Here is a 114,699-nt window from a genome sequence, read left to right as displayed (position 1 = left end):
CGGCCTCCGCACATTCGTGGATTCGACCAGTGCATCGGATTGGGGCGGTTTGTTCGCCATGTCGACCCTGACGCTCGTGCCGGTGTTCTTCTTCTTCCTATTCTTCCAGCGCCTGCTGATCGAGGGCATCGCCACGACGGGCATGAAGCGTTGATGGCGATAACGGGAAAGAGCGACATGAGCATCAGGACGGTTGCGATCGTCGGCTGCGGTATCGGCCGCTCCCACATCGTCGAAGGCTACCTGCCGCATTCCGACAAGTTCAAGGTCGTGGCGATCTGCGACCTGAACGAGCAGCGTCTGGCCGCGGTTGGTGACGAGTTCGGCATCGAACGGCGCACCACTTCCTTTGCGGAACTGCTGGCCGACGACGCGATCGACATCATCGATATCTGCACCCCTCCTGGCATCCATCTGGAACAGGTGGTCGCAGCCCTTGCCGCCGGCAAGCATGTCGTCTGCGAAAAGCCGCTGACGGGCTCGCTTGCCGCTGTCGATACCATCATGGAAGCGGAAAAGACCGCCAAAGGCGTGCTGATGCCGATCTTCCAGTACCGTTACGGCGACGGCATCCAGAAGGCCAAGCGGATCATCGACGCCGGTATTGCCGGCAAGCCCTATACCGCTTCGGTCGAAACCTTCTGGCTGCGCAAGCCGGAATATTACGCCGTGCCTTGGCGCGGCAAATGGGCGACGGAGCTCGGCGGCGTTCTCGTCACCCATGCCCTGCATCTGCACGACATGCTGATGCATCTGATGGGTCCGGCGGCAAGGGTCTTCGGCCGCGTCGCCACCCGCGTCAACGATATCGAGGTCGAGGATTGTGCCTCCGCCAGCCTGCTGATGGAAAACGGCGCCTTTGTCTCGCTGTCCTGCACGCTTGGTTCGCAGGAACAGATTAGCCGGCTGAGGCTGCACTTCGAGAATGTCACTTTCGAAAGCAGCCACGAGCCCTATACACCCGGCAAGGACCCCTGGAAGATCATCGCTGCGAATGACGACGTGCAGGAGCAGATCGAACAGGTGGTTGGCGACTGGCGGCCGGTCGCGCCGCGTTTCACCACCCAGATGGGCCAGTTCCACGCTTTCCTCAGCGGCCATGCGCCACTGCCGGTGACGACAAAGGACGCCCGCCGCGCGTTGGAACTCGTCACCGCCATCTACCAGTCTTCCGATAGCGGCGCCGACGTGCCGCTGCCGATCGGCCCCGATAGTCCAAAATACGCCGATTGGCGCGCAAGAACGAAATAATCGAGAAAATAAAAGAGAGGGTTTGAGAAGATGGCAACCAGTGTCGTTCTTCAGAAGGTCGAGAAGCGCTACGGCTCGCTGGATGTGATCCATGGCATCGATCTGACCATCGATCCCGGCGAATTCGTCGTTTTTGTCGGCCCCTCGGGCTGCGGAAAATCGACCCTTCTGCGCATGATCGCCGGTCTCGAGGAGATCACCGGCGGCGGGCTGCTGCTCGACAACGAACGCATGAACGAGGTGGCGCCCGCCAAGCGTGGCATCGCGATGGTTTTCCAGTCCTACGCGCTCTATCCCCATATGTCGGTCTATAAAAACCTCGCCTTCGGCCTGGAGACGGCGGGTTACAAGAAGGCCGATATTCAGCCGAAGGTGAAGCGCGCCGCCGAGATATTGCAGATCGAGAAGCTCTTGGAGCGTAAGCCGAAGGCGCTCTCCGGCGGGCAGCGCCAGCGTGTCGCGATCGGCCGCGCCATCGTGCGCGAGCCGCGGATCTTCCTGTTCGACGAGCCGTTGTCGAACCTCGATGCCGAACTGCGCGTGCAGATGCGCGTCGAGATCTCCCGCCTGCACCGCAGCCTCGGCAATACGATGATCTATGTCACCCATGACCAGGTCGAAGCCATGACGATGGCGGACAAGATCGTGGTGTTGAATTCTGGGCGCATCGAGCAGATCGGCGCGCCGCTCGATCTCTACAACAACCCGGCCAACCGCTTTGTCGCCGGCTTCATCGGCAGCCCGAAGATGAATTTTTTGAAGGCCCGCATCGAGCAGGTCGGCGAGGCCGAAACCAGCATCCATGTCTGCGGCAATTCTGTCCACCTGCCACGCCGGCTGAAAGGCGGGGCGGGAGAGGAGGTCACCTTCGGCATCCGTCCCGAGCATCTTTCGCTGGCCGATGGCGCCATCACGCTCTCGACCGTCAACGTCGATCTCGTCGAAAATCTCGGCGGCGCCACCATGCTCTACACCACCACGCCGGATAACCAGCTCCTGACCGTCGCGCTTGACGGGCAGCAGAAGGTGGAGCGCGGCGCCAATGTGAAGGCCTCCTTCGATCCCGCCCGCTGCCACGTCTTCGATGCCGCGGGCAAGACGATCTAAGCGCGCCGCTGCTTGACATCAGATCCTCCTCTGGCCCATCATTTCGGCAGGGGCCGCTAGAACAGGATGATTTTAGGCCGGGTCGGCCTAAAATCTGAATCCTGTTCTACATTATATAGTTAGAGCATGATGTCGTCCGAAAACCGCTCACACTTTTCGGCATCATGCTCTGGGGGATCAAGCATGACGCCTGAAGATAGGATTCATGCGCTTGGTATCTGGCAGGGCCCGATCGAAATCTCGCCGATAGCAGGCGGCATCACCAACAGGAATTATCTGGTCAGCGATGCCGTCGCGCGCTGCGTGGTCAGGCTCGGCACCGATATCCCGATCCATCACATCAGCCGGCAGAACGAGCTTGCCGCAAGCCGTGCCGCCCATGCGGCCGGCATATCGCCTGCCGTCATCCACCATTCGCCGGGCGTCCTGGTGCTCGACTATATCGAGGCGAGAGCGCTTTCGCCGGAAGATATCAGGACGCCGCAAATGCTGGCCCAGGTCGTGCCGCTGGTCCGCGCCTGCCATCGCGACATCGCCCGGCATTTCCGCGGCCAGGCTATGATCTTCTGGGTCTTCCACGTCATCCGCGACTACGCCGCCAATCTGAAGGCGTCGGAAAGCGCTTATCTTCCGCTTTTGCCGGGCCTCCTCGGCCGGGCTGACATACTGGAGGAAGCGGCAGGGCCTTTCGAGATCGCCTTCGGCCATAACGACCTGCTGGCCGCCAACTTTCTCGATGACGGCAAACGGCTCTGGCTGATCGACTGGGACTATGCCGGCTTCAACACGCCGCTTTTCGATCTCGGCGGATTGGCCTCCAACAACGAGTTCCCGCAAGCGGCCGAGCGTACGATGCTGGAGACCTATTTCGACCGGCCGCTGACCGATGACCTCAGCAGGCGCTATGCCGCAATGAAATGCGCCTCGCTGCTGCGCGAGACGCTCTGGAGCATGATTTCGGAAATTCATTCCAGCATCGATTTCGATTACGCCGGCTACACGGCCGAAAATCTCGCGCGCTTCGAGCGCGCCTATCAAGCCTTTGAACAGGATCATAAATGACGAAGGAATTACCGAAGACGGCGAAAGCCGTGGTTATCGGCGGCGGCATTATCGGCTGCTCGACGGCCTATCATCTCGGCAAACTTGGCTGGATCGATACCGTCTTGCTGGAGCGCAAGAAGCTTACCTCGGGCACCACCTTCCACGCCGCCGGCCTCGTCGGCCAGCTGCGCACCAGCGCCAACATCACCCAGCTCCTCGGCTATTCCGTCGATCTCTACAAGCGGCTGGAGGCAGAAACGGGTCTCGGCACCGGCTGGAAAATGAATGGCGGCCTGCGCCTTGCCTGCAATGAGGAACGCTGGACCGAAGTCAGGCGCCAGGCGACCACCGCCCAGTCCTTCGGCCTCGAAATGCAGCTACTGACCCCGCAGGAAGCCTTCGATCTCTGGCCGCTGATGACAACAGACGATCTCGTCGGCGCCGCTTTCCTCCCGACCGACGGCCAGGCCAATCCCTCCGACATCACCCAGGCGCTGGCAAAGGGCGCCCGCATGTCGGGCGTTTCCATCTTCGAGGATACCGAAGTCCTCGACCTCGAAATCGACAAGGGGAGGATTCGTGCCGTCGTCACGGCGCAAGGGCGTATCGAATGCGAGCGCGTCGTCATCTGTGCCGGCCAATGGACGCGCGCCTTCGCCGCCCGTTTCGGCGTCAACGTGCCGCTGGTCTCCGTCGAGCATCAATACATCATCACCGAATCCTTCGGCGTGCCCTCCAACCTGCCGACCCTGCGCGATCCCGATCGCCTGACCTACTACAAGGAGGAGGTCGGCGGCATCGTCATGGGCGGCTACGAGCCGAACCCCATTCCCTGGGCGGCAAACGGCATCCCCGACGGTTTCCACTACACACTGCTGGACAGCAATTTCGACCATTTCGAGCAGATCATGGAACAAGCGCTCGGCCGCGTTCCGGCGCTAGAGAATGTCGGCGTCAAGCAGCTGCTGAACGGCCCGGAAAGCTTCACACCGGATGGCAACTTCATTCTCGGCGAGGCGCCGGAGCTGAAGAATTTCTTCGTCGGCGCCGGTTTCAACGCCTTCGGCATCGCCTCGGCCGGTGGCGCCGGCATGGCGCTTGCCGAATGGGTGACGAAGGGCGAACCGCCCTATGATCTCTGGCCGGTCGATATCCGTCGTTTCGGACGTCCGCATTTCGATACCGACTGGGTGCGGACACGCACGCTCGAAGCCTACGGCAAACATTACACCATGGCCTGGCCGTTCGAGGAACATTCGAGCGGCCGCCCTTGCCGCAAATCGCCGCTCTATGACCGGCTGAAGGCGCAGGGCGCCTGTTTCGGCGAAAAGCTCGGCTGGGAACGGCCGAACTGGTTTGCCGATCTCTTCGCCAACGAGGAGCCGAAGGATATCTACAGCTACACCAGGCAGAACTGGTTCGATGCCGTCGGCCGCGAGCACCAGGCGGTGCGCGAAGCGGCCGTCATCTTCGACCAGACGTCCTTTGCCAAATTCGTGCTGAAGGGCAGGGATGCCGAGGCAGCGCTCTCCTGGATCGCTTCCAACGATGTCGCAAGGCCTGTGGGATCGCTTGTCTACACGCAGATGCTGAACGATAAGGGCGGCATCGAATGCGACGTGACGGTCGCCCGCGTCGCCGAGAACGAATATTACGTCATCACTGGTACTGGTTTCGCCACCCATGACTTCAATTGGATCGCACGCAATATCCCGGCGGAGATGCATGCCGAGCTGGTCGATGTCACATCCGCCTATTCCGTGCTGTCGCTGATGGGACCGAATTCCCGCGCCGTGCTGGAAAAGGTGACGGGGAGCGACGTCTCGAATGCGGCCTTCCCCTTCGGCAAGGTCAAGACCATCGGCATTGCAGGCTGCCCGGTGCGGGCGTTGCGCATCACCTATGTCGGCGAGCTCGGCTACGAGCTGCATGTTCCCATTGAATATGCGACCACGGTCTATGACGTGCTGATGGCATCAGGCGGCGAGCTCGGCCTCGTCAATGCCGGCTACCGCGCCATTGAGAGCTGCCGCCTGGAAAAGGGATATCGCGCCTGGGGGTCGGATATCGGTCCCGACCATACGCCTATTGAAGCCGGTCTTGGCTGGGCGGTGAAGATGCGGAAGAATATTTCGTTCCGCGGCCGTGAGGCGATCGAACGGCAGCTTTCGGGCGGCGTCAAGAAACGCCTCGCCTGCTTCATTCCGGAGAATGCGGATGCTGTGCTGCTCGGCCGCGAAACGATCTATCGCGACGGCAAACGCGTCGGCTGGCTGTCGAGCGGCGGCTTCGGCTACACGCTGGGCAAACCGATCGGCTACGGCTACGTCCGCAGCCCCGACGGCGTGACCGAGGATTTCGTCCTCTCCGGCGCCTATGAGCTTGACGTCGCGCGGGAACGCATCCCCTGCAAGGTATCGCTGTCGCCACTCTACGATCCGGATATGGCGCGGGTGAAAGCGTGACGACCGGAACTCCTTCATTCCTCCACCCTCGGGTCAAGCCCTGAGGGCAAAGGTGACGAGGAGATGTTGTGCCGTGCGGAACCCCCCTCTGCCCTGCCGGGCATCTCCCCCACAAGGAGGGAGATTGGCAAGGAGCTTGCTCCCCGGAAAGCATCAACCAGTCCGGTTGCCGTGCCAATTCGCCTTCAGTTTGGATTCCATGTGACGGCTATAGTTGTTGGTGAAGCGGTCGCGCCCAGCCAATCTCCCCACCTGTGGGGGAGATGCGCGGCAGGGCAGAGGGGGGCGACCACGGCACGCCCTCGCCTCATCATTCCCAGCCGAAGCGAGTCTATCTCGGAACGGCTCCAAGTCTCAGAACAGCGGCAGCCGGTCGTCCTGGATCAGGATCTCCAGCTTGTCGGAGACATCCTGCGTCCATGCCCGATTTCCTGTCAAAGCCGCTGGGAAAAGTCCTGGAAGGGTGAAAAGAGCGGCCGAGATCGCCAGGCCGGTGCGCGGGACATCGGCGATGAGAGCGGCGATTTCGCCAGCACGGGGATCGCGCAGTTCATAGCGCTCGCCGTTGCCGTGCTCGCCGATCGCATAGCGCATCCATGCCGCAACGGCGATCGCATAGGTCTCTGCCTTGTCGCCACGCGCCAGTGCCTCGGTTGCCGGTTCCAGCAGCCGCTGCGGCAGTTTCTGCGTGCCGTCCATGGCGATCTGATAGGTGCGATGTGCGATTGCCTTGTTTGCAAAGCGCGCGATCAATTCGCTGGCATAGTCATCGAGATCGATGCCGGGAACCGCATCGAGCGTTCTCGCCGCTGCATGCATGTGGCGGTAGGCAAGGGCTGCCAGGCCGGCATCATCCATCACGTCGCGAATAAATTCATAGCCGCCGATATAACCGAGATAGGCGAGCAGCGAATGGGCGCCGTTCAGCATCCGCAGCTTCATTTTTTCGTAGGCCGAGACTTCCTCGACCATTAGCGCGCCGCGGACCTTTTCCCAGGCCGGCCGGCCATTCGCGAAATGATCTTCGATGACCCACTGCGTAAAAGGCTCTGTCTCGACCGCCGCCATGTCGGTGCGACCCGTCAGCCGCTCGGCATCGGCATAGGTGGCTTCGGTGCTTGCCGGCGTGATGCGGTCGACCATCGTCGAAGGGAAGGGCACATTCGCTTCGATCCAGCGATGCAGGTCGGGGTCGATGCGGGAGGTGAATTCGAGCACGAGGCGTTTTAGAACCGCGCCGTTGCTCGGCAGGTTGTCGCAGCTGAGCGGCGTAAAGGGCGCGATCCCCTTCTGCCGGCGGCGCGCAAGGCCTTCGACGAGGTAGCCGATGACGCCGCGCGGCGCATGCCGGCTGGCGAGATCGGCGACGATATCGGGGTGCTTCAGGTCGAGGCCGCCGGTTGCCGGATCGAAACCATAGGCCTTTTCCGTCACCGTCATGCTGACGATGCGGATAGCGGGATCTTCGAGCCGCGCCAGCAGGCCAGCCGGATCGCGCGGCGCCACATGCGCCTTCAGGATCGAACCGATCACCTCGGCCGTCGTGCCCGAGCTGTCGCGGATCAACGTCGTATAAAGCCCGTTCTGAGCGCTCAGATTGTCAGCGACATCGGCGGTGCGCAGGCTCGCCACCTCGATGCCCCAGTCTCCGCCGCTTGTCGCCAGGGCTGCATCGGTAAACGGCGCGAAATGCGCGCGGAAGAAGGCGCCTGGCCCGAGATGTAGGATGCCGCTTTTCAGCTGGTCGCGGTCATAGGCGGGAAGCTTCGCCGTCGGGGCGAGGCCGGAAAGGGTTTGCAGTCGTTCGGTCACAGCTTATAGGCCTTCTTTGCATTGCCATAGGAGAGCTCGCCCGCGACGATCTCGGCTTCCCGCTTGGAAATCCGGTGCTCGGCGGCAAGCTGGGCGAGGAAGCGGCAGACTTCGCGGCGCCAGACGTCATGCCGGGCCGGGATCGAAAGCAGCGCGCGCGTATCGTCGTTGAAACCCGCCATATTGGCAAAACCTGCCGTTTCCGCAACCTGGTCGAGATAGCGCCGGATGCCGTTCGGGCTGTCGTAGAACCACCAGGGCGGGCCGATCATCAGGCAGGGCCAGTGGCCAGCCATCGGCGCCAGCTCGCGTGCATAGGTTGTCTCGTCGAGCGTGAACAGCAGCACGCGCAAACCCGGTGCGTGGCCGTATCTGGAAAGCAGCGCCTTCAGGCCGCCGACCCAGTCCGTGCGTGTCGGGATATCGGCGCCCATATTGGGGCCTCGGGTCGCAAAAAGCCCGCGGTCGGTATTGCGTCTTGAGCCGGCATGGATCTGCATCACCATGCCGTCCTCGGCCGAAAGCCCGGCCATCTCGGTCATCATCTGGCCACGGAAGAGCTCGGCCTCCTCGGCCGAAAGCGGCCCCTTCAACGCCTTGTCGAGCAGCGCTTGTTTTACGGCAAGCGGCAGATCTGATGTAAAGGCTGTCGGCACGCCGTGATCGGTGGCGGTGGCGCCGAACTGGCGGAAATAGGCGCGCCGGCGCCGATGTGCCTCGATCAGACCGTCCCAGCGCGTCACCTCAGTGCCGGTGATCTCTCCGAACTTGATGAGATTGTCGCGGAAGCCGACGGCATCGGGATCGGTGACGCTGTCCGGCCTGTAGGTGCTTCGCACCTTGCCGATCCAGCCGTCGGCCGCCAACTTCTGGTGATGCGCCAGCGGGTCGAGCGCGCCATCCGTCGTCGCGATCGTTTCGATGCCGAATCGCTGATGCAGCGCCCGCGGGCGGAATTCGGGAAGCGCAAGCTGGGCATTGATATGGTCGTAGAGCGCATCGGCATTATCAGCCGTCAGCGGCTCGGGGCAGCCGAGCACGGCCGACATGGCGTGGTCGACCCAAAGGCTCGAAGGCGTTCCGCGGAAAAGATGATAATGTGCGGCAAAGGTCCGCCAGATCGCCCGTCCCTCAGCCACCGGTTTGCCGTCGAGCCGCGGCACGCCGAGCTCGTCCAAGGTGACGCCGACGCTGTGCAGCATCCGGAAGAGATAGTGATCGGGAATGACCAGCAGCGAGGCCGCGTCTTCGAAGGGCTTGTCGTCGGCAAACCAGGAGGGTTCGGTATGCCCGTGCGGGCTGACGATCGGAAGATTGCGCACCGTCTCGTAGAGCTCTCGCGCGATGGTCCGTGTTGCCGGATCAGCCGGAAAAAGCCGGTCCGGATGAAGAAAGCCGTTTCCTGCATCCATCAGTATTCCTCCCAGATGCATAACGGCCTACCCCACAACATCAGGCGCGGCAAGGTCTTTTAGTAACCAAACGGTACAGTTTTGCGTCTGGCGGCGCCGGGCATGGAAAGCATTGACGCGGCGGCCTATTTCCGCTTTGGGAGAACCATCTGTGCCGGTTCGGCAAAGGAGCATCGATGTCCGACGAGACGAACCACATCACCCGGCTGGAAGAAATGCTGGCCCACCAGGCAAAGACGATCGAAGAGCTTTCCGATCAGCTCGCCGAGCAATGGAAGACGGTCGAGCAGATGCGCACCAAGCTCGACCGGCTGACCGAACGCTTCCTGTCGCTGGAGGAGCAGTCGCTGGAGGCACCTGGCATCACCCGCCCGCCGCATTATTGACGACACGCGGCGCAATGCCGCGCGTCGTTGGGGTGCCTTGCGCCTTGAGACGGCGGATCAGACGCCGCCGATGCAGAGATATTTCATTTCCAGATAGTCGTCGGCGCCGTGGCGCGAGCCTTCGCGGCCGAGCCCGGATTGCTTGATGCCGCCGAAGGGTGCTGTCTCGGACGACATGATGCCGGTATTGATACCGATCATCCCGTATTCCAGCGCTTCAGCCACCCGCCAGACCTTCTTCAGATCGCCCGCATAAAAATAGGCGGCGAGGCCGAACTCCGTGTCGTTGGCTTGGCTGATGACATCCTCGACCGTGTCGAAGCGAAAGAGCGGCGCCACCGGCCCGAAGGTCTCCTCGCGCGCCACCTTCATGCCGCGCGCAACGCCTGTCAGCACCGTCGGCGTGAAGAAGGTGCCGGCGCCGTCGATGCGCTTGCCGCCGGTCAGCACCTTGGCGCCCTTGGCAAGCGCGTCGCTGACATGGTCCTCCACCTTGCAAGGCCTTGCTCGTCGATCAGCGGCCCGATCACGACACCCGGCTTGAAGCCGTCGCCGACCGACATCTCGGCGACCTTGGCGGCAAGTTTGGCGGCGAAGGCGTCGTAGACGTTCGACTGGACGTAGAGGCGGTTGGCGCAGACGCAGGTCTGGCCGGCATTGCGGTATTTGGAGGCGATCGCGCCTTCGACGGCAGCGTCGAGATCGGCATCGTCGAAGACGATGAAGGGCGCGTTGCCGCCGAGCTCCAGGCTCACCTTCTTGATCTGGTCGGCGCACTGCCGCATCAGGATGCGGCCGACCTCGGTCGAGCCGGTGAAGCTGATCTTGCGCACCTTTTCGTTGCCGCAGAGCTCGCGGCCGATCGCCGGACCATCGACGCCGACGATGACGTTGAAGACGCCGGCCGGAATGCCGGCCTGCTCGGCGAGCACCGCAAGCGCGATCGCCGTCAGCGGCGTCTGTTCGGCCGGTTTCGACACCACGGTGCAGCCGACGGCAAGCGCCGGGGCGATCTTGCGGGTGATCATCGCCGCCGGGAAATTCCACGGCGTGATCGTGCCGACGACGCCGACCGGCTGCCGGATGACGATCATCCGTTTATCGTCGGAAGGCGCGGGGATCGTCTCGCCATAGATGCGTTTGGCCTCCTCCGCATACCATTCGATATAGGCTGCGGCATAAAGGATCTCGCCGCGCGCTTCCGGGAACGGCTTGCCCATTTCGGCTGTCAGGATCGCCGCGAGTTCGTCGGCATTGGCGACCATCAGGTCGAACCATTTGCGCAGGATCGCGCTTCGCTCCTTGGCCGGACGAGCCGCCCAGACCGGCTGGGCGGCATGCGCCGCATCGATCGCCGCCCGCGTCTCGGCCGCACCCATATCGGGCAGCGAGGCGAGCAGTTCGCCGGTTGCCGGGTTCAGCACGTCGAACGTTTTCGTGGCATCGCCTGATGTCCAGACGCCGTCGATATAGCCGGCATCGCGCAGCAAGGGCGAAGAGAAGGGAACGTGCCTGGTCAGTGCGGTGGTGAAAGCCATGTCATATCTTCCTTGGGAGTGCGGCTGCCGGTTGCCGGCAGCCATTGAAATCCGGCTAGAGCAATTCCAGGAAAAGTGCGCAGCGGTTTTCCGTCCGGAATTGCGTAAAACAAAAAGTTAGAGCGGTTCTGCGCTTCCTTGAAAAGCTGAACCGCTCTAGGGTGCGCTTAACTGCCCGCGCTCGCTTCCAGCATCGAGGCCTCGAGAATATCGAGCGCTTCGCCGAAGATATCGTCCTGGATGGTGATCGGCGCGAGGAAGCGGATGACGTTTCCGTGGACACCGCAGGTGAGCAGAATCAGGCCCTTGTCGAGCGCGGTGAGCCGCACCCGGTTGGCGAATTCCGCGCTCGGCAGTCCCGTCGTCCGGTCGTTGAATTCGACGGCGTTCATGAAGCCCGGCCCGCGAATATCGACGATTTCCGGCACCGTCTCGCGGATTGATTCCAGCCGCTGCTTCAGCCGTCCGCCAAGCTGGTTGGCGCGGTTGCAGAGATCCTCGTCGACAATGACGTCGAGCACGGCATGGGCGGCCGCGATCCCGAGCGGATTGCCGCCATAGGTGCCGCCGAGCCCGCCCGGTCCCGGCGCATCCATGATTTCGGCGCGGCCGGTGACGGCGGCGAGCGGAAAGCCGCCGGCCAGGCTCTTTGCCATTGTTGTCAGGTCGGGCGCTACTTCGTGATGGTCCATTGCGAACATCCTGCCGGTGCGGGCAAAACCGGTTTGCACCTCGTCGGCGATCAGCAGGATGCCGTGCTGATCGCAGAGTTCGCGCAGCGCCTTCATGAAGGCGGCAGGTGCGGAGTAGAACCCGCCTTCGCCCTGCACCGGCTCGATGATGATGGCTGCGACGCGCTGCGGATCGACATCGGCGGCGAAGAGCTTCTTCAGTGCCGCCAGCGACTGATCGGCGGTGACGCCGTGCAGTTCGACCGGGAAAGGAATATGGAACACGTCACCGGGCATAGCGCCGAAGCCGACCTTGTAGGGCACGACCTTGCCGGTCAGCGCCATGCCCATGAAGGTACGGCCATGGAAGCCGCCGCCAAAGGCGATGACGGCCGAGCGGCCGGTTGCTGCACGCGCGATCTTGACGGCGTTTTCGACCGCTTCGGCACCAGTCGTGACGAAGATCGTCTTCTTCTCGAAATCACCAGGCAGCAGCGCGTTCAGCCGCTCGGCAAGATGCACGTAGCTTTCGTAGGGCACCACCTGATGGCAGGTATGGGTGAAGCGGTCGAGCTGATCCTTGACCGCCGCGATGACCCGGGGATGACGGTGGCCGGTATTGAGAACGGCGATGCCGGCGGCGAAATCGATGTAACGGCGGCCCTCCTTGTCCCAGATCTCGGCATTCTCTGCACGATCCGCATAGATCTGGGTCGTCATGCCGACGCCACGTGAAATAGCGGCGTTCTTCCGGTCCGTCAGGCTTGGCGTGTTCATCGATGGCTCCTCCGCTGAAAAGTTTGAAAACTATCTTGCATATCTTCTGCAAGATGCATACAAAACACCTACATTTTTCCTGCAAGAAAACAAGCGGCATTTTTTGCTTCAAACATCACGTTTTTTGATGAAAGCTTTGGGGCGATTGGAATCAGGGATATTGGCGGATGAACGATAACGGGCCTGTGCGCTACAAGGTGGCGGAAGCCGCGCGGCTGGCGGGCGTTTCGGCCTCGACGCTGCGCCTCTGGGAAAGCCAGGGTCTCGTGGTTCCCGGCCGCTCGCAAACCGGGCATCGGCAATACAGCGCCGACGACGTGGCGCGGTTGAAGCGCATCTCCTGGTATCGTGTCGAGCGGGGCCTTAATCCCGCGGCAATCCGCGAGGCGCTGGAGAGCGAGGAGCCTTCCGCCGATGGTGCCGAGGCAAGCCAGGATGGCGGCCTCGGCCGCAAACTGCGCAGCCTGCGCCATGCGAGCAGCAAGACGCTCGATCAGGTGGCCGGCGACATCGGCGTCAGCTCTTCGACGCTCTCGACGCTGGAACGCACCTCGCAGGGCGTCAGTTTCAAGACGCTGCACGATCTCGCCGAATATTACGGCACCACCGTCTCCCGCCTCTCCGGTGAGGAAAGCGGGGACGTGCCGGCGCTGGTGCGGGCCGGCGAATGGCGCAGGTGGCCGGAAACAACGCCGGGTGTCGCGGTGCAGCTCCTTGCCGAAGGCCGCAGGATGATGGATTGCCACCGTTTCGTGCTGGCGCCGGGGGCTGCCAGCGAAGGCGCCTATCGCCACGAGGGCGAGGAATTCATGCATGTTCTGTCAGGCCGGCTCGAACTTGTGCTCGACAGCGATCAGTTCTTCGACCTCGGTCCCGGCGATTCACTTTATTTCGAAAGCCGCCGCGACCATTCCTGGCGCAACCGCCACGATGGCGAAACCGTGCTTCTCTGGATCAATACCCCGCCGACATTCTGAACGGCTAACACGATGCGGAGACTATATGAGGTAGAGCGTCCTTTGTGCGTCCAGGAGGACGCACAGCGCTCCAGCGGCTGGAAAGCGGTTTCGCACTCTGCGCCTTTGCGCTATAGCGCTGATGCATAAATTCTTAAATCGGAATCGATTTCAGGATAAAATTAAGCAGCCATTCAAAGTGCTACAGCGTCCTTTGCGCGTCATAAAAGACGCGCGGCGCTGTGGGGGATGCATTCGAACGAAAGACAATCTCATGGCAGCGACCATACGTTATCACGAAGGCGATATTTCCGCGGCCGATGCCGTCCGCTACACCGGCGCGATTGCAATCGATACCGAAACGCTCGGCCTTGTGCCGCGCCGCGACCGGCTCTGTGTCGTCCAGCTTTCGCCGGGTGACGGCACCGCCGATATCATCCGCATCGCCGCCGGCCAGAAAGAGGCGCCCAATCTCGTCGCCCTGCTCGAAGACCCCACTCATCAGAAGATCTTTCATTACGGCCGCTTCGATATTGCCGTGCTCTTCCATACCTTCGGTGTCACGACGACCCGGGTTTTCTGCACCAAGATCGCCTCGCGTCTGATCCGGACCTATACGGATCGCCACGGCCTCAAGGATAATCTCAAGGAGATGCTCGACGTCGATGTCTCCAAGGCGCAGCAATCTTCCGATTGGGCGGCCGAGACGCTGTCTCCGGCCCAGCTCGAATATGCCGCCTCCGACGTGCTTTATCTGCATGCATTGCGCGATAAGCTGACGGAACGCCTGATCCGCGATGGCCGCTACGATCATGCGACGGCCTGCTTCGAATTCCTGCCGACCCGCGCCAAGCTCGACCTGCTCGGCTGGGAAGATGCCGATATTTTTGCCCATAGCTGAGCGAATTGCCTTCATTCTGCGTTTGCGCATGGCCGTACGGCAGGCTTGCCGGCGGCCGTTAGCGATTCATTAACGCCTGTTCATTAATATTCCTGTTAATTTTTATGCATTTCGATGACGCCGGAACTGCGTCATGCGGACAGGAGGATCTGCTGGGATGCAAGGGGACCGGATGAGCGCGGTCCTTTTCTAGAGCCTGCTTTCATCGTCACTTTACGAAAGGAGCATGCCATGTTGACTCCCGTTCGTGCAGCGTCCAATGCAAGCTTTTCGTCCCAGGGTCAAACAGCGGCGATCGTCGCCGGTGGTCTCGGCCAATCGGTGATTGCCCCCGCGCCTGTCAACGCCGTCGAAGCCGCAGACCTCAATTCCGCCATTGCCGGCAAGCTCAATATTCTGCTCCTTGCGGCGCGCGAGCGCATGGTCGAAGCCCTTTTCGACGTCATCGACGCGGCAGGCCGCTCGATCTCGCTGGATCGTGGCGAGGACGAGAGCAATCTTGCCTTCGCCTCTCGGCTCGCCGATGCCATCCGGCGACTGCCAACCGCCAGGATCGACGAGGTCGAGCGCCAGCTCACCGAGAATGGGCATAGCGTGCCGCTCCGGACGATCGCCGAGGCCCTGAAGAACCCGACAGGCCCTGAAGCCGCCCGCGTCGTCGCCTATCTGGAGATTGTTCGCTATAAGGATCGCGATCTCGCCGCCCGCGCCGTCGTCCGCTCCTATGGCCAGAACGATGCATCGCCGATGCGCGCCGAAGCTCACCCCGAGATCCGGCTGCCCGAGATAAGGCTGCATGAGGACAGCCTGCCTGCCGCCATGCGCCAGCCGGCAGACACGGCGCCCGCGTCAGCCGATTCGCTGATCGAGGCCGCAGCTTTGGCGACCGTCGAAGAAGCGGTCGTCGCCGAAGCCGTGGAAGCTGCCGATCCGGAAACTGAGAGCCTGGCTCAATCCGCCCCGGCGACAGCAAGGGAGATCGCCCCGGAAAAATCTGCGCCGCAGGAGATCGAAACCGGGCAACCGTTGCCGACGGAAGCCGCAGCGGCCGACGATACGCAGGCAACGCCGGAGCCGGCTGCCGTCCAACCCCGCGCGATGCCGGAAAAAGTCGATCCTGTCATTCCCAGGAACTGGGTAGGAATTGTCGCCTCGATGACCGAAGAAGTCTCCGAGATGATTGCCACCATCATCCGCGAGCAGGACATCGAAACCGTGCTGGAGGATGTTCCCGTCGAGGCGGCAGTGGAAATCGATACGATCCTCGACGACGCCGTCATCAGCGATGCCACCGAAACCCTGACCAGGCAGCCGGCCGAATTCACCGCACCCGATCCTCGCCAGTCCGCCGCACTCCGCCCATCGCAGATGGATATCGAGACCGAGGCTGTCCGTCAGCCGAACGAAATCTCCGCGCAACCGCAGATGAGGCCGGTTCTCGAGACGGCCCAAGCTTCCTATGTGCCGCTGGTGGCAAGGATGCCGGAAGGATTTGCCTATACCCAGCTGCCCTACCAGTTCGCCAAGGATACGCCGTCGAACGAGAAGGCAGGCGAAACGCACCACCAGCATCAGCACCACCGTGACGACGCGTCCGAGGATCAGCAGCAGGCGCAGTCCGGCGGCGGCGATGCCGAACCCGACGCTGAAGAAACCGCCGCCGCACCCGACCGGAGGACGCCAAGGATGATCGATGCCGAACCGTCGGCCTATCAGCCAGGCGTGGCCGCCGATCCGGTCTATGCGCTCTATCAGCGCATGGTCGGCTGGGAATAACGTTTTCATCGCCTGAAAATGAAGAACCCGCCGGATCGCTCCGGCGGGTTCTTCAATTCAAAGGCGGATGCCGAGGCTTATTCGCCGCCGCGGTTCTTCAGGGCTGCGCCCAGAATGTCGCCGAGCGAAGCGCCGCTGTCGGACGAACCGAACTGGGCAACGGCTTCCTTCTCTTCCGCAATCTCCAGAGCCTTGATGGACAGCATGATCTTGCGGTCCTTCTTGGAGAAGTTGGTGACGCGGGCGTCGAACACCTGGCCGACCGAGAAACGCTCGGGGCGCTGCTCGTCGCGGTCGCGGGCGAGGTCGGCGCGACGGATGAAGGAAGTGATGTCCTCGTGATTGACGAGCTTCACTTCGACGCCACCGTCGTTGACCGCGATCACTTCGCAGGAAACGACTGCATTCTTGCGCAGGTCGCCAGAAGCAGCGGCGTCGCCGACTGCATCCTTGCCGAGCTGCTTGATGCCGAGCGAGATGCGTTCCTTCTCGACATCGACGTCGAGAACGACGGCCTTGACGACGTCACCCTTGTTGAACTCCTCGATGACCTGTTCGCCCGGACGGTTCCAGTCGAGGTCGGAGAGGTGCACCATGCCGTCGACATCGCCGTCGAGGCCGATGAACAGGCCGAATTCGGTCTTGTTCTTGACTTCGCCTTCGACTTCAGTGCCGGCCGGATGGCTGCGGGCAAATGCTGCCCACGGATTTTCCAGCGTCTGCTTGAGGCCGAGCGAAATACGGCGCTTGGACGGGTCGACTTCGAGAACGACGACTTCGACTTCCTGGCTCGTGGACAGGATCTTGCCGGGGTGAACGTTCTTCTTGGTCCACGACATTTCCGAGATGTGGATCAGGCCTTCGATGCCCGGCTCCAGCTCGACGAATGCGCCGTAGTCGGTGATATTCGTGACGGTACCGGAAATCTTCTTGCCTTCCGGATACTTGGCCTGGATGCCATCCCACGGATCGCTCTCGAGCTGCTTCATGCCGAGCGAGATACGGTGGGTTTCCTGGTTGATGCGGATGATCTGAACCTTGACCTGCTGGCCGATGTTCAGGATTTCCGACGGATGGTTCACACGGCGCCATGCCATGTCGGTGACGTGCAGCAGGCCGTCGATGCCGCCGAGGTCAACGAACGCACCGTAATCGGTGATGTTCTTGACGACGCCGTCGACAACCTGGCCTTCTTCGAGGTTCTGAACGATTTCAGAACGCTGCTCGGCACGGGATTCTTCCAGAACCGTACGGCGCGAAACCACGATGTTGCCGCGGCGCTTGTCCATCTTGAGGATTTCGAAGGGCTGCGGATTGTGCATCAGCGGGGTCACGTCGCGGATCGGACGAATATCGACCTGAGAACGCGGCAGGAAGGCGATCGCACCGTCGAGGTCGACCGTGAAGCCGCCCTTGACCTGGTTGAAGATAACGCCTTCGACGCGCTCGCCAGCTTCGAACTTGGCTTCGAGCTTGACCCAGCTTTCTTCGCGGCGAGCCTTTTCGCGCGACAGAACGGCTTCGCCAAGCGCGTTTTCGATGCGCTCGACATAGACTTCGACTTCGTCGCCGACCTTCAACAGGCCGTCCTTGGCGCGCGCGCCGAATTCCTTGAGCGCGATGCGGCCTTCAACCTTCAGGCCGACGTCGACAACGGCGACGTCCTTCTCGATGCCCGTGACGATGCCCTTGGTGACATAGCCTTCGGCCAGGTCGTTCTTGGCAAAGGACTCTTCGAGAAGAGCCGCGAAATCCTCGCGGGAGGGGGTAGCTACTGACATAAAATCTCCTGCGTGTCCTAAAACGGAAGCGGACACGTATGCGCCGGTTGGTTTGCGTTGAACGGGCCTGAACCCAGTCCGCCCTCTCTTACGAAGGCAATCCGGCGCTTGGACGGAATTTCAGGCTTGCTGTATGAGAAGCGATCCATGCTCAGAGCACGCAAAATCGCTTGAATTTAGGCATTTCGGCTCAAGACCGCATCGATGATCGATTGAGCAGCTTGAAACGCGGCTTCTATACTCATTTCCGACGTATCAAGCAAGTGCGCATCATCAGCTGGTTTCAAAGGGCTGTCGGCCCGTCCCATGTCGCGTTCGTCGCGCCGCTTGACGTCCTCGAAGATCGCATCGAAATCCGCCGTCAGGCCTTTGCCGAGGATCTCGTCATAACGGCGTCTTGCGCGGACTTCCGGCGACGCCGTTACATAGAATTTCACCGCCGCATTCGGGCAGACGACCGTGCCGATATCGCGCCCATCGAGCACCGTTCCCGGCGCCTTCGTCGAAAACCGTCGCTGCGCCTCGACCAGCGCCCGGCGCACCGCCGGCATCACGGCAATCTTCGATGCGGCTTCGCCGATCTCATGTCTGGAAAGCATATCGCGATCCAATCCAGCGAGTTCAACCTCTCTTGCGATCTTTTCCGCCACCGCCTCGTCGTCGAGCGGCAGGCCGGCATCGAGCAGCGCCTTGGCCGTGGCGCGATAGGTCAGGCCGGTATCGAGATGGTGATATCCGTAGCGCTCTGCGATGAGGCGCGAAAGCGTGCCCTTGCCGGCCGCCGCCGGGCCATCGATGGCAATGGTGAAAGTCTCATTCGTCATGTCATCAATCCTGCGACAGCGCGCCGAAACGGCAAATGAGTTTGGCTTCGCGGAATGGTGGCTGGCACATCATTCCGGCACCAGCTCGATCTTCGCTCCAAGGCCGGTCATCAGCTGCATGAATTCCGGAAAGCTAGTCGCGATCATCGCCGCGTCGTCGATCGTCACAGCATGCTCCGAGGCAAGCCCCAGGACAAGGAAACTCATGGCGATGCGATGGTCGAGATGCGTCCGGACTTGGCCGCCAGCGGCGTTGCCGATGCCCCTGCCGTCTGGCCGGCCGCGCACGATGAGAAAATCCTTGCCCTCGTCGCAGTCGACGCCATTCAGCTTCAGCCCGTCGGCGACGGCGGAAAGACGGTCGGACTCCTTGACGCGCAGTTCCTCCAGCCCCTTCATGACCGTCGCGCCCTCGGCGAAACAGGCAGCGACGGCGAGGATAGGATATTCGTCGATCATCGACGGCGCCCGATCTTCGGGAACGGTGACGGCCTTGAGCTCGGAATGGCGCACGCGCAGATCCGCCACGTCCTCGCCGCCGGCAAGACGTGCATTCAGCACCTCGATATCAGCGCCCATTTCCTGGAGCGTCAGGATCAGCCCGGTGCGGGTCGGGTTCATCAGCACGTTGACGATGGTGATATCTGAGCCGGGGACAAGCAGCGCCGCAACCAGCGGGAAGGCGGTGGAGGAAGGATCGCCGGGAATGTCGATCACCTGGCCCTTAAGATTGCCGCGGCCTTCGAGCCGGATCGTACGGATGCCATCCCCGTCCGTCTCGACGGAAAGGGCGGCGCCAAAACCCTGCAGCATCTTTTCGGTATGGTCGCGCGTCATCACCGGCTCGATGACCGTGGTGACACCCGGCGTATTGAGACCGGCGAGCAGCACGGCCGATTTCACCTGGGCGGATGCCATCGGCACCCGATAGCGGATCGGGCTCGGCGTTCCCGGGCCTCTGAGCGTCACCGGCAGCCTGTCGCCTTCGGATGCGCTGACCTGCACGCCCATTTCGCGCAGCGGAGCGAGCACACGGCCCATCGGCCGTTTCGAAAGCGAGGCGTCGCCTGTGAAGGTGGAGCGAAAGTCGTAGGTGCCGACGAGGCCCATGGTCAGCCGCACGCCGGTGCCGGCATTGCCAAAGTCGAGCGGCGCGTCAGGCGCAAGCAGCGCACCGTTGCCGGTGCCCTCGATCACCCACTGCGCGCCCTCTTTGCGAATCCTGGCGCCCATCGCCTGCATCGCCCGGCCGGTATTGATCACGTCCTCGCCTTCGAGCAGGCCGGTGATCCGCGTTTCGCCGGAGGCGAGCCCGCCGAACATGAAGGAACGATGCGAGATCGACTTGTCGCCCGGAATACGGACGCTGCCCGTAAGACCGGCGGATTTGCGGGCTTTGGCGGGCTTTGGCGCGGAGCCGTTCAGCATGGCGCAATCCTTTGCAAACACAGTCTATTTTCGCCGCAAGACAGGCTTGGCCGGTCGCAATTCCCGTCCGCTTCTGCAGCTGTTGCGGCTCGTTAACATAAACGCGCCGGGCGGTCATCCGTCGGCTTGCCAAAATCCCGGCGCTCCGATCGCAAAGTTTGGCTTTGACATGGGAAGCCACAGCGATTAAGGGGACCGGCTTATAAATTCCGATGGAACGCCGGCTTGAACGGCATCTGCCGAATCTCATATTCGGCTATTCACACGAGGCTTATAGTGGCGAAAGCGGAACTTGGAACCAAGCGTACCGATCCGGAAACCGGCAAGAAGTTTTATGATCTGAACCGGGATCCGATCGTTTCTCCTTATACCGGCAAGTCCTACCCTCTGTCCTTCTTCGAAGAAACCTCGGCGATCGCCGAAGTTGCCGAGGAAGACGAGGTCGCGGAAGTCGATACTGAAAACACCGAAGTCGAACTGGTTTCGTTGGAAGATGCCGATGACGCCGCCGGCGGCGACGACATTCCGGATATCGGCGACGACGATGTCGAAATCGAAGGCGATGACGACGACGATACCTTCCTCACACCCGACGAAGATGACGATGATGACGACATGAGCGATATCATCGGCGTGACCGGCGACGAAGACGAAGTCTGAGACCGCATTTCGGCCCGGCGAGGAAAAAATTCTCCGGGCCGCATTTTTTTAGGCTTGCTATCTCCGGAAACCGGAAGTAATAAGCCGCCACTCCGCAGGGCACGTGCCTTAGGAGTATCCCAGGACCGGCCTCGAGCCGGACCACCTTGATGGGGCTATAGCTCAGCTGGGAGAGCGCTTGCATGGCATGCAAGAGGTCAGCGGTTCGATCCCGCTTAGCTCCACCAAATTTCCTTTTATCCGTTGTTTTTATTTAAAATCAATGCCTTGTCGCGGCTAGATGGTTCGGCAGGTACCCAGAAAAGTACCCACCGCGAGAACCCGCCCATTCAATGTCTGCCCGCTTTGCGCTACTTCGACTTCATTGAGCGCAATCCAGACGCCCTGTTGTCAGCCGTGCGGGGACATTATTAACAAGATCGAAGGCCCATGCATCGCCGCCAACTTAAGGAGGTTCGGTCTGTACGGAAAGCGCAATCGTCTCAACGCCCGCCGAGCACCGAATAAAAGGTTTCCAACTGTTCCTTTCCACCGTCTGTATTCATAGGCGATATTCCGAGGAAGACTGGCGCCTCTCCGGACGCCCTCACTCGAACGCCAAAACTGCTGGAGGACGCAATCATGCGAGCCTCAGTGTCATCTAGCTTTACAATGATGTTGACGTCGTCCCCATTGACCACCCGGAGTGCTCTTTGTGAAATGTCCCATACGGTTGCTTCGTGATCCAGGACGAGTTCTACCAGAGGAAACTCTGTCAGTTCGGTTTGCCGCCCTTGGGCTTCGATCACAGCATGAAATAGGAAGCCGCTTCCTTTAGCGTAAACCAGCATAACCTTGTGATGCCCAAACATTGAATCCCGCTCGCCTCGAACGTACAGAACCTCACTGTGAGCTTGTACTGTCCAGCGAACATCCGTAATTCCGCCGGTTGTGACGCCCAGGGGGCTGAGCGCATCTTTGTCAATCAGTTTGAGGTCATTACTGGGGGTTGACGACGATATTTCCAGGAAGTCGGGTGATACTCCCATATCCGCGACATAACCCGCGATCTTGGCGGATAAAATCTGGGATTGCCCAACATGTTCCGGTGAAGGGTTTTTATAAGAGAACTGGTGGACGCCAAACTGTGCGCCGTCGTGGAAATGCCGCAGTCGTCCTCCGAGATACAATAGAGTTGCCGCACTCATACAGTTACCGGGCAGCAGATTGCGCCGGATGATTGGGGCTGAAACGTCTTCGGGGTGAAGCACGTATGTTCCGATTTCGGTTGATAGCCTCCAAGCCCGTATTGCTCGGCCGATATTGATCGCGGACTCTACATCTCCACCAATCGAATTTATGTAAACACACGTAACGGACGGCGGAGAAGCGCCGGTCAGCAGTTTTTGGAATTTCACGTCGTCGCCCGGTTCTATGCGTCCGAAGGCGTTGATGTAGTAGAATCCGCCCACCAACCTCTCTAATTCCGTTTGTGGATCAGTATATTCAAATTCCAAGACCGCTTCTCCCGCCACGTTTCATCATGTGTTCCGTTCAAAGCTCCCTAGCCAAGGGGCCGCCGGATAGGCACCGCGTTATGGGAAGCATATGCAAATGATTGCGATAGAGCCAAGGCTGCGATGCCTGCTGTGTGGCAACCGTTGGATTAAAGGTTGGCGATCGGAATGCTGCCAAGGGCTGGGGGTTGCCGCCTTGCCCGTCGTGAAAACGGAACGCTGTTCGATCCGCAATCGTCCGGCGACGAAAGCAGAGTGCTGGCTTCAGCTTGACTATGCCAGCCATTTCGCCTGACGGCATCATGCGGTCGCGCTAGCGGACGGCTGATGCGGCTCAGGACGAACAGTCTGCCGGCTGACGGGCTCGAGGACTTTTGCCTTAATGCGCGGCATGATCTCCTCGGCGAGCCCTTCGGCGGGCTGCGAGGCGTCGAGGCGCGGCCATGCGACGTCGCCCGTCTCATGCGCGAACTGGTGCGCCAGGATATCGACCGTCGCGTCGGAGGGGCTGCCAACCCGTGCCGCAACGCGCTGCCACAGCAGCGCCGGATCGGCTTCGAGCCAGAAGGCCGAAAAGGGATGGTGGCCTTCTTCCGCCGCTTCCTCGATCATCCGCCGGTGGACCGGCTTGTCGAAGACCGCATCGGCCACCGCCGAACTGCCTTCCGCAAGGATGAGACGGGCGCGCCAGGCCATCTGCTGATAGACCTTTGCCGAGATCTCTGGCCGGTACGCGGCCTTCGGCAGCCTGGTCTCCGCCGGAACGCCGTGCATTGCCTTGCGGATGCGGTCGCTTTCGATGATGCGTGCTCCCGGCGCGAGGCCGATCCTCGATGCAATCGAACAGACATGGTTTGCCATCAAGCAAGAATATATTGCGGAGATGCAAGTCGCCATGGCAACGCCGGACCTTGCCGGCCAGCCCCCGTCGGTCCAGGAGCTGGGTGTGCCGCGCAAGATGCCTCTCGAAGGCCCCGGTCAGTTCCTCGATCTCCTTGGCGGAAAAGACATGGCTGGTAGCAAAGCCGGCCTTATTGACCTTCAGCACCGCAGCCATGCTGGCCGCCCCGCCGTTGGCACTGATGACCGGCGCGAGACGATGAAAACCGACAATCGCCCTTGCAAGGGGTGTCATCATCGACGACGTCAATCCGCCGGAGGTGGCGATATGATCGAGTAGCAACGACTGATCGAAACGCCGCATTTCCACCAGAGCATCATGCAGGGTCCCTTGACCATCAAGCGCAAGGCCACCGTCCTTTTCCAGCGTGATCGTCCTGACACCGAGATAGATGCCGGGCGCTGTGGGCGTGTTCAATTCCACTTCTTTCCGGCATGTCGCCAGCCTTTTCTCCGCCGAGGAGAAATCGGCATAGGGGAGCTTCACGGCGCGCTTCATCTTGTAGGCGCGGTCCCCGGCAAGAAAAATGCGCGAGATATGCGTCTCGATCACTTCGACCGGCTGCCCATCCTGGGGCAATGCGTCGTTGAGAAAGGAAATGGTTGCCGACTGGTCTTCCGTGATCATCTGCAAACTTTCAGCTGAGATGCCGCACTATCGAAAGCTTCGCCCTGCCTCCGCGACAATACATTGACCCACCGATCGCGCTTGTCAGCCGCTCTCATCTCGATCCCCGGACCGAAGCGCTCTTGGCCGCGCTGCAAAGCCCCAGCAATAGGCCCGTGGCTCAAGGCTTCAAGACGGCCGCTCCGCTCAATCGGCCGGCACGCAAGTCGCCAAGCGCCGTATTGGCTTCGGTAAGCGGATAGACAATCGTATGGGTTCTGATGCCTGCCTGGCGGGCGATGGGGAAGAATTCCTCCGCATCCTTGCGCGTGAGATTTGCGACCGAAACAACGCTTCTCTCCCCCCAAATCAGCGCATAAGGCATAGCCGGAAGATCACTCATGTGGATACCTCCGCAGACGACCCTGCCGCCCTTGCGTACCGTCTGCGCTGCCGGCACGAGTTCGCCGACCGGAGCGAAGATGATTGCCGCGTCGAGCATGACGGGCGGAGCTTCATCCGAGCTTCCCGCCCACGACGCGCCAAGGCTGAGCGCGAAACGTTGCGCCGCCTCATCGCCGGTGCGTGAGAAAGCATAGACCTGACGGCCCTGCCAGCGGCATATTTGCGCGATGATATGGGCGGCTGCACCGAATCCGTAAAGTCCGATCCGGGCACCGTCACCAGCCTTCTTCAGCGAACGCCAGCCTATGAGACCCGCGCATAGCAGCGGCGCAAGAGCGACCGGATCGGTCTCGCCGTCAAGTGCAAAGGCATAATCTGCGTCGGCAACGACATGGGTGGCAAAACCCCCGTCGCGCGTATAGCCGGTAAATTGCGGCTCGTCGCAGAGATTTTCATCTCCGGTGCGGCAGAACGAGCAGCAGCCGCATGTGTGGCCGAGCCAGGGGACACCAACCCTTTGCCCTATGCGCGATGACGCGACACCTTCCCCAACAGCCTCGACGATGCCGACGATCTCATGGCCGGGAACGAGTGGAAGCTTCGGGTTCGGAAGATCGCCGTCACAGACGTGAAGATCCGTCCTGCAGACGGCGCAAGCTTCGATCCTCAACATCAACTGGCCCGTTCCAGGCACGGGATTAGCGCGCTCTACCAGACGCAAGGGGGTCCCGATCCTTTCCAAAATCATCGCGTGCATCAGCTTCTCCTCATCTCGCAAACCGGCACCCTTTCGAAAACGCGTCAATCGGCACGGACGCGCGTCAAGGATACGTCCTGCCCATTCTCGTTTGCCGTTTTCGTTACGTGACGACGGCCCAGATTGATCCTTCTCAATGCATCGGCATTCCATGTCACATCGTGGTATAGTTGAAATGGAATAGCGCGCGCGGAGGCCACTTCATGAATGACGCTGTGAACGAGGCATGGAGGCCGAGCATTTCGCCGGAGACGGTCCGCTTTCTCATCCTCAAGGGCAAGCAGTTCGACGTCAAGGATGTTGTCACTGAACTCGATCCGGGCTCGAATCCGAGTGACGATGGGATGATCGAAGTGCTGGAGGACCATGACGACGATCCCGTCGAGAAGGAGCTCAGGAGTGCAATCTGGGCTCTTAACGAAGACGAACAGATCGACCTGGTCGCGTTGGCATGGCTCGGCCGAGGCGATGGGGATGTCGATGATTGGGATGAACTGCGCAGCTTGGCTGCCGATGCGCACAATACGCGCACGGCGGCTTATCTTCTCGGCCTGCCCCTCCTGCCGGATTATCTCGAAGAGGCGCTCGACCAGTTCGGGGAGACGTCCACGGACGACGCGCTGGGCCGGCTCTGATATCGCCGGTACCCAAAGCGGCAGCCAGGGGATTTCCTCAGCTGCAAGGAATGTCGATCCAACGCCACGACCTGAGCTGCATGACTGTGTGAATGGCTCTTGGAGAGCAAGGAGATCAGCAATGAACCGTCGCCGTTGGCAAGACCACATCGCTTTTATCGTGGGAATATGGCTCATCAGTTCCCCTTGGGCATTCGGAAGATTTAGTCCGGACTCCATGCCTGCGGGGTCGGCCGCCTGGAATTTCCTTGTCTGCGGAACCGCTATCGCCATCCTAGGCTTGGCCGCTCTGGCATCGTACCGTTTTTGGGAAGAATGGGTTAATCTTCTGATCGGTGCCTGGCTTGTCGCCTCGCCATGGATTCTCCAGTACGTTCAAGAGCCGCTCCTCGTTTGGAATGCTTTCATCTGCGGCATTCTCCTCGTTGTTCTCGGCGTATGGGCACTTCGCGGAGCAAACCTATCTGAACGCCATTGAACGACGGCTTGCGGATGACGAAATGACATATACGGCGCAGGTGCCTTCACGATCGGATGGGCCGGCACCATCTGGACCCATCGGATGATGACGTCATTGGTAACGACCGAAGAAGCCTTCCAGCGCCTCAGTCTCGCGCTTGCGATTGGTATTTTGGTCGGCATCGAGCGCGGCTGGCAGGATCGTGAGGCCGCGCCGGGCAAAAGGGTAGCGGGGATCCGCACCTATGGCCTGTGCAGTTTCCTGGGCGGCTTCTGCGGTTTCCTGCAGCCCGTAACGGGGCCAATTCTGCCGACGGCCATCTTTGCTTCTTTTTGCGTCACAATTCTCGTTTTCAGCCGCATGCAGGCAACACATGACAAAGACTACAGCGCCACCGGTACCATTGCGGCAATAACGGTCTTCGCGCTGGGCTTCGGCGCAGTCGTTGCGGATATGACGGCAACGGCGGCAAGCGCTGTTGCAATAACAGCCCTCCTCGCCGCGCGCGAACCTTTGCATGGATTCCTTCGTCAATTGACTTGGCTCGAGCTCAGGGCCGCCCTGATCCTCCTGACGATGACGGTCGTCATCCTCCCGATCCTTCCCAAACAGCCGGTTGACCCCTGGCAGGCGATCAACCCCTTCGAGCTTTGGATGCTGACGATCCTGGTGGGAACTGTTTCCTTTGCCGGCTATATCCTGATCAGGCTCAGCGGCGCCCGCGCCGGCATTCTGCTGACCGGGGCAAGCGGCGGCATTGTCTCGTCGACGGCCTTGACGCTTTCCTTTGCCCGCCAGTCGACACAGATGCCTGCCCTCTCACCATTGCTTTCAGCGGGAGCGATGCTGGCGGGCGCCGTTTCCTTCACCCGGGTGCTTTTGATTTGCGGCGTCATTGCACCGGCTGTTTTCAAGGAACTGGTTCCATCGCTCGCACCCGCTGCTGTGATCTTCGCCATGGCAGGCGGCATCGCCGCATCGTGGCGGCGCCCGGATGACAGCACTGATTTCTTGCCGCGAAACCCACTTGAGGTGATGGTCGTGCTGCGTTTCGCGCTTGTTCTCGCCGTCGTGATAGTGCTGACGCGCGTGACCCTGAACGTCTTCGGAACCCAGTCGCTGCTCGCCCTTGCGTTCATCACGGGACTGGGCGATCTCGATGCGATAACGCTTGCCGTGGCTAAACTGTCATCCATCCAGTTGCCGGCGGATGCGGCCGCTCGCGCCATAGCGGTCGCCGCGTTCGCCAATCTGCTGGCGAAAGCTGTTCTTGCAGCAAGTATGGGCAGCATCGCCTATGCGGTTCGTTTCGCGATCGCCGGCAGCGTCGCGACTTTTGCCGGAATTGCCGGCTTGGTTCTGGCGTGAGCGCTTGTTCGCCTAATCGTGGCCGGCACTTGCCTTCCAGCCGGCGCAAAGCATGGGCCTTTCAAGCCAGATCGCCGGCGTCGTTCACGGACGTGTTGTCGAGGCTGCCGTTGCGGCGCTCCAGCTGCAGAGTTTCTTGGAAAGGGCGCCCCCCCCGACCTGAACGCCAGCGGGCGGCTTGCGCAGCCTGCCAGCGCCTCACGCTCTTCACATCTCGACGATAATAGCCGTCACCCGCTTGACCACTGGCAGAACCAATAGCAGGACGGGAAAGGCGATCGCCCAGGAGAGCGCCCATGCGGAGGGCCACATGGCAAGTGCAGGCGCGGTCAGGCCCTGTGCTCTCACGATACTGATCGCCGAGACGACGGATGTCATCAGCAGCGAGAGGATGAGTGGCATGACGATCGTATTGTATCGTTTGGGGAGTTTGCCTTTGGGCATTTTGATCTCCGTAAGGTGCCGATCAGACAATTGCGCAGCGCCGATCGGCGGGTTGCGCGTTGATTGACGTAAACGCTTACGGAGCTTCGATCTGAAGCAACGCCGTCTCTATGGCCCAAAATTTCTTGTCGTTCAAGTCCGCCCCATCCCCTTCCGATCGCCTTTGCCAATTCCTCAATGCGAGGATGTATGCTTGTTGCTGGAATCTCAGCGATTCGGCTCCGGGACCCTCAGCCAATGACCAGATCAAGACGCCGCCGCATCATCCGTACCCGCCGAACCCTGACCGGGCTCGCCCTCGTCGGCTCGATATCGTTTCTGGCCGGCATGACCGATGCGACCGGTCTTCTGCTCACCGGCGATTTCGTTTCCTTCATGACAGGCAATACGACGCGCGCCGCACTCGCCCTGAGCGAGGGCAATCTTTATCACGCGGCTGTCCTGGTCTGCGCCATCATCGTCTTCGTGCTTGGCAATGCGGCAGGTATCGTCATCTCCCATGTCTCGCAACGCCGCATTTTCGTGGTGCTTGGCTGCGTCGGGCTGGTTCTGGCGCTCGCCTCGATGATGACGGTGCAGAACATGCTGTTCGCGCGGTTCTACATGATCGTTTTTTCCATGGGCATGGTGAACGCCGCCGTCGAGCATATCGAAGGCCTACCGATCGGGCTGACTTACGTGACCGGCGCCCTGTCGCGTTTCGGCCGCGGCATCGGCCGCTGGATCATCGGCGATCGTCGTGTCGAATGGACGATCCAGATCGTGCCCTGGGGCGGCATGGTGCTCGGCGCGATCGTCGGCGCCGTCCTGACGCGGCTGACAGGTGCGCACGCGCTGTGGCTGGTCTCCCTCTTCGCCATGATGCTTTCACTGGTCACAATGCTCATCCCGCGGCCGCTTCAGCGCCGCTTCAATCAGAAGATCGCGCCGAGCGGACCGGCCACCACGCGCGCGAAATAAACCGTCGCATTCCTGTCACCGTCGAATCGGATAGGAAGGATCGCCGCCAATCCTCAAGGAGTGGGTCTTGTTCGTCATTTCGAAGCTTGTCTGGATTTTCGCTCAGCCGCTGTCGCTGGCATTCTTCCTCGTCTTCCTTGCCCTGCTTGCCGGCCTTCTGCGCTGGCGTATCTTAAGTATCCTCGGCGCAGCCGGTTCGGCCCTCATTCTCTTCGTTACGCTCTACACCACGGCCGGCAACCTGCTGATGCAGGGTCTCGAGCAGCGCTTCGCAAAGCCCGCCGCCGATCCCGATAGCCTGCAATGCATGATCGTTCTCGGCGGCGCCTTCGAAAATGAGGTGAACACGGCGCGCCACGGCATAGAATTCAAGGGTGGAGCCGATCGCTTCATCGAAGCCCTGCGGCTGGCGCAGAAATTTCCCCAGTCGCGCATTCTGGTGTCGGGCGGCGACGGCTCCATCTCCGGCATCTATGAAGGCGATGCGGCCGCGTCCGAGCGTTTCTTCCCGCTCTTCGGCGTCGGCAGGGATCGCCTGATCGAGGAGAGGCAATCGCGCACGACCTTCGAAAACGCCGTCAACACCAAGGAATTCCTGGCAAGCCAGGGGCTTTCCAATTGCCTGCTGATCACGTCGGGTTTTCACATGCCGCGCTCCGTCGGCATCTTCCGCAAGCTCGGCATCGATATCGTGCCCTGGCCGACCGATTATCGCACCGACGGCCAGGTGAGGCTTGGGTTTGATTTCACCCAGCCGAACCTCAATGCGCAGAACATGGCGACGGCGATCCGCGAATGGTACGGCCTGGTCGGCTATTGTCTCGCCGGCCGCACGTCGGAGCTCTATCCAAGCTGAGAGCTATTTCTTCGAGATGGTGACGAATTTCGTGCCGCGGACACGTGCCGTCACGGTGCAGGGATCACCTTCGGTGCGCTCGCAGAAGCGCGGATGCATCTTCATCGCCAGCACCATGTTGCCGAAGCGCTGGACGAAATCGTAGCCATAGATCTGTGCCGTCGCGATCATGAAATAACCGCCTTCGGCAACTTGCAGGTAGAAATTATAGGTGCAGCCGTCGTCATTGCATTGCGGCCCCTTCTGCCCGTCGCAGGTCAACTGGCCCTCGTTGACCACCGCATCGATCAGGCCATCATTGTTGATGTCCTGCCGGATGATGAAGCCGTCGGCAAATTCGGCTGTCTTGCACTGCTCCTGGAAATGTTTCTTCTCGTAGATCTCAGGATCGGGGACCAGCGATTGCTGACCGAGGGCGGCAACCGGCACGGCAAGCAGCAGGACGATATTCAGAACGGCGAGCACCAGCGTTTTCACGGCTTTCCTCTTTGGATAAAGGCTCCCAATGCATGTCGCCCAAAACTGTGCAGCGGTTTTGGGACAACGACATGCATTAAATCAAAGACATCAGCTTTATGGCCGCGCCGCCTTGCGCCGCCCTTGCCGCCGTGATTGATTCCCGAGAACAGGATGATTTTAGGCCTAGTTGGCCTAAAATCTGAATCCTGTTCTCAATTCAAGAGTGAGAGCATGATGTCGTCCGAAAACCGCTCACACTTTTCGGCATCATGCTCTGAACTTCTGCCGGTCCCGGGGCTCGCATGTCTCTGCTCGTCTATCTCGATTATGCCGGCATTGCGCTGTTTGCGGCGACAGGCGCGCTCGCCGCCTCGCGCAAGCAACTGGATCTGATCGGTTTTTTGTTTTTCGCAATGGTGACGGGAACAGGCGGCGGTACCGTGCGCGATATCGTGCTCGGCCGCGTGCCGGTCTTCTGGGTGCTGAACCCCGCCTATATCCTCGTCTGCTGCATCGTGGGCGTCATCGTTTTCTTCACCGCCCACCTGCTGGAATCGCGCTATCGCCTGCTGATCTGGCTGGATGCGATCGGCCTTGCCGCCTATTGCGTGCTCGGCGCCGCCAAGGGCCTCGCTGCCACCGGTTCGCCGACCATCGCGATTGTCACCGGCACGCTGACGGCGACCTTCGGCGGCATCCTGCGCGATCTGATGGCAAACGAACCTTCGGTGTTGTTGCGGCCGGAAATTTACGTGACCGCAGCCCTTATCGGCGCTGGCGTGTTTACCGCCGCGAATGCGCTCGGAATGCAGCTCTATCTGGCGTCTGCCTGCGGCGTCGTGGCGGCCTTTGCGGTGCGCGGTGGAGCCCTGTGGTTCGGCTGGACCTTCCCGACCTATAGGCATAAGCCCGGCCGGCATCCCGACGATGTCATGTGAAGCCTAATGCATGTCGCCCAAAATTGCGCAGCGGTTTTGGGACAACGACTTGCATAAAAATAAAGATCTAAAGGGCGTCGCATGATGCCGATCCGGCGCGACGCGCTTTAGAGGCGTCGTCAGCCCTGCTTTGCTCGCAGGCGGATCACCACATCGACATGGGCGATCTCCATGCCCTCAGGCGGTTCCGGCAGATTGGCGATAGTCAGGTTGCTGACGGGAATGTCGAGCACCTCGTTCTCGCCTTCGACGAAGAAATGGTGATGGTCGGAAACATTGGTGTCGAAATAGGTCTTGGCGCTCTCGACGGCGAGAACGCGGATGAGACCGGCTTCCGTGAATTGGTGCAGCGTGTTGTAGACGGTTGCCAAGGACACCGGCACGCCGGCGGCAACCGCCTCCTCATGCAGTTCCTCGACGGTCAAATGCCGGTCGCCCTTGGCAAACAGGAGGTCGCCGAGCGCGACGCGCTGGCGGGTAGGCCGCAGGCCTGCACCGCGCAGCCTTACCTCTATTGCGATCGGGAATGCACCCGTCATCAAAACCAACTCCGGTTATTCTGGCATAAAGCAATCATGTTTCTTTAAGCGGTATAACTTTTGCGTCCGAGCCTTTCAATAGTTCAATGGGGACGGGAGCCTGATAAACGCGGCAAAAACGGGCTTTTGACGCAAATAGGTCTGGTCCCGGCCCTAGCCTTCCTGTATGCGACCACCAAATAATGGCGCAAGCCTGGTCCGGGGCGATGAATGAAGCTGCCTTGCTTGTGCTTCATTTTCTGAAGATCTTGGACTACACGTTCACATCCATCGGCTTGACGCGGGGGGAAAAAGAAACTTTATGACGACCAGACAGTCCAGCTTCTCGTATGAAGAACTCATCGCTTGCGCACATGGCGAGCTGTTCGGCCCCGGCAATGCGCAGCTGCCCCTGCCGCCTATGCTGATGGTTCACCGCATCACGGAGATTTCCGAAACGGGCGGCACCTTCGACAAGGGCTACCTCCGGGCCGAATACGACGTTCGCCCGGACGACTGGTATTTCCCCTGCCATTTCGAAGGCAATCCGATCATGCCGGGCTGCCTCGGTCTCGACGGCATGTGGCAGCTGACCGGTTTCTATCTGGGTTGGCTCGGCGAGCAAGGCCGCGGCATGGCGCTTTCGACAGGCGAAGTGAAATTCAAGGGCATGGTCCGGCCGCAGACGAAGCTGATCGAATATGGCATCGACTTCAAGCGTGTCATGCGCGGCCGTCTGGTCCTCGGCACGGCCGACGGCTGGCTAAAGGCGGACGGCGAGACCATATATCAGGCGGCCGACCTTCGCGTCGGCCTATCGAAAGACAAGACGGCCTGAAACCGCATTTTGAGCGGCTGACGAAAACAACAAAGGTTTGATCAGATGAGACGGGTAGTTGTCACGGGTCTGGGTGTCGTGTCCTCGATCGGAAACGACGCGGCCGAAGTCACCGAATCCTTGCGGCAGGCAAAGTCGGGTATCTCCTTTTCGAGCGATTTCGCCGAACACGGGTTCAAGTGCCAGGTCTGGGGCAGTCCGAAGCTCGGTTCGGCGGAACTTGCCGAACTGGTCGACCGTCGCGCCATGCGTTTCCTGTCGCAGGGCGGCGCCTGGAACCATGTCGCCATGAAGCAGGCACTTGCCGATTCCGGCCTGGATGAGAAAGACTACGCTCAGAACGAGCGTACCGGCATCATCATGGGCTCTGGCGGTCCATCCACCCGCACCTTGATCGAAGCCGCCGAGATCACCGTCAAGAACAACAGCCCGAAGCGCATCGGCCCCTTCGCCGTGCCGAAGGCGATGTCCTCGACCGCATCGGCCACGCTCGCCACCTGGTTCAAGATCCACGGGGTCAATTATTCGATCTCTTCGGCCTGCTCGACCTCGGCGCATTGCATCGGCAACGCCGCCGAAATGATCCAGTGGGGCAAGCAGGACGTGATGTTCGCCGGCGGCCACGAGGATCTCGACTGGACGATGTCCAACCTCTTCGACGCCATGGGCGCCATGTCCTCCAAGTATAACGACACGCCGGACAGCGCCTCGCGCGCCTATGACGTCAACCGCGATGGTTTCGTCATCGCCGGCGGCGCCGGCGTGCTGGTGCTCGAGGAGCTGGAGCGCGCCAAGGCCCGCGGCGCCAAGATCTACGCCGAGATCGTCGGCTACGGCGCAACCTCGGATGGTTACGATATGGTCGCCCCCTCGGGCGAAGGCGCTATCCGCTGCATGCGCCAGGCGCTCGCCACCGTCAAAGGCGATGTCGACTACGTCAACACCCACGGCACCTCGACGCCGGTCGGCGACAGCAAGGAAATCGGCGCCATCCGCGAAGTATTCGGCTCGAAGATCCCGCATATCCAGTCGACCAAGTCGCTGACCGGCCATTCGCTTGGCGCTGCCGGCGTGCAGGAATCGATCTATTCCCTGCTGATGATGCAGCAAGGCTTCATCGGCGAAAGCGCCCATATCACCGAGCTCGATCCCGAATTCGAAGGCGTGCCGATTGTGCGCAAGCGCATCGACGACGCGAAGATCGACATTGCCCTCTCCAATTCCTTTGGCTTCGGCGGAACCAACGCCACGCTGGTCTTCCAGCGCTATAACGGATAACAATAATATGACGGGAATCATGCAGGGTAAGCGCGGGCTCGTCATGGGCGTCGCCAACAACCACTCGATCGCCTGGGGGATTTCAAAAGCTCTCGCCGCACAGAGTGCGGAACTCGCCTTCACCTATCAGGGCGATGCGCTCGGCAAGCGCGTCAAGCCGCTTGCTGCCGAGGTCAACTCGGATTTCGTGCTGCCCTGCGACGTCGAGGATATCGCCTCGGTCGATGCCGTGGTCGACGCGATAAGCGAGCGCTGGGGCAAGCTCGATTTCATCGTCCATGCCATCGGCTTTTCCGACAAGAACGAGTTGAAGGGTCTCTACGCCGATACGACGCGTGAGAATTTCAGCCGCACCATGGTCATTTCCTGTTTCTCCTTCACCGAGATCGCCAAGCGCTGCGCTCCGCTGATGGAAGATGGTGGTGCGATGCTGACGCTGACCTATAATGGCTCAACGCGCGTCATCCCGAACTACAACGTCATGGGGATTGCCAAGGCAGCGCTCGAGGCTTCGGTGCGCTATCTCGCCGCCGACTACGGCCCGCGCGGCATCCGCGTCAATGCCATTTCCGCCGGCCCGATCCGCACGCTTGCCGGCGCCGGCATCTCCGATGCACGCGCGATCCTCTCCTGGAACCAGCGCAATGCGCCGCTGCGCAAGACCGTCACCATCGATCAGGTCGGCAGCTCGGCTCTCTACCTGCTCTCCGACCTTTCCTCCGGCGTCACCGGCGAAATCCACTTCGTCGACGCCGGCTTCAACGTCACCTCCATGCCGACGCTGGAAACGCTGCGCAGGGCGGACGTCGAATAAACACTTATTCAATTGAAACTCAAAGGCCGTGCGCAGATGACGCGCACGGCCTTTTTCTATCAATCGCAATGGTTCCGTATCGAGGCTGCTTGAGCCCTATTTCTTCGCCCACAGCACCTTGAAGCGGGCGTTGCGGCAGGTTTCGCCGCTTTCCCTGAAATTCGCTGCCAGAACCGGCTCGTAAGGCAGGCCGCGATTGGCGACGAGCATCAAGCGGCCGCCGCCGCGAAGGGCGGATGCGGCGGTCTTGATCATCGCCTGGCCGAGCGCCGGGTCGGCGGCGTGGCCCTCGTGGAAGGGCGGGTTCATGATGACGAGGTCGTATTTATCCTTGACCGGTTCGCCCGCCAGATCGTGCCAGAAGAAGCGCGCAGGCGCGTTCGGGAAGTTCCTGGCCAGATTATCCCTGGCAGCCTCCAGAGCCGCGTGATCGGCCTCGTAGAGGTCGAGGCGCGTCAGTCCACGCGACTTCTGCGCCATCTCGACGGAGAGATAGCCCCAGCCGGCGCCGAAATCCGCAACGTCGCCGGTGAAATCCTCAGGCAGGCGCGAGGCGAGCAGTTCTGATCCGGCATCGATCCGGTCATGCGAGAACATGCCGGCGGTTGCATTGAAACGGCCGTCGACGCGCACCGGCGCTTTTGCCAGCTCGGAGATAATCTCGTCTGCATCCGCCGGTCGGCCGAACCAGAAGGCGACGCCGTGATATTTCGGCATATGGTCGACGGCGAGATTGAAACCTTCCATCCGCTTGCGCAGCGGCTGGATGCCGTCTTCCTTGGCGCCGGCAACGACGATCAGGCCGCCGAGCCGCGTACGGGCGATCGCAGCGGCGAGATTGGCCTCGTTCTCGCCCTTGTGCTTGGTGCAGAGCACCAGAGCCGCATCGTAGTCCTCGCCGTCGACCTCCGGCTTCGCTTCGATCCGCTGCGCCAGCAGCTGCCGATAGAGCGGCCGGAAGCCCTGGACGGCGCTGAGTGAGGCGACAAAGCCTTCCGGCAGCGCAAAACCTGCCTCGGCGCCGAGGAAGAGCACGCGCTCGCCCTCGCCGGGGGCCGCGACTGTGCCGCTGGCAAAGGGATGGAACAGTGTCTTCAGCGTCTCGCTGCTCATGGTCTCGTCTCGTCTTAAAGCATGTCACGCAAAGTGTTCAGCGGTTTTGCGAGCACGACATGCGCAAAACCAAGGACCTGAAGTGCGGCAAGCGATCGGAAAGATCGCGCCGCGCTTTAGGATACAAAAAGGGCGCGGAAGCATTCCCGCGCCCGATATTGAGTCTGGAAGGCGGCTTATTCGGCCGCTTCTTCCTTCTTCTTCTCGTTCGGGATTTCCTGGCCGGTGGCCTGGTCGACGACCTTCATCGACAGGCGAACCTTGCCGCGTTCGTCGAAGCCGAGCAGCTTGACCCAGACCTTGTCGCCTTCCTTGACGACGTCCTGGGTCTTGGCAACACGCTCGGAAGCGAGCTGCGAGATGTGGACGAGGCCGTCACGGGCGCCGAAGAAGTTGACGAAGGCGCCGAAGTCGGCGGTCTTGACGACCGTGCCTTCGTAGACCTGGCCGATCTCAGGTTCGGCGACGATCGAGTGGATCCACTTGCGGGCCGCTTCGATCTCCTTGCCGGAGGAGGACGCGATCTTGACGGTGCCGTCATCCTCGATATTGATCTTCGCGCCGGTCTTTTCGACGATTTCGCGAATGACCTTGCCGCCGGAGCCGATGACTTCACGGATCTTGTCGACCGGGATGTTCATGACTTCGATGCGCGGAGCGAATTCGCCGAGCTGGCCGCGGCTTTCGGTGATGGCCTTGGACATTTCGCCGAGGATGTGGACGCGACCGCCTTGGGCTTGGCCAAGGGCGACCTTCATGATCTCTTCGGTGATACCGGTGATCTTGATGTCCATCTGCAGCGAGGTGATGCCGTCGGCGGTACCGGCGACCTTGAAGTCCATATCGCCGAGGTGGTCTTCGTCACCGAGAATATCGGAGAGGACAGCGAAGCGATCGCCTTCCAGGATCAGACCCATGGCGATACCGGCAACCGGCTTTGCCAGCGGAACGCCGGCGTCCATCAGAGCGAGTGAGGTACCGCAGACGGTCGCCATCGAGGACGAGCCGTTCGACTCGGTGATCTCGGAGACGACGCGCAGCGTGTAGGGGAACTGCTCAGGCGTCGGCAGCATCGGACGGATCGCGCGCCATGCGAGCTTGCCGTGGCCGATTTCGCGGCGACCCGGGGAGCCCATGCGGCCGGTCTCGCCAACCGAGTAGGGAGGGAAGTTGTAATGGAGCAGGAAGCGCTCCTTGTACATGCCCGTCAGGCTGTCGACATACTGCTCGTCTTCGCCGGTGCCGAGGGTGGCAACCACGATCGCCTGGGTTTCGCCGCGGGTGAAAAGCGCCGAACCGTGGGTGCGCGGCAGAAGACCGACTTCCGAAATGATCGGACGAACGGTTTCGAGGTTGCGGCCGTCGATGCGGCTCTTGGTGTCGAGGATGTTCCAGCGGACGATCTTCGCCTGCAGATGCTTGAAGATCGCGCCAACTTCTTCGGCCGTGTACCGGGCTTCGCCTTCCTCGGGGAGGAAGTGCGCCTTCACCTTCGCCTTGACGGCGTCGACGGCGGCGTAGCGGTCGGCCTTCTGGGTGATCTTGTAGGCTTCGCGAAGTTCACCTTCGGCAAGGCCGAGCATTTCGGTTTCGAGAGCGGAGTAGTCTGCCGGCTGGAAGTCGCGCGGCTCCTTGGCGGCCACTTCGGCGAGCTTGATGATCGCATCGAGAACCGGCTGGAAGCCCCTGTGGCCGAACATGACGGCGCCGAGCATGACGTCTTCGTTAAGTTCCTTGGCTTCGGATTCCACCATCAGCACGGCGTCGTAGGTGCCGGCGACGACGAGGTCGAGGCTCGATTCGTCCATCTCGTCGAGATGCGGGTTGAGAACGTATTCGCCGTTGATGTAGCCGACGCGTGCGCCGCCGACCGGGCCCATGAAGGGAACGCCGGAGAGCGTCAGCGCTGCGGAGGTAGCGACCATCGACAGCACGTCGGGATCGTTTTCGAGGTCATGTTGGATAACGGTAACGACAACCTGCGTGTCGTTCTTGTAGCCCTCAGGGAAGAGCGGGCGGATCGGGCGGTCGATCAGGCGGGAAACCAGGGTTTCCTTTTCGCTCGGACGGCCTTCGCGCTTGAAATAGCCGCCGGGGATCTTGCCGGCCGCATAGGTCTTTTCCTGGTAGTTGACGGTGAGCGGAAAGAAGTCCTGGCCGGCCTTCGGCGCCTTGGCCGAGACAACGGTGGCGAGAACGACAGTTTCGCCGTAGGTGGCGAGAACCGCGCCGTCGGCCTGACGGGCGATCTTGCCGGTTTCGAGTTTCAGCGGGCGGCCGGCCCACTCGATTTCGACTGTGTGTGTATCAAACATGACTTGTCCTTCAATGCGGGAGCACGCGCCATCGCCGTATCAAGGCGCAGCGCACAGTCGACCGCAATCAATGTGACGTATCACGGGCAAGACAACGGGAGGCTTTTCATCCTCGGTTTCCCTCAGGCGTTCCTGAGAAACCGGGCCAAAGCTCATTGATAAGCCTTGGCCAAAGCATCCGGCAATCCTGCCCCATGACAGGTCAACGGTTGGTTTGGCAGAACCGGCCCATCCGGGTCTGCCGGTCTTTCCACCGCTAAAAGATAGGGCGCGGCTGGAATATTTCATCGGGAACCGTGTCCCGAAGCACATCCGGCGGGCGCTCGGAAAGCACCCGCCGGACAATCTTAGCGGCGGATACCCAGGCTGGTGATCAGCTTGGAATAGCGGCCTTCATCCTTCTTCTTGAGATAATCAAGAAGCGAGCGGCGGCTCGAAACCATCGTCAGCAGGCCACGGCGGGAATGGTTATCCTTCTTGTGGTCCTTGAAGTGTTCGGTCAGGTTGTTGATGCGTTCGGTCAGGATCGCGACCTGGACTTCCGGAGAACCGGTATCGCCCTCAACGGTCGCATATTCCTTGATCAGCGCAGACTTACGCTCAGCAGTGATCGACATCGGGTGATCCTTTCTAAGAGGAGGAGATTAAAGTCGCCAAAAGCCGGGATGTCGTCCAGCTTTGGCCGTGAATGCGAGCAGGCAAACCTGACGCTGGCGCTGCCTATAAACCAAATAAGCAGCAATGGAAAGAGGGGAGCTCCCGCAGCGGTTTTCAGCGGCCCGCCATGGCGTCCCGGATCATCGCATCGTAACCCGTGGGATCCTGCAGCATGGCGAAATGGCTGGCGTCTTTCAGGATCACGAGCTTGGCGCCCGGAATTTCTTTCGCCATCATCTCCGTATGGTCGAGCTTCACCGCCTCGTCATGGTCGCCGATAGCGAGCGTGACCGGCACCGCGATTTTTCCAAGATCCGCTGCCGTCCAGGCCGGCTGGGTCGCCCACATTTCGGAGATCTGGGTGACGAAGGCGTCGTACTCGTTCGGCGTCGGCGACAGTTTCCTGTAATATTCGCCGGCGACTTTGATGTAGTCGTTGAAGGTCTTGTTGTTCATCACGTCAGCCTTGACGCCGTCGGTCGTGACGTTGGCTGCCTGGGCAATGACGCGCGTCAGCTTTTCCGGATTTTTCATCGCCATGTCGATGCCGATGATGCCGCCATCCGACCATCCCACAAGCGTCACCTTGTCGATCTTCAGATAGTCGAGAAGCGCGACGTAGTCTGACGTCATCAGGTCGTAACCGAAGGGCTGCTGGCTGCGCGTCGAGCGCCCATGTCCGCGGCTGTCGGCAACGATGACTCGATGATCCCTCGCAAAATCGGCGACCTGGTGACCCCAGACCTCGGCATTTCCAAGACCGCCATGAATGAACAGGATGGGATCGCCTTCGCCGTATTCGGCGTAATACATCTTGATGTCGTTCACCTCGGCCATGCCGCTCGTCTTTGCCACCGGCATCGAAGGAAAGGCCGGAAGCTCGGCCCAGCGCTCGGCGGATCGAGCGCCGGCGACGGCGAGAAACATCGAAAAGAACGTCAGGATTCCGATAGCAGTTCCGCGCATGATCTTTCCCTCTGTCAGGCCCCCATGGCCCGACAGGGAAGATATCGCATCGCTACCGCCTGACAATCGCTGTCGTTGTCAGAAAGCCAGATAGGCTCAGGCGAAAACCCGCTTCGGGCGAAACTCACCCTGGCCGATCTCGCCGATCGCGATCAGCTTGCCGCGGGCCGTCGCATAGGCTTCGCTTTCGGCAACCGGCGCATCGCGGCCACGCACCAGGATCGGGTTGCCCATCTTCAGCCGGTGCGCCTGGTCGTCGTTGATGACGAGATGGGGCAGCGAGGATAGCGCTTCGCAGGTGTCGATCAGCAGCGCGTCGAGGGCCGCCAGGCGCTCGTCCATATCCTCGATCGCTTCCAGTGCCACGAGATCTGCGAGCGGCACCATGGTCTCTTCCGCGAAAGGCGCGACAAAGGTGCGCCGCAGCCCGGACACATGGCCGTAGCAGCCGAGTTCGCGGCCGAAATCACGCGCCAGCGCCCTGACATAGGTACCCTTGCCGCATTCCACTTCGAAATGCGCGCTATCGGCGTCCGGGCAGGCGAGCAAGGTCAGCCGGAAGATATCGACCTCACGCGAGGGGATTTCGATGGTTTCGCCTTCGCGCGCCAGATCATAGGCGCGTTCACCTGCGATCTTGATAGCGGAAAACTGCGGCGGCACCTGGCTGATGGCACCGATATATCCAGGTAGGATATCGCGAATCTGCTGTTCGCTCGGGCGTTTGTCCGAACTCTTGGTCACCTCACCCTCGAGATCGTCGGTCGCCCGCTCCTCGCCCCAGCTTACCGTGAATTCATAGATCTTGCGGCCGTCCATCACATAGGGAACGGTCTTCGTCGCATCGCCAAGTGCAATCGGCAGCATGCCGGAGGCGAGCGGATCGAGCGTGCCGGCATGACCGGCCTTCTCAGCCTTATAGAGCCACTTGATCTTGGAAACGGCTTCCGTCGAGCCGAAATCCACCGGCTTGTCGAGGATGAGCCAGCCTGAAATCGGCCGGCCCTTGGGTTTGCGTGGTTTGGACATGCGTCTCTTCTGTTTATTGTTCGTCATTATCGCCGTCGAGGTCGCGGCTCACCTCGGGCGAACGCAGCAGCTCGTCGATCTTCTTGTAGTTGTCGAAGCTGGTATCGTCGCGGAAGCGCACCTCCGGCATGTATTTCATCTGCCGAAGCTGCGGCCCGAGCCGGCCGCGGATGAACCTTGCATGACGGTTCAACGCCTCGATGACGATACTGTGATCGGAAACGCCGAGCGGCGTCACATAGGCGGTGGCGATCTTGAGGTCCGGCGACATGCGCACTTCCGAGATCGAGATCACGGTCGCCTCGATGACGTCGTCACGCACTTCGCCGCGCTGCAGCACCTGGGTGAGAGCGGCGCGAACCTGTTCGCCAATGCGCAGCATGCGCTGCGAAGGCGCGGAAGAAGTTGGTCTGGTCATTGTTATCTCTATTTGCCGATGCGGCTGGGAATCGAACCCGTCAAAGGAGAGCGTCCATGACTCTTTTGGTCTAAAAGGTCAAGTCGGCAGATGCCCGAAAGCCATCCGCCGGCTGGCGGATGGCTTTCGGAAAGTTCAGGCGCAGCAGTTTAGAGCGTGCGCGTGATATGTTCGACGCGGAAGCACTCGATGACGTCGCCGGCGCGCATGTCTTCGTAGTTTTCGAAGGCCATGCCGCATTCCTGACCCATCGGCACTTCGGACACTTCGTCCTTGAAACGCTTGAGCGTCTTGAGCTTGCCTTCGTGAACGACAACGTCGTTGCGGATGAGGCGGACGCCCGCACCACGTTCGACCTTGCCTTCGACGACACGGCAGCCTGCAACCTTGCCGACCTTGGTGATATTAAACACCTCGAGGATCTCGGCATTGCCGATGAAGGTTTCGCGCCGTTCCGGAGACAGGAGGCCCGACATCGCTGCCTTCACGTCATCCACGAGGTCGTAGATGATGTTGTAGTAGCGGATTTCGATGCCTTCGCGCTCGGCGAACTGGCGTGCCTGCGTATTCGCACGAACGTTGAAGCCGATGATGGCCGCGTTCGAGGCTTCGGCGAGCGAGATATCCGACTCGGTGATGCCGCCGGCACCCGAATGGACGATGCGGGCGCGGACTTCGTCGGTGCCGAGCTTCTCCAGTGCGCCGGCAATCGCTTCGATCGAGCCCTGCACGTCACCCTTGATGACCAGCGGGAACTCCTTGATGCCGACGCTCTGGCGCTGCATCATCATCTGTTCCAGCGAACCGCGCTGTCCCGACTGGCGGGCAGCCGCCTTGTCGCGGGCCAGACGCTGACGATATTCCGAGATTTCGCGGGCGCGGCTTTCGCTTTCGACGACGGCGAATTTGTCGCCCGCCTGCGGCGTACCGGACAGACCGAGCACTTCGACCGGCGTTGCCGGACCTGCTTCCTTCACATGGTCGCCCTTGTCGGTGACGAGAGCGCGCACGCGGCCCCAGACGTCGCCGGCGACAATGATCTGGCCCGGACGCAGCGTGCCCTTCTGGACGAGCACGGTCGCGACCGAACCGCGACCGCGGTCGAGCTGGGCTTCGATGACAGTACCTTCCGCGGTCCGGTTCGCATTGGCCTTGAGATCGAGAATTTCCGCCTGCAGCAGGATCGCCTCGAGCAGCTTGTCGAGGTTCTTGCCGGTCTTGGCCGAAACCTCGACGTCAAGCACTTCGCCGCCCATGGATTCCACGAAAACTTCGTGCTGCAGCAGCTGGTTGCGAACCTTCTGCGGATCGGCCTCGTGCTTGTCGACCTTGTTGATCGCCACGATGATCGGAACACCGGCCGCCTTGGCGTGGTTGATCGATTCGATCGTCTGCGGCATCACGCTGTCGTCGGCTGCGACGACCAGGATCGCGATATCCGTCGCCTGCGCACCGCGGGCACGCATTGCCGTGAAGGCGGCGTGGCCGGGCGTATCGATGAAGGTGATCTTCTGACCGTTCTGCTCCACCTGATAGGCGCCGATATGCTGGGTGATGCCACCGGCTTCGCCGGAGACCACGTTGGCATGGCGGATGGCGTCGAGCAGCGAGGTCTTGCCGTGGTCGACATGGCCCATGATGGTAACGACGGGCGGGCGGGAAACCAGTTCGCCATCGTCGTCGGACACGTTGAAGATGCCGAGTTCGACGTCGGATTCCGACACGCGCCTAACCGTATGACCGAATTCGCCGGCGATGATTTCGGCAAGGTCGGCGTCGATGACGTCGCCTGGCTTCATCATCTGGCCTTCCTTCATCAGGTACTTGATGACGTCGACGGCGCGTTCGGACATGCGCTGCGACAGTTCCTGAATGGTGATGGTCTCGGGCAGAACCACTTCGCGGGAGATCTTCTCGCGGGTTTCCTGCATCTGACCGCGGCGGAACTTCTCCTGCCGGCGACGCATCGCCGAGAGCGAACGACCACGGGCATTGTCCTCGCCGTCGACGTTGGCGGTGCTGATCGTCAACTTGCCGCGACGGCGCTCTTCATCCGTCTTCGGACGAGTCGTGACCGGCTTTGCCGGTTCCGGGCGAACGACGCGGCCACGGACCGGACCGCCGCGCGCTGCGCCACGATCGTCTTCTTCCTTTTCGTCGCGACGGCCGCGAACGGCCCCAGGGACGGCAGCGCCGGGTGCCGGACGGGCAACAGGTGCTCCGGCCGCGTCGGGCCGGCGTGCGGCCGGTGCCGACGATGCGGGCTGCTGCGGCCGTGCCGCGTCGGTGCGTGCTTCGGCCGGAGCCGGTTCTGCGGCTGCCGGTTCAGCAACAGCGGGTGCCTCAGCCTGCCGAATAGCCTCTTCAGCGGCCCTGCGGGCAGCTTCTTCCGCTTCGGCTGCCTTGCGGACAACCTCTTCGGCGGCACGGCGCTTTTCTTCTTCGGCGCGGCGAATCGCATCCTGGGCGTCACGCGCCTGAGAGTCGGCAAGCGCGCGGCGGCGGGCGTCCATCTCTTCCGGCGACAGATGGTTCAGCACCACCGGGCGCGGACGATCGTTCTGGCGCGGCGGCTGCGGACGCTGGTTCGTCTGGTTGTTGTTGCCCTGCTGAACCCGCGGAGCCGGCGTCGGCTGCTGCGGACGCGCCTGCACGGGTGCGGGCGCCGGTTCGGCTGCGCGCACGGGGGCCGCCGGAGCGACGGGTGTGATCGGCTTTTCGTCTTCCGGGCGCATCGGGCGCCGCTTACGGGTCTCGACGACGACCGCCTTGGTGCGGCCTCGACCCATATCCTGGCGAACGGTACCCTGGCTCATCCCCGATGGTTTCAGGGTGAGTGTCTTTTTGCCCGCTACGCTGATTGTCTTGTCGTCGTTACTATCGGTCATTCGTTCCCGTTCCTTCGGACAGGGAGCGATGACTAGATCAGACCCTGTCGTTCAATACTGTCGATCAATGAGGATGGGACCGGCCGATGCCGGTGACCGCCTCATTGTTTTTGCCGGCCAGCGCCGCCCGCTGCCCGGGACTGACCGCCATTACGGTACTGTTCGAGCATCTTTGCGCGCTTCACTACACCTTCACCCGCCTGCCCTGCAAGCACTGCGGCATGGATAAAAGCATTCTGGCCCATCAGGCCTTCCATTTCGCTCTCCGAGAAGAGACGGAAGGAAGGTATCTCCTCCTCGGTCTCCATTCCGAGGTGCCAGGCCTTGCGGGCCTGGTCGATTTTCCGGACGCCGTCGTCCGCTGCACCAGTCGCGTGGAACACCGCAAGGGCTGCTCCGCTTCTGACCGCGGCATCCACTTTCGAGGACCCGCTGACGAACTGGCCGGCTTTCCGCGCCATGTTCATCATCTGCATCAATTGCGCCGCGAGCAGCCGATCGACGCTCGCGCCGAGATCGTCCGCCGCCTTTACATCCGTCTTTAGCGCGCGAGCGAAGAGCTTCTTCGCCACCGCCCTGTCGACCAGCGACCGGTCGATCTTCACCCAGCATCCGCGTCCCGGAAGCTCACGCTTCAGATCGGCGACAACTGTTCCATCGGGAGCGGCGACGAAGCGGATCAGCTCTTCCGGCGATCCGCTTTCGCGCGTCACGATGCACATGCGTCCGTTCACGTCATAACCTGCAAGATCGTCGTCCTCGAGAGGAGCGTCCGGTTCATGCGCGGTCATCATGCTTCTTGTTCGGCTTCGGTGACCTCTTCTTCGGTCCCCTTCGCCAGGTCCTCTTGCGTGATCCAGCCAGCCGAAAGGCGGGCCTGGACGATCATCTGTTCTGCCTCGACGCGCGAGACGTCGAACTTCGAGAACAGCCCTTCGAACTTCTTCGTTTCACCGTTCTTGCGTTCCGACCAGCCGACGAGATCGTCGGCAGCGCAGCCGGCAAAGTCTTCGATCGTCTTGATGCCATCTTCGCCGAGCGCCACCATCATCTGGGCGGTCATGCCGTTGATCTCACGCAGTTCGTCCTGAACACCGAGTGCCTTGCGCTTCTCGTCCATCTCGGCTTCGAGACGCTCGAGGAATTCGCGGGCACGCTGCTGGATTTCCTGCGCCGTCTCCTCGTCGAAACCGTCGATCGAAGAGATTTCGTCGAGATCGACATAAGCCAGTTCTTCAACCGCGGCAAAACCTTCCGAAGCCAGAACCTGGCCGACCATCTCGTCGACATCGAGCGAATCCATGAACAGGTTGGTGCGCTCGTTGAATTCCTTCTGGCGGCGCTCCGATTCCTCAGCCTCCGTCATGATGTCGATATCCCAGCCGGTCAGCTGCGAGGCGAGGCGGACGTTCTGGCCGCGGCGGCCAATCGCAAGCGACAGCTGCTCGTCGGGAACGACAACTTCGATACGCTCGGCATCCTCGTCAAGAACGACCTTGGCGACTTCGGCCGGCTGCAGGGCATTGACGACGAAGGTCGCCGGGTCTTGGCTCCACGGGATGATGTCGATCTTCTCGCCCTGGAGCTCGCCGACGACGGCCTGGACGCGCGAGCCGCGCATACCGACGCAGGCGCCGACCGGATCGATCGAGCTGTCGTTCGAGATCACCGCGATCTTGGCGCGCGAACCCGGATCGCGGGCGACCGACTTCACCTGAATGATGCCGTCGTAAATCTCCGGCACTTCCATGGTGAAGAGTTTCACCATGAACTGCGGATGGGTGCGCGACAGGAAGATCTGCGGGCCACGCTGCTCGCGACGGACATCATAGACGTATGCACGGACGCGATCGCCATAGCGGACGTTTTCGCGCGGGATCATTTCGTCGCGGCGGATGATACCTTCGCCACGGCCGAGATCGACGATGACGTTGCCGTATTCGACGCGCTTGACGGTACCGTTGACGATTTCGCCGACGCGATCCTTGAATTCGTCGAACTGCCGGTCACGCTCGGCTTCGCGGACCTTCTGGACGATCACCTGCTTGGCCGACTGTGCGGCGATGCGGCCGAAATCCATCGGCGGCAGCGGGTCGGCGATGAAGTCGCCGAGTGCGGCGTCCGGGTTGCGGTCGCGGGCCAGCTCCAGCGGGATCTGCGTCGAATAATCTTCGGCCTTCTCGACGACTTCGAGCAGGCGTTGCAGGCGGATTTCGCCGGTCTTCGGATTGATGTCGGCCCGGATGTTGGACTCGGTGCCGTAACGGGAGCGTGCCGCCTTCTGGATGGCATCGGCCATTGCGGCCAGCACGATCTCGCGGTCGATGACTTTTTCGCGCGCCACTGCATCTGCGATCTGCAGAAGTTCGAGCCGGTTCGCACTGACTGCCATTGTCTTGTTTCTCCGTCTTTACTCCAGGGTTCCCGTCCCTGGAGCGGTCTGTTGATCGGTTATTCTTCGTCGTCCGCTTCGTTCTGGTTGGCGGCCTGGGCTTTCGCCAGCTTGTCGGCGCGCAATGCGTCGCGGATCAGGTCGTCGGTCAGAATGAGCTTCGCATCGCTAAGCGCCGTGAAGGGAATGGTGACCTTCTGCTCTTCCCCATAGGCGATCTGGTCACGCTCGAGCGTGAAACCATCTGTGCCTGCTTCGACGATCTTGCCGCGGAAGCGCTTGCGATTATCGATCAAGATCGACGTCTCGCATTTCACAAGGTGGCCCTGCCAGCGGACGAAATCGGATTTCCGCACCATCGGACGGTCGATGCCGGGCGAAGACACTTCCAGATGATACTCTTTATCGACCGGATCTTCCACATCGAGGACGGGAGAAATCGCCATCGAGACTTCTTCGCAATCCTGAACCGTCATCGTGCCGTCGTTGCGCTCGGCCATGACCTGCATCGTCGCACCGTTCTGGTTCATCATGCGGACGCGGATAAGGCGGAAGCCCAGGTCGACGAGAACGGGTTCGATGATATCGGCAAGACGCTGGTCAAGCCCGGTTTCGGTAATCAGCCGCGGCTCACGTTCATTGTCTGCGTTTGTCAGATCCGACAAGCGGTGCGCTCCTCGCAATTTCATGCTTTTTCGCGATCGCGCTAATAAAAAAGAGCGGGTCCTTGCGGCCCACTCTTCATCAAGCGATCAAGAATTTGAGAGGCATATAGTCGGGTTTTTCCGAAATTGCAAGGTCTGCGACCGATTCGGCCAATTCGCTTCCGGCGAGGCGAACAGGCCTATGGCCAGCGCCGGTCTTGCGCATATATTGCCGTTGGCGCGCAATAACAAAAGCGGGAGAAATCGTGGCCTACACTTCGTCGACATTGGCACCTTTGCGGCACGATACCTACCGCACCATCTGGTTCGCGAGCCTTTCTTCGAATTTCGGCGGCCTGATCCAGGCGGTCGGCGCCGCCTGGATGATGACGACGATCACCGCCTCGGAGGACATGGTCGCGCTGGTGCAGACCTCGACGGCGCTGCCGATCATGCTGTTTTCGCTGATATCGGGTGCGCTGGCCGACAATTATGACCGCCGCCGGGTCATGCTGACGGCGCAGTGCATGATGCTCACCGTCTCGGCGCTGCTGACGGCCTCAGCCCTGCTCGGTTGGATTACGCCCTGGCTGCTGCTCTTCTTCACCTTCCTGATCGGCTGCGGCACCGCGCTCAACAATCCCTCCTGGCAGGCCTCGGTCGGCGATATGGTGCCGCGTGCAGATCTGCCGGCAGCGGTCACGCTGAACAGCATGGGTTTCAACATCACCCGCAGCGTCGGCCCGGCGATAGGCGGCGTCATCGTCGCGGCCGCAGGCGCGGCTGCGGCCTTTGCGGTGAACACCCTGAGTTACCTCGCCTTGATCTATGCCCTGCTGCGCTGGCGGCCAGCCGCGCCCGTCTCGACCCTGCCGCGGGAGGCGCTCGGAAGCGCCATCTTTGCCGGCCTGCGCTATGTCTCGATGTCGCCCAATCTCGAAAAGGTTCTTGGCAGGGGGCTGCTCTTCGGCATCGGCGCCAGCTCGATCCTGGCGCTGCTGCCGGTCGTCGCCCTCGATCTCGTTGCCGGCGGCCCGCTGACCTATGGTTTCATGCTCGGCGCCTTCGGCATCGGTGCGATCGGCGGTGCGGTGCTGAATGCGAGGCTTCGCCAGGTGCTTTCCAGCGAGATGATCATCCGCCTCTCCTTTGCCGGCTTCGCATTGAGCGCCGTCATCGCCGCCGTCAGCCGGAGCGCCGTCTTGACCTCCGCCGGGCTGCTCGTTTCCGGCGCCTGCTGGGTCTCTGCACTATCGCTGTTCAACACCATCGTCCAGCTTTCGACGCCGCGCTGGGTGGTCGGCCGGGCGCTGTCGCTTTATCAGACCGTCACCTTCGGCGGCATCGCCGGCGGCAGTTGGCTGTGGGGCGTTGCTGCGGATCGCTACGGCGTCGCCGATGCGCTGCTGATGTCATCCGTCGTCATGCTGCTCGGCATCGCGATCGGCCTGCGTTTTTCCATGCCGGCCTTCGCCTCGCTCAACCTCGATCCGCTGAACCGCTTCACCGAACCGGCCCTCAGTCTCGACATCACGCCGCGCAGCGGCCCGATCGTCATCCAGGTCGATTACGAGATTGCCGATGAGGACCTTGCGGAATTCATGGCGCTGATGGGCGAGCGCCGCCGCATTCGCATCCGCGACGGCGCCCGCAATTGGGCGCTGATGCGCGATCTTGAAAATCCGGGGCTGTGGACGGAGACCTATCATACGCCGACATGGGTCGAATATATAAGACACAACCAGCGGCGCACGCAGGCCGATGCCGAAAATATCGACAGGCTGCGCGCGCTCCATCGTGGCGAAGGCCCGCCTCATGTTCACCGCATGATCGAGCGCCAGGCCATTGCGCCAGGTGACGATGTCTTCCACAAAGCGCCGATCGATCTGCATCATTGAGAACAGTCAATGCATAATTTCAGGCTCGCCCGCCTATCCGATCTTGCCGCCATCGTCCGGCTCCTTGGCGATGACGATCTCGGCGGCGCCAGAGAAATCGTCTCCGATCCCGTCGATGCACTTTATCTCTCGGCCTTCGCCGCGATCGAGGCGGATGCCAACCAGTTGTTGGCTGTCGCGACCGATGCGGCCGACCAGGTCGTGGGCAGTCTGCAACTGAGCTTTCTTCCCGGCCTATCGAGGACGGGCATGTGGCGCGGCCAGATCGAAAGCGTGCGTGTGGCAAGGGATCTTCGCGGCTCGGGCCTCGGCGCGCAATTCATCGAATGGGCGATTGCTCAGTGCGCCGAGCGCGGCTGCGGCTTGGTGCAGCTGACATCGGACAAGGCGCGAGGGGATGCGATTCGCTTCTATGAGAGGCTCGGTTTCGTTGCCAGCCATGAAGGGCTGAAACGCACTCTCTAGAGCTTTTCCGGGTTAGATTGAAGCATTCTGTTGGCTCAAACGGAGTCGGATGGTCGACCGGCCGGCGCGCGTCGTAGCCAAGCTCTACGGCCAAGCCGGCCGGTCGATCAGGCGGCCCGTTTCAGCCAACCCGAAGGGCCGGGCATCTTTCCGCCAGGGCAAAGGCGATCGGCTCGGACGTACCAAGGGGTATGCCCTTCGCCAATCGCCTTTGCCCTGACGAAAATCTGCTCCGGCAGAATGCTGCAATCTGACCCGGAAAGGCTCTAAAGCCGATTACTTCAGCTTGCCCTTCATCGTCGCTTCCGGAAAACATGTCGGCTTCATGCCGTTCTTTGCCTGCCACTGGCCAATCGAGCGCCGGGTCTTGTAGCCCGGCAGACCGTCGGAACCGCCGACATCATAGCCCTGCCGTTCCAGCGCCTTCTGCATGGCGGCGACATCCGAGCGCAGCATCTTGCCGACATCGCCCCATCTGCCCTGGAAGGCGCCGCCATCATACGCGATCCGGTCGGCAAGATTGCCGATATAAAGCGCGTAGAGATCGGAATTATTGTATTCCTTGATGATGTAGAAATTCGGCGTGACGATGAATTCCGGTCCGTCGCGGCCGGCCGGAACCAGCATCATGCCCTCAGCCTTCATTTCACCGGAGGGAAAGCCCTTGCCGGAGATGCGGTCGATACCGAGCGAGGCCCAATGCGACAGCGGCTTTGCCAGATCGGGTCCCTCCTGCGCGCAGGAGACCGCCTCCGGTATCGACACCTCGAAGCCCCAGTCGCGGTTGCGCTGCCAGCCTTTCTTGACCAGGTAATTGGCGATCGAGGCGAGCGTATCGGGCACCGAGGTCCAGATATTGCGGTGACCGTCGCCATCGAAGTCCACGGCATATTTCAGATAGCTCGTCGGCATGAACTGCGGCTGGCCGAGCGCGCCCGCCCACGAACCCTTGAACTCGGCAGGTGTGACGTCGCCGCCGTCGAGAATATGGAGTGCGGCCACCAGCTCGGTGCGGAACATCTCCTTGCGCGTCGACATGAAGGCCTTGGTCGCCAGCACCTCGATCGCCGAATTCGGGATCTTCGCCGCACCGAAGCCCGTCTCGCGGCCCCAGATGGCAAGCACGATCGAGCCCGGCACGCCATAGGTCTTTTCGATCCGCTTCAGCGTCGAGCCGTATTGGGCGGCAAAGCCGCGTCCCGTTGCGGCAAGCTTCTTCAGCTGGTCCTCGTTGAAATAGGGAGCGGGCGAGGAAAATTCGGCCTGCGTCTGCTTCTGCTCCTTCGGCGGCGGGAAACCGGGCGGGGCGAGATCGGGCAGGTTCCAGTTCAGCGTGATGCCGGAGAAAGCGGCTTGAAAGACCTTCTCCGAAATGCCGTTCGCCTTCGCCTCCGGCCAGAGGTCGGCCTGCACCCATTTTTCGAACTGCACCTCAACATCGGCTTTGGAGGCGGCGAGGGCAGGCAGAGGCATCAGAGCGGTTGCGAGTATAAGGATAAACGATATGACCTGCCGCGGCCCACCCCCCTCTGCCCTGCCGGGCATCTCCCCCACAAGGGGGGAGATCGGAAACAGGCCACGCTTCGCCCCTAGTAGCCGTTGCACGTATTGAAGCGTTGAAACGCGAGGAACGGATGGGCGTGCCTCTAGCCGATCTCCCCCCTTGTGGGGGAGATGCCCGGCAGGGCAGAGGGGGGTGTGATGCAACATACGCAAGCCTCCCTATATCACCGTCCGCGCTCGAAGTGCCGCCGCAAGCGTGCCTTCGTCGAGATAGTCGAGTTCGCCGCCGACGGGCACGCCATGCGCCAGCCGCGTGATCTTCACGTCGAGCCCCTGCAACTGGTCGGTGATGTAATGCGCCGTCGTCTGTCCCTCGACGGTGGCATTGACCGCGATGATCAGTTCCCGGATGCCGCCTTCGCCGACCCGGTCGATCAGGCCGCGAATGTTGAGATCGTCAGGACCGACCCCGTCGAGCGGCGACAGGGTGCCGCCGAGCACATGATAGGCGGCATTCATCGCGCCTGCCCGCTCCAGCGCCCAGAGATCCGATACGTCCTCGACGACAATGATGACGGATTGATCGCGTTGGACGTCGGTGCAGACAATGCAGGGGTCGACCGTATCGACATTGCCGCAGCGCGAGCAGATCTTCACCTTGTCATAGGCCTCGCCCATTGCATTCGACAGCGGGCCGAGCAGCTGATCCTTCTTCTTGATCAGATGCAGTGCCGCCCGGCGCGCCGAGCGCGGCCCGAGGCCCGGCACCTTCGCCAGAAGCTGGATGAGTTTTTCGATTTCGGGGCCGGTGACTCGTTTTGCCATGCGCCGTTCTTAACTGATATGGAACGAAAACGGAATCGCGGAAGGATCCGCCATACCATGAAAATCCTGGCCCTGTGCACCGGCAATCCGGAAAGACCGCCGGGCAAGAGATACAAGACCGGCATCTTCAAACACGCCGTCAAGGGCGCGGTGATGATCGACGCCGAAGGTCTTGTCGGCGATGCGATCTGCAACCGCAAACACCATGGCGGCGTCGACCAGGCTGTCTATGTGGAGGGATCGCTGACGCTCGACTGGTGGGGCAGGGAGCTTGGCCAGCCCTACGAGCCGGGCACCTTCGGCGAAAACATGGTGATCTCAGGCCTCGACAATCGCGACGTCTGCGTCGGCGACCGGTTCACCTCGGGGGACATCATCCTCGAAGTCACCCCATGTCGCATCCCCTGCGCCACCTTCGCCGCCAGGATGGCCGATCCGAAATTCGTCAAACGCTATACTGCCGCTGCTCGTCCCGGCATCTATTGCCGCGTCATCCAAGGTGGCGTAGCCGAGGCTGGAATGCCTGTGGAGCATCGACCCTTTGTGGGAGAGAAAGTCACGATGCCGGAGCTGATAAAAACGTTCGGCCGGCACCTGTCCGAGGCGGACCGATCGCGATACCTCGCTGCACCGATCCACTACAAGCTGAGAGCCTTGTTGCAAGCCGGGCATTGACCGCCCGAGTATACGCGGCGATTGCTCAGAACGGCAGCTTGAAGCCCGGCGGGATCGGCAGGCCTGCCGTCAGCGCCTTGGTCTTTTCGGCGGCGAGCGCCTCGGCCTTGTCCTTGGCGTCCTTGTGAGCGGCGACGATCAGGTCCTCGAGGATCTCGACATCGTCTTCCTTGAACAGCGACGGGTCGATCTTCAGGCTCTTCAGCTCGCCCTTGCCGGATATGACGACGGCGACGAGACCGCCGCCCGCCTTGCCTTCGGCCGTGAGCTCGGCGATCTCCGCCTGCATCTGCTCCATCTTGGCCTGCATTTCCTTGACTTTGCCCATCATGCCCATGATGTCGCGCATCGTCTCGCTCCTTCTTGAAACCTCAGAATTCTATGTCGTCACCCGGCAGGATGTCACCTTCCTCGGATTCGGCGGCGGCCGGCGGCGTCGCCTCGCCTTCCTCCTCCGGCTCGGGCGCCCGTACGCGTACGTCGATGATCTTGGCACCGGGGAAATGTGCAAGGATTGCCGCCACGTCAGGGTCCTGGCGCGCGTCGATCACATGCTGTTCCCGCGTCCTGGCCTCCGCTTCGACAAGCGTCGGCTGGCCCTCGTCGCGGCTGAGGCTGACGATCCAATGGATGCCGGTCCATTCCTTCAGCTTGACGGCAAGCTCGTTGAGCAGCGTCGTCGGCGCACCGGGAGCCAGGCTGACGTCGAGCCGGCCGGCTTCGATACGGACCGGGCGCAGGAAGGTACGCACCATCGCCTTCAGCTTCGGATCGCGTTTCTCGGTGGCGAGGTTGACGATATCGTTGACCGAATTGACCGGGACGAGCGGCTTCGGTGCCTCCGCCGGTTTTGGCTCGATCCGCCCGACAGGCATCGTCTCGGGCTGGCTGCTCGGCACGGCACGCAGCATCGCCACCGGCGCCGAAGGCTGTGGCTGGCTCGGTGCGGTTTCCGCCGCGCGCGCCGTGACACTGTTCTGATAGGAAACCCGAGTCCCGTTGCCGCCGCCATTGCCGGACGGCGGAGCCGCGGGTCGCGGGCCGGCATTGTCGCCGGAAAATTCGGCAAGCCGCCGCGCCGCATCCTCGGGCGCCGGCAGATGGGCGGCATGTGCAAGCCGGATCAGCACCATCTCGGCTGCCCCTGCCGTCCGCGACGAGCCTTCCGTTTCCGGAATGCCCTTGAGTAGCATTTGCCAGATGCGTGACAGCGTCGTCACCGCAACGCCCTTGGCGAATTCCGCCGCCTTGGTGCGCTCTACCTCGCTCAGCGAAGGATCGTTTGCCGCATCCGGCACATATTTCAGCCGCGTCACCAGATGGGTGAAATCGGCAAGATCGGTCAGCACCACCACCGGGTTGGCGCCGGCTTCGTATTGGTTCTGGAATTCGCTAAGGGCGGCAGCCACATCGCCCTTGACGATATGCTGGAAGAGATCGACGATCCGGCCGCGATCGGCAAGGCCGAGCATGCCGCGCACAGCTTCCGCCTGCACGACGCCTGCGCCATGAGCGATCGCCTGGTCGAGCAGCGACAGGCCGTCGCGCGCCGAGCCTTCGGCCGCACGCGCGATCATCGCCAGCGCGTCGGCTTCCGCCTCGATGCCTTCCTTGGCCGCGATTGTCGTGAACAGCCCGACGAGATCGGAGGCGCTTATGCGGCGCAGGTCGAAACGCTGGCAGCGCGACAGCACGGTGATCGGCACCTTGCGGATTTCGGTGGTGGCGAAGATGAACTTCACATGCTCCGGCGGCTCTTCCAGCGTCTTCAACAGGCCGTTGAAGGCCTGCGTCGACAGCATGTGCACTTCGTCGATGATATAGACCTTGTAGCGCGCCGAAACCGGGCGGTAGCGCACCTGCTCGATGATCTCGCGGATATCGTCGATACCGGTATGGGAGGCGGCATCCATCTCGATCACGTCGACATGCCGGCCTTCCATGATCGCCTGGCAGTGCTCGCCGGGCGTGCGAAGGTCGATCGTCGGCTTGTCGATCTCCGATGTCTTGTAGTTCAGCGCCCGCGCCAGGATGCGCGCCGTCGTCGTCTTGCCGACACCGCGCACGCCGGTCAGCATATAGGCCTGCGCGATGCGGCCGGTTTCGAAGGCGTTGGTGAGGGTGCGGACCATCGGCTCCTGGCCGACCATCAGGTCCGTGAAATCCTTGGGGCGGTATTTGCGAGCCAGCACCCGGTATCCGGTGCCCGTCGAGGCGGCATCTTTTGATTGTCGCTCGGTGTCGCTCATCGCCCTGCTTGTCGCCCGGATCGTCGGGCACTTCGTGGAGAGAAGGTGGGAGGCTGGCACGATGACCCGTGCCGGGCTCGTTAGGGCTGCTTCCTTCCGGACCTGACCCGGTTGGCGAGTGGCTCGTCCACCACCAACCTCCCGGATGCACATATCGGCAATATCGTCATCAAAAGCAAGCCAACATGCAAAAAAACTGCTAGTCGTTGGAAAACATGAGGAGAATGCCCTTTGAAAGGTTTCGCGCTCGACCCTCGGCTGGAAAATGACAGCGTCAGCATCTTGGTCACCGGTCTCTGCGATCTGAGATTGTCGAGGGATGCCCGCTGGCCGTGGCTCATTCTCGTGCCGCGCCGGGCCGATATCACCGAAATCTTCGAACTGACGCCGCTCGACCAGGTGCTGCTTACCTTCGAGACGGAGCTGGTCGCCAAGGCGCTGAAGGAGATCACCGGCGCGACAAAAATCAACGTCGGGGCTCTTGGCAATATCGTCCGCCAGCTTCATGTTCATGTCATTGCCCGCTTCGAAGGCGATGCCAACTGGCCGGGTCCCGTCTGGGGCTTCGGGCGCGCGGAGCCCTACGAGGACGGAAAGAGAGACGAATTTACAGCGAAGCTGCGGGAAGCCCTTTCATCATGAGTCATTCGCTTTTCGATTCGGATGTGCCGCATCCGGAACCCAGCAATCTCACGGCCTTTGCCGGCAACGACCTCAATCGCGATTCCGAGCATCGCGACGAACAATCCGTCGAAAAGGCGCTGGCCAAGGAAGGTACCCATATTTTCGCCTTCGCCGGGGATAAGCTGGTGCTGAAGCATGACGGCCAGGTACTCGATCCGCTCTTTGCTCGCTATGAACTGCAGGAATTGCAGCCGGACTGGGATGAAACGGTGCTTCTCGGCTACCGCAAGACCGGCGAGCCGCGCCTTGCCGTTCCCGTCGGCATCGACGCCGACGACCTCACCAGCCATTACAAACCTGCAGACGGCCGCACGCTGTTTCGCGAAATGCTGATCGACGAAGTGTTGCTCGGCGAATTCGCCCAGGCCGCAAGCCTCATCCGCTGGAACGGCGATAACCGCTTCTGCGGCCGCTGCGGCTCGGCGATGGAGATCCACATCGGCGGCTACAAGCGCGTCTGCACCGCCTGCGAACACGTGATCTTCCCCCGCACCGACCCCGTCGTCATCATGCTGACGGTTGACGAGCAGCGCGATCTCTGCCTGCTCGGCCGCAGTCCGCATTTCGCGCCCGGCATGTATTCCTGTCTGGCCGGCTTCGTCGAGCCCGGCGAAACCATCGAGAACGCCGTGCGCCGCGAAACGCTGGAGGAATCGGGCATCCGCACCGGCCGCATCCGCTACCATGCCTCGCAGCCCTGGCCGATGCCGCATTCCTTGATGATCGGCTGTTACGCCGAGGCGAAATCGACCGAGATCAGCCGCGACGAGACGGAACTCGAGGATTGCCGCTGGTTCACCCGCGAGGAAACGATCGAGATGCTGGAACGCCCGAGCGCGACAGGCAAGGCCTCGCCGCCGAAAGGGGCGATCGCCCACCGCCTGATGCGCGACTGGGTGGAGTGGAAGCGGTAGCGTCATGCCGGTCGCCCGCTCGGAACGGCTGCTGACGCTGCTCCAGACGCTCCGGCGTTACCGGCGGCCGGTGACTGGAACCGTGCTCGCCCGGGAGACCGGCGTCAGCCTGCGCACGCTCTATCGCGATATTGCCAGCCTGCAGGCCCAGGGCGCGATGATCGAAGGCGAAGCCGGCATCGGCTACGTGCTGAAGCCCGGCTTTATGCTGCCGCCGATGATGTTTTCCGAAGAAGAGCTCGAGGCATTGGTGCTCGGCTCGCGTTGGGTGGCCCGCGCCGCCGAGCCGCGCCTTGCCGGCGCCGGCGCCGACGCACTGGCCAAGATTGCCGCCGTGCTGCCGGCCGATATGCGCGAGATGATCGATTCGGCAGCGCTGTTCGTCGGACCCAAACGCAGGGACGAGGACAAGGCTGACGTTTCGGCCATCCGCAAGGCGATCCGCCTGGAGCGTATCCTCGAGCTGCATTATGGCGACGAGCAGGGCCGTATCTCGCGCCGCCGCGTTTGGCCTTTCGCGCTCGGCTATTTCGAGCATGTGCGCGTCCTCATGGCCTGGTGCGAACTGCGCCAGGATTTTCGCCATTTCCGCACCGACCGCATCATCGACATGGCGCTGCATGAGGGGCGCTACCCGCGCCGCCGAACGGTGCTCCTCAAGGAATGGCGCGAGACGCAGGACGTGCCGATCGAAAACTGAACACTGCTGCCATAAACTGTCAGCAGATGGAGTTATTATCAGTACACTTCACCAGGAAGGAGTACTGATCATGGTAACGCCTCCAGCCATTCATTTCACCAACGACCGTTTTGCGGCTGAGTCCTTTGCCGATGTCATTTCGGCCGAGACTTTTGCCGATGCCCACCAGTCAGCGCGCTCCGGCCTGCTGCACCTGGTCATGAACATTTTCCGATCTCGCAGAGGAGACCGCACCGGCCTCGACCTTGAAGCGACACGGGATTACCGGAAGCGCGACCTCGGCTTCATCCACGGACGCGACCCGCGCCGCGAGGACCGTTTTCCGCTCTAAAGCATATCGCACAAAAGTGTGCAGCGGTTTGCGACAACGACATGCGCGACCACTTTAGGCCGCCCATCCTTATCAACATTCTGCCCGACGAGAACGGGGCGTTGCGATCGCAACGCCCTCGGTAGTCTCCTGCCATTCATTGTCAGCAGACGAGATCTCTCGCGGCGCAAATTCGTAACCAACGGGAGAACCGAAATGACCAGCCCCAATCTCATCATTCTTTACGTCAAGGACCCGGGCGAAAGCGCCAGCTTCTACCGGAACCTCTTGAACCGCGAACCGGCCGTGGAAGCGCCGAATTTCGTCGCCTTTCCGCTTGAGGGCGGCTTCACGCTCGGCCTCTGGCGGCGCAGCAAGGTCGAGCCGCAGCCCTCCGCCATCGGCAATCGAGGCGAAGTGGCGTTCATGGTCGCAGGAGAAAATGCCGTCGCCAGGCATTATGAAGACTGGCGCCAGCGCGGTCTGCCGATCGCCCAGGAACTGACCGAACTGGATTTCGGCCCGACCTTCGTCGTGCTCGACCCGGATGGGCATCGGCTGCGTGTCTGTGAGCCGGATAAATAATTCAGGTGACTTGCGGGGCTTGCCTTGGAGCATGATGCCGAAAAGTGTCAGCGGTTTTCGGACAACATCATGCTCTAACTATTTAATTTAGAACAGGATGACTTCATCCTGTTCTAAAGCAGGCCTCGCATCGCATGCCCATTGTAGACGCCGAGGATGCGGACTTTCTCGGAGAAGAACCGCAGTTCCTCCAACGCCCGGCGCACGTTCGGATCGTTCGGATGGCCTTCGATATCGGCGTAAAACTGCGTCGCCACGAATTTTCCGCCGAGCTGATAGCTTTCCAGCTTCGTCATGTTGATGTTATTGGTGGCAAAGCCGCCGAGCGCTTTGTAGAGCGCGGCCGGAATGTTGCGGACGTTGAAGACAAAGGTGGTGACGACCTTTTCTTCCGCCGAATTCCGTTGCGCCCATTCCTCGTCGCGGGACAGGACGACGAAACGGGTCACATTGTTTTCCGTATCCTCGACATTTTCGGCGATGATCTCGAGCCCGTAGAGATCGGCGGCAAGGCGCGGTGCCAAGGCGGCCATTGAGCGGTCGCCGGTTTCCTTCACCAGCTTTGCCGCCCCTGCCGTATCGCCGGCGATCACCGGCTTCCAGCCATTGGCGCGAACGATCTTGCGGCATTGGCCAAGTGCGTGGATATGGCTGTGCACCGTGCGGATCTCGTCCTTGGTGACACCGGGCAGCACCATCAGCTGGAAGCGGATCGGCATGAAATATTCGCCGATGATATGCAGCCGCGACTCCGGCAGCAGATGGTGGATATCGGCGACGCGCCCGGCAATCGTGTTCTCGATCGGGATCATCGCGATATCGGCGTCGCCGTTGTCGACCGCCGTGAACGCATCCTCGAAGGTCTGGCAGGGCAGCGGCTCCATGGTCGGAAACATGTCGCGGCTGGCCATATCGGAATTGGCGCCGAATTCGCCTTGGAAGGCGATCCTGTTGGTCTTGATGTTCATGATGGTTCCGTCAGTTCGACTTTGCAGAGAGGATGCGCCGCGCTTTTTCGAGGTCGGCGGGAGTATCGACACCGAGCGGAACCGTGTCAACGATCTCGGCATCGATGCGCATGCCGGCCTCCAGCGCCCGCAGCTGCTCCAGCGATTCGCGCCGTTCGAGCGTCGAGGGGCCGAGCGAGACGAACCGTTCGAGCGCCGCCCGCCGATAGGCATAAAGGCCGATATGGTGGTAGAGCGGTCCCTTGCCGTAAGGGGCGGTTGCGCGCGTGAAGTAGAGCGCATGCAGTCGGGTGTCGGAAATCGGCGAACCGACGATCTTGACGATATGCGGCGCGGTCCTGTCCTGCTCATTGTCGATTTCGGTCGTCAGCGTCCCGATATCGACCGCCTCGTTCTCGAGAGGGCGCAACGCCGCGCGCACCGTTTCCGGATCGATCGTCGGCAGATCGCCCTGGACGTTGACGATGAATTTCGCCTTTCCGTCCGGATCGACTTTCGTCAGCGCCTCAAAGATCCGATCGGAACCCGATTGGTGATCCGTGCGGGTCATGACGACTTCGAAGCCGGCGGCGGCCACCGCATCGAATACCCGGGCGTCGTCGACGGCGACGACGACGCGGCCGATGGCTGCCTCCCTGGCGCGCAGCGCCACCTGGACGATCATCGGCAGACCGCAAATGTCGGCCAGCGGCTTGCCCGGAAGCCGTGTGGAGGCCATGCGCGCCGGGATCAATACGAGCACGCCGTCTAAATTTGAATCACTCATTGTTCGGGCCTTCTATTCCGGGCTGGAAAGTGTCAAAAAGTCTCACGCACAAGACCATTTAGACAGTTGCAACGATCAACCAAAAGACATAGGTTCCGCGCGATTTCAAGATGGTCCGGTTTATGGTCTGCCGGCTGCAAGGGGAGCATTGCAGATGAATTCATACGTCAATACGGCCGTGGGGGCGCTGCTCGGAACGATTTTCGTTCTGATGTCTGTCTCCATCGCGTCCGAAGGGATCTTCCATTCTGAGGCACCGGAAAAGGAAGGTTTCGCGATCGTTGCCGAAGAGGCGCCCGCCGCTGGTGGCGAGGCTGCGCCTGCCGTTGCCGTTCCGATCGCGCAATTGCTCGCTTCTGCAGATGCCAAGGCCGGTGAAACGGTCTTCAAGAAGTGTCAGGCCTGTCATGACGGCACCAAAGGGGGACCGAACAAGGTCGGTCCCAACCTCTTTGGTGTCGTAGATCGCCCGATCGCCTCGCATGAAGGCTTCGCCTATTCCGCTGCCATGAAGGATTTCTCCAAGGGCAGCAGCGAGAAGTGGACCTTCGAAAATCTGAACAAGTTCCTGACGGCACCGAAGAAGGACGTTCCCGGCACCGCAATGGGCTTCGCCGGTCTGCCGAAAGATCAGGACCGCGCCAACGTCATCCTCTATCTCCACACTCTCGCCGATTCACCGGTGCCCCTGCCGGACCCAAAGACGGCGACGCAATAGGGCGGCAACATCTTTCATGACAATCGAGCCCGGCCGCAAGCCGGGCTTTTTCTTGGTGCAAGGACCGGTTCAGGCACCGAGGAAATAGGCCCAGAGCGAGACCGTGATGGCGCCGAGCGCCGTCGTCACCGTGATCGTCGAGGCGGCGAGGCTGTGACCGACGCCGAAGCGATTGGCGATCAGCCAGGCATTGACGCCTGTCGGGACGGAGGAGGTCAGCACGATCGCTGCCGTCCATTCGGGGCTGAGACCGAGGAGGTGGCTCGCCGCCCAGACGCAGCCTGGCAGCAGCAGCAGCTTCAGGGTCGAGGTGACGCTGGCGATGCCGAGATTGCCGGAGACGCCGTATTTCTCCAGCGCCATGCCGAGCGATATCAGTGCCGCCGGACCGGCAATGCCGGCGATCTGCCCGACGACTGTTGCCACCGTCGTCGGCATGGTAAGGCCGGAAAGGTGCATGGCCATGCCGGCCGCAAGCCCGATCACCAGCGGGTTGCGCACGAGATTGACCGCGATCTGGCGAAGCACGAGCACCATGCTGCGATCGCTTTTGCCGGCGATCTTGCGCTCGGCATGCTCCATCAGGACCGTGCCGGCGACCATCATCACGGGCAGATGCACGGCAAGCAGGATCGACAACGCCACCAGCCCTTCGTCGCCGACGGTCCGCTCGACGAGCGGCAGACCGATGAAGATATTGTTGGCGAAGGCCGAGGAAACGCCGGCCAGCACGCCGATTCGTTCGTCACGGCCGAAGATGCGTGTGGCGGCGATATGGCCGGCCGTCCAGGTGATGGCAACGCCGGAAAAATAGACGATCCAGAGGCGAAAAGGCGAGGCACCATGAAAATCCGCCTCGGCGATGGTGCGGAAGAGCAGAAGCGGCACGGCGATCTTGAAAACGAATTCGCTGAGCGCTTCGCCGACATTCGAGGCCATTAACCCGCTGCGGACGATCACCCAGCCGATGAGAATCAGGATGAAGATAGGAAGGACGTCGAGAATGATGGCTGACATAGGGGAGGCTGCTCTGCGTGGGGGAGTATTCGACGTCTACAGCGCCGCGCGTCTTTTCGAGAGCCGCAAAGGACGCTGTAGCACTTTGAATTGCTGAATATTTTTATCCTTAAATCGATTCCGATTTAAGGAATTATGCAGTAGCAGCAAACGGCTTGGATTGAAAAGGCAGTCGCCGTCCCATCAGGCGCCTCGGCAAAACAAAAAAAGCGGGCACAGCCCGCTTTTCCGCTCCGGTCTTGCCGGAAACCCGGATCACGAAGCTGCCAGTTCATCCGTGGTCAGCGTCGTGCCGGTAAGATCGAAGGGATCATCCCTCGTGCGCCCGGCTGCAACTGAAAGCTGCTCATGCCGGTCTTCTTGCGAGCATTTCTAGATTTGGAAAATGACAGGGACATGACGAACAGGCGGCACTTTTGCGAAGAAATAGATGCGCCATCCACCATTTATCCTTCCAAACCGGGGAAATTTCGCTAAGACCAAACCCCGGCTATCACAAACTCCGGGACCCCCCATTTCATGACAAGATTCGATGTTCTGACAGTCGGCAACGCAATCGTGGATATCATTGCCCGTTGCGACGACCAGTTCCTCATTGACAACCAGATCACCAAGGCGGCGATGAACCTCATCGATGCCGATCGCGCCGAACTCTTGTATTCGCGTATGGGACCGGCGCTCGAAGCCTCCGGCGGCAGCGCCGGCAACACGGCGGCGGGCGTGGCTAACCTCGGCGGTAAGGCTGCCTATTTCGGCAATGTTGCCCAAGATCAGCTCGGTGATATCTTCGCGCACGACATCCGCGCCCAGGGCGTTCACTACCAGACCCGGCCGAAGGGCACCTTCCCGCCGACGGCACGTTCGATGATCTTCGTTACCGAGGATGGCGAGCGCTCAATGAACACCTATCTCGGCGCTTGCGTCGAACTCGGCCCGGAAGACGTCGAGGTCGACGTCGTTGCCGACGCCAAGGTCACTTATTTCGAAGGTTATCTCTGGGATCCGCCGCGCGCCAAGGAAGCCATCCTCGATTGTGCCCGCATCGCCCATGAAAACGGCCGCGAAGTGTCGATGACGCTGTCCGACAGCTTCTGCGTCGACCGCTATCGCGACGAATTCCTCGATCTGATGCGCTCCGGCAAGGTCGATATCGTCTTCGCCAATCGCCAGGAAGCGCTGTCGCTCTACGAGACCGACGATTTCGAGGAGGCGCTGAACAGGATCGCCGCCGATTGCAAGATCGCTGCCGTGACGATGAGCGAGAATGGTGCCGTCATCCTGAAGGGCCGTGAGCGTTTTTACGTCGATGCGATCAGGATCAAGGAAGTTGTGGATACGACGGGTGCCGGCGATCTCTTCGCCTCCGGCTTCCTCTACGGCTACACGCAGGGACGGTCTCTCGAGGATTGCGGCAAGCTCGGTTGCCTGGCCGCCGGCATCGTCATCCAGCAGATCGGCCCGCGCCCGATGACCTCGCTTTCCGAGGCTGCAAAACAGGCAGGGCTTATTTGAAGGCTTCGCCGGGATAGGCGCCCCAGATCTCCGACTGCGCCACCCAGCCCGAGGCGCCGTCGGTTTCGGCGCGGCACCAGTCGCCGTTGCATTCGCCGATCGTCACCATCACGCCGGGTTCCAGCTTGGCAACGATCGAAGCAGAGGGGAGCGCCTCACGGCGCAGATTGACATAGACGCCTTTGCCCTTGGTCTTCATCCAGGGGGCGGCAATCGCCGCGCGCTGGCCTGATAGCAGCGACTGGTTTACCCAGCCTTCGGTGCCGTCGGCATCGCGGATGCGGCGCCAGTTGTCGTATTCCTGGATGATCTCCACCGGCAGGCCGGATTTCAAGTACATCCAAGAAACCGCGTAATCCGTTCCCGGACCGATGCGCAGGTTGACGCGCTTGGATTTCAGCGTGACGAAACGCGGCAATGGCAGTCCGCTTGGCCCCTTGGCCGCTTGCGCATGGGCGAATTCGACGCTTCCTATGGATGCGGCCAGAGCGATGGCAAGGGCGAGGCAGGACTTCAGGACTTTGCTGCGCATGGAAGTTTCCGGTTGCTCGAATTCGCGGGCAGGCGAGGCCTGCTCGCGGTCCGGGCTTTGACATTCCCCGGCTGCACCGCGAGTTTTGTTTGTCTTCGCGTGCGGGTCTGGTAGAAAATGCCCGGAATGGGAAAATTATCACCCCTCTTGGTTAAAGACCTCTGAACAAGGCACCACAGGCAGCCATGACAGCGAAGAAAAAACCGAAGGTCTACATCACCCGCAAGCTGCCGGATGCCGTCGAAACCCGCATGCGCGAACTCTTCGACGCAGAGCTGAACATCGACGACGCGCCGCGTTCCGTTCCCGAGCTGATCGCCGCGGTCAAGACCGCCGACGTGCTGGTGCCGACCGTCACCGATCGCATCGACGCGGCGCTGATCGAACAGGCGGGACCGCAGATGAAGCTGATTGCGAGCTTCTCCAACGGCATCGACCACATCGACGTCGAGGCGGCGGCGCGCAAGGGCATCACCGTCACCAACACGCCGAACGTCCTGACCGAGGACACCGCCGATATGACCATGGCGCTGATTCTCGCAGTTCCGAGAAGGCTCGGCGAAGGTGCGCGCGTGCTGACCGACAAGCCGGGTGAATGGGCAGGCTGGTCTCCCACCTGGATGCTCGGCCGGCGCATTCACGGCAAGCGCATCGGCATCGTCGGCATGGGCCGCATCGGCACCGCGGTGGCCCGCCGCGCCAAGGCTTTCGGCCTGTCGATCCACTACCACAACCGCAAGCGCGTCAATCCGGCCGTCGAGGACGAGCTGGAGGCGACCTATTGGGAAAGCCTCGACCAGATGCTCGCCCGCGTCGACATCGTTTCGATCAATTGCCCGTCGACGCCGGCGACCTTCCACCTGGTCTCGGCCCGCCGTTTGGCGCTGCTGCAGCCGACAGCCTATCTCGTCAACACCGCGCGCGGCGACGTGGTCGACGAAGCAGCTCTGATCAAGTGCCTGAGGGAGGGCCGGATTGCCGGCGCCGGCCTCGACGTCTTCGAGAACGAGCCTGCCGTCAATCTGAAGTTGGTCAAACTCGCCAACGAGGGCAAGGTCGTGTTGCTGCCGCATATGAGTTCGGCGACGATCGAAGGCCGCATCGACATGGGCGACAAGGTCATCATCAACATCCGCACCTTCATCGACGGTCACAGGCCGCCGAACCGCGTGCTGCCCGGGCGTTGAAGAACGCAATAAATCAGGTGACGCGGGTCGGAGCCGCAAGGACCTTGCGCATCTCGACGAATGTCGTCCTGGCAAAGCCGGGATGCGCCTTCTCGGCGGTTCTGGAAAATCCCCAGGCGGCAAAGACGGCGTGATTGTCGGTGAGTTCGATGCGCGTTTCCAGCCGTAAAGCGGGAAGACCGAGCGCTGCGGCCTCTTCCTCGGCAATCGCCAGCAGCCGCCTGCCGAGGCCCTTGCCCTGCGCCTCAGGCAGAACGGCGAGCTTGCCGACATAGAGACAATCGGCCTCTGGCCGCAGGAAGAGGCAACCGGCCAGCTTTTCGCCGTCGATGGCGACATGGCCGATCTCGGCCCTGGCCTTTTCGGCCAGTGACTCCGCCGTCAGCTTGAGCGCTGAAGATGGCGGATCGATCCTGTCGTTCATCGAGGCGAAGGAGGCGACGATGAGCGCCAGCAGTTCGTCCCAGCGCGTGAAAGTCTGATCAAGCGGAACAACCCTCATTCCGCCTGTCTCTGTGTTGTACGGCGTCGTTTGTAGCGGATGGTGTCGAAGCGGGCCGAGAGCGCGTCGTAGAGCAGCAACCGTCCGACCAGCGGTTCGCCGGTGCCGGTGACGAGCTTGATCGCCTCCATCGCCATCATCGTGCCGATGACGCCTGTGAGTGCGCCGATGATGCCGGCTTCGGCGCAGGCGGGAATCAGCCCCGCCGGCGGCGCTTCCGGAAACAGGTCGCGATATCTAGGGTTGGCCGTTCCGTCCTCAGCTGTCTCATAGGGCTTGAGAACCGTCAGCGAACCATCGAAACGCCCGACGGCGCCGGTGACGAGCGGGATGCGCGCTTCATCAGCCGCATCGGCGGCGGCATAACGTGTGTCGAAATTATCGGAGCCGTCGATCAGCAGATCGAAACCGGAGAGCTGACGGCGGGCGGCCTCCGGCGAAAAGCGTTCCTCGAAGCGGATCAGTCGGACATGCGGATTGAGCCTGGCGATGGCGAAGGCAGCGCTCTCGGTCTTCAATTCGCCGATCGTGCCGGAATCATGGATCACCTGGCGCTGCAGATTAGACAGCGACACCCGGTCGTCGTCGACGATACCGAGCGTGCCGACGCCGGCTGCGGCCAGATACTGCAGGACCGGTGCACCGAGGCCGCCGGCACCGATCACCAGCACGCGGGCGGCTTTCAGTTTCTGCTGGCCGGCGCCGCCGATCTCGGGAAGCAGGATGTGGCGGTGATAGCGCGCGATTTCTTCCGGGCTGAGCGGTTCCATGGCGCCGATGTTATCATGACGCCCGACGCCGGGAAAAGCCGCCTCGGTCATTCGAATACCCTTCCGTCGGCAACCGTGAAAAACTGCGCCCTGTCGACGAGCGCTGAAAACATCGCCCGATCCGTTCCGGTCATGAAGGCCTGGCCGCCGAGCCCGTCGATAAGGTCGAATAGCGCGGCGCGGCGGCCCTCATCGAGATGCGCTGCGATCTCGTCGAGCAGCAGGATCGGCGCATGGCCGGTGAGATTGCCGACGAGCCGCGCATGCGCAAGCACCAGGCCGACAAGCAGCGCTTTCTGCTCGCCGGTGGAACAACGTTCCGCCTCCATCGCCTTTTCGCGGTGATGCACGATGAGATCGGCCCGGTGCGGCCCCTCGAGCGTGCGCCCTGCGCCGGCATCGCGGTAGCGGCTCTCTGCCAGCATCGCCGCGTAGTCGTCTTCGAGGTCGACCGAGGGGCGCGAGAACTGACCGTCCATGAAGCCCGAGAGCTGCAGCGATGCCGAAGGGAAGGGCGAGCTCTCCCGTGTTTCCTCGATCAGCCGGGTCAGCAGGCCAAGCATCTCCTGCCGGGCGAGCGCCATGGCGATGCCGAGGCTTGCCATTTGCTCCTCGATGCCGGCAAGCCAAGAGGGATCGAAGCGGCCTTCGTCCAGCAATTTGTTGCGGCTGCGCATGGCGCGCTCGAAATCGCTGGCGCGGCGGCCATGGGCGGGATCGAGCGACAGCACCAGCCGGTCGAGAAAGCGGCGCCGGTCGGAGGAGGCGCCGGTAAAGAGGCCGTCCATCGCCGGCGTCAGCCAGAGAAGGCGCAGATGGTCGGTCAGTTCGTCGGCAGTCTTTGCCGTTGTGCCATTGATGCGCAGCCTGCGGGCGGTGGTCTCCTCGCTCGTGTCGATGCCGGTGCCGATCTCGACCACGCCCTCCATGCCATCGAGCGCGGCGAAGATCGAAAAACCGCCGGCCGCGCCGACGCGGGTAATGTCTCCGTAGGCCGCGCGACGCAGACCGCGGCCAGGCGAAAGCAGCGAGACGGCTTCCATGAGATTGGTCTTGCCGGCGCCGTTGTCTCCCGTCAGCACGGCATGCCGGCCATCAAGGGTAAGGGCCGCCGCCGCATAGTTGCGGAAGTCTGTCAGCTTCAGACGAGAAAGAGAAACCTTGTGAGGCATCGAATGTCCGGAATCGTGAAGCGTGACAGCTAAGCCTTAGCGGCGTTGATGGCAAGGCTGGCAGCGTCTTGGCCGTGGATCGCGAACCTTTGATAACGCCGCAAATGAGGGACGCGGCGGTTGAACCATAAGGGACAAGCTCGAAGCGATATTTTCTGAATGACATAGCGACGGAGGTGCTGGTCTCCGACATTCTGCCAATGTAGGGGGCAGGCATTGAGCGTCCTAAAGTCTACTAAAAATACAACCGCCGGGGACGCTCCGACATCGCCAGGCCGATACCGTCGACGGTCACCGTCAGTGCCTCCGAGATCCGGATATTCCGGCTTTGCCGCGATCCTTTGAGGCCACTGACGTAACGTGATGCCCAGAAAAAGTCGGTTGAATTTTGCAACTGTCGGGTTGAGTTATTCCGTGAAGGCGATATGGTAAACGAACCGTTTATGTATGAGAGAGTGATGAAGTGCCAGATCCGGTTGATATTATCGTCGGTCGCAACGTCAGACAGTTTCGCGCCCTTCGCCGTGTTTCCCAGCTTGAGCTTGGCGAAGCACTCGGACTGACTTTCCAGCAGATCCAGAAATACGAAAAGGGGACGAACCGCGTTTCCGCCAGTAAGTTGCATCAGATCGCGGTTTTTCTCGATGTCGATATATCTGCGCTTTTCGAGGGAGCCGGCGTGTCACCATTCGGCAGTCGTATCGAACTCAGCCCCGATGCCTATGCGCTTGCGTTGAGCTACGACAAGCTGAACTCACCGGCAGGCAAGGAAGCGGTCAAGACCATCCTCACCCTCATGACGGGCGAAGCGGCCGAAACCGCCGCCTGATTCCACTGAGCATCAAGCTTACCACGAAAAGGCACGGGGCCTGTTCCGGGTCTGGACGATGTCCAGATGCTTATAGCTGTACAGCGTTTTGGGGGCGGCGTGAATCAACACAAGGACCGGGCAGCTCACCTGAACGAGGTTCGATGCCGCGCGCTTCAGTGAATCTCGCGTTCGTGCAGCGCCATCAGCAGATCGTCCTGCGTCTGGTGGCCGGCATGATAAAGGTCGATCGCGATGCTGGCGATTGAAAGGCCCTGTTGGCTGCGAAGCTTGATATTGCGCTCGGCGCACCATGTGTAGATGGCGCCGGCGAGAACGTCGACGTCTTCGGATTGAGAGGAAAAGGCTGGCGCCATGGTCGATACCCTTGGTTTGGTTGTCCCCCGCTAGAGTGCCGCTCTAAGGACGCTCTATCGCTTTTGATTTGGTGCATGACCCCGAGATTCTATTCCGATTTTCGGGGTCATGCACTGACGGCAGAGACTGAATTCATTTGGAAAACTTGCAAGCGGCATCATCTGGCTGCGTTAACGCAAGTCGTCTTCCCGCTCGCCGCCGTTTCGATCCGGGACAGATTGGCCGGTGTGGACGGCGAATGTCGCAAATTGAGACATGCCGCGCCAAGTGAGCGGCGGTTTTTGTGATAACGACATGCGTAAAAACAAAGACTTAAAGCGCAAGGAGCGAATCTGAAAGATCGCGCTACGCTTTAGGATTCCTGGAACAAAAAAAACCGGAGACGTTTCCGTCCCCGGCTTTCGAAACGGGCGTGTCGATTGCGGCTCAGCCTTCGAAGAATTCCTTCATCCGGGCAAAGAAGCCCGTCGATTCCGGATTGTTCTCCTTGGAGGAAAGCTGCTCGAATTCCTGAAGCAGTTCGCGTTGGCGCTTGGTGAGCTTTTGCGGCGTCTCGATCTGGATCTGAATGTAGAGGTCGCCCGTCTGCACCGAACGCAGCACCGGCATGCCCTTGCCCTTGAGCCGGAACTGTTTGCCGACCTGCGTGCCCTCGGGCACTGTGACGCGCGACTTGGTGCCGTCGAGCGTCGCCACGTCGAAGGTTCCGCCGAGCGCCGCCGTCGTCATCGAGATCGGAACGGCGCAATAGAGATCGGCTCCGTCGCGCTGGTAGAATTCATGCGGCTTGACGGACAGGAAGATATAGAGGTCGCCCGCCGGCCCGCCGCGGGCGCCGGCTTCGCCTTCGCCCTGCAGGCGGATGCGCGTACCGTCCTCGATGCCGGCGGGAATATTGACCGACAGCGAACGCTCTTCCGTCACCCGGCCCTGGCCGTGGCACTTCGGGCAGGGATCGGGAATGATCTGGCCGCGGCCGTGGCAGGTCGGGCAGGTCCGCTCGATCGAGAAGAAGCCCTGTGCCGCGCGCACGCGCCCCGTTCCCTGGCAAGTGCCGCAGTTCTTCGGCTGCGTGCCGGGCTTGGCGCCCGAACCCGAACAGACGTCGCAAGTGATCGAGGTGGGAACGCGGATCTGCGCCGTCTTGCCGGAGAAAGACTCTTCCAGCGTTATTTCCATGTTGTAGCGAAGATCGGCGCCACGCTCGCGACCGCCCGACGAGCGCTGGCGCGCACGCCCACCACCCATCATTTCGCCGAAGATATCCTCGAAGATGTCGGAGAAACCGCCACCGGCAAATCCGCCGCCACCGCCGCCCATGCCGCCATGCTCGAAGGCCGCATGGCCATAGCGATCATAGGCCGCCCGCTTCTGCGGGTCCTTGAGCATCTCGTAGGCTTCGTTGATTTCCTTGAACTTCCGTTCGGCGTCCTTGTCATCCGGGTTCTTGTCCGGATGGTATTTCATCGCCAGTTTGCGGAAGGCGCTTTTCAGCTCTTTCTCGTCCGCCGACTTGGCTACACCCAGAGTTTCGTAAAAGTCCGCTTTTGCCATTAAGGATTAAACCCCGGAAATGGATTTTCCGGCTGCCATGGTGAGCAGCCGGATCAGGTGTTGAAGCATAACCACGCCGTCGCGGATTACGCGGACTTCTTGCGGTCGTCGTCCTTGATTTCCTCGTAGTCGGCATCGACGACATTGTCGCCACCTTCCGCAGAGGCATCGCCAGCAGCGCCACTTTCGGCCTGCTGTGCTTCATAGATCGCCTGGCCGAGCTTCATCGACACTTCCATCAGCGTCTGGGTCTTGGCCTTGATGTCGTCGGCATCGGGCTCGGACGCTTCCGACGCCGTCTTCAGCGCGGCGATCGCATCCGAGATGGCGGTGCGGTCGGCCTCGGAAACCTTGTCACCGTAATCCTTCAGCGACTTTTCCGAGGAATGGATCAGGCTTTCAGCCTGGTTCCGGGCTTCGACGGCCTCGCGGCGCTTCTTGTCCTCGGTGGCATGGGCTTCGGCATCCTTTACCATCTTCTCGATGTCGGCGTCGGAAAGACCGCCGGAAGCCTGGATGCGGATCTGCTGTTCCTTGCCAGTGCCCTTGTCCTTGGCCGAAACCTGGACGATGCCGTTGGCGTCGATGTCGAAGGTGACTTCGATCTGCGGCATGCCGCGCGGCGACGGCGGCAGCCCGACGAGGTCGAACTGGCCGAGCAACTTGTTGTCGGCAGCCATTTCACGCTCGCCTTGCGAAACGCGGATGGTCACGGCCTGCTGGTTGTCTTCGGCGGTCGAGAAGGTCTGGCTCTTCTTCGTCGGGATCGTCGTGTTGCGTTCGATCAGGCGGGTGAAGACACCACCAAGCGTCTCGATGCCGAGCGACAGCGGCGTTACGTCGAGGAGCAGGACGTCCTTGACGTCGCCCTGCAGAACGCCGGCCTGGATGGCGGCGCCGAGGGCGACGACTTCATCCGGGTTGACGCCTTTGTGCGGCTCTTTGCCGAACAGCTGCTTGACGACTTCCTGCACCTTCGGCATGCGGCTCATGCCGCCGACGAGAACCACTTCGTCGATTTCGGAAGCGGTAACACCGGCATCCTTGAGCGCTGCCTTGCACGGCGCGATCGTACGCTGGACGAGATCATCGACCAGGCTCTCGAGCTTGGCGCGGGTCAGCTTCAGCGTCAGATGCTTCGGGCCGGAGGCGTCGGCCGTGATGAACGGCAGGTTGATTTCGGTTTGCTGCGAAGACGACAGCTCGATCTTTGCCTTTTCCGCAGCTTCCTTGAGGCGCTGCAGGGCAAGCTTGTCGTTCTTCAGGTCGATGCCGTTGTCCCTCTTGAATTCGCCAACGAGATATTCGACGAGACGCATGTCGAAGTCTTCACCGCCGAGGAAGGTATCGCCGTTGGTGGACTTCACTTCGAAGACGCCGTCGCCGATCTCGAGGATCGAAATATCGAAGGTGCCGCCGCCAAGGTCGTAGACGGCAATTGTCTTGCCTTCTTTCTTGTCGAGGCCGTAGGCGAGTGCGGCTGCGGTCGGCTCGTTAATGATGCGCAGAACTTCAAGACCAGCGATGCGGCCGGCATCCTTGGTTGCCTGGCGCTGCGCGTCGTTGAAATAGGCGGGAACGGTGATGACGGCCTTCTCGACCTTTTCGCCGAGATAGGATTCGGCGGTTTCCTTCATCTTCTGAAGGATCATCGCGGAAATCTGTGCGGGCGAGTAGCCCTTGCCATTGGCTTCGACCCAGGCGTCGCCATTGTCGCCCTTGACGATGGTGAAGGGAACGAGGTGCTTGTCCTTCTCGACGGTCGGATCTTCGTAGCGGCGGCCGATCAGGCGCTTGACCGCAAAGAGTGTGTTCGTCGGGTTGGTGACTGCCTGGCGCTTGGCCGGCTGGCCGACGAGGCGTTCGCCATCATCGGAAAATGCTACCATGGAAGGGGTCGTGCGTGCACCTTCCGCATTCTCGATAACCTTCGCGTCCTTGCCGTCCATGACTGCGACGCAGGAATTCGTCGTTCCAAGGTCGATACCAATTACTTTTGCCATGTCATTCTCTCCTTGAAGCAAGCTGTCGGAACCCCGAGAAGGCATTTCCCTGACAGCCCCTTACGGGATGGGTCTACTTGAGATTACGCAATCGTGATTGCGGTGATGCGGCGTATATAAGGAGCGGTTTTCTGGACTGCAAGGCGAGAAATGCCCCGGAATCCAGCAAAACGAATGTGTTGCGTTCAATTTTTACAGTAGCCGGGACGGAGGTCACCCCTTGCCCGGAAAGCGGCCGATTTTTGGGGCATGTCGCGCAAAACTGCAGAGCGGCTTTGCAACAACGACATGCGTAAAACAAAGACCTGAAGCGCGAGGCGCGACTCTGAAAGATCGCGACGCGCTTAAGATCATCGGGCTTGTGCCGGGTATGCAACAAAGATCTCACTGGCCCATGATCAGATCGAGCAGCGTCGTGCGCCGCGGCTGGACGGAAGAGGTAGTCTGCGCGCCCCCGACATCGCCGGGCGGCACCATCCCCTCATAGCCAGAACCGCTACCTTCGGCAATGTCTGCGGGCGGAACCGGGCCGTTGCCGGTGGTCGCCGCCTGCTGCCGGACAGGCGCTTGCGGATAGCGGTTTGCATTGTCGTTGCCGCCGAAGACGCCGGAAATGATACCGCCGATCGTCGATGGCGGCGCCTCCGCCGTCATCGGTTGCCCGCTGCCCAACTGCCCGTTGCCCGGTGCCTCAGCCATCGGCTGACCGTTGTTCGGATCGGCGATCAACTGGCCATTGCCGAAGAGCGGCGCCGGCGAAAGCCCCTTGTGGGCGGCGATCATGAATTCCTTCCAGGCCTTGGCGGGCAAGCCGCCGCCGGTCACCTTCTTCATCGGCTTGCCGTCGTCATTGCCGAACCAGACCCCGGTGGTGAGGTTGCTGGTGAAACCGACGAAGAGCGCGTCGCGCGAATTCTGTGTCGTGCCGGTCTTTCCCGCCGCCTGCCAGCCGGGGATCTTGGCGCTCTTGCCGGTGCCGCTCTCGATGACGCCCATCATCATCGTATCCATTTCGGCGGCGATCTGCTCGGAGAGCACGCGCGGCGGGCTGTCATAGGTATTTTCGTAGAGAACCTTGCCTTCGGCTGTCGTCACCCGCCGGATGACGTGCGGCGTCGCCTTGTAGCCGCCATTCATGAAGGCGGCATAGGAGGCGGTGAGTTCTATCAGCGACACTTCCGAGGTGCCGAGCGCGATCGAGGCATTCGGCTGCAGCTCGCTTTCAATGCCGAGCCGGTGGGCAAGCTTGATCACCTGGTCCGGCCCGTCATACATCACCAGCTGCGCAGCCACCGTGTTCAGCGATTTGGCAAGCGCGGTCGCCAGCGTCACTTCGCCATTGTATTTCTTCTCGTAATTTTCGGGCGTCCAGTCGCCGATCCGGATCGGCGCGTCATTGAACACCGAATAGGGCGTCAGCCCCTTCTCGAGTGCGGCAGCATAGACGAAGGGCTTGAACGACGAACCCGGCTGGCGTTTGGCCTTGACGGCGCGGTTGAACTGGCTTGTCGCATAGTCCCTGCCGCCGACCAGCGCCCGGATCGCGCCGGTGCCGTCGATCGAGACCAGGGCCGCCTGCGAGGCGTCGAGCTTCCCGCCCTCCTTGTCGAGCGCGTCGACCAGCGATTGCTCGGCCTTCTTTTCCAGCGACTTGTCGATGGTCGTATCGACGATGACGTCTTCCTTGACGTCGCCGATCAGACCCGGCAGCTCGTCCATCACCATGTCGGCGACATAGTGCCCGGCGCCCGACCAGTAGCTCTTGGCCGAAGCCGGGGTCTGCGACATCGCCGTCTTGACTTCGGAATCGGTGATGAACCCCTGCTCGCGCATCGCCGCGAGCACGAGCTGGGCGCGGGCATTCGCCGCATCGGCGTCGCGGGCCGGCGAAAGCCGCGACGGCGCCTTGAGCAGGCCGGCCAGCACCGCGGCCTCGCCGAGGTTCACATCACGCGCCGATTTGTTGAAGTAGCGGCGTGAGGCCGCCTCGACGCCATAGGCGTTCGATCCGAAGAACACCCGATTGAGATACATGGCAAGGATCTGGTCCTTGGTGTATTTCTGCTCCAGCCAGAGCGATAGCAGCACCTCCTGCACTTTGCGTTCAAGCGTTCTCTCAGGCGAGAGGAAGAGGTTCTTGGCAAGCTGCTGCGTCAGCGTCGAGCCACCCTGCACCATGTGGCCAGCCGTGAGATTGGTCACGACAGCCCGGCCGAGGCCGAGCGGATCGACGCCGAAATGCGAATAGAAACGCCGATCTTCGATGGCGATGACGGCTTCCGGAATATAGGGCGACATGTTTTCGAGCGACAGCGCCTCGCCGCCGGTGGCGCCGCGATTGGCGATGACGCTGCCGTCGACGGCGGTGATCTTCACGTTCGGCGGCCGCTCCGGGATCGCCCATGTGCTGGCGCTCGGCATGCGCGAGCCATAATAGACCACAAGCCCGGCAACGCCGATGCCGGCCCAGATGAAAAGCACGACGCACCAGTAGATCACGCGGCGCAGGAAGCCGAAAAAGCCGCCGCCTTCGCGCTCCCGCGGCTCGCGCTTCCGCCGGGGGGCAGCACGTTGCGGTGGGGGTTTCGAGCCGCTGCGGCGCTGGGATCGGCCTCCGGCAATGCGATCGTCGGCATCAAGCGAGAATTCGTCATCGTCGCGCGCCGGGCGGCCGCTGAAGGACGGTTCTATTCTGTCGCCTGATCTGCCTCTGCCTGTCATCGCGGACCGGTCACACCCCATGTTCGATCGCGAAGCCAGCTTCGCATAACGGTGCTCTTCTCCAGCGCCGCGCGTCTTCTCAGACGCGCGAAGTACGCTGCAGCTGGCTGCCGTGATCACCCGACTGAACTGTAAATGCGGCGATTTAACGGGGTGTTAATAATGGAAAGCAAAGCAGATCGCGCCGCTTGTCAAAACTGGCGGGCTTCGTAATCGTCGAGCGTTTCCGGGTCCTGCTTATATTCCCACTCGCCCAGATGAAAGCGGCGCCAGATCTGGCCGGAAGGGTTGAGGTTCGCCCCATCGGTGAGGCGCACAGGCAGGAGTGGGTTATGTTTATGCCAAACGGTAACATCTATGGCGGCCGCCCGAGGGGCGAAAAGCCCGAAGAAAGCCAGGTAGTCTTGCGTCATCAGGGTCCAGCCTCGAACGGATTAAAATCAATCCGCAACTTCACAAAACTGCAATAAAGAATCCCGCAAAACAAGAGCCTCGCGATGGCTTCACTTCAAATTGTCGATGACCGCATTCGAGGATCAATGCTTCCCCCGCGTTTCCTCTCTTGCGCTCGCCGGCGATGCGGCGCGCGTCGTGAAAACAAAGGCCCGAAGTCTGTGGCGTGAGCTACGTGCGATACGACGTAGTTCACCGCTGCGCGCGTCTTTTCGAGAGGCGCAAGTGACGCTGTAAAACTTTGAATTGCTCGATAATTTTGTCCTTAAAGTCGATTCCGATTTAAGGAATTATGCAGGAAGCGGAACCAATAGGCTTCGCGTTTGTTTACTGAGAAGCGGGACAACCCCTCAAGTCCCGCGAATGATCGGCCGTCTCCCCTCAACACGTGCCGATCGACATCAGGCCCGGTGCACCCTCATGGGAGCGCCGGGCTTTTTTCTTGGGTGTTTGCCCTTGGCTTGGCAAACCTCAAAAGAGGACGGCGCTGCCGTCCCCTCTCTGTCTCATTCGTCGCAGGAGGGATCGCCGGGGCGGCAATCAAAGTCCCTGCGGTCCGGCCTGCGATCATCGCCTCTCCGGTCGTCCCTCTGCCGTTCACCTCTTTGCCGATCGTCCCTTTGATTGTCGTCGCGCCAGTCACGATCGCGGTCGCGCCCATCTCGGTCGCCATCTCGCTCGCGCCAGTTACGGTCGCGATCCCGATCCCGATAGTCGCGGTCGCGGTAGTAATAATCCGGGCCGCGGCTCCAGCGGTCACGGTCGCGATAGAAATCGCGGTTGCGGTAATAACGGTCCCAATAATTGTCGACGCTGAAGCGAATCATCGGAATGCCGAGCGGACGGTAATATTGCGGGCCGACATAGACGCGGCGCTGCTGGTAGAGGGCCTGCACGTACTGCCCGGAAACCCAGCCGCGGCCGCCGTAGAATTCCACGTCGCACCAGTTGACCTCGGAAAGGCATCCGCGGATCTCGACGGAGGAACCGGCCGGGATGACCGCGACGGCAGGATAACGGGTGCTCGGACCCGCACGCATGTTGACGTTCGCCGTCGAGAAGCCCTCGGCAGCCTGCGCTATGGCAGGCGCCAGCATAAGCAGGCCGACCGCTGCAATTTTAACAAAGAGATTTTTCACGCTTCTCAGTCCTTGTTGGCACGTTTTTCAGGCAGCGCTTGGCCGCGTTTCCTTGGCATATGCCATTGAAACAAAAGATAGAGCGATCGCCACCAGGTGTTAGGGCGTTGCTATTCGCCTTATCTTTCAAAGGCTTATATATGACCCGCGATGAACGCAGCTTGAACGGCGAAATGTCGGACAGCGCCTTGGAGCCGCGAGCTGTGCTTCCGGCAAAGAGTAGGTATTGTTAACGGTTGGTTAACCTTTCGGCGGCAGTCTCATTGCAATACCCGCTTGCTCCTTGACCACGGATGAACTGGCACCGAGATGAGCGGATGACGAAAGGCCGGGTCGAACCGGCCTTTTTTTTGCGATTCTGCCTGGCACGCCGTTCAGGCGGCCAGCGCCTGAAGAATCCGCACCCAGGAGCGGATACCCTTGTGGTAGGAGACGAGCTCGTATTTCTCGTTCGGCGAGTGGATGCGGTCATCGCTGAGGCCGAAGCCGACGAGCAGCGATTCCATGCCGAGCATCTTCTGGAAATCCCCGACGATCGGGATCGACCCGCCCATGCCGATGACGATGGCGGGTTTCGGCCACTCGTCGGAAAGCGCGTTCTTCGCCTTGGTCAGAACAGGCGAATCATAAGAGAGGTGGATCGCCGGCGAGCCGCCATGCGGATGGAACTCGACCGAGCAATCGGCGGGAATTTTCGAGCTGATATAGCTGCGGAAAGCGTCGCGGATGGCGGCCGGATCCTGCGCGCCGACGAGGCGGAACGAAACCTTGGCCGAAGCCTTGGCGGCGATCACCGTCTTGAAGCCTTCGCCGGTATAGCCGCCCCAGATGCCGTTGATTTCGGCGGTCGGCCGAGCCCAGGTGAGTTCCAGCACCGACCGGCCCTTTTCGCCGGATGGGATGGAAAGGCCGACTTCGCCGAGGAAACTTTCCGCGGTCTTGCCGAGCGTCTCCCATGACGCCTTGATGTTGTCGGGCGTTTCCTCGACGCCTTCATAGAAGCCGTCAAGCGTGATGCGGCCCGTCTCGTCATGCAGACCGGCAAGAGCCTCGACGAGAACATGGATCGGATTGGCCGCCGCGCCGCCGAAGAGACCGGAATGCAGGTCACGGTCGGCGGCTGTCACGATCACTTCCTCGCCGACAAGGCCGCGCAGCGCTGCAGCGATTGCCGGCGTGTCGCGGTCCCACATGCCGGTATCGCAGACCAGCGCATAATCGGCCTTGAGCTCGGCGGCATTGGCTTCGAGGAAGGGCTTCAATGAGGGCGAGCCGGATTCCTCCTCGCCCTCGAAGAGAATGGTGATGCGGCAGGGAAGCGCGCCATTGATTTCCTTATAGGCGCGGCAAGCCTCGACGAAGGTCATCAATTGGCCCTTGTCGTCGGAGGTGCCGCGGCCGGTCAGGATCTTGCGGCCCTCGCCGACATCCTTGATCGACGGCTCGAAGGGGTCGTTTTCCCAGAGCTCGATCGGGTCGACCGGCTGAACGTCGTAATGGCCGTAGAAGAGAACATGCGGCGCATCGGCAGAAGCGCCGGCATGGTGCGCGATCACCATTGGATGGCCAGGCGTATCGCGCACCGAAGCTTCGAAGCCAATGCCTTGTAGATAGGCGACGAGCCATTCGGCGGCTTTCCGGCATTCTGCCTTGAAGGCGGGATCGGTGGAAATCGACTGGATGCGCAGAAGCTCAAACAGCTTTTCCAGACTCGTGGAAAGGTTCTGATCCGCGCGTGCAAGCACCTGTTGTACATCCGTCATTTTCGACTCCTTTTTGAAATTCGGCCGGACGATAGACCAAACCTGAAAGGCAGGCGAGGCGGAAAAAACGAAAATCGGCGGTGCGAAAGACGCCCAAATCAGTATCGGGGTCAAGAATATCGCCGAACATTATAGAAGAAGTTTCTAATTCAATTTACAGTTATTTAGTACAACCTCGATAGCCTGATCGAATTCAGCTGTTCGGGGGGACGGATGTTTTCGATCATCACATGTATTCGCGACGATCACGATTGGCGCCTGGTGCTTGTGGCGGCCGCGGTTTGCCTGATCGGCGCGATGGCAGCGATGCTGCCGCTTTCCCGTGCTCAAGGGTGCGATGCCGGGCGGCGCAAGCTCTGGATCGGTGCCGCGGCTTTCGCTTTCGGCACCGGCGTATGGGCAACGCACTTCATCGCGATGCTGGCCTATGACGGCGGCATGCCGATCAGCTATCAGCTGGGCCTGACGGCGCTGTCCTTCCTCCTGTCAGTTGGCGGCTCATGGGCCGCGATCCTCGTCGCCTCGCAAAGCCACGGCAGATTTTCGCGCATCCGTGGCGGCGTCCTGATGGCGCTCGGCATCGCCGCGATGCATCTGACCGGCATGCAGGCGATCCAAACTCAGGCGGTAATCGTCTACGAACCCTATATGACGCTGAGTGCGGTTCTCGCAGGAGCGCTGTTGTCAAGCGCCGCCTTCCACGCCTTTTTCGAATTGAAGGGACCGGGGCGGCTCCTCGCTTCCTCGAGCACTTTCGTCCTCGCGATCTGCGCGCTCCATTTTATCTCGATGGCCAGCATCACGCTCGTGCCAGACCCCGGCAAAGAGCTTCCGGCAACGGTGCTCGACGCCAGCCTGCTTGCTGCGATCGTCGTGGCGGCGGCGGCGACGCTCATTCTGATGGCGCTCGCGGTGGTCTATATCGAAAGCCACCTGACGGATCTGAGGGGGCTCGCGAATGCCTCGCACGAAGGGCTGCTGATTCTGCGGGAAGGCAGGATCATCGACGCCAACGAACGTTTCCAGGAACTCTCCGGCTGGAAGCTTGCCGATCTTACCGGCAAGGCGCCCTCTGCTGTTTTGGGCGCCGTCCAGGGACAGAACAGGCTTGGCGAGACGCTGCTCAACACCAGGAACGGCAAGGAGACCGCCGTCGAAGTGAACACAAGCAGGATCGTCTATCGCGGGCACAATTGCGACGTTCTGGCGGTGCGCGATCTCAGCGAGCGAAGACAGGCCGAGGAAATGATCGAACATCTCGCCCACCACGATGTTCTCACCGATCTTCCGAACCGAGCATTGTTCGACACGCGCATCCGCCAGGCGCTGCAAATGGCCGAACGAAAGAACGGCGAGGTTGCCCTCCTCTATATCGATCTCGATCGCTTCAAGACCGTCAACGACGTTTTCGGCCACGCCGAGGGTGACCGAATTCTCTGCAAGGTCGCCTCGATCCTGCGCCGCGCGACTGATGAAAGTGATACGATCGCCCGCCTCGGGGGCGATGAATTTGCCATCATCCAGCCCTCCGGACAGCAGCCGGCGGCAGCGCAGAAGCTCGCGGCCGCCATCCTCGACGAATTCGCCGTCGAGATGGATACGGCGCGCGATCCGACCGCCGTCGGCGTCAGCCTTGGCATCGCCATTTATCCGGCCGACGGCAGCGATGCAGACGAGATCTGCAACAACGCTGATATCGCGCTCTACCGGGTCAAGCACGGCGGCCGCGGCAAGGCCTGTTTCTTCGATGCGGAAATGGACGAGGCCACACGAGCCCGCCGCCTGATTGAAAGCGAACTGCGCCACGCCATCACTCGCCATCAGATCCATGTCAGCTATCAGCCAATTGTCGATGCGCATAGCGGCGTGATCAGCGGTTACGAGGCCTTGATGCGCTGGAACCGGCCGGGCCACGGCATATGCGAACCGGACGTCTTCATTCCGATCGCCGAGGAAAGCGGGTCGATAGTCCAACTTGGGGAATGGGTGCTGCAGCAGGCCTGCACGGAGGCCGCTCGCTGGCCGCATCCGCTGACGATTGCCGTCAACGTCTCGCCGGTGCAGTTCATGCTGCCGAACCTGGCCGAGCGAATCGAGACAATCCTCGAGGAAACGCGGCTCGCGCCAGATCGGCTGGAAATTGAAATCACCGAGGCCGCTCTCTTCCGTGATCGCGATCGGGTGATGACCACGCTGCAGCGTCTGCGCAGTCTGGGAGTTCACATCGTCATGGACGACTTCGGCACCGGTTATTCCTCCCTTTCCAACCTGCGAACCTTCCCTTTCGACAAGATCAAGGTCGACCGCAGCTTCACCGGCATGCTGGAGCATGATGCGGCGGCGCGGTCGATCGTGCGAGCAATCATCGGCCTCGGTCACAGTCTCGGCATGCCTGTTGTGACGGAGGGCGTCGAAACCGAGATGCAGCGCCGGATCGTCCTCGAAGAAGGCTGCGCGCAGGTACAAGGCTTTTTGCTCGGCAAGCCGGATATCGAGCCGAGCATCAAGTTCGCCGCCCGCAAAAGCCTCCTGTCGTCGACGGCTGACGCTGACGCGCTGCCGGTGTCGTGGCGGCGAGATACGCGCCTTGCCTGCGAGTAATCTGGGTCAGAGCGCCTTGGCGTTTTCCAGAAGCCGGCGGATATATTCGAGTGTCAGCTCACGCTCGAAAACTCGAAAACCTTTAAACAGCGCCAGATCGGCCTCACGCGCGGTCTCGATTGCCTCGGCCTCCATGGCACGGGCGCGCGGCGTCAGGAACAGCAGTTGCGCCCGTTTGTCGGATGGATGCGGCCGGCGTTCGATCAGCCCGTCGCGGACCATGCGCGAAAGCGTATTGGCCATGGTCGCCTGCTCGATATCGACCCGCTCGAGAAGCTGTTTCTGGGTGAGCCCATCCTCGGCCCAGAGTTCCAGCAAGATGGGGAACTGGCCCGGAGAAAAACCGAGCCCGACCGCGCGCTGGTGCAGCGAGCGGGCAAAACCCTTCGCCAGCTGGCTGGCAAGGTAGGCTCCCGAATCCATGCGGTTAAATCCCATGACTGCAAGTTAGGCTCAAAACCATGCCGGAGACAATGCAGCAAATCGCATACGATGCTCCATAACATGCAAGCGGCGATGACAATTTCGAGGGTCTTGGAAAAACAAAAGTCGCCATGGCCTGGAGGTTGGCCATGGCGACTTTAAAGTGGGGACAAAGGCCCGGAGAGGGGGATAAGGCCTTTGTCCAAGCCTGACGCGGCGGGGGACAAGCCGGTAATCAGACCCGCGGCGCAATCAAGCGCCGGTGACATGGATTTGTGCCTCAGAATGTGGTTTTTCAAGGGAGGGCCATCGTTACAAATCGGTAACAGTTTGGTGAGCCGGAATCCCTGCTGCCGGATTCCGGGAATTGGAATCGCTCGCAGGATAAAATTATGCAGCAACGCCAAGTGCTCAGCGTTCTCTACGTGTCCGAAACGACGCGCGGCGCTGTAACGCTCCGAACGCCATAATCCTTTTCGCGCGCCGAACTTTATGCCGAACTCTATATGGACCTCGTCCGATGCCCGCGCTATCCATGCACGCATGAAAAAAGGCGATCACCTCTTCCTAGTCGATGGTTCCGGATTCATCTTCCGGGCGTTTCATGCACTGCCGCCGCTGACCCGCAAGACCGATGGCCTGCCGATTGGCGCCGTGTCCGGTTTCTGCAACATGCTGTGGAAGCTGCTGAAGGACGCGCGCAATACCGATGTCGGCGTGACGCCGACACATCTTGCCGTCATCTTCGATTATTCCGCCAAGACGTTTCGCAAGGATCTCTACGACGCCTACAAAGCGAACCGCTCCGCCCCGCCGGAAGAGCTCATCCCGCAATTCGGCCTTATAAGAGAGGCGACCCGCGCCTTCAATCTGCCCTGCATCGAGACCGAAGGCTTCGAGGCCGACGACATCATCGCCACCTATGCCCGCCAGGCCGAAGCGACCGGCGGCGATGTCACCATCGTCTCCTCCGACAAGGATCTGATGCAGCTCGTCAGCCCCAATGTCCATATGTATGACAGCATGAAGGACAAGCAGATCGGCATTCCCGATGTCATCGAGAAATGGGGCGTGCCGCCGGAAAAGATGATCGACCTGCAGGCGATGACCGGTGATTCCGTCGATAATGTTCCCGGCATTCCCGGCATCGGCCCGAAAACCGCCGCCCAACTCCTCGAGGAATACGGCGATCTCGATACGCTGCTCGAACGCGCCACCGAGATCAAGCAGGTCAAGCGCCGTGAGACGATCCTCGCCAATCTCGACATGGCCAGGCTCTCGCGAGATCTCGTGCGGCTGCGCACCGATGTGCCGCTCGATCTCGATCTCGACGCGCTGGTGCTGGAACCGCAGAACGGCCCGAAGCTGATCGGCTTCCTGAAGACGATGGAATTCACCACGCTGACGCGCCGCGTCGCCGAAGCCTGCGATTGCGATGCGAGCGCCATCGAACCAGCGATCGTTCGCATCGAATGGGGTGACGCTGCCCGCGGTCCGGATCTCGATGCGGCCGAGCCTGAGCCCGTTGCCGGCGGTATCCCTGAGGTTTCCGGCGAATCCGTGCCGGTGCCGCCGCGTGCGAAGGCGAAGACCGCCGTCGAAGGCGCCTTTTCGCCTGCCGATCTTGCTAAGGCGCGGGCCGAGGCCTTTGCGACGCTGCCCTTCGATCATTCGGCCTATGTCACGATCCGCGATCTGGCGACGCTCGACCGCTGGATCGCCGATGCGCGCGCCACCGGCCTCGTTGCTTTCGATACCGAGACCACGTCGCTGGATGCGATGCAGGCCGAGCTTGTCGGCTTCTCGATGGCGATCGCCGACAATACGGCCGATCTCACCGGCACGAAGATCCGTGCCGCCTATGTGCCGCTCGTCCATAAGAACGGCGTCGGCGATCTGCTCGGCGGCGGCCTTGCCGAAAACCAGATTCCCATGGGCGATGCCCTGCCACGGCTGAAGGCATTGTTGGAAGACGAATCGGTTCTCAAGGTCGCCCAGAACCTGAAATACGACTACCTGCTGATGAAGCGCTACGGCATCGAGACCAGGAGTTTCGACGACACGATGCTGATCTCCTACGTGCTCGACGCCGGTACCGGTGCGCATGGCATGGACCCGCTCTCGGAAAAATTCCTCGGCCATACCCCGATCCCCTATAAGGACGTGGCGGGCAGCGGCAGGGCGAATGTCACCTTCGATCTGGTCGACATCGACCGCGCCACCCACTATGCCGCCGAAGATGCCGACGTCACGCTGCGCCTCTGGCTGGTGCTGAAGCCGCGCCTGGTGGCGGCGGGATTGAGCAGCGTCTATGAACGGCTGGAGCGGCCGCTGTTACCGGTGCTGGCGCGCATGGAAGCGCGCGGCATCACCGTCGACCGGCAGATCCTGTCGCGGCTCTCCGGCGAGCTGGCCCAGAGTGCAGCAAGGCTGGAGGACGAGATCTACGTGCTGGCCGGCGAACGTTTCAATATCGGTTCGCCGAAGCAGCTGGGCGATATCCTGTTCGGCAAGATGGGCCTTGCCGGCGGCAACAAGACGAAGACAGGCCAATGGTCCACCTCCGCGCAGGTGCTCGAGGATCTGGCCGCCGCCGGTTTCGAATTGCCGCGCAAGATCGTCGACTGGCGCCAGGTCACCAAGCTGAAATCCACCTATACCGACGCGCTTCCGGGTTACGTTCACCCCGAGACAAAGCGGGTCCACACCTCCTACTCGCTGGCATCGACGACCACGGGGCGCCTGTCCTCGTCCGAGCCGAACCTGCAGAACATTCCGGTGCGCACCGCCGAAGGCCGCAAGATCCGCACCGCCTTCATCTCGACGCCTGGCCACAAGCTGATCTCTGCCGACTACAGTCAGATCGAGCTGCGCGTGCTTGCCCACGTGGCCGAGATCCCGCAATTGACCAAGGCCTTCGAAGAAGGCGTCGACATCCACGCCATGACGGCGTCGGAAATGTTCGGCGTGCCGGTGGAAGGCATGCCGGGCGAGGTGCGCCGCCGCGCCAAGGCGATCAATTTCGGCATTATCTACGGCATCTCGGCCTTCGGGCTTGCCAATCAGCTTTCGATCGAGCGTTCGGAAGCCGGCGACTACATCAAGAAGTATTTCGAGCGTTTCCCAGGCATCCGCGACTATATGGAAAGCCGAAAGGCCATGGCGCGCGACAAGGGTTATGTCGAAACGATCTTCGGCCGCCGCATCAACTATCCCGAAATACGCTCGTCCAATCCATCCGTGCGTGCTTTTAACGAGCGCGCGGCGATCAACGCGCCGATCCAGGGCTCGGCTGCCGACGTCATCCGCCGGGCGATGATCAAGATAGAGCCGGCGCTTGTTGAGGTCGGCCTTGCCGATCGCGTCCGCATGCTGCTGCAGGTGCATGACGAACTCATCTTCGAGGTCGAGGACGAGGATGTCGAAAAGGCGATGCCGGTCATCGTCTCGGTCATGGAAAACGCCACCATGCCGGCGCTGGAAATGCGCGTGCCGTTGAGGGTCGATGCCCGCGCCGCCACCAATTGGGACGAGGCGCACTAAAAGCTTCCTCAAAAATCGCAAAGATTTTTCTCGCCGCCAGAACTCATTGAAAGTGCAGCGATTTATCTCCCGGAACCGTATCGGAACGATACGGCAGGAAGGAACTTATTAACCTTCCTTTTCTATCCCGGTAGGGTAGTAATTTGCAAAGCATGAGTGAGTAGCGGACGCATGCGTTTTCCCAGAACCAATTTGACGGATGCCGGAGATTTTTCCAGCGAGATTGAAACGGACCTTCCGGAGGAAAACCCAGGGGAGAAGCCGGCGGTACCCATCTGGCAGAGCAACTTTTCCCTCGCGCCGAATGTCCGTTTCACCCGCACGCCGGAAACGCTGATCAGCAGGCGGCGCGCGCCGAATGAGCCGGTTCGCGATGATTCGCAGATTGGACAGCAGGCGATACGGATAGAGCCGGTTGCCGTCGACGTGCCGTTCGATATCTATCTACCGGAGCCGGACGAAATTTCCGCAGCACCGCACAGGATCGAACTGCAGCAGTCACCTTTGCTTGACGAGCCCGGCGCGCCGGCTTTCCGTGCCAGCGCCGAGCTTTCCTCCATTTCGGATTTCGCTTTCTGGGAAGTCATGGCCTTCGAAGAGGCAGAGCCGGTTCGCGCACCGCCGTTGAGATCGTTCCCGAAGACCGAGACCTCGCCCGAATCGATCACGTCGCTGTTCCGGATCATGGAATGGCGCCCCGGCCGGCCGGCCCCCGCTCCCGTCGTCTCCCGCCCGGCCCCGCAGCCCGCCGCGGTCTCCGCAAAGGTTGCCGTGCGCCCTGCCGCCGCCCCGTCCCTGGAAAAGCCCAGGCGCATTAGTGTCGAGGCACCGGTCATGCTGGCACCTCAGGCCGCGCCGGCCCCGCAGCGCACGCCGCCCGTCGCCGCGGTTCTGCCGTCGCCGCGCCTGGCCGTGAGGCCCGAAAGGATCGACGCATCCGGCTATGAGTTCCCGCCGCGTGCCCTGTTGCAGGAACCGCCGGAACGCCTTGGCGAGATCATGTCGCAAGAGACGCTGGAGCAGAATGCCGGGCTTCTGGAAAGCGTGCTGGAAGATTTCGGCATCAAGGGCGAGATCATCCATGTCCGCCCCGGTCCTGTCGTCACCCTCTATGAATTCGAGCCGGCGCCGGGTGTGAAATCGTCGCGCGTCATCGGCCTTGCCGATGATATCGCCCGCTCGATGTCGGCGCTTTCGGCCCGTGTCGCCGTCGTGCCCGGCCGCAATGTCATCGGCATCGAATTGCCGAATGTGACACGTGAAACCGTCTATTTCCGCGAGATGATCGAAAGCCAGGATTTCGAGAAGAGCGGTTACAAGCTGGCGCTCGGTCTCGGCAAGACCATCGGCGGCGAGCCTGTCATTGCCGAGCTCGCCAAGATGCCGCATCTGCTCGTCGCCGGCACCACCGGTTCCGGCAAGTCGGTCGCCATCAACACGATGATCCTGTCGCTGCTCTACCGCATGACGCCGGAACAGTGCCGGCTGATCATGGTCGACCCGAAGATGCTCGAACTGTCCGTCTATGACGGCATCCCGCATCTGCTGACGCCCGTCGTCACCGATCCGAAGAAGGCGGTCATGGCGCTGAAATGGGCCGTGCGCGAAATGGAGGAGCGTTATCGCAAGATGTCGCGCCTCGGTGTCCGCAACATCGACGGTTATAACGACCGCGTAGCCCAGGCCCGCGAAAAGGGCGAGACCATCCATGTTATGGTCCAGGTCGGCTTCGACAAGGGCACCGGCACTCCGATCGAGGAAAGCCAGGCGCTGGACCTGACGCCGATGCCCTATATCGTCGTCATCGTCGACGAGATGGCCGACCTGATGATGGTCGCCGGCAAGGATATCGAAGGCGCGATCCAGCGTCTTGCCCAGATGGCGCGCGCCGCCGGTATCCATCTGATCATGGCGACACAGCGTCCGTCGGTCGACGTCATCACCGGCACGATCAAGGCGAACTTCCCGACCCGCATCTCCTTCCAGGTGACTTCGAAGATCGACAGCCGCACCATTCTCGGCGAACAGGGCGCCGAGCAGCTGCTCGGTCAGGGTGATATGCTGCATATGCAGGGCGGCGGGCGGATTTCCCGTGTCCACGGCCCCTTCGTCTCGGATGTCGAGGTCGAAAAGGTCGTCGCCCATCTGAAAACCCAGGGCCGTCCGGAATATCTCGACACCGTCACCGCCGACGAGGAGGACGAGACGGAAGAGGAAGAAGCCGGCGCCGTCTTCGACAAGAGCGCCATGGCCTCGGAGGATGGCAACGAACTCTACGAGCAGGCAGTCAAGGTCGTCATGCGCGACAAGAAATGCTCGACCTCCTATATCCAGCGCCGCCTCGGCATCGGCTACAACCGCGCTGCTTCATTGGTGGAGCGCATGGAGAAGGAAGGCCTCGTTGGTCCGGCGAATCACGTCGGCAAGCGCGAGATCGTATCGGGACGGGGCGATGGCGATTAATCGCCGGCGGCCAGTGCGTCTGACGGATTCCTGTTTTACGTCTTCAAGGCAGCCAGCCGAACCGGCTCGCTGACAAACTCGGTCTTTCCGCCGGTGTAAAAATCCCAATTGCCCCCTCCGCAGCCAGCCGGCGTTTCAGATCGGCATAGGCCCTGGCCCTCTCGGGATGATCCCGGAGATAATCGCGAAACAGAATGCGCTCCCGATGCGCGCGATTATTGGGTCCGCAAAGATAGAGCTTGAAGCCATAAGCTTGATGATCGCGGGTGAAAGCCCATCGTTGCTCTCCAGTGTCGCCGTGGAAGACCAAATCCGCCGCGCGCACCATCTCGATCGCCGCCGGCAGGAACGCGTCGGATATCATCACGGCATCGAGGTCGATCTTCGGCTTGGCCGCCAGGCCAGGCACCGAGGTGCTGCAGATATGATCGATGGAAAGCAGGCGGTCGCCGAGCAAGGCGGAGACCTCGGTGCTGATTTCGGCAAAGAGCCGCGGCCAGGAAGGATCGTAGTCGACCACTTTGATGGCACGCATGCCCTTCCTCTCGATCTGTTCAGTGCGTCTCGGTCAGCAACCCGTCCAGGATCTCGATCATCTTCTGCTCGGCCTCTTCGAGCGAGCCGCTATTGTCGAGCTCCACCACGTCGTATTCGCCGCGCACCGTCAGCGGTCCGCGGGCAAGCCGGGCCATGATATCCTCATGCGTCTCGCGGCCGCGCGCCTCCAGCCGGCCGGCGAGCACCTCTGGACTGGCGGTGACATTGATGACTTTCAGACGCGGGAAGGCGGCCTGGAAGCGATGAAGCGCCGAGCGCGAGCCGTTGGCAACGACGACGTGGCCTTTCGAAAGCGCTACCGAAACTTCGGCCGGAATGCCGTACTTCAGGCCGTGCGCTTCCCACCAGACGGCGAAGGAGCCTGATTGCTCCATGGCGGCAAAACCTTGGAGGGAGACGGAAAGATGATCTTCGCCGCCGGCGTCACGGTGACGGGTGATGACGCGGCGGACGAAATGCACATCGTCGCGGCCCTTGAAACGTCGGGCCGCGAGGTTCATCAGCGTGTCCTTGCCGGCGCCGCTTGGTCCGACGACGACGACCATGATGCCGCGCTCGGCTCCGGCTCCTGCGTGGGGTTCGTGGGACATCATGCGACACGGCGTCCTTGGCGCCAGACCGAGCGTGTCACCGGTACGCCGTGCGAACGATGGACGCGGACGAGATCGGCGCGCAGCCCGGTTGCGATCCGGCCGCGGTCATCGAGGCTGACGGTGCGGGCGGGCGTCGACGTCACCATGGCGATCGCTTTCGGCAGGCTGATGCTTTCGACCTCGTCGGCGAGGATGAAAGGCGCATGCAGCAGGCTGAGCGGCACGTAGTCGGAGGAAAGCACGTCGAGCACGCCCATCTTGGCAAGGTCGCGGGCGGCGATATTGCCGGAATGGGACTTGCCGCGCACGATGTTCGGCGCGCCCATCAGCACGCTCATGCCGTGTCCGTGCGATGCCCGGGCGGCGTCGAAGCTGGTCGGGAATTCCGCCAGCCGCACGCCGTTGTCGATCGCCTCGTCGACATGCGAGAGCGTCGCGTCGTCATGGCTTGCCACGGTGATGCCGCGATCGGCGCAAACCTTGGCGATAGCGTTGCGGTGCGGCGTCGAATTGCGCGCCGATTCTGCCTGGCGCTTGGCGACGAAACGGGCGAAGGCCTCGTCGCTCAGGCCCCGCTTCTTCTGATAGTAGAAAATATATTGATCCATCGTCTGAAACTGACGCTGGCCGGGTGCATGATCCATCAGCGAGACGAGCCGCACATGCCGGTCGTTTTCGAAATCGGCGAAATGTTCGAGCACATTGTCGGCCGAGACCTCGCAGCGCAAATGGATGAGGTGCTCGGCACGCAGCCTGCCTTCCGTCTCCGCCGACTGGATGGCGTCGGCCATCTCGCGCATCTCGCCATGTTCGAAGCCGCCGTCCTCGTCCGCACCCATGCGCAGGCAGTCGAACACAGTGGTAATGCCTGAGGTGACGATCTGGGCGTCATGCGCCTGGATGGCGGCGGTCTTGTTCCAGCGAATGCCGGGGCGCGGCTGATAATGGCCTTCGAGATGATCGGTGTGCAGCTCGACGAGGCCGGGAATGACGTAGTCACCTTCGAAATCTTCGCCGGCTACCGAGTTGCCCCCGGAGATGTCGGCGATCTTCCCGTCGCGGATGAGGATCGAGCCCGAGAGGATGTCGTCCTCGAGAACGATGCGGGCGTTGGAAAACACGGTCTCTTTGCTCATGGCGTCAGGTCTTTCAGCTTTTGGCGCCGGCAAGCGGCAGCCAGGAATGAACTTTGAACGGGCCGCCGCGCGTCTCCTCGATGAAGACGGCAAGGCCGGAAATCGAAAGCGGTCGGCCGGTGAAATCGGCAAACCGCTCGGTCAGGATCGCTTTCATCACCTGAGCACGTGTCTCGGGCACCTGGCCGCTCAGTGTCATGTGAAAGCCGAAATCCTCCATCACGTAAGGATAACCCCAGCGCTGCAGATGGGCGCGCTGGCTGTCGCTGAGCTTCTCCGGATTGCGCCGCGCCACATCGGCCTCGGAAAGCGCTGCGCGAAACGGTTCGAACGACCTTACCACCTTCGCGGCGAAATCCTGAAGAGGTTGATGAGCAGAACCGGGAACGAGGGCAAAAAAGCGGCCGAGCTGGCCGAGCACGAGTTCAGGAATCTCGAAGGCTTGCGTGCGCTGGGCAAAATCCTCGGCGACGGTCATGAGATCCTTCTCGGTGACCGAGGAGGCGAGCGAGAAGGGCGCCTTGATCGTGGCGTGAAAGCCGTAGCGGCGAGGGTCGGCGGTCAGCTCGAACTGTTCTGCCGCACCCAGCTGCTCATGTTCCGGTGCCGGATAGGTCTCGCCGGTGAAAGCATTGCGGCCGAGCCAGAGCGAGGCCGCGCCGGTCAGGGGATCATCCTTCGGCGGCGAGAAATAGAGAGCGTAGCGCAAGGCTTTTATCCTGGGGGTCGTCCAAACGGGGAGGGCACTGTGCAGTGATTTGGCGGCGAACCGCAAGCAGCCTCCCGGCTAAAAGATTTCCGTGACAGAATGATGATGGCGGCAGCGCCGCCATTGCTTTGATGGAATGGATCAGTGGGCTTTCGTGCCCATCAGCCGGTGGCGCAGCGCGTTCGAGGTGGTGTCGAAAATGAAGACGACGATCAGGATCAGAATGACCATGTAGGCGACGTTTTCCCAGTTGGCATTGGTGCGCATGGCCTCCCACAGCTTGAGGCCGATGCCGCCGGCGCCGACGGCGCCGATGATAGTCGCGCCGCGCACGTTCGATTCCCATTGGTAGAGCGTCTGGCTGACGAAGACCGGTACGATCTGCGGCATAATGCCGTAACGATGAACGAGCACGGTCTGTGCGCCTGTTGATTGGATGCCTTCCCGCGGCTTGTTGTCGATATTCTCGAGGCCTTCGGAATAGAGTTTGCCGAGCGTGCCGGTCTCGGTGAGGAAGATCGCACCGCTGCCGGCAAGCGGACCGGGTCCGAAGGCGCGCGTCAGGAACAGCGCCCAGATCAGCATGTCGACCGAGCGCAGGAAATCGAAGAAGCGCTTCAGGATCTGGTTCAGCAGGCGGTTCGGCGTGATATTGCGCGCTGCCAGGAAGGCGAGCGGGAAGGCGGTAAGCGCGCCGAGCAGGTTTCCGAGGAAGGCCATGACGATGGTCTGGAAAAGCTTGGTCCAGACGTCGCCGTGCTGCCATTCGCTGTTGTTCCATATATCGTCGAAGGCGAGCGACAGATTGGATTGGTCGGGCTTCATGCGCGGACCGGAGACGATGAGGCCGACGACCTCGCCGACCGGCTTGTCGAAGAAGGACGATTGCGTGTCGAAGATGAAATTCGCCCAGCCGATGAAACGCTTGCGGATCTTCACCCGGTCGACGGAAATGCTGACATTGCCGGCAAAGCCGAGATCGGCCAGCACGTTGTCGTCATAAACAGTCATCCAGCTAGGCACCGGGCCGACAACTTTCGGCGCACCGCTCGAAACGTCCACCGGGACGCTGACGCCATGCGCGGTCACGATCGTCTCGCTCTTCGAGACGGTGACGCTGCGGCTGGTGCCGCTGATCGAAACGGTGATGCTGCCATCCGGGTTGTTGACCAGCCAGTCCGGATGCGGATTGTCGCCGAGCGGCGAGAAACGCGGATAACGGATGTCGATCGAGCCGTCATCCCCAATGCGGAATTCCGGCTGGACATCGTAGCTCACCCACTGGCTGAGATAGATGCCGACGCGCTCCCAATGAGCCTCGGCGAAGAGCTTGGGCAGATCGAAGAACCAGACGGCATAGAGGCTGTAGAGCAGCGTTGCGATGAGGATCATCAGCCCGCCGAAACGCTGGCGGAACGACCGGTGGAAATACTCCGGATAGCGCGTTTCTATCTCGTGCATGCGGTTTGCGTCGATCACCGTCATGGCGGCCTCAATGTTGCAGAAGGAAGGCGTGCTCGCCGACAAGGCGGCGGCGCAGCCATGCGGAGAACTGGTCGATGGCGACGATCGTCACGAACAGCAGCAGAACGAGCGCCATCGTCTTGGCGCCGAAACCGCGCGAGATCGAAAGCTTCAGTTCCTCGCCGATGCCGCCGCCGCCGACGGCGCCGATAATGGTCGAGGCGCGCACGTTGATCTCAAGGCGCAGCAGCGCATAGGAGGTGAAATTCGGCAGCACCTGCGGCAGGGCGGCAAAGCGCACGCGTTCCCACCAGTTGGCGCCCACGGCTTTCATGCCCTCATACGGCTTCATGTCGATATTTTCCGCCACTTCGTAGAAGAGTTTGCCGAGCGCGCCGATCGTGTGCAGGGTGATGGCGATGATGGCGGCGACCGGCCCGATCGACAGGATCGCCGAAAACAGCCCGGCAATGACGATTTCAGGGAAGGCGCGCAGGAACTCCATCAGCCGCTTGGTGAAGATCCGCAACGGCCATGAATTCGTCAGGTTGCGTGCGGCAAAGAAGCTCAAGGGGACGGCAATGACGAAGGCGATGATCGTCGAGATCAGCGCCACGTTGATGGTGACGATCATCAGCTCGAAATATTCGGGAATGTAGAAGGCGCCCCAGACATAGACGCGGCCCTTGTCGAAATTGAATTCCTCGCCGCCCTTGTCGTTGACACTCGCTATGTCGAACAGCGCGCGCCAGACGTCGTGCCAATCCTTGGGGATGAGCCAGCTCAGGAAGTCGAAGAGATGCGGCAGGCGATCGAAGAAGTGGCCGGCATTGCTCTCATCGGCGAAGCGGACGGAGCTGACGAAAGCCGCAATCAGGATAACCAGGCCGAGAACCGTGTAGAAGCGACGCTTGGCGACCATCCGCTCCCAGGCGGTGCCGATCTCCTTGGTGCTCTGCATGTGCGGCTGTGTATCGGCAACAGTCATCAACGCCTCGCCTACTGCATAATTCAAAGTGCTTCAGCGTTCCATTGCGGCTCTCGAAAAGACGCGCGGCGCTGTCGTCACAGGATAAAGGGCGACCGCTGCCGGCCGCCCCCTTCGAAATGACTCGATCAGCCGCCGATGGCAGCTTTGCGGACTTCAACGACAGTGTTGTAGAAGTCGTGCTTGACGGGCGAGTAGCCCTTGTAATCGCCGCCTTCGATAGCCGCGAAGCACTTGTGATCCTTTTCCGGCAGAGCCGTGAAAAAGGCTGCAAGCTTCGTCTGCCATTCTTCGCCGAGAGCGTTGCGAACGACGAGCGGGCCATTCGGAATCAGCGGCGAACGCCATACTTCGACCAGCTTGTTCGGATCGACGGCGCCCTTGTCGACTTCCTTGCGGAAGGTGCCGGAGGTGTAGCCGTCCTTGAAATCGCCGATGCCCGAGCTATCGTCGACGGCGACGTCGACCTTACCGTCATAGGCGGCGAGAAGGTTGTTCTCGTGGCCGCCGTTGAACTGGGTCGAAGCGAAGAACTTATCGTTCGGCATGCCCGTGTCCTTCGGGATCTGCGTCAGCGGAACGAGGTAGCCGGAGGTGGAATCCGGATCGGCGTAGCCGAGCTTCTTGCCCTTGGCGTCCTGGATGGTCTTGATGCCCGATGATTTCAGAGCGAGGCCGATCGAGTGGTAACCCGTCGAGCCGTCCTTCTGCTGCGTCGTCAGGATCGGCGTGACAGCCTTTGGATCCTTGATGTAGACGGCTGCGTAGCCGGAAGCGCCGAGTTCGGCGAAGTCGAGCGTGCCGCCGAGCAGACCCTGGATCACGCCGTCATAGTCGGCGGCCGGGAAGAGCGAAACCTTCTCGAAGCCGAATTCCTGCTTCAGATGGTCGGCAAGGCAGGCATAGTTGCGCAGGCGGTCGGTCTCGTTTTCGCCACCGAGGATGCCGATGCGGAATTCCTTGAGGTCTGCAGCATGGGCAGTGCCGGCGAGCGCGAAGAGCGCCGTTGCCGCAAAGAGTGCTTTCTTCAACATGTTCTCTCCTATTGACCGGTGTCCCCGGCCTTCCCGTTACGAAGAAGTGTGTGCCCTTGACGCGGGCGCTCGATCGCGGCTGCCTCTCAGAGGCCGGCCAGCGCCAGCGGCTGGGTGCCGGCGGATTGATTGTCTGCCCGCTCGGGGGCGATATTGATCGATGTCGAGGTCACCGTTTCGTCGATGCCGGCGCCGTCCTTGTCCGTCCCGTAGATTTCCTTCACCGCTTCGGCGGTCAGCTCCGAGGGCTTGCCGTCGAAGACGACGCGGCCGCCGGCCATGCCGACGATGCGCTCACAATAATTGCGGGCGGTGTCGAGCGTATGAAGGTTGGTGATGACGGTGATGCCCTCGCGCTCGTTGATATCGCGTAGCGCATCCATGACGATCTTGGCGTTCAGCGGATCGAGCGAGGCGATCGGCTCGTCGGCGAGAACCATCTTCGGGTTCTGCATCAGCGCCCGGGCGATCGCCACGCGCTGCTGCTGGCCGCCGGAAAGCGTGCCGGCTGCCTGCAGCGCCGTCTGCTCGATGCCGAGGCGTTCGAGTGCGGCGATGGCATGCACGCGTTCCTCGCGGGTGAAGATGTTGAGCAGGCTCATAAGCGTCGAGCGGTGGTTGAGGCGGCCAAGCATGACATTGGTGAGAACATCGAGGCGCGGCACCAGGTTGAACTGCTGGAAGATCATCGCGCAGTCGCGCTGCCAGTTGCGCAACGCCTGGCCGCGAAGCCCGGAGACCTCGACGCCGGCGAAATGAACGGAGCCGGAGCTCGGCTCCTGAAGGCGGTTGATCATGCGCAGCAGCGTCGACTTGCCGGCGCCGGAGCGGCCGATGATGCCGACCATCTGGCCTTGGGGAATGGCGAGCGTGACGGAATCGACAGCGAGCTTTTTTCCGAAACGACGTGTGACATTCTTCAGCTCGAACATCATGCTCTTCCCTTGCGATCCAGGCCTCGATCAGCATCGCATTAGTCCCGCTTGATGAACCTCGCATGTCATATTTGTGTAAGTCCTGTCACAATTCTCCGCCCCTATATCGGGGGTTTTAACCGCCGTAGCGGGACAGGAAATCTTCCGCGCTGAGGTTGCGAAAATCCTGAAGCGCCTGGCGCAGCCGATCGTGCTCCCAGTCCCACCACGAAAGCCTGTCCATCCGTTCGCCGATCTCTCTTGGAAAGCGCTCGCGAATGAGCTTGGCCGGCACGCCGCCGACGATCGCATAGGGCGCGACGTCCTTCGAGACGACGGCGCCGGCCCCGATCACCGCGCCGTTGCCGACGTTGACGCCGGGCAGGATCGTCGCCCCGTGGCCGATCCAGACGTCGTTGCCGATCGTCACGCGGTTTGCGCGCCGCCAGGCGAAGAAGTCCGTTTCCATGTCGCCGTCCGGCCAATAGTCGGCGGCGCGATAGGTGAAATGATGCAGCGTCGCGCGCCAGGTCGGATGGTTGGTGGCGTTGATGCGAACGGCGGCGGCGATATTGACGAACTTGCCGATCGTCGCACACCAGACGGAGCCATCCTGCATGATGTAGGAATAGTCGCCGAACGTGGCCTCGATGATGCGGCAGCGTTCCGAGACCTCCGTATAGCGCCCGAAGGTGGATTCGCTGACGGATGCCGTTTCGTGAAAGTAGGGCTCGATGCCCAGCTTGCGGCTCATGCAGCGATCTTTCTGGGTGAGAACTGCTGGACGTCGAGGATGCGGTCGGCGACGGCTTCGCGCACCTCTTCGTCGTGGAAGATGCCGAGAAGGGCGACACCCGCCTTCTTCTTTTCCGCGATCATGCTGACGACGACGGCACGGTTCCTGGCATCGAGCGAAGCTGTGGGCTCGTCGAGAAGCAGGATCGTATGCTCGGTGATGAAGCCGCGCGCGATGTTGACGCGTTGCTGCTCGCCGCCGGAGAAGGTGGCGGGCGGAAGCTGCCAGAGCGTTTCCGGCAGGTTGAGCCTGGCAAGCAGGGCGCCCGCCTTTTGCCGCGCCGTGACGGCGTCCTCGCCGCGTGCCACCAGCGGTTCGGCAACCACGTCGATCGCCGCGACGCGCGGCACGGTGCGCAGGAACTGGCTGACATAACCGAGCGTATTGCGGCGGACGTTGAGCACGGTGCGCGGATCGGTGGAGGCGAGATCGACGATGCGTCCATCGTGGCGGATGAGGATCTGGCCGGTGTCGACGGCATAATTGCCGTAGATCATCTTGAGCAGCGAGCTCTTTCCGATGCCCGATGGGCCACCGAGCACGACGCATTCGCCCGATGCGACCGAGAAGGCCACATCGGAGACGACGGGCAACTTGATGCCGTCGCGCAGATGCATGGTGAAGCTCTTCGAGACTTCGGAAACGACGAGGGGCGTTGCCATGATTTCTTCTTTCTAGAGCAATTCCAGGAAAAGTGTGAAACGGTTTTCCGTCAGGAGTTGCGTAAAAACAAAAGGTTAGAGCGGTTCTACGCTTCCATGAAAACTGAACCGCTCTAGGTTTAGGACCTCAGACCTGCAGGATCGAGGAGACGAGCAGCTGCGTATAGGGTTCGCGCGGGTCGTCGAGCACGCGGTCGGTGAGCCCGTGTTCGATGACGTAGCCGTCCTTCATCACCATCATCCGGTGCGAGAGCAGGCGGGCGACGGCGAGATCGTGGGTGACGATGATGGCCGAGAGACCGAGATCGTTGACGAGGCCGCGCACGAGATCGAGCAGGCGCGCTTGCACCGAGACGTCGAGGCCGCCTGTGGGTTCGTCCATGAAGACGAGGCGCGGGCCGGTGACGAGGTTGCGGGCGATCTGCAGGCGCTGGCGCATGCCGCCGGAAAAGGCACGCGGCTGGTCGTCGATGCGGTCGGCGTCGATCTCGACGCGTTCGAGCCAGTCGATCGCCGAAGCGCGGATCTTGCCGTAGTGCCGGTCGCCGATCGCCATCAGCCGTTCGCCGACATTGGCGCCGGCCGAGACCGTCATGCGCAGGCCATCGGCCGGGTTCTGATGCACGAAGCCCCAGTCGGTGCGCATCAGGAAGCGCCGCTCGGCCTCGTTCATGCGATAGAGATCGCGGTAGCTGCCGTCGCGCATGTGATATTCGACGCTGCCCGTGCTCGGCAGCAGCCGGGTGGAGAGGCAGTTGAGCAGCGTCGTCTTGCCGGAGCCGGATTCACCGACGACGGCGAGCACTTCGCCGGGCCAGAGTTCGAAGGAGACGTCGCGGCAGCCGATGCGGTTGCCGTAGAATTTTGAAACGTCATGGACTTTGAGAAGCGGTATATCGCTCATTCTGCAGCCTCCCGGGCCAGCATCTCGCCGGCATGTCCGTGCGCGCGGCGGTCTTCGCAATGATCGGTGTCGGAGCAGACGAACATTCGCCCGCCCTTGTCGTCGAGAACGACTTCGTCGAGATAGACATCCTCGGCGCCGCAAAGGGCGCAGGGCTTGTCGAAACACTGGATATCGAAGGGATAATCCTCGAAATCCAGGCTGACGACGTCGGTATAGGGCGGAACCGCATAGATGCGCTTCTCGCGTCCGGCGCCGAAGAGCTGCAGCGCATCCGACATATGCATCTTCGGATTGTCGAATTTCGGCGTCGGCGACGGGTCCATGACATAGCGGCCGTGGACCTTCACCGGATAGGCGTAGGTCCGCGAGATGCGGCCGTTATGGGCGATGTCCTCATAGAGCTTCACATGCATGAGGCCGTATTCTTCGAGCGCGTGCATCTTGCGCGTCTCGGTCTCGCGCGGTTCGAGGAAGCGCAGCGGCTCGGGGATCGGCACCTGGTAGACGAGCACCTGGCCGACCCTAAGCTTTTCCTCGGGAATGCGGTGGCGTGTCTGGATGATCGTCGCATCTTGGGTATGCGTCGTCACCGCGACATTGGCGACCTTCTGGAAGAAGGCGCGAATGGAAACGGCGTTGGTCGTGTCGTCGGCGCCCTGGTCGATGATCTTCAGCACGTCATCAGGTCCGATGATCGAGGCCGTCACCTGCACGCCGCCGGTGCCCCAGCCATAGGGCATCGGCATTTCGCGCGAGGCGAAGGGCACCTGATAGCCGGGAATGGCGATCGCCTTCAGGATGGCGCGGCGGATCATCCGCTTGGTCTGTTCGTCGAGATAGGCGAAGTTGTAGCTGGCCAGATCGGTCATTCGGCGGCTTCCTTCATGTCTTCGCCACCGTTGCGGGCGGCTTCGAATTCGCGGCGCATGCGGCGGACGAGATCGAGTTCGGCCTGGAAGTCCACATAATGCGGAAGCTTCAGGTGCTCGACGAAGCCCGTCGCCTGGACGTTGTCGGAGTGCGAGATGACGAATTCCTCGTCCTGGGCCGGCGCGGTGATATCCTCGCCGAGCTCTTCGGCGCGAAGCGCACGATCAACAAGCGACATCGCCATCGCCTTGCGCTCGCTCTGGCCGAAGACCAGGCCGTAGCCGCGGGTAAATTGCGGCGGCGCCTTGGCCGAACCCTTGAACTGGTTGACCATCTGGCATTCGGTGATCTGGATCGTACCGAGCGAGACGGCGAAACCAAGTTCCGGCACATCGAATTCCACTTCGACGTCACCGATGCGGATTTCACCGATAAAGGGGTGGTTGCGGCCATAGCCGCGCTGGGTGGAATATCCGAGCGCCAACAGGAAGCCCTCGTCGCCGCGGGCAAGCGCCTGCAGGCGCAGATCCCGGGTCATCGGGAATTCCATCGGCTCGCGGGTCAGATCGCCGATTTGGTGATCTTCCGGCATGTCGCCGTCGGCCTCGATCAGGCCTTCCTCGCCGAGGATTTCGGAGACGCGCATGACACGGCCGGTCTCGGCGGCGCGCTGAGCGGGCGTCTCGACCGCCTCGTCCGAAAGCAGCGTGGGATCGAGCAGGCGGTGGGTATAGTCGAAGGTGGGTCCAAGAAGCTGGCCGCCAGGCAGATCCTTGTAGGTCGCCGAGATGCGCCGTTCGATCGCCATATCAGCCGTGTCGAGCGGCTTCGAATAGCCGAAACGCGGCAGTGTCGTGCGGTAGGCGCGTAGCAGGAAGATCGCCTCGATCATGTCACCGCGCGATTGGCGTATGGCGAGGGCTGCGAGCGCGCGGTCGAAAAGCGAGGCCTCGGCCATGACGCGGTCGACGGCGAGCGCCAGCTGCGCCACGATCTGTTCGATGCCGATCGCCCGCAGCGAACGGTCGCCGCGGCGGCGGTCGGCGAGCAGGCGGTGGGCATTGGCGATGGCGGCCTCGCCACCCTTGACGGCAACATACATGAGCTCAGATCTCCGTTGCTGTGATCTTGGTGGTGCGCGGCAGGCAGAGGAAACGCTTGCCCGCCGTCAGCACGATGTCGACGCCTCGCGGAAAGAGCGCGCGGTTCTCGGTCCAGAGCCGCAGGAAGGTCTCCGGCAGGCCGATAGGCGCGATCTCCGCTACGCTCTGGATGCCCGGGCCCATCAGCGCCAGCCTGCGGCCACCCTCGAGATTGGCGAGCTCGATGATCAGGGTCGTCGAGCGGTCGGGATATTCCTGCGTGCCTGATGCAAAGAGGCCGAAGGAGGAAAGCGCGGTGCCGGCCTCAGTGAAGGCAAAGCGCGCCTCGGCCTTTTCGATCGTCAGCGGCGCGCCGGTATGGAAGCCGAGCCACTCCGGCACGGCGGATCTCGCCAGTCCCAGGGAAAGCCAGACTGATGTGTCGTGGTCGCAAAGCGTCAGCGCGATCGTGCCGGCGGCGATGCCGAGCGGTGCCGGCGGAGCGACATCGGGCTGAACGGTCTGGATCGTGCCGGGGCGGGCTATGCCGTCCATCAGCATCTTGAAGACGGATTGGGCATGGAAGACCGGCTCGGCAAAGCCGCCGGTCAGAGCTTCTGTCTTCAGGCCCATCAGTTGTCTCCCCGCACCATGGTGAAGAAATCGACGCGGGTTGCCGCGGTCTCGTCCGCCTTGCGGCGTTCGGCTTCGGCGATCCGCTCAGTGATCGGTAAAAGCAGGGCCTGTTCGACGAAATCCTTCGTCGCCTCCTCCTGCCATAGCGCGTCGAAGATCGCCGCAAGCCGGGCCTTCTCGCGGTCGGTGCCGAGCGCCTGCGCATGGCCGACCGAGCCGGTGTCGAGCCGGACGGTCGCCCGCGTCACGGTCACTTCGCCGAGATTGAAGGGAGCGCCGCCGCCGCCGATGCGTCCGCGCACCATCACCAGCCCGGTCTCCGGTCCGCGCACCGGATGGGCCACAGGCTTTTGCGGCAGCGCATCGTAGACCGCTGAGAGTTCGCTGCGCTCCGCCCGCGCCAGCAGATCGGCGGCGCGTTTGCGCCCGGATGCCGTCTGTGACGCAGCGTCTGTCCTGTCCGCTGATATCATCGCCGCTTCCCTTAAAATGTCTATTGATATAGACAACCATACAAGATATACTTAGCTCTAAATCGATGTCGTGACAAGCGTGTGACATCGAGAGTTAAATGGACGAGCAGGGGTGGAATGGCGGGATTGAAGCAGGTGCAAAGGCAGACCGGCGTGGCGCTCTGGCGCCAGATCGCCGATCGGATTCGCGAGGCGATCAGCAACGGAGCCTATGACGAAACGGGAATGGTGCCGCCGGAAACTGTCCTGGCGCTGCAATTCGGGGTCAACCGGCATACGGTGCGCAGTGCGTTGGCGGCATTGGCGCAAGAGGGGATCGTCCGTGCGGTACAGGGTCGCGGCACGCTGATCGAGCGCAAGGAGCGGCTGAATTTCCCGATCACGCGGCGCACGCGCTTCACCGCCGGCATTGGCGACCAGGCGCGTGAAACGCGCGGCCTTCTGCTCGATGAGGCGAAGGAAGAAGCGAGTGCCGAGATCGCCCGCTGGCTGGGCCTGAAACCGGGAGAAGAGGTGATACGTCTGGAAACATTGCGCCAGGCAGACAAGCGGCCGGTTTCAAGGGCGACGAGCTGGTTTCCCGCCAAGCGTTTTGCCGGTATCGGTAAGGCCTACCGAACGGGAGAATCGATCACCAAGGCTTTCGCCGAACTCGGCCTGCCGGATTATGTCCGGGCGACGACCGAGGTGACGGCCGCCCATGCGAGTGCGGTCGATATGGCCGACCTCGAGCTTACCCCTGGCGCGATCCTGCTGATCGCCAAGGCGATGAATACCGATCTTGAGGGTGTGCCGGTGCAATATTCGATCAGCCGCTTCGCGGCCGACCGGGTACAGTTCACGATCGAGAATTGAGGGCTTTTCCCCGCCGAAGCGGGGAAAAGATCAGCCGAGATCAATGCGCGCCCGACATGTCGCCGAGCACTTCCTTGGAAGCGACGGTGGAATCCGCCTTCAGCTTGTAGACCATCGGCACGCCGGTCGCGAGGTTGAGGGCGAGCACGCCTTCGCGGCTCAGCTTGTCGAGCACCATGACCAGCGAGCGCAGCGAATTGCCGTGCGCGGCAACCAGCACCTTCTCGCCTCTGAGCACGCGCGGCAGGATTTCGGTGAGGTAGTAGGGCCAGACGCGGGCGCCGGTGTCGCGCAGGCTTTCACCGCCCGGAGGCGGCACGTCATAGGAGCGGCGCCAGATATGCACCTGTTCCTCGCCCCATTTGGCGCGTGCATCGTCCTTGTTGAGGCCGGAGAGATCGCCGTAGTCGCGCTCGTTCAGCGCCTGGTCGCGGATCGTCAGCAGATCGGGCTGGCCGACCTTGTCGAGGATGAGCTTCAGCGTGTGCTGCGCGCGCACCAGCACCGAGGTATAGGCGACGTCGAATTTGATCCCGTATTCGGCGAGCGCCGCCCCGCCTGCATTGGCTTCCTGGACGCCGAGCTCGGTCAGGTCGGGATCCTTCCAGCCGGTGAAGAGATTCTTCAGGTTCCAGTCGCTCTGGCCGTGGCGAACGAGGACGAGGGTACCGCTCATGAATGTGCCTCCGTAGTATCGTTATGAGGAAGAAAGCCCGAGCACGTCGAGCATGGAATAGAGACCCGGCTTCTTGTCGCGCCCCCAGAGGGCCGCCTTGATGGCGCCGCGCGCGAAGATCGAGCGGTCGGCCGCACTGTGCGACAGGGTGACGATTTCACCTTCGCCGGCAAAAAGCACGGAATGTTCGCCGATGACGGAGCCGCCGCGCAGCGTCGCAAAGCCGATCGTTCCCGCTTCTCGGGCGCCGGTATGGCCGTCGCGCACCCGGACCGACTTCGAGGCCAGATCGATGCCGCGCCCCTTTGCCGCGGCCTCGCCGAAGAGAAGGGCGGTGCCGGAAGGCGCATCTACCTTGTGCTTGTGGTGCATTTCCAGGATCTCGATATCCCAGTCATCAGGATCGAGCGCACGCGCTGCCTGCTCTGCGAGCACGCTGAGCAGATTGACCCCGAGGCTCATATTGCCCGACTTGACGATGCGGGCATGGCGGGCTGCCGCGGCGATCTTGGCATTGTCCTCCGCCAAACAACCGGTCGTGCCGATGATATGGACGATGCGGGCCTGCGCGGCGAGGCCTGAGAATTCCACTGTTGCAGCAGGCGAGGTAAAGTCGAGCACGCCTTCGGCATCGAGAAAGGCGTTGAGCGGATCGTCGCCGATAGTGACACCGGTCGGGCCAAGACCGGCGATCTCGCCGGCATCTCTGCCGACGAAGGGCGAGCCGGCGCGCTCGACCGCGGCATGTAGCGTGACGCCTTCGATCGAATGGATGAGCCGGATCAGCGTCTGCCCCATGCGTCCGGCTGCGCCAACCACCACCAGTTTCATCGCAGCATCGCTCATGTCAGTCTCACCAGGTCAGTTTGAATCGGAGGCCGAAGGCCTCTGCAGGTTGTTGAGGCGAGCGTAAAGACCGTCGCTGACCTTCGCAAGCTTCTCGTGATTGCCTTCCTCGACGACACGGCCCTGCTGCATGACGACGATCTTGTCGGCGCGCACAACGGTCGACAGCCGATGGGCGATGACGACGACGGTGCGTCCGCTCATCGCTTCGTCGAGCGCCTTCTGCACGGCGGCCTCGGATTCGGTGTCAAGGGCCGAGGTCGCCTCGTCGAGAAGCAGGATCGGCGCATTGCGCACCAGGGCGCGCGCGATCGATAGCCGCTGGCGCTGGCCGCCCGAAAGCGTCACGCCGTTTTCGCCGACCGGCGTCTCGTAACCTTGCGGCTGTGCTGAGATGAAATCATGCGCATAGGCAAGCCGCGCCGCCTCCTCCACCTCGGCATCGGTCGCTTCCGGCCGGCCATAGCGAATATTGTCGCGGATCGTGCCCTCGAACAGATAGGGCTGCTGCGAGACATAGGCGAGCTGCTGGCGCAGCGACTTCTTGGTGATGTGGGCGATATCCTGCCCGTCGATCAGGATTTCGCCCTCGCGCGGATCGTAGAAGCGCGGAATGAGGCTGATGACGGTGGATTTACCGGCGCCCGAGGGCCCGACCAGTGCTGTGGTCGCGCCGCCCTCGGCGATGAAACTGACGCCGCTGAGTACGCTCTCATTGCCGTAGGCGAAGGAAACATTGCGAAATTCGATCCTTGCCTGCGTCACCGTCAGCGGCCGGGCATCCGGCAGGTCGCGCTGGCGTGGTTCCATGTCGAGCAGTTCATAGATCATCCGCGCATTGACGACGGCACGCTCCATCTGCACCTGCAGGCGCGCAAGCCGGCGGGCCGGGTCATAGGCCAGCAGCAGCGCGGTGACGAAGGAGAAGAAGGCGCCCGGTGGCACATTGAAGTAGATCGAGCGGTAGGCGGCATAGGCAAGCACGCTGGCGACGGCAAAGCCCGCAAAACTCTCCGTCAAGGGAGACGTGCGCTCGGAAAGTCGGGCAATTCGGTTGGCCCGGCTTTCGGCGCCCTTGATGAGCTTGTTGACCTTGCGTTCCAGTTCTTCTTCCATCGTGAAGGCTTTCACAATGGCGATGCCCTGGATCGTCTCCTGCATGGCGCCGAGAACGTGGCTGTTCAGATGCACGGCCTCGCGGGTCGCCGAGCGCAGCCGCTTGGACACATAGCGCAGTGCATAAAGCAGCGGCGGCGCCATGATGAACACGGCAAGGCTGAGCAGCGGATCCTGGAGGATCATCACGGCGAGCAGCGAAATGAAGGTCAGCAGGTCGCGCACTGTCGAGGTGATCGTCAGGTTGAGCACGTCGCGGATACCGCTGACATTCTGGCTCACCTGCGCGGCGATATGGGCCGAGCGCGCCTCGCTGAAGAAGCCGACCGAAAGCGTCATCAGATGCGCATAGAGCCGGCGCTGGTAGCGGGCGACGATATCGTTGCCGACCTTTGAAAGCGCCACTGCCTGACCGTAGCTCGCAAAACCGCGCAGCACGAAGGCGATGAAGATCGAAAGACAGATGATCCAGACGACGTCGGCGCGGCGATTGGCGAAGGCCTCGTCGATGATCGCCCGCATGATCCAGGCGGTGAACGCCGTCGAAAGCGCCACCACGATGAGGCAGGCAATCGCAAAGACATAGCCCCACAGATGATCGCGGCCGTTTTCAGCGATGATGCGCTTCAGGATGCCGGTTACGGTATCGCTGCTGACGCCCTGCGTTCTGCTTTCCGCCGCTTCCAAATAGGGTTTCCTGTCTCGGACCAGGCGCGCCGCAAAGGCGACGCGCACTTTTGCCGGGGTCTATAAAGAGTTGGGACTGGTTTGGCTAGAGCGCCGCGCGTCCGCCAGGCCGCGCCAAAGTCGCCCTATGCTTTGCGTCGGGGGTTAGCGCCGCCAGCGGCGGCCCTCCGTCGAGACGCCGAAATTCGCCGGCATGCGTGCATAGGAGGAAAGCCCGGCAAGCGCTGCCAGCGGATGCGTCACCACATAGGTCGGGATGGTGCGAAGCAGCGCCGTATGCGGCGCCTTGTCCTCGAAGGCGGTGCGGAATTCCGGCTTCTTCAGCGCCGGGATGATCTTCTGCGAGATGCCGCCTGAGAGATAGACGCCGCCGCGCGCCATGAACACCATCGCCATGTCGCCCGCCACGCGGCCGAGATAGGTGGCAAACAGCGAGACGGTCTCTATGGCTGCCTTGTCGCTGCCGGCAAGCGCGTGCGAAGTGATGTCGGCGGGGTCCTTCATCGTCGGCTGGATGCCGTCGACAATGCAGATGGCATGATAGAGGTTGACGAGGCCGCGCCCGCAGAGGATCTGCTCGGCCGAAACGCGGCCTTCGATCGTCTCGATATGCGGGAAGATTTCATAGTCGCGCTTGCTGCGCGGCCCGAGATCGACATGGCCGCCTTCGCCGGGAACCGGGATCCAGCTGTGCTGGGCATGCACGAGCCCGCCGACGCCGAGGCCGGTGCCCGGTCCGAGCACGACGCGGGAGGCGATCATGTCGCCGGTGGCGTCGCCGATGCGTTCGCGGTTTTCATCCGAAAGCGCGGCGATTGCCAGCGCCTGCGCCTCGAAATCGTTGACGACGAGCACATCCTCCATGCCGAGGCCCTCGATCATCGTCTTTGGCCGCACCACCCAGTCGCAATTGGTCAGCGGGATCTCGTCGTCGTTGATCGGGCCGGCGACGGCGAGGATCGCCGAGCGCGGCCGCACGGCGGTCTTGTCGAGAACGCCGTGCTGGATCGCTTCGTCGATGGTGGCAAAATCCGCCGTGCGCACGTTCGGAAACTGCTTCGGCTCGGCATAGGCATCGGTCAGGATGGAGAAACGGGCATTCGTGCCGCCGATATCGCCGATCAGGATCGGGAAAGGCAGCGGAGCGGTGCTGTTGTTCGGTTTTGGCATGGCCGGTTCCGTGCTGATCAGGCTTCGAGTGTGGGAAGAAGTTTTATAGCGGTCGCGTGGTTGAGCGCCATCGGAATATCGTAAACGATCGCCAGCCGCATCAGCGCCTTCACGTCGACATCGTGCGGCATCGGCGTCAAAGGGTCGACGAAGAAGATCAGGGCGTCGACCTCGCCGGTCGAAATCAGCGCGCCGATTTGCTGGTCGCCGCCGAGCGGTCCGCTTTTCAACCTGGTGACGTGGAGATCGGGGGCGGCGTCGAGCACGCGCCCGCCAGTGGTGCCGGTGGCGACGATCTTCCAATGGGAGAGAATGTCCCTGTTGGCGCGGGCGAAATCCGCCATGTCGTCTTTCTTCTGGTCATGCGCAATCAATGCAAGGCATTTGCCGCCGGCCATCAACCCCTCCGCCCAAGAAATTCAATCGATTTGACCGCTTTATACCAAGAGTCTTCGATTTGAAAGACAGCGCATCCCGGGTCTCCGTCCGCGGATCTGATCTCAGGGCGCGGTCCCAGGACCTCGATCATTGTATCACCGGCTTGTCGTTCGGTACCGGGCCGACATCGGGTAAAGCGCCATCGGCGTCGGCGGCGGGCGCTGCGGCCGGGGCGGCGGCCAGCGCGCTTGCGGCGGAAGGTCCGCCATAGGTGGCGGCCTGCATCGAGGCCACGGAAGCAGCATCGAGCACGGCGGCGCAAGCTTTCGGCAGGTCGGAGACCATCATCTCGCGCGGGGGCTTCGGTGGCTTGGCGCCGGGCTTCGGCGGTTTCGGCGGTGCCCAGGGCGCCGGCGTGAACCACCAGGCGAGCGACTTGTCGCAGCCGTCGCCGGCAGCGACGGGGGCCTGCGGTGTGCATCCCGCAGCACCTGGCGGGCACTTGATGCGGATGTGGAAATGCGAGTCGTGGCCGTATTCCGGCCGGAGTTTGCCGAGATTGGTGCGGTCGCCCGTCCAGGTGTCGCACATCTTCTTCTTGATCGCCGGATTGACGAAAATCCGCTCCACTTGGGGATAGCTCGCCGCCAGCATCAACAGCCGCGCGTGCGATTGCGTCCAGACCTTGGGATCGATCGTCAGAAACTTGTTCTTCTGCAGCATCGAGGTGAAGGGAAGATCTTCGCGCTCCTCCACCGTCATCCGCCGCACCGGCATCGGCGTCAGCCAGATGTCGGCGTCGAGGCCGATCTGGTGGGAGGCGTGACCGCTGGGCATCGGTCCGCCGCGCGGCTGGGCGATGTCGCCGACGAGAATGCCCGGCCAGCCGGCATATCTGGCGGCGTCCTGTGAAAATCGTTCCAATAGCGCGATCGTGGCCGGATTGCCCCAGCGGCGATTGCGCGACAGCCGCATCGCCTCCCAGGTCGGCCCGTCGCTCGGCAGCGCTACCGCACCCGTCATGCAGCCCTTCGCGTAGAAGCCGATCGGTTGCGCCGGTCCCTGCGTCGGCAGGCTGACGGCGCCGAACTGCCCCTTGGCACTGCCCGGGCTCGGCGTCTTCTGCTCCGCGCCGACGTCACCGGCGGCAAAGCTTGCGCCGATTGCGCCGGCAAGCGTCAGTTTGCCGAATGTCCTGAAAGCCTGAGCGAAGCCGAAAGCCATACTGTTCCCTTGAACCGCTGCCGAAGTGATTTGCGATCGAACCTATCGTGAAAAGCGATTTTGGTGAATCGATGTTTTGGCTGGCGGTGGGAGAAGAAGACGGTGACGGATCGCCGCAGCGGCTCAGCTATTGGTGACGATCTCCGCGGTTTTCCGGATGCGCGCCAGCCGCGGCAGGATGTACCGGCAGGAAAAATCATGCATTTCAGGCGAAAAGCTGGTCATCGCATCCTCGGCGGCGATGACGGCATAGTTATGCGCAAAGGCATCGCGTATGGTCGATTCGACGCCGAAATTGGTGGCGATGCCGGCAAGGATCACCGTCCTGACGCCGCGGCGGCGTAGCTGCAGATCCATCTCGGTGCCGTAAAAGGCGCTCCAGTGATGCTTGACGATATGGACATCGGCGGTAAGGGCCGCAATCTCCGGCGGCGCGGCAAGGGCTTCGGCTGGCAGCCCGCCTTCCGGAAAGTGCAACACCTCGTCGGCCGGCTGATTGACAGCATCGGCATAGTCCGGGGAGAATCCGACGGTGACGAGGATGATCGTTCCGCCGGCCGCTTTCAGGCTGTTGGCGATAGCGGCGGTGTTGTCGACCACCTGCTGACCGGAATGGGGCGCCAGCGCCCGGCCAAGGAGAAGGCCTTGCAGATCGATGGAAATGAGCGCGGTGGTCTTGGGATCGTAAAGCGGCATGAAAGGGCTCCAAAAATATGAGGGTATCCTCACAATGACAAATATGAGGGACGCCTCACAAAAATCAAGCCCCGAACCGCAGACCCGTATCCCGAAACGCCAGCGCGGCCATGAGCGGGTCGCCACACTGCTCGAAGCCGCGGCAAAGGTCTTCCTCGAAAAGGGCTACGATGCCGCGACGATGACCGAGATCGCCGCCGCCGCCAACTCTTCCATCGGCTCGCTCTATCAGTTCTTCCCGACGAAGCTGCTTCTTGCCGAGGCGCTGCATATCGACCGGCTGCAGCATTTCAATGCGGCATTGGCCGCGCTCGAGGACGAATCCGCGGGAAGGACTGCCGCCGAGATCGGCGATGCGGTCTTCACGAGGCTCGGACGCTTCATCGAGGAGTTCCCGGAGTTTCCTGTTCTGGCGGCCAGACGCGACATTCCCAAGGAACGCAAGGCGCGCTCGCGCGCCGAACTGCGGGCCAGCATCATTGCCTTGCTGAAAAAGGCCGATCCTTCGGTGGAGCCCGATGTCGATCTGCTTGCGGCCCTCATATTGGAGCTTCTGCGCATCGTCGTTGCTGCCGCCAATGATCCCGACAGCGCCGGCGACCCGCGCCTTGTAACAGAGTTGCGCCGCATGTTGCGACGGCGGCTCGAAGAGGCGACGCCTTGACAGGGACCCGATGGGTCAAAATTTGGCGAGCCCGGCAAAAACCAAACTCTCTCCTGTTTTTCGCCCGTATTTTTCGTATTGTCGAACCCACCAATAATCAGGGGAAAGCGTGAATGGCGGTTCTGTGGTCGAAAATCGGTTTGTTTCTATCGCTTGCGGGTGCTCTGGCGCCAATGACGGCAACGGGTCAGGACCAGCCCTTTCAGATCGGAAGCTCGGTCATCAGCGAGATGAAGTACAAGCCGGGCTTTGCGCATTTCGACTACGTCAATCCCGATGCACCAAAGGGCGGAGACCTGCGCCTCTCCGCAAGCGGCGCCTTCGACACCTTCAACCCGCTGCTCGCCAAAGGCCAGGCGGCAGTGGGCTTGACGCTCGTTTACGACACGCTGATGAAGCCCGCCGACGACGAGCTCCTCGTCTCCTACGGTCTGCTTGCCGAGGGACTGTCTTTTCCCACCGACGTCTCGAGCGCGACCTTCCGTCTGCGCAAGGAAGCGAAATGGGCGGATGGTCAGCCGGTAACGCCCGAGGATGTCATCTTCAGTCTGGATAAGACGAAGGAATTAAATCCCCTCACGGCGAACTATTACCGCCACGTTGCGAAGGCCGAAAAGACCGGCGATCGCGACGTCACCTTCACCTTCGACGAGAAGAACAACCGGGAGCTCCCGAATATTCTCGGCCAGTTGGTGGTCGTGCCGAAACATTGGTGGGAAGGGCAGGGACCGGACGGCAAGCCACGCGATATCTCAAAGACGACCCTCGAGCCCGTGATGGGTTCGGGACCCTATAAGATTGCTGCCTTCTCGCCAGGCGCGACAATCCGCTATGAGCTACGTGACGACTATTGGGGCAAGGACCTCAATGTGAATGTCGGCCAAAACAATTTCCGCAACGTCAACTACACGTATTTCGGCGATCGGGATGTCGAGTTCGAGGCCTTTCGCGCCGGCAACAGCGACTACTGGCAGGAAACCACGGCTGCCCGTTGGGCGACGGGATATGATTTTCCCGCGGTGAAGGAAGGACGTGTCAAAAAAGAGGAGGTTGCAAACCCGCTGCGCGCCACCGGCATCATGCAGGCTCTCGTGCCCAACATGCGACGTGACCTCTTCAAGGACATCAGGGTCCGCGAGGCGCTGAACTATGGTCTGGATTTCGAAGAGTTGAACCGCACCGTTGCCTTTAACAGTTACAAACGCATCGACAGCTATTTCTGGAATACCGAACTCGCCTCCTCCGGCCTGCCGCAGGGTAGAGAACTGGAAATTCTGCAGGGCATGAAGGATAAGGTGCCGGCAGAAATCTTCACCACGCCCTATAGCAATCCCGTCGGCGGCGATCCGCAGAAGAGCCGCGATAACCTCCGCAAGGCGATTGCGCTTTTCAAAGAAGCCGGCTGGGAGTTGAAGGGCAATCGCATGGTCAACACCAAGACCGGCCAGCCGATGAGTTTCGAGATCCTGTTGTCGAGCCCCATGCTGGAGCGCTGGGCGGTGCCTTATGCCAACAATCTCAGGAAAATCGGCATCGATGCGCGGATCCGGACAGTCGATGCGTCGCAATCTGTCAATCGTGAACGCAGCTTCGACTACGATATGATCTGGAATGTCTGGGCGGAGACCATGAATCCGGGCAACGAACAAGCCGACTATTGGGGATCCGGTTCGGTCAATCAGCAGGGTTCCCGCAATTATGCCGGCATTGCCAACCAAGCCGTTGATGAGCTCATTCGCATGATTATCTTCGCGCCGAACCGCGACGAGCAGATCGCAGCAATCAAGGCCATGGATCGGGTCTTGCTTGCAAATCACTACGTCATCCCGCTGTTCTACCGCGATACTTATAACATCGCCTATTGGAACACGATCATGCATCCGGCCGAGTTTCCGGCCTACAGCCTTGGCTTCCCCGATGCTTGGTGGTCGACCTCGGTAAAATGAGCGGGCTTGCAATGCAGGGGCCCGCGGCTCCAAATGGCACGAGCGAATCACGACAAGCCGGCAGGGCCGGCAAGGGAAGGCTGGCGGATTGAGCGGCATGAGACTGGACGGCAGGCAGACGAGAAAAACATTCCCGGAGGCTGAAGGCTGATGGGCGCCTATGTCATACGCCGCCTGCTTCTGATGATCCCGACCATCGTCGGCATCATGGCGATTTCCTTCATCGTCATCCAGTTCGCGCCCGGCGGTCCCGTCGAGCAGGTGATCGCCCAATTGACCGGTCAGGCCGATAGTGCCGACCAGCGCCTGTCCGGCGGCGGCGATCTTCTCGGCGGCACTGGCAGCGATGAAGGTTCGAAATATCGCGGTGCCCAGGGGCTCGACCCGGAACTGATCGCCAAGCTCGAAAAACAGTTCGGCTTCGACAAGCCGCCGCTGACGCGTTTTGGCGAGATGATGTGGAATTACAGCCGCTTCGATTTCGGCGAGAGCTTCTTCCGCAACACCTCCGTGCTCGAACTGATCAAGGAGAAGCTGCCGGTATCGATCTCGCTCGGCATCTGGATCCTGATCTTCTCCTATGCCATTTCCATCCCGCTCGGCATCCGCAAGGCGATCAAGGACGGATCGACCTTCGATGTCTGGACATCGGGCGTCATCGTCGTCGGCTACGCCGTCCCGAGCTTCCTGTTCGGCATTCTGCTGATCGTGCTTTTCGCCGGCGGCTCGTTCTACGACTGGTTCCCGCTGCGCGGCCTGGTCTCCGACAATTTCGACCAACTGGCCTGGTGGCAGAAGCCGCTCGACTATTTCTGGCACCTCACCTTGCCGCTGATCTCGCTTTCCCTGTCCGCTTTCGCGACGACGACGCTTTTGACCAAGAATTCCTTCATCGAGGAGATCAAGAAGCAATATGTCGTCACCGCCTGCGCCAAAGGTCTGAACCAGCGGCAGGTTCTCTACGGCCATGTCTTTCGCAACGCCATGCTGATCATCATTGCCGGTTTTCCCGGCGCCTTCATTTCCGCTTTCTTCACCGGCTCGCTGCTGATCGAAAATATTTTCTCGCTCGATGGCCTCGGCCGTCTCGGCTATCTGTCGGTGGTCAACAGGGATTATCCGATCGTCTTCGCCACGCTCTATATCTTCTCGCTGCTCGGCCTCGTCGTCAGCCTGGTTTCCGACCTGATCTACACCTGGATCGATCCGCGCATCGATTTCGAGCGGAGGGATGTCTGATGGACGCCGCCGCAAATCCCGCTGTCACGACGCCCGTCAAACCGCCGCGCAAGGGCCTGCTCTCGCCGACCAACATCCGCCGCTGGCAGAATTTCCGGGCGAACGGCCGCGGTTACTGGTCGCTGTGGCTGTTCATGCTGCTGTTTATCCTCAGCCTGTTTGCCGAGTTCATCGCCAACGATCGGCCGATCATCGCCTCCTACAAGGGCGAGATCCTGTTTCCTGTCCTCATCGATTATCCCGAGGAGAAATTCGGCGGCTTCCTGGCCGAAACCGACTATCGTTCCTCGGTGATAGCGGACGAGATCAATGCCAATGGCTGGATGATCTGGCCGCCGATCCGCTATTCCTATCGCTCGGTCAATTCCAACATTCCGCATTCGGCGCCCACTGCTCCCTTCTGGCTGATGACGAAGGAGGAGCGTTGCGCCGGTTATCCGCAAGGGGTGAACGATCCGGAATGCACCCCCGGCAATCTCAACTGGCTCGGCACCGACGACCAGGCGCGCGACGTGCTGGCGCGCGTCATCTACGGTTTCCGCATATCGGTGCTCTTCGGCCTGGTGCTGACCATCTGCTCGGCTGTTATCGGCGTGACGGCGGGCGCGGTGCAGGGTTATTTCGGCGGCTGGACCGACCTGCTGCTGCAGCGCTTCATCGAGATCTGGTCGTCGATGCCGGTACTCTACATCCTACTGATCATCGCCGCACTGCTGCCGCCTGGCTTCTTCGTGCTGCTCGGCATCATGCTGCTCTTCTCCTGGGTCGGCTTCGTCGGCATCGTGCGCGCCGAATTCCTGCGCGCCCGCAATTTCGAATATGTCCGCGCCGCCCGCGCGCTCGGCGTCAACAATCGCACCATCATGTGGCGCCACCTGCTGCCGAATGCCATGGTCGCGACGCTGACCTTCCTGCCTTTCATCCTCTCCGGTTCGATCACGACGCTGACCTCGCTCGATTTCCTCGGCTTCGGCATGCCGCCGGGCTCCCCCTCGCTCGGTGAGATGATCGCGCAGGGCAAGACCAATCTGCAGGCGCCCTGGCTCGGGCTGACGGCCTTCTTCGCGATGTCGATCATGCTTTCCCTGCTGATCTTCATCGGCGAAGCCGTGCGCGATGCCTTCGATCCGAGGAAGACGTTTCAATGAGTGACATGACAGAACCGCTACTTTCCGTCCGCGATCTCTCGGTTGCCTTTCATCAGGGCGGCGAAACCTCGCTCGCCGTCGATCATATCTCCTTCGATATCGCCAAAGGCGAGGTCGTGGCGCTCGTCGGCGAATCCGGCTCCGGCAAGTCGGTCTCGGCCAACTCGATCCTGCGGCTTTTGCCTTATCCCTCGGCAAGCCATCCCTCCGGCGAAATCCTGTTCAAGGGCAAGGACCTCCTGAAGGCGTCGGAGCGGGAACTGCGTGAAGTGCGCGGCAACGACATCACCATGATCTTCCAGGAGCCGATGACCTCGCTCAATCCGCTTCATACGATCGAGAAGCAGATCGCCGAGATCCTCGCCCTCCACCAAGGCCTCGCCGGTCAGTCGGCGCGCCAGCGCGTACTGGAATTGCTGAACCAGGTCGGTATCCGCGAGCCGGAGAAGCGGTTGAAGGCCTATCCGCACGAACTCTCCGGCGGCCAGCGCCAGCGCGTCATGATCGCCATGGCGCTCGCCAACCGGCCGGAATTGCTGATTGCCGACGAGCCGACCACCGCCCTCGACGTCACGGTGCAGGCGCAGATCCTCGAATTGCTCCGGCAGTTGAAGGCCGTCCACGGGATGTCGCTGCTGTTCATCACTCATGATCTCGGCATCGTCCGCAAATTCGCCGATCGCGTCTGCGTCATGACCAAGGGCAGGATTGTCGAAACCGGGGCCGTCGAGGACGTCTTCGCCAATCCGAAGCACGACTATACCCGGCATCTCCTTGCCTCCGAACCACGTGGCGAGCCGCCGCTGGCCGATCCGTCGAAACCGATGGTGATGGAAGGTTCGGATATCCGCGTCTGGTTCCCGATCAAGGCTGGGCTGATGCGTCGCGTCGTCGATCACGTCAAGGCGGTCGACGGCATCGATCTTTCGCTGCGCGCCGGCCAGACGCTCGGTGTCGTCGGCGAGTCCGGCTCCGGCAAGACCACGCTTGGCCTGGCGCTCACCCGACTGATTTCCTCAGAAGGACGGATCGCCTTTGTCGGCAAGGATATAGCCGGCTATTCGTTCAGTGAGATGCGGCCGTTGCGCAATCAGCTGCAGGTCGTCTTCCAGGATCCCTATGGATCGCTAAGCCCGCGCATGTCGGTCGGCGATATCGTCGCCGAGGGGCTGAAGGTGCATGAGCGCTCCCTGACCGCTGAAGAACGCGACCAGCGCGTCTGCTGGGCGCTGGAGGAGGTGGGTCTTGATCCGCTGACCCGCTGGCGTTATCCGCACGAATTCTCCGGTGGCCAGCGCCAGCGCATCGCCATCGCCCGGGCCATGGTGCTGAAACCGCGCTTCGTCATGCTCGACGAGCCGACCTCCGCGCTCGACATGAGCGTCCAGGCCCAGGTGGTCGATCTCCTGCGCGATCTGCAGAAGAAACACGACCTTGCCTATCTCTTCATCAGCCACGACCTGAAGGTGGTGAAGGCGCTCGCCAACGACGTCATCGTCATGCGTTTCGGCAAGGTGGTGGAACAGGGTCCGTCAGCCGACATCTTCCGCGCGCCGAAGGACGATTACACCAAGGCGCTGATGGCCGCCGCTTTCAACATCGAGGCGGTGCCGACGCCCGCCGTGCAGCAATAAAGAAGATCATGTCCGCCCGTCCTCCCGTTCTCGTCGATATCAAGTTCAATCCCGAAGGCGTCGCCCGCGTGCTGAAGACGGCCTTTGCCGACCGTGGCAGCATCAATCTCGCCGATCCGGCCAATCAGGCACGCGATCTCCGCGCGGTCGAATACGCGCTTCTGTGGAAGCCGGATGCCGACCTTTTCGCGCGGGCGCCGAACCTGAAAGTGATCTTTTCGGGCGGCGCTGGCGTCGACCATATCATCGGCATGGCCGGCCTGCCCGAGATCCCGATTGTTCGCTTCGTCGACCGCAGCTTGACGACGCGCATGAGCGAATGGGTGGTCATGCAATGCCTGATGCATCTGCGCGGGCAATACGCCCATGACAGCCACCAGCGCCAGCGCCAATGGGCAAAATTGATCGCGCCGGAGGCGGCGGAAGTGACGGTCGGTGTCATGGGTCTCGGCATTCTCGGGCAGGATGCGGTCGCCAAGCTGAGGGTGATGGGTTTTAATGTCATCGGCTGGTCGCGCAGCCGCAAGCAGATCGACGGTATCGAAACCTTCGACGCCAGCGAGTCGGATAGCTTTCTCGCAAGGACCGACATCCTCGTCGGCCTGCTGCCGCTGACGCCTGAAACATCGGGATTCTATAACGCCGGGCTGTTTGCGAAGCTGCGCCGCAACGGCGCGCTCGGGCAGCCGGTTTTCATCAATGCCGGCCGCGGCAAGAGCCAGGTCGAGGCCGATATCGCCTCCGCCATCCGTGACGGTACCCTCGGCGGCGCTTCCCTCGATGTCTTCGAGGCGGAGCCGCTTGCATCAGGCAACCCATTGTGGGACTTGCACAACGTCTTCCTTACGCCGCA

At 61.6% G+C, this 114,699-nt stretch carries 102 protein-coding genes, 1 tRNA gene, 1 other RNA gene and 3 pseudogenes (2 of these 107 running past the window's edge); 42 read left to right on the top strand and 65 right to left on the bottom strand.

What is annotated here, in order from left to right:
* From HFO99_RS09995 to HFO99_RS09975, 5 genes are all read left to right on the top strand, one after another.
* Positions 1–154, top strand: the end of a protein-coding gene (locus HFO99_RS09995; protein ID WP_409994930.1) for a carbohydrate ABC transporter permease. Its footprint begins 734 nt before the window's first position; 154 of the gene's 888 nt are visible here — the last part of the coding sequence; the start codon falls outside the window, past its left edge; the stop codon is at positions 152–154.
* Positions 154–1,251 (top strand): Gfo/Idh/MocA family protein, encoded by a 1,098-nt coding sequence (locus HFO99_RS09990; protein ID WP_222360922.1) that lies wholly within the window; start codon positions 154–156, stop codon positions 1,249–1,251. The genes HFO99_RS09995 and HFO99_RS09990 overlap by 1 nt, the downstream gene beginning before the upstream one ends.
* Before the next feature lie 30 nt (positions 1,252–1,281).
* Positions 1,282–2,358 (top strand): ABC transporter ATP-binding protein, encoded by a 1,077-nt coding sequence (locus HFO99_RS09985; protein WP_222360920.1) that lies wholly within the window; start codon positions 1,282–1,284, stop codon positions 2,356–2,358.
* Positions 2,359–2,541: 183 nt separating this feature from the next.
* The gene (locus HFO99_RS09980) at positions 2,542–3,420 is read left to right on the top strand and encodes a phosphotransferase (protein WP_222360918.1); all 879 of its coding nucleotides are present in this window, start codon (positions 2,542–2,544) and stop codon (positions 3,418–3,420) included.
* Positions 3,417–5,867 carry an FAD-dependent oxidoreductase gene (locus tag HFO99_RS09975; protein ID WP_222360916.1) on the top strand — a complete coding sequence of 817 codons (2,451 nt, stop codon included), beginning with the start codon at positions 3,417–3,419 and terminating at the stop codon, positions 5,865–5,867. The genes HFO99_RS09980 and HFO99_RS09975 overlap by 4 nt, the downstream gene beginning before the upstream one ends.
* A 354-nt stretch (positions 5,868–6,221) precedes the next feature.
* Here the strand turns inward: HFO99_RS09975 and HFO99_RS09970 are convergent, their stop codons facing one another.
* Together HFO99_RS09970 and uxaC are read right to left on the bottom strand one after the other, a co-directional pair.
* On the bottom strand, positions 6,222–7,679 hold the full coding sequence (locus HFO99_RS09970) for a mannitol dehydrogenase family protein (RefSeq protein WP_222360914.1): 1,458 nt from the start codon (positions 7,677–7,679) through the stop codon (positions 6,222–6,224).
* Positions 7,676–9,091, bottom strand: coding sequence for a glucuronate isomerase (gene uxaC, locus HFO99_RS09965; protein ID WP_222360912.1), 1,416 nt, complete (start codon positions 9,089–9,091; stop codon positions 7,676–7,678). The genes HFO99_RS09970 and uxaC overlap by 4 nt, the downstream gene beginning before the upstream one ends.
* A gap of 176 nt (positions 9,092–9,267) precedes the next feature.
* Between uxaC and HFO99_RS09960 the strand changes: the two genes are divergently transcribed.
* The gene (locus tag HFO99_RS09960; RefSeq protein ID WP_064250150.1) at positions 9,268–9,477 is read left to right on the top strand and encodes a SlyX family protein; all 210 of its coding nucleotides are present in this window, start codon (positions 9,268–9,270) and stop codon (positions 9,475–9,477) included.
* 57 nt (positions 9,478–9,534) lie between these two features.
* Here the strand turns inward: HFO99_RS09960 and HFO99_RS09955 are convergent.
* Positions 9,535–11,015 (bottom strand): annotated as a pseudogene (locus HFO99_RS09955) (NAD-dependent succinate-semialdehyde dehydrogenase).
* Between the two features lie 167 nt (positions 11,016–11,182).
* Positions 11,183–12,463, bottom strand: coding sequence for a 4-aminobutyrate--2-oxoglutarate transaminase (locus tag HFO99_RS09950; RefSeq protein ID WP_222360910.1), 1,281 nt, complete (start codon positions 12,461–12,463; stop codon positions 11,183–11,185).
* 167 nt (positions 12,464–12,630) lie between these two features.
* Here HFO99_RS09950 and HFO99_RS09945 point away from each other — a divergent pair, with 167 nt between their 5' ends.
* The 3 genes from HFO99_RS09945 (at position 12,631) to HFO99_RS09935 (ending at position 16,096) form a co-directional block, all read left to right on the top strand.
* A complete protein-coding gene (locus tag HFO99_RS09945) occupies positions 12,631–13,440 on the top strand; it encodes a MerR family transcriptional regulator (protein ID WP_222332653.1) in 810 nt (269 codons plus the stop codon).
* 253 nt (positions 13,441–13,693) lie between these two features.
* Positions 13,694–14,320, top strand: coding sequence for a ribonuclease D (locus tag HFO99_RS09940; RefSeq protein WP_222332652.1), 627 nt, complete (start codon positions 13,694–13,696; stop codon positions 14,318–14,320).
* A gap of 231 nt (positions 14,321–14,551) precedes the next feature.
* Entirely contained in the window at positions 14,552–16,096 is a 1,545-nt protein-coding gene (locus HFO99_RS09935) for a hypothetical protein (RefSeq protein WP_222360908.1), read from the top strand.
* 77 nt (positions 16,097–16,173) lie between these two features.
* On the opposite strand, the gene rpsA is transcribed toward HFO99_RS09935, so the two are convergent.
* From rpsA to aroA, 3 genes are all read right to left on the bottom strand, one after another.
* Positions 16,174–17,877 (bottom strand): 30S ribosomal protein S1, encoded by a 1,704-nt coding sequence (gene rpsA / locus HFO99_RS09930; RefSeq protein WP_003544285.1) that lies wholly within the window; start codon positions 17,875–17,877, stop codon positions 16,174–16,176.
* A 176-nt stretch (positions 17,878–18,053) separates the two neighbouring features.
* Complete coding sequence (gene cmk / locus HFO99_RS09925; RefSeq protein ID WP_222360906.1) at positions 18,054–18,701, bottom strand: (d)CMP kinase; 648 nt, start codon at positions 18,699–18,701, stop codon at positions 18,054–18,056.
* 69 nt (positions 18,702–18,770) lie between these two features.
* The gene (gene aroA / locus HFO99_RS09920; protein WP_222360904.1) at positions 18,771–20,129 is read right to left on the bottom strand and encodes a 3-phosphoshikimate 1-carboxyvinyltransferase; all 1,359 of its coding nucleotides are present in this window, start codon (positions 20,127–20,129) and stop codon (positions 18,771–18,773) included.
* Between the two features lie 276 nt (positions 20,130–20,405).
* Between aroA and HFO99_RS09915 the strand changes: the two genes are divergently transcribed.
* Positions 20,406–20,789, top strand: coding sequence for a TIGR02300 family protein (locus HFO99_RS09915; RefSeq protein ID WP_017966434.1), 384 nt, complete (start codon positions 20,406–20,408; stop codon positions 20,787–20,789).
* A 151-nt stretch (positions 20,790–20,940) separates the two neighbouring features.
* Positions 20,941–21,016, top strand: a tRNA-Ala gene (locus HFO99_RS09910).
* Between the two features lie 255 nt (positions 21,017–21,271).
* Here the strand turns inward: HFO99_RS09910 and HFO99_RS09905 are convergent.
* From HFO99_RS09905 to HFO99_RS09895, 3 genes and pseudogenes are all read right to left on the bottom strand, one after another.
* On the bottom strand, positions 21,272–22,285 hold the full coding sequence (locus tag HFO99_RS09905; protein ID WP_261323068.1) for a hypothetical protein: 1,014 nt from the start codon (positions 22,283–22,285) through the stop codon (positions 21,272–21,274).
* Between the two features lie 300 nt (positions 22,286–22,585).
* Positions 22,586–23,834: pseudogene (locus HFO99_RS09900) on the bottom strand (AAA family ATPase).
* Between the two features lie 139 nt (positions 23,835–23,973).
* Complete coding sequence (locus tag HFO99_RS09895) at positions 23,974–24,954, bottom strand: zinc-dependent alcohol dehydrogenase family protein (RefSeq protein WP_222360902.1); 981 nt, start codon at positions 24,952–24,954, stop codon at positions 23,974–23,976.
* A 203-nt stretch (positions 24,955–25,157) separates the two neighbouring features.
* Between HFO99_RS09895 and HFO99_RS09890 the strand changes: the two genes are divergently transcribed.
* The 3 genes from HFO99_RS09890 to HFO99_RS09880 all read left to right on the top strand — a co-directional run bounded on the left by HFO99_RS09890 (position 25,158) and on the right by HFO99_RS09880 (position 27,417).
* Positions 25,158–25,589 (top strand): DUF3775 domain-containing protein, encoded by a 432-nt coding sequence (locus HFO99_RS09890; protein ID WP_222360900.1) that lies wholly within the window; start codon positions 25,158–25,160, stop codon positions 25,587–25,589.
* 121 nt (positions 25,590–25,710) lie between these two features.
* On the top strand, positions 25,711–26,067 hold the full coding sequence (locus HFO99_RS09885) for an SPW repeat protein (protein ID WP_222360898.1): 357 nt from the start codon (positions 25,711–25,713) through the stop codon (positions 26,065–26,067).
* An 84-nt stretch (positions 26,068–26,151) separates the two neighbouring features.
* Positions 26,152–27,417 carry an MgtC/SapB family protein gene (locus HFO99_RS09880; RefSeq protein WP_222360896.1) on the top strand — a complete coding sequence of 422 codons (1,266 nt, stop codon included), beginning with the start codon at positions 26,152–26,154 and terminating at the stop codon, positions 27,415–27,417.
* Positions 27,418–27,624: 207 nt separating this feature from the next.
* Here the strand turns inward: HFO99_RS09880 and HFO99_RS09875 are convergent, their stop codons facing one another.
* Positions 27,625–27,861, bottom strand: coding sequence for a DUF2798 domain-containing protein (locus HFO99_RS09875; RefSeq protein ID WP_222248713.1), 237 nt, complete (start codon positions 27,859–27,861; stop codon positions 27,625–27,627).
* A gap of 237 nt (positions 27,862–28,098) precedes the next feature.
* Here HFO99_RS09875 and HFO99_RS09870 point away from each other — a divergent pair, with 237 nt between their 5' ends.
* A complete protein-coding gene (locus HFO99_RS09870) occupies positions 28,099–28,821 on the top strand; it encodes a YoaK family protein (protein ID WP_222360894.1) in 723 nt (240 codons plus the stop codon).
* Positions 28,822–28,888: 67 nt separating this feature from the next.
* Positions 28,889–29,677 (top strand): YdcF family protein, encoded by a 789-nt coding sequence (locus tag HFO99_RS09865; protein WP_222360890.1) that lies wholly within the window; start codon positions 28,889–28,891, stop codon positions 29,675–29,677.
* Between the two features lie 3 nt (positions 29,678–29,680).
* On the opposite strand, the gene HFO99_RS09860 is transcribed toward HFO99_RS09865, so the two are convergent.
* Positions 29,681–30,154 (bottom strand): hypothetical protein, encoded by a 474-nt coding sequence (locus HFO99_RS09860; protein ID WP_222248707.1) that lies wholly within the window; start codon positions 30,152–30,154, stop codon positions 29,681–29,683.
* Between the two features lie 284 nt (positions 30,155–30,438).
* Between HFO99_RS09860 and HFO99_RS09855 the strand changes: the two genes are divergently transcribed.
* A complete protein-coding gene (locus tag HFO99_RS09855; protein WP_222248705.1) occupies positions 30,439–31,074 on the top strand; it encodes a trimeric intracellular cation channel family protein in 636 nt (211 codons plus the stop codon).
* 119 nt (positions 31,075–31,193) lie between these two features.
* On the opposite strand, the gene irrA is transcribed toward HFO99_RS09855, so the two are convergent.
* Complete coding sequence (gene irrA, locus HFO99_RS09850) at positions 31,194–31,613, bottom strand: iron response transcriptional regulator IrrA (protein WP_003544303.1); 420 nt, start codon at positions 31,611–31,613, stop codon at positions 31,194–31,196.
* A gap of 301 nt (positions 31,614–31,914) precedes the next feature.
* Here irrA and fabA point away from each other — a divergent pair, with 301 nt between their 5' ends.
* The 3 genes from fabA to fabI are packed head-to-tail and all read left to right on the top strand — an operon-like array spanning position 31,915 to position 34,522.
* Positions 31,915–32,430, top strand: coding sequence for a 3-hydroxyacyl-[acyl-carrier-protein] dehydratase FabA (gene fabA / locus HFO99_RS09845; protein ID WP_017966450.1), 516 nt, complete (start codon positions 31,915–31,917; stop codon positions 32,428–32,430).
* Between the two features lie 45 nt (positions 32,431–32,475).
* Positions 32,476–33,708 (top strand): beta-ketoacyl-ACP synthase I, encoded by a 1,233-nt coding sequence (gene fabB / locus HFO99_RS09840; RefSeq protein WP_222360888.1) that lies wholly within the window; start codon positions 32,476–32,478, stop codon positions 33,706–33,708.
* 7 nt (positions 33,709–33,715) lie between these two features.
* Entirely contained in the window at positions 33,716–34,522 is an 807-nt protein-coding gene (gene fabI, locus HFO99_RS09835; protein ID WP_222360886.1) for an enoyl-ACP reductase FabI, read from the top strand.
* Positions 34,523–34,618: 96 nt separating this feature from the next.
* Here fabI and HFO99_RS09830 read toward each other — a convergent pair whose 3' ends face one another.
* From HFO99_RS09830 to rimP, 10 genes are all read right to left on the bottom strand, one after another.
* A complete protein-coding gene (locus HFO99_RS09830; RefSeq protein WP_222360884.1) occupies positions 34,619–35,635 on the bottom strand; it encodes a class I SAM-dependent methyltransferase in 1,017 nt (338 codons plus the stop codon).
* 176 nt (positions 35,636–35,811) lie between these two features.
* The gene (gene pnp / locus HFO99_RS09825) at positions 35,812–37,950 is read right to left on the bottom strand and encodes a polyribonucleotide nucleotidyltransferase (RefSeq protein WP_222332639.1); all 2,139 of its coding nucleotides are present in this window, start codon (positions 37,948–37,950) and stop codon (positions 35,812–35,814) included.
* Between the two features lie 347 nt (positions 37,951–38,297).
* On the bottom strand, positions 38,298–38,567 hold the full coding sequence (gene rpsO, locus HFO99_RS09820; RefSeq protein WP_003544317.1) for a 30S ribosomal protein S15: 270 nt from the start codon (positions 38,565–38,567) through the stop codon (positions 38,298–38,300).
* A 154-nt stretch (positions 38,568–38,721) separates the two neighbouring features.
* Positions 38,722–39,573, bottom strand: coding sequence for an alpha/beta fold hydrolase (locus HFO99_RS09815; protein ID WP_222360881.1), 852 nt, complete (start codon positions 39,571–39,573; stop codon positions 38,722–38,724).
* Positions 39,574–39,669: 96 nt separating this feature from the next.
* Positions 39,670–40,602, bottom strand: a complete 933-nt coding sequence (truB, locus tag HFO99_RS09810; RefSeq protein ID WP_222360879.1) for a tRNA pseudouridine(55) synthase TruB — start codon at positions 40,600–40,602, stop codon at positions 39,670–39,672.
* A gap of 13 nt (positions 40,603–40,615) precedes the next feature.
* Complete coding sequence (rbfA, locus tag HFO99_RS09805; RefSeq protein ID WP_163878789.1) at positions 40,616–41,020, bottom strand: 30S ribosome-binding factor RbfA; 405 nt, start codon at positions 41,018–41,020, stop codon at positions 40,616–40,618.
* Between the two features lie 149 nt (positions 41,021–41,169).
* Positions 41,170–43,908: a translation initiation factor IF-2 gene (infB, locus tag HFO99_RS09800; protein WP_222360877.1), complete on the bottom strand. Its 2,739-nt coding sequence runs from the start codon at positions 43,906–43,908 to the stop codon at positions 41,170–41,172.
* A gap of 101 nt (positions 43,909–44,009) precedes the next feature.
* The gene (locus HFO99_RS09795; RefSeq protein WP_017966459.1) at positions 44,010–44,702 is read right to left on the bottom strand and encodes an RNA-binding protein; all 693 of its coding nucleotides are present in this window, start codon (positions 44,700–44,702) and stop codon (positions 44,010–44,012) included.
* On the bottom strand, positions 44,699–46,300 hold the full coding sequence (nusA, locus tag HFO99_RS09790; RefSeq protein WP_003555785.1) for a transcription termination factor NusA: 1,602 nt from the start codon (positions 46,298–46,300) through the stop codon (positions 44,699–44,701). The genes HFO99_RS09795 and nusA overlap by 4 nt, the downstream gene beginning before the upstream one ends.
* A gap of 59 nt (positions 46,301–46,359) precedes the next feature.
* Entirely contained in the window at positions 46,360–46,965 is a 606-nt protein-coding gene (gene rimP / locus HFO99_RS09785; RefSeq protein WP_003544329.1) for a ribosome maturation factor RimP, read from the bottom strand.
* A 197-nt stretch (positions 46,966–47,162) separates the two neighbouring features.
* Here rimP and HFO99_RS09780 point away from each other — a divergent pair, with 197 nt between their 5' ends.
* Together HFO99_RS09780 and HFO99_RS09775 are read left to right on the top strand one after the other, a co-directional pair.
* Entirely contained in the window at positions 47,163–48,842 is a 1,680-nt protein-coding gene (locus HFO99_RS09780; RefSeq protein WP_222360874.1) for an MFS transporter, read from the top strand.
* A gap of 9 nt (positions 48,843–48,851) precedes the next feature.
* A complete protein-coding gene (locus HFO99_RS09775; protein WP_222360872.1) occupies positions 48,852–49,307 on the top strand; it encodes a GNAT family N-acetyltransferase in 456 nt (151 codons plus the stop codon).
* 276 nt (positions 49,308–49,583) lie between these two features.
* On the opposite strand, the gene HFO99_RS09770 is transcribed toward HFO99_RS09775, so the two are convergent.
* Positions 49,584–50,852 carry a lytic murein transglycosylase gene (locus tag HFO99_RS09770; protein WP_222360870.1) on the bottom strand — a complete coding sequence of 423 codons (1,269 nt, stop codon included), beginning with the start codon at positions 50,850–50,852 and terminating at the stop codon, positions 49,584–49,586.
* A gap of 177 nt (positions 50,853–51,029) precedes the next feature.
* A complete protein-coding gene (recR, locus tag HFO99_RS09765) occupies positions 51,030–51,635 on the bottom strand; it encodes a recombination mediator RecR (protein ID WP_003544338.1) in 606 nt (201 codons plus the stop codon).
* A gap of 57 nt (positions 51,636–51,692) precedes the next feature.
* On the opposite strand from recR, the gene HFO99_RS09760 reads away from it, so the two are divergent.
* On the top strand, positions 51,693–52,310 hold the full coding sequence (locus HFO99_RS09760) for an MOSC domain-containing protein (RefSeq protein ID WP_222360868.1): 618 nt from the start codon (positions 51,693–51,695) through the stop codon (positions 52,308–52,310).
* Positions 52,311–52,335: 25 nt separating this feature from the next.
* Here HFO99_RS09760 and HFO99_RS09755 read toward each other — a convergent pair whose 3' ends face one another.
* The 3 genes from HFO99_RS09755 to ffs all read right to left on the bottom strand — a co-directional run bounded on the left by HFO99_RS09755 (position 52,336) and on the right by ffs (position 54,701).
* Complete coding sequence (locus HFO99_RS09755) at positions 52,336–52,659, bottom strand: YbaB/EbfC family nucleoid-associated protein (RefSeq protein WP_003555794.1); 324 nt, start codon at positions 52,657–52,659, stop codon at positions 52,336–52,338.
* Between the two features lie 22 nt (positions 52,660–52,681).
* Positions 52,682–54,559, bottom strand: a complete 1,878-nt coding sequence (locus HFO99_RS09750; protein WP_222360866.1) for a DNA polymerase III subunit gamma/tau — start codon at positions 54,557–54,559, stop codon at positions 52,682–52,684.
* 45 nt (positions 54,560–54,604) lie between these two features.
* Positions 54,605–54,701: signal recognition particle sRNA small type (gene ffs / locus HFO99_RS09745), an RNA gene on the bottom strand.
* An 89-nt stretch (positions 54,702–54,790) separates the two neighbouring features.
* On the opposite strand from ffs, the gene HFO99_RS09740 reads away from it, so the two are divergent.
* The 5 genes from HFO99_RS09740 to HFO99_RS09720 all read left to right on the top strand — a co-directional run bounded on the left by HFO99_RS09740 (position 54,791) and on the right by HFO99_RS09720 (position 57,752).
* Complete coding sequence (locus HFO99_RS09740) at positions 54,791–55,201, top strand: HIT domain-containing protein (RefSeq protein ID WP_222360864.1); 411 nt, start codon at positions 54,791–54,793, stop codon at positions 55,199–55,201.
* Positions 55,198–56,157: an NAD(+) diphosphatase gene (gene nudC, locus HFO99_RS09735; protein ID WP_222360862.1), complete on the top strand. Its 960-nt coding sequence runs from the start codon at positions 55,198–55,200 to the stop codon at positions 56,155–56,157. The genes HFO99_RS09740 and nudC overlap by 4 nt, the downstream gene beginning before the upstream one ends.
* Before the next feature lie 4 nt (positions 56,158–56,161).
* Positions 56,162–56,857: a helix-turn-helix transcriptional regulator gene (locus tag HFO99_RS09730; protein ID WP_222248679.1), complete on the top strand. Its 696-nt coding sequence runs from the start codon at positions 56,162–56,164 to the stop codon at positions 56,855–56,857.
* Positions 56,858–56,927: 70 nt separating this feature from the next.
* Positions 56,928–57,188, top strand: coding sequence for a hypothetical protein (locus tag HFO99_RS09725; RefSeq protein WP_222360861.1), 261 nt, complete (start codon positions 56,928–56,930; stop codon positions 57,186–57,188).
* Positions 57,189–57,383: 195 nt separating this feature from the next.
* Entirely contained in the window at positions 57,384–57,752 is a 369-nt protein-coding gene (locus HFO99_RS09720) for a VOC family protein (protein ID WP_064249048.1), read from the top strand.
* 113 nt (positions 57,753–57,865) lie between these two features.
* Here HFO99_RS09720 and HFO99_RS09715 read toward each other — a convergent pair whose 3' ends face one another.
* Both HFO99_RS09715 and HFO99_RS09710 read right to left on the bottom strand, forming a co-directional pair.
* Positions 57,866–58,720 carry a prephenate dehydratase gene (locus tag HFO99_RS09715; protein ID WP_222248675.1) on the bottom strand — a complete coding sequence of 285 codons (855 nt, stop codon included), beginning with the start codon at positions 58,718–58,720 and terminating at the stop codon, positions 57,866–57,868.
* Between the two features lie 10 nt (positions 58,721–58,730).
* Positions 58,731–59,486: a 3-deoxy-manno-octulosonate cytidylyltransferase gene (locus HFO99_RS09710; protein WP_222360858.1), complete on the bottom strand. Its 756-nt coding sequence runs from the start codon at positions 59,484–59,486 to the stop codon at positions 58,731–58,733.
* A 154-nt stretch (positions 59,487–59,640) separates the two neighbouring features.
* Between HFO99_RS09710 and HFO99_RS09705 the strand changes: the two genes are divergently transcribed.
* Positions 59,641–60,204, top strand: coding sequence for a c-type cytochrome (locus HFO99_RS09705; protein ID WP_222248804.1), 564 nt, complete (start codon positions 59,641–59,643; stop codon positions 60,202–60,204).
* A gap of 69 nt (positions 60,205–60,273) precedes the next feature.
* Here HFO99_RS09705 and HFO99_RS09700 read toward each other — a convergent pair whose 3' ends face one another.
* Positions 60,274–61,221 carry an AEC family transporter gene (locus tag HFO99_RS09700; RefSeq protein ID WP_222360857.1) on the bottom strand — a complete coding sequence of 316 codons (948 nt, stop codon included), beginning with the start codon at positions 61,219–61,221 and terminating at the stop codon, positions 60,274–60,276.
* A 519-nt stretch (positions 61,222–61,740) separates the two neighbouring features.
* Here HFO99_RS09700 and HFO99_RS09695 point away from each other — a divergent pair.
* Positions 61,741–62,733, top strand: coding sequence for an adenosine kinase (locus HFO99_RS09695; protein WP_222360856.1), 993 nt, complete (start codon positions 61,741–61,743; stop codon positions 62,731–62,733).
* On the opposite strand, the gene HFO99_RS09690 is transcribed toward HFO99_RS09695, so the two are convergent.
* Positions 62,726–63,265, bottom strand: a complete 540-nt coding sequence (locus HFO99_RS09690; RefSeq protein WP_064249052.1) for an SH3 domain-containing protein — start codon at positions 63,263–63,265, stop codon at positions 62,726–62,728. The genes HFO99_RS09695 and HFO99_RS09690 overlap by 8 nt on opposite strands.
* Before the next feature lie 185 nt (positions 63,266–63,450).
* On the opposite strand from HFO99_RS09690, the gene HFO99_RS09685 reads away from it, so the two are divergent.
* Positions 63,451–64,452, top strand: a complete 1,002-nt coding sequence (locus HFO99_RS09685) for a 2-hydroxyacid dehydrogenase (protein ID WP_222360855.1) — start codon at positions 63,451–63,453, stop codon at positions 64,450–64,452.
* A gap of 13 nt (positions 64,453–64,465) precedes the next feature.
* On the opposite strand, the gene HFO99_RS09680 is transcribed toward HFO99_RS09685, so the two are convergent.
* From HFO99_RS09680 to recF, 3 genes are read right to left on the bottom strand one after another with little or no spacing between them, the layout of a single operon-like run.
* Positions 64,466–64,954, bottom strand: coding sequence for a GNAT family N-acetyltransferase (locus HFO99_RS09680; RefSeq protein WP_222360854.1), 489 nt, complete (start codon positions 64,952–64,954; stop codon positions 64,466–64,468).
* Positions 64,951–65,775 (bottom strand): molybdopterin-synthase adenylyltransferase MoeB, encoded by an 825-nt coding sequence (locus HFO99_RS09675; RefSeq protein WP_222360853.1) that lies wholly within the window; start codon positions 65,773–65,775, stop codon positions 64,951–64,953. Before HFO99_RS09675 ends, HFO99_RS09680 begins: the two co-directional genes overlap by 4 nt.
* Positions 65,772–66,896, bottom strand: a complete 1,125-nt coding sequence (gene recF, locus HFO99_RS09670) for a DNA replication/repair protein RecF (RefSeq protein WP_222360852.1) — start codon at positions 66,894–66,896, stop codon at positions 65,772–65,774. The genes HFO99_RS09675 and recF overlap by 4 nt, the downstream gene beginning before the upstream one ends.
* A gap of 463 nt (positions 66,897–67,359) precedes the next feature.
* On the opposite strand from recF, the gene HFO99_RS09665 reads away from it, so the two are divergent.
* A complete protein-coding gene (locus HFO99_RS09665) occupies positions 67,360–67,725 on the top strand; it encodes a helix-turn-helix domain-containing protein (protein ID WP_222332624.1) in 366 nt (121 codons plus the stop codon).
* Positions 67,726–67,880: 155 nt separating this feature from the next.
* On the opposite strand, the gene HFO99_RS09660 is transcribed toward HFO99_RS09665, so the two are convergent.
* From HFO99_RS09660 to HFO99_RS09630, 7 genes are all read right to left on the bottom strand, one after another.
* The gene (locus tag HFO99_RS09660) at positions 67,881–68,081 is read right to left on the bottom strand and encodes a hypothetical protein (protein WP_017966481.1); all 201 of its coding nucleotides are present in this window, start codon (positions 68,079–68,081) and stop codon (positions 67,881–67,883) included.
* 427 nt (positions 68,082–68,508) lie between these two features.
* On the bottom strand, positions 68,509–69,636 hold the full coding sequence (gene dnaJ, locus HFO99_RS09655) for a molecular chaperone DnaJ (RefSeq protein WP_011649969.1): 1,128 nt from the start codon (positions 69,634–69,636) through the stop codon (positions 68,509–68,511).
* Between the two features lie 86 nt (positions 69,637–69,722).
* Positions 69,723–71,639 (bottom strand): molecular chaperone DnaK, encoded by a 1,917-nt coding sequence (gene dnaK / locus HFO99_RS09650; protein ID WP_064249059.1) that lies wholly within the window; start codon positions 71,637–71,639, stop codon positions 69,723–69,725.
* Between the two features lie 384 nt (positions 71,640–72,023).
* Positions 72,024–74,360, bottom strand: coding sequence for a transglycosylase domain-containing protein (locus HFO99_RS09645; RefSeq protein ID WP_222360851.1), 2,337 nt, complete (start codon positions 74,358–74,360; stop codon positions 72,024–72,026).
* A gap of 191 nt (positions 74,361–74,551) precedes the next feature.
* On the bottom strand, positions 74,552–74,773 hold the full coding sequence (locus tag HFO99_RS09640; protein ID WP_162115571.1) for a hypothetical protein: 222 nt from the start codon (positions 74,771–74,773) through the stop codon (positions 74,552–74,554).
* A 546-nt stretch (positions 74,774–75,319) separates the two neighbouring features.
* Complete coding sequence (locus tag HFO99_RS09635; RefSeq protein ID WP_222360850.1) at positions 75,320–75,952, bottom strand: SH3 domain-containing protein; 633 nt, start codon at positions 75,950–75,952, stop codon at positions 75,320–75,322.
* Between the two features lie 374 nt (positions 75,953–76,326).
* Positions 76,327–77,715, bottom strand: a complete 1,389-nt coding sequence (locus HFO99_RS09630) for a dipeptidase (protein ID WP_222360849.1) — start codon at positions 77,713–77,715, stop codon at positions 76,327–76,329.
* Positions 77,716–77,928: 213 nt separating this feature from the next.
* Between HFO99_RS09630 and HFO99_RS09625 the strand changes: the two genes are divergently transcribed.
* Positions 77,929–80,316 carry an EAL domain-containing protein gene (locus tag HFO99_RS09625; RefSeq protein WP_222360848.1) on the top strand — a complete coding sequence of 796 codons (2,388 nt, stop codon included), beginning with the start codon at positions 77,929–77,931 and terminating at the stop codon, positions 80,314–80,316.
* A 6-nt stretch (positions 80,317–80,322) separates the two neighbouring features.
* Here HFO99_RS09625 and HFO99_RS09620 read toward each other — a convergent pair whose 3' ends face one another.
* Complete coding sequence (locus tag HFO99_RS09620; RefSeq protein WP_003544385.1) at positions 80,323–80,739, bottom strand: MarR family winged helix-turn-helix transcriptional regulator; 417 nt, start codon at positions 80,737–80,739, stop codon at positions 80,323–80,325.
* Positions 80,740–81,282: 543 nt separating this feature from the next.
* Here HFO99_RS09620 and polA point away from each other — a divergent pair.
* Both polA and HFO99_RS09610 read left to right on the top strand, forming a co-directional pair.
* Positions 81,283–84,282 carry a DNA polymerase I gene (polA, locus tag HFO99_RS09615; RefSeq protein ID WP_222360847.1) on the top strand — a complete coding sequence of 1,000 codons (3,000 nt, stop codon included), beginning with the start codon at positions 81,283–81,285 and terminating at the stop codon, positions 84,280–84,282.
* Positions 84,283–84,453: 171 nt separating this feature from the next.
* On the top strand, positions 84,454–86,745 hold the full coding sequence (locus HFO99_RS09610) for a DNA translocase FtsK (RefSeq protein WP_222360845.1): 2,292 nt from the start codon (positions 84,454–84,456) through the stop codon (positions 86,743–86,745).
* A gap of 35 nt (positions 86,746–86,780) precedes the next feature.
* Here the strand turns inward: HFO99_RS09610 and HFO99_RS09605 are convergent.
* The 15 genes and pseudogenes from HFO99_RS09605 to phnG all read right to left on the bottom strand — a co-directional run bounded on the left by HFO99_RS09605 (position 86,781) and on the right by phnG (position 99,567).
* Positions 86,781–87,280 (bottom strand): annotated as a pseudogene (locus tag HFO99_RS09605) (GrpB family protein).
* Positions 87,281–87,299: 19 nt separating this feature from the next.
* Positions 87,300–87,896, bottom strand: a complete 597-nt coding sequence (gene phnN, locus HFO99_RS09600; protein ID WP_222360843.1) for a phosphonate metabolism protein/1,5-bisphosphokinase (PRPP-forming) PhnN — start codon at positions 87,894–87,896, stop codon at positions 87,300–87,302.
* Entirely contained in the window at positions 87,893–89,032 is a 1,140-nt protein-coding gene (locus HFO99_RS09595; protein WP_222360841.1) for an alpha-D-ribose 1-methylphosphonate 5-triphosphate diphosphatase, read from the bottom strand. The genes phnN and HFO99_RS09595 overlap by 4 nt, the downstream gene beginning before the upstream one ends.
* A 13-nt stretch (positions 89,033–89,045) precedes the next feature.
* Positions 89,046–89,741 (bottom strand): DUF1045 domain-containing protein, encoded by a 696-nt coding sequence (locus tag HFO99_RS09590; RefSeq protein ID WP_222360839.1) that lies wholly within the window; start codon positions 89,739–89,741, stop codon positions 89,046–89,048.
* Between the two features lie 141 nt (positions 89,742–89,882).
* Positions 89,883–91,226 (bottom strand): phosphonate ABC transporter, permease protein PhnE, encoded by a 1,344-nt coding sequence (phnE, locus tag HFO99_RS09585; protein WP_222360836.1) that lies wholly within the window; start codon positions 91,224–91,226, stop codon positions 89,883–89,885.
* Positions 91,227–91,233: 7 nt separating this feature from the next.
* Entirely contained in the window at positions 91,234–92,193 is a 960-nt protein-coding gene (phnE, locus tag HFO99_RS09580) for a phosphonate ABC transporter, permease protein PhnE (RefSeq protein WP_222360834.1), read from the bottom strand.
* A gap of 128 nt (positions 92,194–92,321) precedes the next feature.
* Complete coding sequence (gene phnD / locus HFO99_RS09575) at positions 92,322–93,227, bottom strand: phosphonate ABC transporter substrate-binding protein (RefSeq protein ID WP_222360833.1); 906 nt, start codon at positions 93,225–93,227, stop codon at positions 92,322–92,324.
* Positions 93,228–93,313: 86 nt separating this feature from the next.
* Entirely contained in the window at positions 93,314–94,159 is an 846-nt protein-coding gene (phnC, locus tag HFO99_RS09570) for a phosphonate ABC transporter ATP-binding protein (RefSeq protein ID WP_032997667.1), read from the bottom strand.
* Between the two features lie 118 nt (positions 94,160–94,277).
* Complete coding sequence (locus tag HFO99_RS09565; RefSeq protein WP_222360831.1) at positions 94,278–94,895, bottom strand: DapH/DapD/GlmU-related protein; 618 nt, start codon at positions 94,893–94,895, stop codon at positions 94,278–94,280.
* Positions 94,892–95,599, bottom strand: coding sequence for a phosphonate C-P lyase system protein PhnL (gene phnL / locus HFO99_RS09560; protein ID WP_222360829.1), 708 nt, complete (start codon positions 95,597–95,599; stop codon positions 94,892–94,894). The genes HFO99_RS09565 and phnL overlap by 4 nt, the downstream gene beginning before the upstream one ends.
* Before the next feature lie 127 nt (positions 95,600–95,726).
* Positions 95,727–96,503, bottom strand: a complete 777-nt coding sequence (gene phnK, locus HFO99_RS09555) for a phosphonate C-P lyase system protein PhnK (RefSeq protein WP_222360826.1) — start codon at positions 96,501–96,503, stop codon at positions 95,727–95,729.
* Positions 96,500–97,375, bottom strand: coding sequence for an alpha-D-ribose 1-methylphosphonate 5-phosphate C-P-lyase PhnJ (locus HFO99_RS09550; protein WP_222360824.1), 876 nt, complete (start codon positions 97,373–97,375; stop codon positions 96,500–96,502). The genes phnK and HFO99_RS09550 overlap by 4 nt, the downstream gene beginning before the upstream one ends.
* A complete protein-coding gene (locus tag HFO99_RS09545) occupies positions 97,372–98,478 on the bottom strand; it encodes a carbon-phosphorus lyase complex subunit PhnI (protein ID WP_222360822.1) in 1,107 nt (368 codons plus the stop codon). Before HFO99_RS09545 ends, HFO99_RS09550 begins: the two co-directional genes overlap by 4 nt.
* Before the next feature lie 4 nt (positions 98,479–98,482).
* On the bottom strand, positions 98,483–99,091 hold the full coding sequence (gene phnH / locus HFO99_RS09540; protein WP_222360820.1) for a phosphonate C-P lyase system protein PhnH: 609 nt from the start codon (positions 99,089–99,091) through the stop codon (positions 98,483–98,485).
* Positions 99,091–99,567 carry a phosphonate C-P lyase system protein PhnG gene (phnG, locus tag HFO99_RS09535; protein ID WP_222248619.1) on the bottom strand — a complete coding sequence of 159 codons (477 nt, stop codon included), beginning with the start codon at positions 99,565–99,567 and terminating at the stop codon, positions 99,091–99,093. Before phnG ends, phnH begins: the two co-directional genes overlap by 1 nt.
* Positions 99,568–99,684: 117 nt before the next feature.
* Between phnG and phnF the strand changes: the two genes are divergently transcribed.
* The gene (gene phnF, locus HFO99_RS09530; RefSeq protein WP_222332603.1) at positions 99,685–100,422 is read left to right on the top strand and encodes a phosphonate metabolism transcriptional regulator PhnF; all 738 of its coding nucleotides are present in this window, start codon (positions 99,685–99,687) and stop codon (positions 100,420–100,422) included.
* Between the two features lie 40 nt (positions 100,423–100,462).
* On the opposite strand, the gene HFO99_RS09525 is transcribed toward phnF, so the two are convergent.
* From HFO99_RS09525 to HFO99_RS09495, 7 genes are all read right to left on the bottom strand, one after another.
* Entirely contained in the window at positions 100,463–101,098 is a 636-nt protein-coding gene (locus HFO99_RS09525; protein WP_062943103.1) for a 2,3-bisphosphoglycerate-dependent phosphoglycerate mutase, read from the bottom strand.
* Between the two features lie 21 nt (positions 101,099–101,119).
* Positions 101,120–101,944: a 4-hydroxy-tetrahydrodipicolinate reductase gene (gene dapB / locus HFO99_RS09520; RefSeq protein WP_222332602.1), complete on the bottom strand. Its 825-nt coding sequence runs from the start codon at positions 101,942–101,944 to the stop codon at positions 101,120–101,122.
* Between the two features lie 15 nt (positions 101,945–101,959).
* The gene (locus tag HFO99_RS09515) at positions 101,960–103,747 is read right to left on the bottom strand and encodes an ABC transporter ATP-binding protein (protein WP_222332601.1); all 1,788 of its coding nucleotides are present in this window, start codon (positions 103,745–103,747) and stop codon (positions 101,960–101,962) included.
* Positions 103,748–103,891: 144 nt separating this feature from the next.
* Complete coding sequence (locus HFO99_RS09510; protein WP_222360818.1) at positions 103,892–104,917, bottom strand: glucokinase; 1,026 nt, start codon at positions 104,915–104,917, stop codon at positions 103,892–103,894.
* Positions 104,918–104,934: 17 nt separating this feature from the next.
* Positions 104,935–105,315, bottom strand: a complete 381-nt coding sequence (locus tag HFO99_RS09505; protein WP_064247513.1) for a methylglyoxal synthase — start codon at positions 105,313–105,315, stop codon at positions 104,935–104,937.
* 127 nt (positions 105,316–105,442) lie between these two features.
* A complete protein-coding gene (mepA, locus tag HFO99_RS09500) occupies positions 105,443–106,519 on the bottom strand; it encodes a penicillin-insensitive murein endopeptidase (RefSeq protein ID WP_222360816.1) in 1,077 nt (358 codons plus the stop codon).
* Positions 106,520–106,642: 123 nt separating this feature from the next.
* Positions 106,643–107,215, bottom strand: a complete 573-nt coding sequence (locus HFO99_RS09495; protein WP_222360814.1) for a hydrolase — start codon at positions 107,213–107,215, stop codon at positions 106,643–106,645.
* Between the two features lie 34 nt (positions 107,216–107,249).
* Between HFO99_RS09495 and HFO99_RS09490 the strand changes: the two genes are divergently transcribed.
* The 6 genes from HFO99_RS09490 to HFO99_RS09465 form a co-directional block, all read left to right on the top strand.
* Positions 107,250–107,879, top strand: coding sequence for a TetR/AcrR family transcriptional regulator (locus HFO99_RS09490; RefSeq protein ID WP_222360812.1), 630 nt, complete (start codon positions 107,250–107,252; stop codon positions 107,877–107,879).
* 113 nt (positions 107,880–107,992) lie between these two features.
* Positions 107,993–109,825, top strand: coding sequence for an extracellular solute-binding protein (locus HFO99_RS09485; protein WP_222360810.1), 1,833 nt, complete (start codon positions 107,993–107,995; stop codon positions 109,823–109,825).
* Between the two features lie 150 nt (positions 109,826–109,975).
* A complete protein-coding gene (locus tag HFO99_RS09480; protein WP_222360808.1) occupies positions 109,976–111,064 on the top strand; it encodes a microcin C ABC transporter permease YejB in 1,089 nt (362 codons plus the stop codon).
* Positions 111,064–112,212 carry an ABC transporter permease gene (locus HFO99_RS09475; RefSeq protein WP_222360807.1) on the top strand — a complete coding sequence of 383 codons (1,149 nt, stop codon included), beginning with the start codon at positions 111,064–111,066 and terminating at the stop codon, positions 112,210–112,212. The genes HFO99_RS09480 and HFO99_RS09475 overlap by 1 nt, the downstream gene beginning before the upstream one ends.
* Positions 112,209–113,846, top strand: coding sequence for an ABC transporter ATP-binding protein (locus tag HFO99_RS09470; protein ID WP_222360806.1), 1,638 nt, complete (start codon positions 112,209–112,211; stop codon positions 113,844–113,846). The genes HFO99_RS09475 and HFO99_RS09470 overlap by 4 nt, the downstream gene beginning before the upstream one ends.
* 8 nt (positions 113,847–113,854) lie before the next feature.
* On the top strand, positions 113,855–114,699 hold the 5' portion of the coding sequence (locus HFO99_RS09465) for a 2-hydroxyacid dehydrogenase (protein ID WP_222360805.1). 115 nt of this gene lie beyond the right edge of the window; 845 of the gene's 960 nt are visible here — the first part of the coding sequence; it begins with the start codon at positions 113,855–113,857; its stop codon lies off the right edge, out of view.

The sequence above is a fragment of the Rhizobium leguminosarum genome (genome assembly GCF_019798305.1).
Taxonomy (GTDB): Bacteria; Pseudomonadota; Alphaproteobacteria; order Rhizobiales; family Rhizobiaceae; genus Rhizobium; species Rhizobium leguminosarum_U.
Note: the sequence above shows the minus strand (reverse complement) of the source record. Positions and strands in the feature narration are given on the sequence as shown.

Coding starts and splice junctions, on each gene's coding strand:
- HFO99_RS09975 (WP_222360916.1), top strand. CDS start 3,417: ATGACGAAGGAATTACCGAAGACGGCGAAAGCCGTGGTTATCGGCGGC.
- HFO99_RS09775 (WP_222360872.1), top strand. CDS start 48,852: ATGCATAATTTCAGGCTCGCCCGCCTATCCGATCTTGCCGCCATCGTC.
- phnK (WP_222360826.1), bottom strand. CDS start 96,503: ATGAGCGATATACCGCTTCTCAAAGTCCATGACGTTTCAAAATTCTAC.
- HFO99_RS09715 (WP_222248675.1), bottom strand. CDS start 58,720: ATGAACATCAAGACCAACAGGATCGCCTTCCAAGGCGAATTCGGCGCC.
- recF (WP_222360852.1), bottom strand. CDS start 66,896: ATGCCTCACAAGGTTTCTCTTTCTCGTCTGAAGCTGACAGACTTCCGC.
- HFO99_RS09695 (WP_222360856.1), top strand. CDS start 61,741: ATGACAAGATTCGATGTTCTGACAGTCGGCAACGCAATCGTGGATATC.
- HFO99_RS09725 (WP_222360861.1), top strand. CDS start 56,928: ATGGTAACGCCTCCAGCCATTCATTTCACCAACGACCGTTTTGCGGCT.
- HFO99_RS09550 (WP_222360824.1), bottom strand. CDS start 97,375: ATGACCGATCTGGCCAGCTACAACTTCGCCTATCTCGACGAACAGACC.
- HFO99_RS09770 (WP_222360870.1), bottom strand. CDS start 50,852: ATGCCCGGCAGGGCAGAGGGGGGTGGGCCGCGGCAGGTCATATCGTTT.
- HFO99_RS09895 (WP_222360902.1), bottom strand. CDS start 24,954: ATGCACGCGATGATTTTGGAAAGGATCGGGACCCCCTTGCGTCTGGTA.
- aroA (WP_222360904.1), bottom strand. CDS start 20,129: ATGCTGAACGGCTCCGCGCCAAAGCCCGCCAAAGCCCGCAAATCCGCC.
- HFO99_RS09855 (WP_222248705.1), top strand. CDS start 30,439: ATGTCTCTGCTCGTCTATCTCGATTATGCCGGCATTGCGCTGTTTGCG.
- HFO99_RS09760 (WP_222360868.1), top strand. CDS start 51,693: ATGAAAATCCTGGCCCTGTGCACCGGCAATCCGGAAAGACCGCCGGGC.
- phnG (WP_222248619.1), bottom strand. CDS start 99,567: ATGATATCAGCGGACAGGACAGACGCTGCGTCACAGACGGCATCCGGG.
- HFO99_RS09640 (WP_162115571.1), bottom strand. CDS start 74,773: ATGACGCAAGACTACCTGGCTTTCTTCGGGCTTTTCGCCCCTCGGGCG.
- HFO99_RS09940 (WP_222332652.1), top strand. CDS start 13,694: ATGGCAGCGACCATACGTTATCACGAAGGCGATATTTCCGCGGCCGAT.
- HFO99_RS09565 (WP_222360831.1), bottom strand. CDS start 94,895: ATGAGCCGCAAGCTGGGCATCGAGCCCTACTTTCACGAAACGGCATCC.
- HFO99_RS09950 (WP_222360910.1), bottom strand. CDS start 12,463: ATGAACACGCCAAGCCTGACGGACCGGAAGAACGCCGCTATTTCACGT.
- HFO99_RS09470 (WP_222360806.1), top strand. CDS start 112,209: ATGAGTGACATGACAGAACCGCTACTTTCCGTCCGCGATCTCTCGGTT.
- HFO99_RS09750 (WP_222360866.1), bottom strand. CDS start 54,559: ATGAGCGACACCGAGCGACAATCAAAAGATGCCGCCTCGACGGGCACC.
- dapB (WP_222332602.1), bottom strand. CDS start 101,944: ATGAGCGATGCTGCGATGAAACTGGTGGTGGTTGGCGCAGCCGGACGC.
- phnD (WP_222360833.1), bottom strand. CDS start 93,227: ATGTTGAAGAAAGCACTCTTTGCGGCAACGGCGCTCTTCGCGCTCGCC.
- rpsA (WP_003544285.1), bottom strand. CDS start 17,877: ATGTCAGTAGCTACCCCCTCCCGCGAGGATTTCGCGGCTCTTCTCGAA.
- HFO99_RS09990 (WP_222360922.1), top strand. CDS start 154: ATGGCGATAACGGGAAAGAGCGACATGAGCATCAGGACGGTTGCGATC.
- HFO99_RS09490 (WP_222360812.1), top strand. CDS start 107,250: ATGACAAATATGAGGGACGCCTCACAAAAATCAAGCCCCGAACCGCAG.
- polA (WP_222360847.1), top strand. CDS start 81,283: ATGAAAAAAGGCGATCACCTCTTCCTAGTCGATGGTTCCGGATTCATC.
- HFO99_RS09525 (WP_062943103.1), bottom strand. CDS start 101,098: ATGAGCGGTACCCTCGTCCTCGTTCGCCACGGCCAGAGCGACTGGAAC.
- HFO99_RS09705 (WP_222248804.1), top strand. CDS start 59,641: ATGAATTCATACGTCAATACGGCCGTGGGGGCGCTGCTCGGAACGATT.
- HFO99_RS09505 (WP_064247513.1), bottom strand. CDS start 105,315: ATGGCCGGCGGCAAATGCCTTGCATTGATTGCGCATGACCAGAAGAAA.
- phnE (WP_222360834.1), bottom strand. CDS start 92,193: ATGACTGTTGCCGATACACAGCCGCACATGCAGAGCACCAAGGAGATC.
- phnL (WP_222360829.1), bottom strand. CDS start 95,599: ATGGCAACGCCCCTCGTCGTTTCCGAAGTCTCGAAGAGCTTCACCATG.
- HFO99_RS09485 (WP_222360810.1), top strand. CDS start 107,993: ATGGCGGTTCTGTGGTCGAAAATCGGTTTGTTTCTATCGCTTGCGGGT.
- HFO99_RS09690 (WP_064249052.1), bottom strand. CDS start 63,265: ATGCGCAGCAAAGTCCTGAAGTCCTGCCTCGCCCTTGCCATCGCTCTG.
- HFO99_RS09730 (WP_222248679.1), top strand. CDS start 56,162: ATGCCGGTCGCCCGCTCGGAACGGCTGCTGACGCTGCTCCAGACGCTC.
- HFO99_RS09480 (WP_222360808.1), top strand. CDS start 109,976: ATGGGCGCCTATGTCATACGCCGCCTGCTTCTGATGATCCCGACCATC.
- HFO99_RS09720 (WP_064249048.1), top strand. CDS start 57,384: ATGACCAGCCCCAATCTCATCATTCTTTACGTCAAGGACCCGGGCGAA.
- dnaJ (WP_011649969.1), bottom strand. CDS start 69,636: ATGGCAAAAGCGGACTTTTACGAAACTCTGGGTGTAGCCAAGTCGGCG.
- HFO99_RS09830 (WP_222360884.1), bottom strand. CDS start 35,635: ATGAGCAGCGAGACGCTGAAGACACTGTTCCATCCCTTTGCCAGCGGC.
- recR (WP_003544338.1), bottom strand. CDS start 51,635: ATGGCAAAACGAGTCACCGGCCCCGAAATCGAAAAACTCATCCAGCTT.
- HFO99_RS09495 (WP_222360814.1), bottom strand. CDS start 107,215: ATGCCGCTTTACGATCCCAAGACCACCGCGCTCATTTCCATCGATCTG.
- HFO99_RS09795 (WP_017966459.1), bottom strand. CDS start 44,702: ATGATGACCGCGCATGAACCGGACGCTCCTCTCGAGGACGACGATCTT.
- HFO99_RS09945 (WP_222332653.1), top strand. CDS start 12,631: ATGAACGATAACGGGCCTGTGCGCTACAAGGTGGCGGAAGCCGCGCGG.
- HFO99_RS09815 (WP_222360881.1), bottom strand. CDS start 39,573: ATGCGCGGAACTGCTATCGGAATCCTGACGTTCTTTTCGATGTTTCTC.
- HFO99_RS09510 (WP_222360818.1), bottom strand. CDS start 104,917: ATGCCAAAACCGAACAACAGCACCGCTCCGCTGCCTTTCCCGATCCTG.
- nusA (WP_003555785.1), bottom strand. CDS start 46,300: ATGGCAGTCAGTGCGAACCGGCTCGAACTTCTGCAGATCGCAGATGCA.
- HFO99_RS09675 (WP_222360853.1), bottom strand. CDS start 65,775: ATGACCGAGGCGGCTTTTCCCGGCGTCGGGCGTCATGATAACATCGGC.
- HFO99_RS09755 (WP_003555794.1), bottom strand. CDS start 52,659: ATGCGCGACATCATGGGCATGATGGGCAAAGTCAAGGAAATGCAGGCC.
- rpsO (WP_003544317.1), bottom strand. CDS start 38,567: ATGTCGATCACTGCTGAGCGTAAGTCTGCGCTGATCAAGGAATATGCG.
- phnH (WP_222360820.1), bottom strand. CDS start 99,091: ATGGGCCTGAAGACAGAAGCTCTGACCGGCGGCTTTGCCGAGCCGGTC.
- HFO99_RS09980 (WP_222360918.1), top strand. CDS start 2,542: ATGACGCCTGAAGATAGGATTCATGCGCTTGGTATCTGGCAGGGCCCG.
- nudC (WP_222360862.1), top strand. CDS start 55,198: ATGAGTCATTCGCTTTTCGATTCGGATGTGCCGCATCCGGAACCCAGC.
- truB (WP_222360879.1), bottom strand. CDS start 40,602: ATGTCCAAACCACGCAAACCCAAGGGCCGGCCGATTTCAGGCTGGCTC.
- HFO99_RS09660 (WP_017966481.1), bottom strand. CDS start 68,081: ATGGCGCCAGCCTTTTCCTCTCAATCCGAAGACGTCGACGTTCTCGCC.
- uxaC (WP_222360912.1), bottom strand. CDS start 9,091: ATGGATGCAGGAAACGGCTTTCTTCATCCGGACCGGCTTTTTCCGGCT.
- HFO99_RS09625 (WP_222360848.1), top strand. CDS start 77,929: ATGTTTTCGATCATCACATGTATTCGCGACGATCACGATTGGCGCCTG.
- dnaK (WP_064249059.1), bottom strand. CDS start 71,639: ATGGCAAAAGTAATTGGTATCGACCTTGGAACGACGAATTCCTGCGTC.
- irrA (WP_003544303.1), bottom strand. CDS start 31,613: ATGACGGGTGCATTCCCGATCGCAATAGAGGTAAGGCTGCGCGGTGCA.
- fabI (WP_222360886.1), top strand. CDS start 33,716: ATGACGGGAATCATGCAGGGTAAGCGCGGGCTCGTCATGGGCGTCGCC.
- phnC (WP_032997667.1), bottom strand. CDS start 94,159: ATGTTCGAGCTGAAGAATGTCACACGTCGTTTCGGAAAAAAGCTCGCT.
- HFO99_RS09545 (WP_222360822.1), bottom strand. CDS start 98,478: ATGTATGTTGCCGTCAAGGGTGGCGAGGCCGCCATCGCCAATGCCCAC.
- HFO99_RS09680 (WP_222360854.1), bottom strand. CDS start 64,954: ATGAGGGTTGTTCCGCTTGATCAGACTTTCACGCGCTGGGACGAACTG.
- HFO99_RS09710 (WP_222360858.1), bottom strand. CDS start 59,486: ATGAGTGATTCAAATTTAGACGGCGTGCTCGTATTGATCCCGGCGCGC.
- HFO99_RS09645 (WP_222360851.1), bottom strand. CDS start 74,360: ATGACAGGCAGAGGCAGATCAGGCGACAGAATAGAACCGTCCTTCAGC.
- mepA (WP_222360816.1), bottom strand. CDS start 106,519: ATGGCTTTCGGCTTCGCTCAGGCTTTCAGGACATTCGGCAAACTGACG.
- phnE (WP_222360836.1), bottom strand. CDS start 91,226: ATGACGGTGATCGACGCAAACCGCATGCACGAGATAGAAACGCGCTAT.
- fabB (WP_222360888.1), top strand. CDS start 32,476: ATGAGACGGGTAGTTGTCACGGGTCTGGGTGTCGTGTCCTCGATCGGA.
- HFO99_RS09685 (WP_222360855.1), top strand. CDS start 63,451: ATGACAGCGAAGAAAAAACCGAAGGTCTACATCACCCGCAAGCTGCCG.
- HFO99_RS09960 (WP_064250150.1), top strand. CDS start 9,268: ATGTCCGACGAGACGAACCACATCACCCGGCTGGAAGAAATGCTGGCC.
- HFO99_RS09885 (WP_222360898.1), top strand. CDS start 25,711: ATGAACCGTCGCCGTTGGCAAGACCACATCGCTTTTATCGTGGGAATA.
- rbfA (WP_163878789.1), bottom strand. CDS start 41,020: ATGACCAGACCAACTTCTTCCGCGCCTTCGCAGCGCATGCTGCGCATT.
- phnF (WP_222332603.1), top strand. CDS start 99,685: ATGGCGGGATTGAAGCAGGTGCAAAGGCAGACCGGCGTGGCGCTCTGG.
- HFO99_RS09595 (WP_222360841.1), bottom strand. CDS start 89,032: ATGAGCAAAGAGACCGTGTTTTCCAACGCCCGCATCGTTCTCGAGGAC.
- HFO99_RS09875 (WP_222248713.1), bottom strand. CDS start 27,861: ATGCCCAAAGGCAAACTCCCCAAACGATACAATACGATCGTCATGCCA.
- fabA (WP_017966450.1), top strand. CDS start 31,915: ATGACGACCAGACAGTCCAGCTTCTCGTATGAAGAACTCATCGCTTGC.
- HFO99_RS09620 (WP_003544385.1), bottom strand. CDS start 80,739: ATGGATTCGGGAGCCTACCTTGCCAGCCAGCTGGCGAAGGGTTTTGCC.
- HFO99_RS09880 (WP_222360896.1), top strand. CDS start 26,152: ATGATGACGTCATTGGTAACGACCGAAGAAGCCTTCCAGCGCCTCAGT.
- HFO99_RS09935 (WP_222360908.1), top strand. CDS start 14,552: ATGTTGACTCCCGTTCGTGCAGCGTCCAATGCAAGCTTTTCGTCCCAG.
- cmk (WP_222360906.1), bottom strand. CDS start 18,701: ATGACGAATGAGACTTTCACCATTGCCATCGATGGCCCGGCGGCGGCC.
- HFO99_RS09475 (WP_222360807.1), top strand. CDS start 111,064: ATGGACGCCGCCGCAAATCCCGCTGTCACGACGCCCGTCAAACCGCCG.
- HFO99_RS09870 (WP_222360894.1), top strand. CDS start 28,099: ATGACCAGATCAAGACGCCGCCGCATCATCCGTACCCGCCGAACCCTG.
- phnN (WP_222360843.1), bottom strand. CDS start 87,896: ATGATGTCCCACGAACCCCACGCAGGAGCCGGAGCCGAGCGCGGCATC.
- HFO99_RS09700 (WP_222360857.1), bottom strand. CDS start 61,221: ATGTCAGCCATCATTCTCGACGTCCTTCCTATCTTCATCCTGATTCTC.
- HFO99_RS09610 (WP_222360845.1), top strand. CDS start 84,454: ATGCGTTTTCCCAGAACCAATTTGACGGATGCCGGAGATTTTTCCAGC.
- HFO99_RS09630 (WP_222360849.1), bottom strand. CDS start 77,715: ATGACGGATGTACAACAGGTGCTTGCACGCGCGGATCAGAACCTTTCC.
- pnp (WP_222332639.1), bottom strand. CDS start 37,950: ATGTTTGATACACACACAGTCGAAATCGAGTGGGCCGGCCGCCCGCTG.
- infB (WP_222360877.1), bottom strand. CDS start 43,908: ATGACCGATAGTAACGACGACAAGACAATCAGCGTAGCGGGCAAAAAG.
- HFO99_RS09890 (WP_222360900.1), top strand. CDS start 25,158: ATGAATGACGCTGTGAACGAGGCATGGAGGCCGAGCATTTCGCCGGAG.
- HFO99_RS09985 (WP_222360920.1), top strand. CDS start 1,282: ATGGCAACCAGTGTCGTTCTTCAGAAGGTCGAGAAGCGCTACGGCTCG.